The 115,343-nt window shown below is 44.3% G+C and carries 92 protein-coding genes and 2 pseudogenes (2 of these 94 cut by a window edge); 59 read left to right on the top strand and 35 right to left on the bottom strand.

What is annotated here, in order from left to right:
- From INE92_RS18710 to cysK, 11 genes are all read left to right on the top strand, one after another.
- On the top strand, positions 1 to 1,188 hold the 3' portion of the coding sequence (locus tag INE92_RS18710; protein ID WP_004317423.1) for a sodium:solute symporter. It extends 390 nt beyond the left edge of the window; 1,188 of the gene's 1,578 nt are visible here — the last part of the coding sequence; the start codon falls outside the window, past its left edge; the stop codon is at positions 1,186 to 1,188.
- Positions 1,189 to 1,202: 14 nt separating this feature from the next.
- Positions 1,203 to 2,228: a glycoside hydrolase family 130 protein gene (locus tag INE92_RS18705; RefSeq protein WP_008018960.1), complete on the top strand. Its 1,026-nt coding sequence runs from the start codon at positions 1,203 to 1,205 to the stop codon at positions 2,226 to 2,228.
- Positions 2,229 to 2,452: 224 nt separating this feature from the next.
- Positions 2,453 to 5,581, top strand: a complete 3,129-nt coding sequence (locus INE92_RS18700; RefSeq protein ID WP_004302753.1) for a SusC/RagA family TonB-linked outer membrane protein — start codon at positions 2,453 to 2,455, stop codon at positions 5,579 to 5,581.
- A 10-nt stretch (positions 5,582 to 5,591) separates the two neighbouring features.
- Positions 5,592 to 7,130, top strand: coding sequence for a RagB/SusD family nutrient uptake outer membrane protein (locus INE92_RS18695; RefSeq protein WP_004317432.1), 1,539 nt, complete (start codon positions 5,592 to 5,594; stop codon positions 7,128 to 7,130).
- A 16-nt stretch (positions 7,131 to 7,146) separates the two neighbouring features.
- A complete protein-coding gene (locus INE92_RS18690) occupies positions 7,147 to 8,124 on the top strand; it encodes a hypothetical protein (protein ID WP_004317434.1) in 978 nt (325 codons plus the stop codon).
- A 17-nt stretch (positions 8,125 to 8,141) separates the two neighbouring features.
- Positions 8,142 to 9,605: a hypothetical protein gene (locus INE92_RS18685; protein ID WP_004317436.1), complete on the top strand. Its 1,464-nt coding sequence runs from the start codon at positions 8,142 to 8,144 to the stop codon at positions 9,603 to 9,605.
- Between the two features lie 10 nt (positions 9,606 to 9,615).
- Positions 9,616 to 11,100, top strand: a complete 1,485-nt coding sequence (locus tag INE92_RS18680; RefSeq protein ID WP_008019539.1) for a hypothetical protein — start codon at positions 9,616 to 9,618, stop codon at positions 11,098 to 11,100.
- A gap of 13 nt (positions 11,101 to 11,113) precedes the next feature.
- Positions 11,114 to 12,298 carry a glycoside hydrolase family 26 protein gene (locus tag INE92_RS18675; RefSeq protein WP_004317441.1) on the top strand — a complete coding sequence of 395 codons (1,185 nt, stop codon included), beginning with the start codon at positions 11,114 to 11,116 and terminating at the stop codon, positions 12,296 to 12,298.
- Positions 12,299 to 12,599: 301 nt separating this feature from the next.
- Complete coding sequence (locus tag INE92_RS18670) at positions 12,600 to 13,400, top strand: alpha/beta hydrolase (protein WP_008770519.1); 801 nt, start codon at positions 12,600 to 12,602, stop codon at positions 13,398 to 13,400.
- 29 nt (positions 13,401 to 13,429) lie between these two features.
- Positions 13,430 to 13,771 (top strand): cupin domain-containing protein, encoded by a 342-nt coding sequence (locus INE92_RS18665; protein ID WP_004298587.1) that lies wholly within the window; start codon positions 13,430 to 13,432, stop codon positions 13,769 to 13,771.
- 121 nt (positions 13,772 to 13,892) lie between these two features.
- Positions 13,893 to 14,840 carry a cysteine synthase A gene (gene cysK, locus INE92_RS18660; RefSeq protein ID WP_004317446.1) on the top strand — a complete coding sequence of 316 codons (948 nt, stop codon included), beginning with the start codon at positions 13,893 to 13,895 and terminating at the stop codon, positions 14,838 to 14,840.
- A gap of 254 nt (positions 14,841 to 15,094) precedes the next feature.
- Here the strand turns inward: cysK and INE92_RS18655 are convergent, their stop codons facing one another.
- From INE92_RS18655 to INE92_RS18625, 7 genes are all read right to left on the bottom strand, one after another.
- Positions 15,095 to 17,389: a glycoside hydrolase family 3 N-terminal domain-containing protein gene (locus INE92_RS18655; protein ID WP_211421229.1), complete on the bottom strand. Its 2,295-nt coding sequence runs from the start codon at positions 17,387 to 17,389 to the stop codon at positions 15,095 to 15,097.
- 112 nt (positions 17,390 to 17,501) lie between these two features.
- A complete protein-coding gene (locus INE92_RS18650; RefSeq protein WP_195436312.1) occupies positions 17,502 to 18,764 on the bottom strand; it encodes a hypothetical protein in 1,263 nt (420 codons plus the stop codon).
- Positions 18,765 to 18,784: 20 nt separating this feature from the next.
- Positions 18,785 to 20,461 (bottom strand): SusD/RagB family nutrient-binding outer membrane lipoprotein, encoded by a 1,677-nt coding sequence (locus INE92_RS18645; RefSeq protein ID WP_149944157.1) that lies wholly within the window; start codon positions 20,459 to 20,461, stop codon positions 18,785 to 18,787.
- A gap of 11 nt (positions 20,462 to 20,472) precedes the next feature.
- Positions 20,473 to 23,661, bottom strand: coding sequence for a SusC/RagA family TonB-linked outer membrane protein (locus INE92_RS18640; RefSeq protein ID WP_008023459.1), 3,189 nt, complete (start codon positions 23,659 to 23,661; stop codon positions 20,473 to 20,475).
- A 20-nt stretch (positions 23,662 to 23,681) separates the two neighbouring features.
- Positions 23,682 to 24,497 carry a glycoside hydrolase family 16 protein gene (locus INE92_RS18635; protein ID WP_044135378.1) on the bottom strand — a complete coding sequence of 272 codons (816 nt, stop codon included), beginning with the start codon at positions 24,495 to 24,497 and terminating at the stop codon, positions 23,682 to 23,684.
- 737 nt (positions 24,498 to 25,234) lie between these two features.
- On the bottom strand, positions 25,235 to 29,206 hold the full coding sequence (locus tag INE92_RS18630) for a hybrid sensor histidine kinase/response regulator transcription factor (RefSeq protein WP_151926883.1): 3,972 nt from the start codon (positions 29,204 to 29,206) through the stop codon (positions 25,235 to 25,237).
- A 96-nt stretch (positions 29,207 to 29,302) separates the two neighbouring features.
- Positions 29,303 to 32,158 carry a helix-turn-helix and ligand-binding sensor domain-containing protein gene (locus INE92_RS18625; protein WP_008643904.1) on the bottom strand — a complete coding sequence of 952 codons (2,856 nt, stop codon included), beginning with the start codon at positions 32,156 to 32,158 and terminating at the stop codon, positions 29,303 to 29,305.
- A gap of 248 nt (positions 32,159 to 32,406) precedes the next feature.
- Here INE92_RS18625 and INE92_RS18620 point away from each other — a divergent pair, with 248 nt between their 5' ends.
- From INE92_RS18620 to bglX, 5 genes are read left to right on the top strand one after another with little or no spacing between them, the layout of a single operon-like run.
- Complete coding sequence (locus INE92_RS18620; RefSeq protein WP_008643905.1) at positions 32,407 to 35,436, top strand: SusC/RagA family TonB-linked outer membrane protein; 3,030 nt, start codon at positions 32,407 to 32,409, stop codon at positions 35,434 to 35,436.
- Between the two features lie 45 nt (positions 35,437 to 35,481).
- Positions 35,482 to 36,948 (top strand): RagB/SusD family nutrient uptake outer membrane protein, encoded by a 1,467-nt coding sequence (locus tag INE92_RS18615; protein WP_008643906.1) that lies wholly within the window; start codon positions 35,482 to 35,484, stop codon positions 36,946 to 36,948.
- A 23-nt stretch (positions 36,949 to 36,971) separates the two neighbouring features.
- Positions 36,972 to 39,080 carry a family 43 glycosylhydrolase gene (locus tag INE92_RS18610; protein WP_008643907.1) on the top strand — a complete coding sequence of 703 codons (2,109 nt, stop codon included), beginning with the start codon at positions 36,972 to 36,974 and terminating at the stop codon, positions 39,078 to 39,080.
- Positions 39,081 to 39,108: 28 nt separating this feature from the next.
- Positions 39,109 to 40,473 carry a glucoamylase family protein gene (locus INE92_RS18605; protein WP_008643909.1) on the top strand — a complete coding sequence of 455 codons (1,365 nt, stop codon included), beginning with the start codon at positions 39,109 to 39,111 and terminating at the stop codon, positions 40,471 to 40,473.
- A gap of 37 nt (positions 40,474 to 40,510) precedes the next feature.
- Entirely contained in the window at positions 40,511 to 42,796 is a 2,286-nt protein-coding gene (gene bglX, locus INE92_RS18600; RefSeq protein ID WP_008643910.1) for a beta-glucosidase BglX, read from the top strand.
- A 227-nt stretch (positions 42,797 to 43,023) separates the two neighbouring features.
- On the opposite strand, the gene INE92_RS18595 is transcribed toward bglX, so the two are convergent.
- The 12 genes from INE92_RS18595 to INE92_RS18540 form a co-directional block, all read right to left on the bottom strand.
- Positions 43,024 to 45,426, bottom strand: a complete 2,403-nt coding sequence (locus INE92_RS18595; protein ID WP_008643912.1) for a glycoside hydrolase family 3 N-terminal domain-containing protein — start codon at positions 45,424 to 45,426, stop codon at positions 43,024 to 43,026.
- Between the two features lie 263 nt (positions 45,427 to 45,689).
- Positions 45,690 to 46,169, bottom strand: a complete 480-nt coding sequence (locus INE92_RS18590) for a pyridoxamine 5'-phosphate oxidase family protein (RefSeq protein ID WP_004298553.1) — start codon at positions 46,167 to 46,169, stop codon at positions 45,690 to 45,692.
- A gap of 84 nt (positions 46,170 to 46,253) precedes the next feature.
- Positions 46,254 to 48,410, bottom strand: a complete 2,157-nt coding sequence (rnr, locus tag INE92_RS18585) for a ribonuclease R (protein ID WP_008643914.1) — start codon at positions 48,408 to 48,410, stop codon at positions 46,254 to 46,256.
- 240 nt (positions 48,411 to 48,650) lie between these two features.
- Positions 48,651 to 49,799, bottom strand: coding sequence for an FISUMP domain-containing protein (locus tag INE92_RS18580; RefSeq protein WP_118160984.1), 1,149 nt, complete (start codon positions 49,797 to 49,799; stop codon positions 48,651 to 48,653).
- A 35-nt stretch (positions 49,800 to 49,834) separates the two neighbouring features.
- Complete coding sequence (locus INE92_RS18575) at positions 49,835 to 50,968, bottom strand: fibrobacter succinogenes major paralogous domain-containing protein (protein ID WP_008643925.1); 1,134 nt, start codon at positions 50,966 to 50,968, stop codon at positions 49,835 to 49,837.
- A 3-nt stretch (positions 50,969 to 50,971) separates the two neighbouring features.
- Complete coding sequence (locus INE92_RS18570; protein WP_195436391.1) at positions 50,972 to 52,012, bottom strand: BACON domain-containing protein; 1,041 nt, start codon at positions 52,010 to 52,012, stop codon at positions 50,972 to 50,974.
- Positions 52,013 to 52,019: 7 nt separating this feature from the next.
- On the bottom strand, positions 52,020 to 53,336 hold the full coding sequence (locus INE92_RS18565; protein ID WP_004317015.1) for a DUF4302 domain-containing protein: 1,317 nt from the start codon (positions 53,334 to 53,336) through the stop codon (positions 52,020 to 52,022).
- A 12-nt stretch (positions 53,337 to 53,348) separates the two neighbouring features.
- The gene (locus tag INE92_RS18560) at positions 53,349 to 54,245 is read right to left on the bottom strand and encodes a zinc-binding metallopeptidase (RefSeq protein ID WP_004317016.1); all 897 of its coding nucleotides are present in this window, start codon (positions 54,243 to 54,245) and stop codon (positions 53,349 to 53,351) included.
- A 22-nt stretch (positions 54,246 to 54,267) separates the two neighbouring features.
- Entirely contained in the window at positions 54,268 to 55,836 is a 1,569-nt protein-coding gene (locus INE92_RS18555) for a RagB/SusD family nutrient uptake outer membrane protein (protein WP_004317017.1), read from the bottom strand.
- Positions 55,837 to 55,859: 23 nt separating this feature from the next.
- On the bottom strand, positions 55,860 to 59,450 hold the full coding sequence (locus tag INE92_RS18550; RefSeq protein WP_074704319.1) for a SusC/RagA family TonB-linked outer membrane protein: 3,591 nt from the start codon (positions 59,448 to 59,450) through the stop codon (positions 55,860 to 55,862).
- 151 nt (positions 59,451 to 59,601) lie between these two features.
- Positions 59,602 to 60,765, bottom strand: coding sequence for a FecR family protein (locus tag INE92_RS18545; protein WP_195436390.1), 1,164 nt, complete (start codon positions 60,763 to 60,765; stop codon positions 59,602 to 59,604).
- A gap of 62 nt (positions 60,766 to 60,827) precedes the next feature.
- Positions 60,828 to 61,430 carry an RNA polymerase sigma-70 factor gene (locus tag INE92_RS18540; RefSeq protein ID WP_081354123.1) on the bottom strand — a complete coding sequence of 201 codons (603 nt, stop codon included), beginning with the start codon at positions 61,428 to 61,430 and terminating at the stop codon, positions 60,828 to 60,830.
- Positions 61,431 to 61,474: 44 nt separating this feature from the next.
- Here INE92_RS18540 and INE92_RS18535 point away from each other — a divergent pair, with 44 nt between their 5' ends.
- Both INE92_RS18535 and INE92_RS18530 read left to right on the top strand, forming a co-directional pair.
- Positions 61,475 to 62,482: an NAD-dependent epimerase/dehydratase family protein gene (locus tag INE92_RS18535; protein ID WP_074704325.1), complete on the top strand. Its 1,008-nt coding sequence runs from the start codon at positions 61,475 to 61,477 to the stop codon at positions 62,480 to 62,482.
- The gene (locus tag INE92_RS18530) at positions 62,473 to 63,438 is read left to right on the top strand and encodes a phosphatase PAP2 family protein (RefSeq protein ID WP_049701384.1); all 966 of its coding nucleotides are present in this window, start codon (positions 62,473 to 62,475) and stop codon (positions 63,436 to 63,438) included. The genes INE92_RS18535 and INE92_RS18530 overlap by 10 nt, the downstream gene beginning before the upstream one ends.
- 89 nt (positions 63,439 to 63,527) lie before the next feature.
- Here INE92_RS18530 and dusB read toward each other — a convergent pair whose 3' ends face one another.
- Positions 63,528 to 64,523, bottom strand: a complete 996-nt coding sequence (dusB, locus tag INE92_RS18525) for a tRNA dihydrouridine synthase DusB (RefSeq protein WP_195436389.1) — start codon at positions 64,521 to 64,523, stop codon at positions 63,528 to 63,530.
- 125 nt (positions 64,524 to 64,648) lie between these two features.
- On the opposite strand from dusB, the gene INE92_RS18520 reads away from it, so the two are divergent.
- The 4 genes from INE92_RS18520 (at position 64,649) to INE92_RS18505 (ending at position 70,241) form a co-directional block, all read left to right on the top strand.
- On the top strand, positions 64,649 to 65,938 hold the full coding sequence (locus INE92_RS18520; RefSeq protein ID WP_008643938.1) for a peptidase U32 family protein: 1,290 nt from the start codon (positions 64,649 to 64,651) through the stop codon (positions 65,936 to 65,938).
- Positions 65,939 to 65,978: 40 nt separating this feature from the next.
- Complete coding sequence (locus tag INE92_RS18515; protein ID WP_007757582.1) at positions 65,979 to 66,380, top strand: acyl-CoA thioesterase; 402 nt, start codon at positions 65,979 to 65,981, stop codon at positions 66,378 to 66,380.
- Positions 66,377 to 67,501 carry a DNA-processing protein DprA gene (gene dprA / locus INE92_RS18510; protein ID WP_015531849.1) on the top strand — a complete coding sequence of 375 codons (1,125 nt, stop codon included), beginning with the start codon at positions 66,377 to 66,379 and terminating at the stop codon, positions 67,499 to 67,501. Before INE92_RS18515 ends, dprA begins: the two co-directional genes overlap by 4 nt.
- Positions 67,502 to 68,465: 964 nt before the next feature.
- Complete coding sequence (locus INE92_RS18505) at positions 68,466 to 70,241, top strand: oxaloacetate decarboxylase (RefSeq protein ID WP_195436392.1); 1,776 nt, start codon at positions 68,466 to 68,468, stop codon at positions 70,239 to 70,241.
- 295 nt (positions 70,242 to 70,536) lie between these two features.
- On the opposite strand, the gene INE92_RS18500 is transcribed toward INE92_RS18505, so the two are convergent.
- Positions 70,537 to 71,037, bottom strand: coding sequence for a hypothetical protein (locus INE92_RS18500; RefSeq protein WP_008997593.1), 501 nt, complete (start codon positions 71,035 to 71,037; stop codon positions 70,537 to 70,539).
- Between the two features lie 289 nt (positions 71,038 to 71,326).
- Here INE92_RS18500 and INE92_RS18495 point away from each other — a divergent pair, with 289 nt between their 5' ends.
- Genes INE92_RS18495 through INE92_RS18480 form a run of 4 tightly spaced genes read left to right on the top strand, consistent with a single transcriptional unit; the run spans position 71,327 to position 75,136 of the window.
- Positions 71,327 to 72,226, top strand: a complete 900-nt coding sequence (locus tag INE92_RS18495; RefSeq protein ID WP_008770528.1) for a helix-turn-helix transcriptional regulator — start codon at positions 71,327 to 71,329, stop codon at positions 72,224 to 72,226.
- Between the two features lie 59 nt (positions 72,227 to 72,285).
- Positions 72,286 to 73,311, top strand: a complete 1,026-nt coding sequence (locus tag INE92_RS18490) for a hypothetical protein (RefSeq protein ID WP_008016076.1) — start codon at positions 72,286 to 72,288, stop codon at positions 73,309 to 73,311.
- On the top strand, positions 73,308 to 74,570 hold the full coding sequence (locus tag INE92_RS18485) for an MBL fold metallo-hydrolase (RefSeq protein WP_004317047.1): 1,263 nt from the start codon (positions 73,308 to 73,310) through the stop codon (positions 74,568 to 74,570). Before INE92_RS18490 ends, INE92_RS18485 begins: the two co-directional genes overlap by 4 nt.
- On the top strand, positions 74,567 to 75,136 hold the full coding sequence (locus tag INE92_RS18480; protein ID WP_004317049.1) for a metallophosphatase domain-containing protein: 570 nt from the start codon (positions 74,567 to 74,569) through the stop codon (positions 75,134 to 75,136). Before INE92_RS18485 ends, INE92_RS18480 begins: the two co-directional genes overlap by 4 nt.
- 255 nt (positions 75,137 to 75,391) lie before the next feature.
- On the opposite strand, the gene INE92_RS18475 is transcribed toward INE92_RS18480, so the two are convergent.
- Positions 75,392 to 75,787, bottom strand: a complete 396-nt coding sequence (locus INE92_RS18475) for a helix-turn-helix domain-containing protein (protein ID WP_004298505.1) — start codon at positions 75,785 to 75,787, stop codon at positions 75,392 to 75,394.
- A 393-nt stretch (positions 75,788 to 76,180) separates the two neighbouring features.
- Between INE92_RS18475 and INE92_RS18470 the strand changes: the two genes are divergently transcribed.
- The 4 genes and pseudogenes from INE92_RS18470 (at position 76,181) to INE92_RS18455 (ending at position 80,147) form a co-directional block, all read left to right on the top strand.
- Positions 76,181 to 77,050, top strand: coding sequence for a penicillin-binding protein activator LpoB (locus INE92_RS18470; protein ID WP_195436388.1), 870 nt, complete (start codon positions 76,181 to 76,183; stop codon positions 77,048 to 77,050).
- Positions 77,047 to 78,312 carry a DUF6175 family protein gene (locus INE92_RS18465; protein ID WP_008770530.1) on the top strand — a complete coding sequence of 422 codons (1,266 nt, stop codon included), beginning with the start codon at positions 77,047 to 77,049 and terminating at the stop codon, positions 78,310 to 78,312. The genes INE92_RS18470 and INE92_RS18465 overlap by 4 nt, the downstream gene beginning before the upstream one ends.
- Before the next feature lie 11 nt (positions 78,313 to 78,323).
- A pseudogene (locus INE92_RS18460) lies at positions 78,324 to 79,574 on the top strand (LPP20 family lipoprotein); the annotation flags it as partial.
- A 330-nt stretch (positions 79,575 to 79,904) separates the two neighbouring features.
- On the top strand, positions 79,905 to 80,147 hold the full coding sequence (locus INE92_RS18455) for a hypothetical protein (RefSeq protein ID WP_211421228.1): 243 nt from the start codon (positions 79,905 to 79,907) through the stop codon (positions 80,145 to 80,147).
- 417 nt (positions 80,148 to 80,564) lie between these two features.
- Here INE92_RS18455 and INE92_RS18450 read toward each other — a convergent pair whose 3' ends face one another.
- Positions 80,565 to 80,972 (bottom strand): hypothetical protein, encoded by a 408-nt coding sequence (locus INE92_RS18450; RefSeq protein ID WP_211421227.1) that lies wholly within the window; start codon positions 80,970 to 80,972, stop codon positions 80,565 to 80,567.
- A 131-nt stretch (positions 80,973 to 81,103) separates the two neighbouring features.
- Between INE92_RS18450 and INE92_RS18445 the strand changes: the two genes are divergently transcribed.
- The 14 genes from INE92_RS18445 to INE92_RS18380 all read left to right on the top strand — a co-directional run bounded on the left by INE92_RS18445 (position 81,104) and on the right by INE92_RS18380 (position 88,800).
- Positions 81,104 to 81,334, top strand: coding sequence for a hypothetical protein (locus INE92_RS18445; protein ID WP_211421226.1), 231 nt, complete (start codon positions 81,104 to 81,106; stop codon positions 81,332 to 81,334).
- A 122-nt stretch (positions 81,335 to 81,456) separates the two neighbouring features.
- Positions 81,457 to 81,831, top strand: coding sequence for a hypothetical protein (locus INE92_RS18440; protein ID WP_008782233.1), 375 nt, complete (start codon positions 81,457 to 81,459; stop codon positions 81,829 to 81,831).
- Between the two features lie 9 nt (positions 81,832 to 81,840).
- The gene (locus INE92_RS18435; protein ID WP_211421225.1) at positions 81,841 to 83,880 is read left to right on the top strand and encodes a hypothetical protein; all 2,040 of its coding nucleotides are present in this window, start codon (positions 81,841 to 81,843) and stop codon (positions 83,878 to 83,880) included.
- 38 nt (positions 83,881 to 83,918) lie between these two features.
- Complete coding sequence (locus INE92_RS18430) at positions 83,919 to 84,797, top strand: AAA family ATPase (protein ID WP_008782235.1); 879 nt, start codon at positions 83,919 to 83,921, stop codon at positions 84,795 to 84,797.
- Positions 84,797 to 85,423, top strand: a complete 627-nt coding sequence (locus tag INE92_RS18425; RefSeq protein ID WP_008782236.1) for a P-loop NTPase family protein — start codon at positions 84,797 to 84,799, stop codon at positions 85,421 to 85,423. Before INE92_RS18430 ends, INE92_RS18425 begins: the two co-directional genes overlap by 1 nt.
- Before the next feature lie 2 nt (positions 85,424 to 85,425).
- Positions 85,426 to 85,668 (top strand): hypothetical protein, encoded by a 243-nt coding sequence (locus INE92_RS18420; protein ID WP_005798307.1) that lies wholly within the window; start codon positions 85,426 to 85,428, stop codon positions 85,666 to 85,668.
- Between the two features lies 1 nt (position 85,669).
- A complete protein-coding gene (locus INE92_RS18415) occupies positions 85,670 to 85,966 on the top strand; it encodes a DUF4406 domain-containing protein (RefSeq protein ID WP_005798306.1) in 297 nt (98 codons plus the stop codon).
- Between the two features lie 17 nt (positions 85,967 to 85,983).
- The gene (locus INE92_RS18410) at positions 85,984 to 86,478 is read left to right on the top strand and encodes a hypothetical protein (RefSeq protein WP_008782237.1); all 495 of its coding nucleotides are present in this window, start codon (positions 85,984 to 85,986) and stop codon (positions 86,476 to 86,478) included.
- A gap of 6 nt (positions 86,479 to 86,484) precedes the next feature.
- Positions 86,485 to 86,667 (top strand): hypothetical protein, encoded by a 183-nt coding sequence (locus tag INE92_RS18405; RefSeq protein WP_005798303.1) that lies wholly within the window; start codon positions 86,485 to 86,487, stop codon positions 86,665 to 86,667.
- 18 nt (positions 86,668 to 86,685) lie between these two features.
- Positions 86,686 to 87,354, top strand: a complete 669-nt coding sequence (locus INE92_RS18400) for a DUF3164 family protein (protein WP_005798301.1) — start codon at positions 86,686 to 86,688, stop codon at positions 87,352 to 87,354.
- 11 nt (positions 87,355 to 87,365) lie between these two features.
- Entirely contained in the window at positions 87,366 to 87,575 is a 210-nt protein-coding gene (locus INE92_RS18395; RefSeq protein ID WP_008782238.1) for a molecular chaperone DnaJ, read from the top strand.
- A gap of 6 nt (positions 87,576 to 87,581) precedes the next feature.
- Positions 87,582 to 87,815, top strand: a complete 234-nt coding sequence (locus tag INE92_RS18390) for a hypothetical protein (RefSeq protein ID WP_005798295.1) — start codon at positions 87,582 to 87,584, stop codon at positions 87,813 to 87,815.
- Complete coding sequence (locus INE92_RS18385) at positions 87,812 to 88,372, top strand: phage virion morphogenesis protein (RefSeq protein ID WP_008782239.1); 561 nt, start codon at positions 87,812 to 87,814, stop codon at positions 88,370 to 88,372. The genes INE92_RS18390 and INE92_RS18385 overlap by 4 nt, the downstream gene beginning before the upstream one ends.
- Positions 88,369 to 88,800 (top strand): hypothetical protein, encoded by a 432-nt coding sequence (locus INE92_RS18380; RefSeq protein ID WP_008782240.1) that lies wholly within the window; start codon positions 88,369 to 88,371, stop codon positions 88,798 to 88,800. The genes INE92_RS18385 and INE92_RS18380 overlap by 4 nt, the downstream gene beginning before the upstream one ends.
- 87 nt (positions 88,801 to 88,887) lie before the next feature.
- Here INE92_RS18380 and INE92_RS18375 read toward each other — a convergent pair whose 3' ends face one another.
- The 12 genes and pseudogenes from INE92_RS18375 to INE92_RS18320 form a co-directional block, all read right to left on the bottom strand.
- Positions 88,888 to 89,727, bottom strand: a complete 840-nt coding sequence (locus INE92_RS18375) for a DNA adenine methylase (RefSeq protein ID WP_008782241.1) — start codon at positions 89,725 to 89,727, stop codon at positions 88,888 to 88,890.
- A complete protein-coding gene (locus tag INE92_RS18370) occupies positions 89,724 to 90,362 on the bottom strand; it encodes a thymidylate synthase (RefSeq protein ID WP_008782242.1) in 639 nt (212 codons plus the stop codon). The genes INE92_RS18375 and INE92_RS18370 overlap by 4 nt, the downstream gene beginning before the upstream one ends.
- A gap of 71 nt (positions 90,363 to 90,433) precedes the next feature.
- Positions 90,434 to 90,676, bottom strand: a complete 243-nt coding sequence (locus tag INE92_RS18365; protein ID WP_032951854.1) for a hypothetical protein — start codon at positions 90,674 to 90,676, stop codon at positions 90,434 to 90,436.
- A 181-nt stretch (positions 90,677 to 90,857) separates the two neighbouring features.
- Positions 90,858 to 91,343, bottom strand: coding sequence for a hypothetical protein (locus INE92_RS18360; protein WP_008782244.1), 486 nt, complete (start codon positions 91,341 to 91,343; stop codon positions 90,858 to 90,860).
- Positions 91,340 to 92,641 carry a reverse transcriptase domain-containing protein gene (locus INE92_RS18355; protein WP_211421224.1) on the bottom strand — a complete coding sequence of 434 codons (1,302 nt, stop codon included), beginning with the start codon at positions 92,639 to 92,641 and terminating at the stop codon, positions 91,340 to 91,342. Before INE92_RS18355 ends, INE92_RS18360 begins: the two co-directional genes overlap by 4 nt.
- A gap of 381 nt (positions 92,642 to 93,022) precedes the next feature.
- The gene (locus INE92_RS18350) at positions 93,023 to 93,256 is read right to left on the bottom strand and encodes a hypothetical protein (RefSeq protein WP_008782246.1); all 234 of its coding nucleotides are present in this window, start codon (positions 93,254 to 93,256) and stop codon (positions 93,023 to 93,025) included.
- Positions 93,257 to 93,838: 582 nt separating this feature from the next.
- A pseudogene (locus INE92_RS18345) lies at positions 93,839 to 94,630 on the bottom strand (phage head morphogenesis protein); the annotation flags it as partial.
- Between the two features lie 689 nt (positions 94,631 to 95,319).
- On the bottom strand, positions 95,320 to 96,630 hold the full coding sequence (locus INE92_RS18340) for a phage portal protein family protein (RefSeq protein WP_211421223.1): 1,311 nt from the start codon (positions 96,628 to 96,630) through the stop codon (positions 95,320 to 95,322).
- Between the two features lie 4 nt (positions 96,631 to 96,634).
- Positions 96,635 to 97,054: a phage protein Gp36 family protein gene (locus tag INE92_RS18335; protein WP_005798274.1), complete on the bottom strand. Its 420-nt coding sequence runs from the start codon at positions 97,052 to 97,054 to the stop codon at positions 96,635 to 96,637.
- A gap of 7 nt (positions 97,055 to 97,061) precedes the next feature.
- The gene (locus INE92_RS18330; RefSeq protein WP_005798272.1) at positions 97,062 to 97,292 is read right to left on the bottom strand and encodes a hypothetical protein; all 231 of its coding nucleotides are present in this window, start codon (positions 97,290 to 97,292) and stop codon (positions 97,062 to 97,064) included.
- A gap of 1 nt (position 97,293) precedes the next feature.
- On the bottom strand, positions 97,294 to 98,853 hold the full coding sequence (locus INE92_RS18325) for a hypothetical protein (protein ID WP_211421222.1): 1,560 nt from the start codon (positions 98,851 to 98,853) through the stop codon (positions 97,294 to 97,296).
- Positions 98,854 to 98,860: 7 nt separating this feature from the next.
- Positions 98,861 to 99,325, bottom strand: coding sequence for a terminase gpP N-terminus-related DNA-binding protein (locus INE92_RS18320; RefSeq protein WP_005798268.1), 465 nt, complete (start codon positions 99,323 to 99,325; stop codon positions 98,861 to 98,863).
- A gap of 206 nt (positions 99,326 to 99,531) precedes the next feature.
- Between INE92_RS18320 and INE92_RS18315 the strand changes: the two genes are divergently transcribed.
- The 15 genes from INE92_RS18315 to INE92_RS18245 form a co-directional block, all read left to right on the top strand.
- Entirely contained in the window at positions 99,532 to 100,467 is a 936-nt protein-coding gene (locus INE92_RS18315) for an HK97 family phage prohead protease (protein WP_211421221.1), read from the top strand.
- A 31-nt stretch (positions 100,468 to 100,498) separates the two neighbouring features.
- Positions 100,499 to 101,539 (top strand): hypothetical protein, encoded by a 1,041-nt coding sequence (locus INE92_RS18310; protein ID WP_212702075.1) that lies wholly within the window; start codon positions 100,499 to 100,501, stop codon positions 101,537 to 101,539.
- 5 nt (positions 101,540 to 101,544) lie between these two features.
- A complete protein-coding gene (locus INE92_RS18305) occupies positions 101,545 to 102,009 on the top strand; it encodes an N-acetylmuramoyl-L-alanine amidase (RefSeq protein ID WP_211421220.1) in 465 nt (154 codons plus the stop codon).
- A 14-nt stretch (positions 102,010 to 102,023) separates the two neighbouring features.
- A complete protein-coding gene (locus INE92_RS18300) occupies positions 102,024 to 102,500 on the top strand; it encodes a hypothetical protein (protein ID WP_211421219.1) in 477 nt (158 codons plus the stop codon).
- Entirely contained in the window at positions 102,466 to 102,792 is a 327-nt protein-coding gene (locus tag INE92_RS18295) for a hypothetical protein (protein WP_233476891.1), read from the top strand. Before INE92_RS18300 ends, INE92_RS18295 begins: the two co-directional genes overlap by 35 nt.
- Complete coding sequence (locus INE92_RS18290) at positions 102,789 to 103,271, top strand: hypothetical protein (protein WP_211421218.1); 483 nt, start codon at positions 102,789 to 102,791, stop codon at positions 103,269 to 103,271. Before INE92_RS18295 ends, INE92_RS18290 begins: the two co-directional genes overlap by 4 nt.
- 12 nt (positions 103,272 to 103,283) lie before the next feature.
- Complete coding sequence (locus tag INE92_RS18285) at positions 103,284 to 103,772, top strand: hypothetical protein (RefSeq protein ID WP_151856012.1); 489 nt, start codon at positions 103,284 to 103,286, stop codon at positions 103,770 to 103,772.
- A 38-nt stretch (positions 103,773 to 103,810) separates the two neighbouring features.
- Positions 103,811 to 104,017 carry a hypothetical protein gene (locus tag INE92_RS18280; RefSeq protein WP_117921428.1) on the top strand — a complete coding sequence of 69 codons (207 nt, stop codon included), beginning with the start codon at positions 103,811 to 103,813 and terminating at the stop codon, positions 104,015 to 104,017.
- On the top strand, positions 104,014 to 107,661 hold the full coding sequence (locus INE92_RS18275; RefSeq protein ID WP_211421217.1) for a phage tail family protein: 3,648 nt from the start codon (positions 104,014 to 104,016) through the stop codon (positions 107,659 to 107,661). Before INE92_RS18280 ends, INE92_RS18275 begins: the two co-directional genes overlap by 4 nt.
- A gap of 1 nt (position 107,662) precedes the next feature.
- The gene (locus INE92_RS18270) at positions 107,663 to 108,127 is read left to right on the top strand and encodes a hypothetical protein (protein ID WP_117921424.1); all 465 of its coding nucleotides are present in this window, start codon (positions 107,663 to 107,665) and stop codon (positions 108,125 to 108,127) included.
- Between the two features lie 21 nt (positions 108,128 to 108,148).
- Positions 108,149 to 111,844, top strand: coding sequence for a hypothetical protein (locus INE92_RS18265; RefSeq protein ID WP_233476889.1), 3,696 nt, complete (start codon positions 108,149 to 108,151; stop codon positions 111,842 to 111,844).
- A gap of 87 nt (positions 111,845 to 111,931) precedes the next feature.
- Positions 111,932 to 112,162, top strand: a complete 231-nt coding sequence (locus INE92_RS18260; RefSeq protein ID WP_233476888.1) for a TerB family tellurite resistance protein — start codon at positions 111,932 to 111,934, stop codon at positions 112,160 to 112,162.
- Positions 112,163 to 112,166: 4 nt separating this feature from the next.
- The gene (locus INE92_RS18255) at positions 112,167 to 112,880 is read left to right on the top strand and encodes a phage upper tail fiber protein (RefSeq protein ID WP_211421216.1); all 714 of its coding nucleotides are present in this window, start codon (positions 112,167 to 112,169) and stop codon (positions 112,878 to 112,880) included.
- Positions 112,881 to 112,882: 2 nt separating this feature from the next.
- Positions 112,883 to 113,071 carry an MFS transporter gene (locus tag INE92_RS18250; protein WP_211421215.1) on the top strand — a complete coding sequence of 63 codons (189 nt, stop codon included), beginning with the start codon at positions 112,883 to 112,885 and terminating at the stop codon, positions 113,069 to 113,071.
- Positions 113,072 to 113,093: 22 nt separating this feature from the next.
- Positions 113,094 to 115,343: the start of a hypothetical protein gene (locus tag INE92_RS18245; RefSeq protein WP_211421214.1), read on the top strand. The gene runs 4,308 nt beyond the window's last position; the window shows 2,250 of its 6,558 coding nt (coding positions 1–2,250); its start codon is at positions 113,094 to 113,096; the stop codon falls past the right edge of the window.

Raw genomic sequence — 115,343 nt, 5'->3', positions numbered from 1 at the left:
AATATTTTTCTGGATGCTGCCGGTGCGCTTTATGCAGCCGCATTAATTATCAAACTGGTATTACCTGAAGCTGATCTTCAGATGATTATTATAGTCTTTGCTATTATTGCAGCTTCATATACAATTCCGGGAGGACTTTCTTCTGCCATTAACGCGGAACTGATACAGGCGGTAGTTTTGATTTTGGGTTCGGTTTTGCTTACCTATTTCTGTTTTCAGCAGGGAGGAAGTTATTTCTATCATTTGTTTGAAAACGATGATATATTGGTGAAGCTGATTCGCCCGTTGTCCGATAATGCCACTCCTTGGTTGGGGCTGATCGTGGGGATGCCCATATTGGGTATTTACTTCTGGGCTAATAATCAGACTTTAGTACAACGTGTTTTGAGTGCCAGAACTATTGATGAAGGTCGGAGAGGTGTTATATTCACAGGTTTTCTCACGATGAGCACATTGTTTATTATCGCTATTCCCGGATTGATTGCCCGTGATTTATTTCCAGGTTTGGATAAACCCGATATGGTATATCCTAATATGGTGATGCAATTAATGCCTATGGGTTTGCTGGGTATTATGCTGGCTGCTCTGTTGTCTGCATTGACTTCTACGATTAGTGCTATCTTGAATTCTACTTCTACTTTGTTTACGATGGACTTTTATGCGAAGTTTAATAAACATGCTGATACAAAAAAGCTGGTATTGGTTGGTAAAATCGCTTCTTGTGTGATTATTCTGTTAGCTGCATTATGGGCGCCTCAAATTGGTAAATTCGGATCTCTTCTAAAATATTATCAGGAAATGCTTTCTTATATTTCTCCTCCTATCGTAGCGGCTTTCCTTCTTGGAATTTTTAATAAGAGAGTGAATGGTGGCGGAGCTTTTATGGGATTGATTCTCGGTCTGGTAGTAGCGGTTCTTTTACTTTTCTTTAAAAATACGGTTTTTGGTGATTTGCACTTTTTGTTGATGGTTCCTTTCTTATTGATATTCAGTATAATGGTGATTTATGTAAGCAGTTTCTTTTATGCGGCTCCGGGTAAAGATAAGCTTACTGACACCACCTTTTCTTTTAGCGATCTGAAAGAAGAATATGTAACCTTGAAAACAGTAGTCTGGTATAAGAACTATCAGGTATGGGCAGGGGTGTTACTTGCGTTAAGCGTATTGATTTGGATTATTTTTCAATAAAATAAATAGAATATATGAAATTAAAGAAATTTGAAGGAAACCCGATTCTTTCTCCGTCGGAAAAGAATGATTGGGAATCTTTGGTGACTTGTAATCCTGGCGTGTTCTATGATAACGGCATGTTTTATATGTTATATCGTGCTGCAGGTAATGATAGAGAACATGTTATCCGCTTGGGATTGGCTACGAGCAGGGATGGGTTTTATTTTGAAAGACACTCGGATCGGCCGGCTTTTTCTCCGAGTGTCGATGGGCCTGATTCCGGATGTGTGGAAGATCCTCGTATTGTGAAGTTTGATGGTGAGTATTATATTACTTATGCCTATCGGCCGGTACCACCCGGGCAGTATTGGAAGTTTGGGCATGATGAAGTTTTACTTCCTGAATGTGGTAAGTATGCTCCTGCAGCTATTGCTAAGAATTTAGGTAATACTGGGCTGGCTGTTACTACAGATTTTTGCCATTTTCGCCGTTTGGGACGTCTGACTTCGCCGGTGCTTGATGATCGCGATGTGATTCTTTTTCCCGAGAAGGTAAACGGACAATTTGTTATGTTACATCGCCCCAAGCAGTATATTGGCGAAAAATTTGGTGTAGAATACCCTTCTATCTGGATAAAGTTTTCGGATGATTTATTAGATTGGGAGGGTAAGGAAAGCCATCTTCTTCTGACAGGACGTGAAAATACTTGGGAGGAAAAGATTGGTGGAAGTACTCCTCCCTTGAAAACGGACAAGGGTTGGTTGATGCTCTATCATGGTGTGGAGCATGGCGGAAAAGGGTATTATAGGGTGGGGGCTTTATTGCTCGACTTGGATAACCCTCTGAAAATACTAGCCAAAACGCATGAATCAATTCTCGAACCGGAAGAGGACTTCGAGATAAACGGGTATTATAACGGTTGTGTATTCCCTACGGGAAATGTGATTGTGGATGATACGCTCTTTGTGTATTATGGTAGTGCGGATAAGTATGTCTGCGTGGCTACCTGCTCTGTAAATGAACTGCTCTCTTACTTGTTGACCGACTGCAAGGTGTAATTAACTGAATCTCCTTTATCTTTTAGTCTTTTAATGTGATGTGTATACACTGTTTATGTGTACATTGGGGAGGTTGCTATGCGAAAAATAGATAATCATAGATTAAATCGTTCAAAAAAGTATAATAATAGAGTAAATAGTGCGAATGAAAATGAAAGGTTATAGTCTATATTTGTATTATCAAATTATCAGTAAAGAATTCAACGCTTAAATTTTATATTATGATGAATAAACAGAAAAAACGGCTTGGTAGCATGTCACTCTGCAAAGTTGTGTTGATATGCCTTTTTTTGTCCGTATTTTCTACCGCATGGGCTGCGGTAGAGCAAACATCTTCCAAGATTACTGTGACTGGAGTGGTTAAAGATGTACAAGGTGAGCCTCTGATAGGAGCTACTATTAAAATTAAAGGTTCGGCTGTAGGAACAGTCAGTGATTTTGATGGGAATTACTCTCTGGCCAATGTGCCGGTGAATGGGGTTTTAGAGTTTTCTTATGTAGGTATGAATAGTATAGAAATATCGGTTTCCGGAAAAAAGGTGGTAAATGCGGTACTTAGTGATGCTACTCAATTACTTGATCAGGTGGTGGTCATTGGGTACGGGTCGGTGAAAAAGAGTGATTTGACGGGATCGGTTGCGACGGTAAAGCCGGAGGCATTAAGTGATATACCGGCTAATTCTGTTGAAGGATTGTTGCAGGGGCGTGCGGCTGGTGTACAAGTAATCAATTCGTCACAGGATCCGGGAGCCGGATCAACGGTTCGTATTCGTGGTAATAGTTCGCTGCGCGGATCCAATTCACCTTTGATTGTGGTAGATGGTTTTCCATTGGGAGATGCCGGTGATTTGAAACAGATTAATACCGATGATATTGTTTCAATGGAAGTATTAAAAGATGCTTCTGCTTCTGCAATTTATGGTTCCAGAGGTGCTAATGGAGTTATAATTGTAACCACTCGAAGGGCGAAAGAAGGAACTACGACGGTATCTGTCAAACAGCAGCTCACTTTCTCCGAATTTTCTTCCAAACTGGATTTGTGGAGAGACCCGGTGATGATGGCAATGTTGAACAATGAGGGACGTGTGAATGGTGGATTACAGCCGCTCTATATCGGTGCAAATAATTCTGCCGGTGTTTATTACCCGTCTATTGAGGAGCTTCAGACTACTTGGACAACCAATACCCGTTGGGATGAATTAGTGTTTAGAGATGCGCCTGTGTCTAATAATACAACAGTTTCTGTCTCCAGTGCTAACGAGAAGACGAGTTTTAACTTGAGTGCTAATTATTATACGGACCAGGGAATGTATATTGATGATGATTATAGTAAAGGGGGGTATAATCTGAATGTCAGTCATAAGATATATAAGAACTTTACGATTCGTGCATCCAATATTCTATATCTTGGCAACCGTAATAACAATGGCGGAATGGCGTATTGGAGAAATCCGATTTATCCTGTGTATAATGAAGACGGAACTTATTATCAGACTACTGCTCAAGATTATAGTCATCCTATCGCTATTCGCGAGCATAAAAAGGATAAAACCAAAATGCTGGATGTTATCTCATCCGGGGCTTTTGAATGGCAAGTGATACCGCAACTTCGTCTCACAAGCCAGTTGAATTATAAATATGGAAAATCTACCAACGACCAGTATCTGCCACAGAAATACACCCAAGTCGGTACGGAGAATCGTGGTAGGGGAGTCATTGGTAACACAGAGAATCAAAATTTTGTTTCCGAAACATTTGCCAATTACTCTCAAATGTTCGGCAAACATGAAGTGGGCGCCATGGTAGGTCATTCTTACGAGTGGTATCAATATCGTGATTCGTATCTGACTGCTAATGGTTTTGTGAATGAAGCATTGGGAAATGAGAATATGGGAGCCGGAGAGAAAGCGAACAATATTATTTCCAACGGGTTCTCGAAAAGTAAACTGGTTTCCGGAATGGCCCGTCTGAATTACACTTATGATAATAAGTATTTGCTTACTGCCACTTTTCGTGCCGACGGTTCTTCTAAATTCGGTAAGAATAACAAGTGGGGGTATTTCCCTTCCGGAGCTATCAGCTGGAAAGCTCACGAAGAGAAGTTTATAAAGAAACTAAATACATTTGATGAATTGAAGTTTCGTTTAAGTTACGGTATTTCGGGAAATCAGGGAATCAGTCCTTATCAGACTCTTAGCCGTTATGGAACGACTAAATATTACCATCAGGGACAATGGCTGACTGCTATCGGTCCCGGGTATGAGTCAGGGCAGTCCGGGCAAGACGGAATCTGGAAAATTTGGAGTGGAATTCCTAATCCGGATCTGAAATGGGAGACAACTGCGCAATGGGACTTTGGTATTGATATGGCTTTCTTTAACAGAAGACTTCGCGTCACTTTGGATATTTACAATAAAGAGACGTCTGATCTGTTGAGAGAAAGAAACCTAGCCCTTTCTTCCGGTTATGACCGCATGTGGGTGAATGATGGTAAGATTCGCAACCGGGGATTTGAAGTAACGATTGACGGAGTTATGGTAGATAAAAAAGATTGGAGCTTGAATGGAACTTTTATATTCTCTATGAACCGTAACAAGGTGCTTGATTTGGGAAGTAGTGTCGAATCAGGTTTATTGAAAGATGCCCGTACGGGAATGGAATATGAAGTTGTCGGTAACTTGAGTGAACAGTATCGCTCTTATACTAATATACTTGCTATTGGCCAACCGATCAATGTCTTTTATGGATATAAATGTGATGGAATTATTCAGACTTTGCCGGAAGGACTTAACGCAGGATTGTCGGGAGAAGATGCTATGCCGGGAGAATTCAAATATGTCAATACGTATGATGGGGACGGGACACAAGGTGTTGTGAATGAAAACGATAAATGTATTATCGGTGATCCTAATCCTGATTTTACGGCAAGTCTGAATCTTTCTTTCCGTTGGAAGAAACTGGATGCGAGTATTTTCCTGAATGGTGTGTTTGGGAATGATGTGTTGAACACCAAGACTTTTGGTGATCCGCATAATGCCGCACTCCGTTGGACACCTGACAACCCGACTAACAAATATCCCAGTCTGCGTGACGGACGTCAGACTCGCTTTTCTGACTATTGGATAGAAGACGGCTCTTTTGTGAGAATTCAGAATCTGACAGTAGGGTATACCTTTGATTTGCCTAAACAGAAAGTGTTTGCCTCGAAAATACGCCTATATATGAATGCTTCCAATTTATATACATTTACCAAGTTCGACGGGTATGATCCGGAAGTCGGGCAAAACGGAATTTATTCCGGTGGGTATCCTCGCTTGAGGAAATGGACAGTAGGTCTTGATATAACATTCTAAATTAAATGATATGAAAAAGAATATATACACTTTCATTTTAATAAGCTGTATCCTGGGCTTTTCCGGTTGCAGTCTTGATGAAGAGCCTTACGGATTCTATTCCGAAGATAACTTCTATAAAACAGAGGGGGATGCAATGGCAGCTATTCATTACGCTTATGCTACTCTTACCTATATCGAGTATTCACGTGCTCTTTATTTCATCGGTGATATGCCTACTGAAATTATGACTACTAAAGGAGATGCCTCCGTTGATAATCGTGCCTTGAATCTGTGGAGAATTGATAACTTTGATACCAATGCTACTTTGGTCAATTTCTTTAAATACTCATTCATCGCTATTAATCGGGCGAATGCTGTCATTAAGAAGATGCCGGGTACGGATATTGATTCCAAGCTAAAGGATCAGTATTTGGGTGAAGCTTATTTTTTACGTGCATACAATTACTTCTGTCTTTCACGTAACTTCGGTTTGGTACCGATGCATTATGGAGTAGTGGAGACACTGTCGCAAACGGGTACTCCTTTGGCAAATAATATGGATGAGATTTATGATTTGATGATTGACGATTGTAAAAAAGCGGAAGAATTGTTGCCTGTATACGCTGCCCCCATAATGGGACGTATCGATAGAGTCGGTGCACAGGCTTTGTTAGCTAAAATCTATTTATATGCAGCTTCTGCCAAAGCAAATAATGTGCCTTTATACAAGGAAATGGCGAAAGATGTCAATTCTCTCTATCAAGATGCTATGACTTATGCCGGAAGAGCATTAGGATTGGATCCGGATTATCCGCAGAATACGTATGGTTTTGAAAGTGATTTGCTCAAGATTTATGATGTAGAGAACTTTGCCGGTAAAGAAAATATTTTCTTGATGTCTATGGATAGAACGGGAGAGGCAGAAGGACAATATTCTAAGATATCCAAAATGTTCCTTCCTTATATTGAGGGTGCTACTATCTGGATCAAGCAAGGAGACAAGGATGAATATATAAAATCTCATGACGGTTGGGGAGAATATCGTACGGAAATGAATTTCTATAATGAGTTTGATGGAAACGATTTGCGTAAGAAAGATCTCATTGTGGACAAGGTGTATAATGAAGATGGAACGGTAAAAGCGGAATGGAAACCGGATGGCGGTGATTTTGAGTACCCCTTCTGCCGAAAATACATCGATCCCAAATTTGATGGGGATAAGACTAGTACACGCCCCTTTCTCATTCGTTTTACTGACATTGCTATGGTGTATGCCGAAGCTGCCGGCCCGACTACCAAAGCTTATGAACTGATAAACTTTATCAGACATAGGGCAGGATTGGGGGATTTGACTCCAGGATTGCCGATAGATGAATTCCGGGAGAAAGTATATGAAGAACGTAAGTTTGAAATGGCTTTTGAAGGAGATCGTATGTACGATATTCGTCGTTGGGGCAGGATTGGAGAAATCAAAGAAGTGAAGGATGCCGGACTAAATGAAAGTCAATATTCTTTCTATCCGTTGCCGCAAACCGAGATTAATCTTAATCCAAGTTTAAGAGAATAATAAAAAATCGTGAGCTATGAATAAACTATTAAAATACACACTGTTTATCCTTTGTATGGGGGTAATGCAATCTTGTGTGAAAGACATGCAGGATGATTTGAATGATGGAGGATGGAATAACGAGAGGTCTGTAACGAGTCTTAAATTCAAGAACCAGGTGGGACAGGCTGAAATTGAACGCATTGATGATACAACCGGGGAAGTTACCGTAACCCTTAATGTGGGGGCTATTCCTGATTTGTCGAAAGTTGAAATAGAATCTATCGAATTGTCGTATCAAGCCACAGCTTCTGCAGGTAAAGGCAGTACATTGGATTTTAGTAATCCGGAGCGAAAATCGGTTCTTACTGTAACTTCCGCAACTGGAAAAACACGTGAATATATGATCTATGTGAATGAATTCCGTGAAAGTCTGGAAGGTACATGGTCGATTAATAATTTGATTATTTATGGTGGTACAGGTCCGGAATGGGGTGGCGGAAGAGTTTATCCGTTTATGGACAAATCATGGTGCTGGTATGATGAATATTCCCCGGAAAAAGAGTATGACAATACACTGACCTTTATTATGGAGAATATCACAGATGATGGAAACACATCCGGGAAATGTATAAATGCTGCCGGGCCTGACGGGAAATATGCAGATTTTATATTTAAAGGTTCTTCTAATCCGGCAGATAAGACGGATATTGATCTGAAGAAGTATTATCGGAAAATCCCAGTAGGAGAGAGCCGTTGGATTCGTAATTACAGTTTAGGTACCATTACTTTTATTGATTCGGACGGAAATGAATCGACTGCCGTACTCGAAAATCCGGGAACTTATACATTATTCCAGGGGGGAGGTTATACCAATACGGTAACTTTGCCGAATAATGCTTTCTCTTTCCAAATCAATGGTGTGGATGAGTGGACTTATATTTATACTGATTATGATGTGTTTGCTAAACAGGCACGTAAGTTCTTTGTACTCGTGACAAAAAATGAGGATTAACTAATGGATGATAAAATATGAAGAAATACTTCTTTATTTTTATAGTTGCCTTTTTTGCATCCTGTTCTCCGGTAGAACAGGATGTAATAATCACCATAGATACGGAAACGGTGCTAAATGATTGCTATATAGGTAATGGGGCGCAATGGGATCCTTATCAACTGGATTATGGCAAAGGTAAACTAACTATTTCGGAAGCCGATTGGGAGAAACTGTATGACAGACTTGATTTTATGCGTCCGCAGTTTATTCGTATCATGATTAATACTTCTTCGTTTGTTGACCAGGGGAGATTGGTGCCGGAACGGGGGATGGAAGTATTATCCAAAATGTTAGACTACTGCCAGAGTCGTAATGTGACTGTCATGTTCGGAGATTGGGGATGGAGTGTCATTCGTGCCCGCGAAGCAGAGATTGACAGTCAAAGTCTTCGTCACGCAGCTGCCTTGGTTGATTATCTGGTTCATAATAAAGGATATTCTTGTATCCGCTATTACAATCTGGTGAATGAGCCGAATGGTTATTGGGCTGCCACTAATAAGAGTTTTCCTCTTTGGGCATCATCTGTCCGGCAGTTTTATCAATATATGAAAGAATTTGACCTGATCGGAGAAGTTGGTATCGTCGGTCCGGATATTGCCATCTGGGATAAAGCGGAGACAGGATGGATGGATAGCTGTGCAGTGCAGTTGAACGAACAAATAGAACTTTACGATATCCATACTTATCCGTCTAAAGTCACCGTTAATTCTGGAGAATATGCAGATATTATTGCTGCCTATAAAGAGAAGATTCCTGAAGGAAAGAAAATCGTGATGGGAGAAATTGGTTTTAAATTTGTGGAAAAGGCTGATTCTTTGTATCAGAAGGAGAATATTCGTAGAGCAGGGAGTAAAGTTAACGCCTCGTTGGAAGATTCGCAGATGTTTGTTTATGATTATATGTATGGAACAGATATGGCAGATGCTCTTATTCAAACTGTCAATACTGGTTTTTCAGGTTCCATTGCCTGGATGCTGGATGATGCCATGCACTCTAATGAAGCACCTGACAAACTGAAGATTTGGGGATTCTGGAATATATTCGGTGAAGAATGTTTCGGAGCAGAAGAGGAAAACGTCCGTCCGTGGTATTATGCCTGGTCGTTACTGACCAGGTATATGCCTGCCGGAACTGCGGTTTATAGAACAGACACCACCGGAGAGCCTTTCGTAAAGGCTGCCGTATCAGGAAAAGATGGGAAATATATGATTGCTTTGGTGAATGTTTCTGATAGTCCGAAAACGGTAAAACTAAAAAGTAATGTTCTTTCTTCTCTGTCAGGTTGTAAAAAGTTCATCTATTCGGACGGTACGTTGAAACAGAAAGGAGATTGTCTCCTTTTGCCGAATGATGAGAACTTGATTCTTCACCTTGAGAAAGGAGAAACAGTGACTATGCCGGCAGAATCACTGATAGTGTATACTAATTACGATTATTAAAAACAGAATGATGAATTTAAAAACAATAATAGGAACTTTTGTGGTGGGGATGTTGCTTGTTTCATGTACGCACTCTGACAACCGGCTGACAGTGAATGTATCTCAAGAGGTTGTTACTTCCGGTTACATAGGAAATGGTGTGGAGTGGGACCCTTACGATGAAGCCGAGTCATGGGGAGCCTCCGTTTCTGACGAAGACTGGCAGAAACTGTTTAAACGCCTTGACTTTATGCGTATGGGCTATGTGCGTTGTATGATTAACAGTCCTTTTCGTTATTATGATCCGCAGACGGGAAAGTATGATAAAACACGTAATATAGCGTCACTTTCCCGCTTGTTGCAGTATTGTACGGATCATAATATTGTGGTGATGTATGGTGAATATAATCCCCCTACTTGGGCTATGAAGGATGAACAATGTTGGGTGGATATGTCTGTCGATTACCTGAATTATCTGGTCAATGATCTTGGCTTTTCCTGTATCAAATATTTTGTGATCTTTAATGAACCTGATGGGAATTGGGCTTCAACTGACGGTGACTACGACCTGTGGAAATCCATGTTACTCCGTTTTGCGGATAAGATGAAAGAATATCCCGGACTAGACGGCAAAGTGAAGTTTGCCGGCCCTGATGCAGTCGTTGATTACAAGAATCCGTCTTCTCCATTTGACGCGGCAGGCTGGGTGAAACAGGCGGCCACCGACTTGGATTCGCACATCGGTATTTACGATATTCATGCCTATCCCGGACAACATGAAGTACGTTCTGGGCAATATGCGGAGATTCTGGCTCGCTATAAGGAATTTATTCCTGCTGGTAAAAAGATTGTGTTGGGAGAGGCCGGTTACAAATATTGGCGTGAAGCAGATTCGTTGTTAATGAAAGAGTATAACCGGCGTGTCGAAGGTCATCCGTTTACTAAAGGTACAGATTCTAATATGTTGGTATACGACTATTTTTATGGTCTTGATATGCCATTGCTCTGTATGGAGGTAATGAATGGAGGATATTCGGGAATAGCTGCCTGGATGTTGGATGACGCAATGCACAGTAGCGGTGATTCTGGTAAGACGGAAGATATTAAGTTGTGGGGAATGTGGAATATCTTAGGAGAAGAAGTCTTCGATGACCCTTCGCAGGAAGAAATCCGTCCGTGGTATTACACTTGGTCATTGATGTGCCGTTATTTTCCGACTGGTTCTAATATCCTTAAAACAACGCTTGATCGCACGAAAGGTGTTTATGCGGCTGCTGGAGAATATCAAGGAAAATATGTTTTTGCTGCCGTTAATATAGGAGACGAGGATCGATCTTTGGATATTTCTTTGCCTGCTGCTCTCGAGAATGTTTCTTTATATGTATATGAAGAAGGGAATAGGCAAACTAACAATGAAGGACACCCCGTCCCTGTCCAGACAGGATTAACTGTTGATGGAACTTATCAGACTATCCTCAAGGCTCAAAGTTTTATTTTATTAACGAATATAGATTAAAAGACAGATAATTATGAAAAAGCAAATCAATATACTTTTGGTCGGATTAGCATCCGTCTTTATGAGTTGTAGCGATGTGGAAGAGGTATCGGCGCTTTATCCGGAATATGAAGAAGTGAAAGAACTCTCCATTGTAGATAAAAATGCGACTTCCGAGACTAAAGCCTTGTATTCGAATCTTTGGGCTATTCAGTCAAAAGGTTTCATGTTCGGACATCATGATGATCTTTGGTATGGTCGTAAATGGTATAATGAGGAAGGACGCTCCGACACTCATGATGTTTGTGGTGACTATCCGGCAGTTTTCAGTTTTGATGTTGCTGAAATAATGGATGATCGTTATCAGAACCCGGAAAATGAAATCCGTAAAAGAGTCGCTTTAGAGGCTTATGAGCGTGGCGAGGTACTTATTGCATGTGCACATCTGAATAATCCGTTGACCGGAGGTGATTCATGGGATAATTCCAGTAATGAGGTTGTGAAGGAGATTCTTAAAGAGGGAAGTCCTACACATCTTAAATTTAAAACTTGGCTGGATCGTTTGGCGAATTTTGCACTGAATTTGAAAGGTAAGAATGGTGAATTGGTTCCGGTCATTTTCCGCCCTTATCATGAGCATACCCAAACATGGTCGTGGTGGGGGAGTTCATGTACGACTAGTGATGAATTTACTTCCTTTTGGAAATTTACAGTCAATTATTTGCGGGACACAAAAAATGTGCATAACCTTATTTATGCGATTTCCCCGCAAATAGATTCTGTGCAGGGACGTGAGAACTTTCTATTTAGATGGCCCGGCAATGACTATGTAGATTTTTTAGGAATGGATTCTTATCATGGTTTGAGTCCGGTTGTGCTGACTACCAATATGAATACCTTGTCTCGTCTGTCAAAAGAACTGAAAAAACCGTGTGGGGTTACAGAAACCGGAGTAGAGGGTATTCAACGTGATGGTGTTCCGGAGAAAAACTATTGGACACAGCAAATCCTTACCCCTGTTACAGGACAGTTTGTCAGCATGATTGTGATGTGGAGAAACAAATATGATCCTAGTGAAAGTGAGTCGCATTTCTACTCTGTTTTTAAAGGGCATGCCTCTGAAAAGAGTTTTATAAAGATGTATGAAAGTCCGGTTTCGCTTTTCTCTGCCGATTTGCCGGATATGTATACAATGGCTGAAGGAATGAATGTGAAATGATAAACGCGGGTGTTATCGCTTTTTATATAAGAATTAGTCTTATGTATACAGAAGACTAGTTTTCTAGCTGAATAACTTTATTCGTCTGACAACTGTATACTTTTTGTCTGACAGTTGTTAGACGAAAGTTCAACAGTCGTCAGACGAATAATTTTTTGCATGAACAGAATTAGCTGTATGTAGAAGGACTATTTCTTATTAGAATTTCGTAATATTGCATTTTATAAGAAACATGGATGCCATTTGGTTGTATGCTGCTTATTGGGAAAGAATACTAAAAAATACTGAAATAAATAAGATCATGAAAAAGATTTGCCTTCTTCTCTTTTTGCTTTGTGCTTGCATTGCTCAAGCACAAAATGCTTATCGCACAGACAAAGATATATCTTATGTCTCTGGTTCCGAAACAGACACCTATCGTCGGGAACGTTGTAAACTGGATATTTATTATCCTGAAAACAAGAAGGATTTCTCAACTATCGTCTGGTTTCATGGAGGTGGTATGGAAGGTGGAAATAAATTTATTCCCAAAGAATTGAGAGAACAAGGGTTTGCAGTAGTGGCGGTGAATTACCGTTTGAGTCCGAAAGCAAAGAATCCGGCTTACATCGAAGATGCGGCTGAAGCTGTGGCATGGGTTTTCAAGAATATTGAAAAGTATGGTGGTCGTAGGGATCATATTTTTGTTTCCGGTCATTCTGCGGGAGGTTATCTTTCGTTGATTCTGGCAATGGATAAGAAATACATGGCAGCATACGGAGCAGATGCCGATAGTGTAGCTGCTTATCTTCCGGTGAGTGGTCAGACGGTGACACATTTCACTATTCGTAAGGAACGCGGTTTACCTGACGGTATTCCGGTGGTTGATGAGTATGCTCCGGTAAATAAGGCCCGCAAGGAAACTGCTCCTCTCGTGTTGATTACGGGGGACAAGCATCTGGAGATGGCGGCAAGGTATGAAGAAAATGCGTTGTTGGAAGCTGTCTTGAAAAGTATAGGTAACAAGAAGGTGACTTTGTATGAAATGCAAGGATTCGATCATGGTCAGGTGCTCGGCCCGGCATGTTATCTGATTGCAGATTATGTGAAGAGATTCAAATAATATAGTTATAAATAAGAATAGATTGGAAGATGAAAACACGCAGTGATGCTTTTCAGTTTGAGAAAGAATTGGATTGGGAGAAACCGGCTCCGGGAATCCGCCGCCAGATAATGGGGTATGACGGGCAACTGATGATGGTGAAAGTGGAATTTGAGAAAGGTGCCGTCGGTTCTATGCATCAACATTATCATAGCCAGGCTACTTATGTTGCAAGCGGCAAGTTTGAATTGACTATTGGCGATCGGAAAGAAATTCTTTCTACAGGTGACGGTTATTATGTGGAACCTGACCAGCCTCATGGATGTGTTTGTCTGGAAGCAGGTGTATTGATTGATACATTCAGCCCTATGAGAGCTGATTTCTTAATATAATATCTGGCAGGAAGTCAGATATATGTGGTATGAATTTACCACATATATGGTATTTACCCTGAACAGAATCCGCACTATCTTTGTCATATATTAAAACAAGAGGAATTTAAAACAGATATATATGGAAAAGATAGCAAGAAAATTGACGGATTTGGTAGGTAATACTCCGTTATTGGAACTTAGTAACTATAATACAAGTAACGACCTGAAAGCTCGTCTGATTGTAAAGATTGAATCTTTCAATCCGGCAGGAAGCGTGAAGGACCGCATAGCATTGGCTATGATTGAGGATGCAGAAACGAAAGGAATTTTGCATCCCGGAGCAACTATCATTGAACCGACCAGCGGGAATACCGGTGTGGGATTGGCTTTTGTTTCGGCAGCTAAAGGCTATAAACTGATTCTGACGATGCCCGATACCATGAGTATCGAACGGCGTAATCTTCTGAAAGCTTTAGGGGCGGAATTAGTATTGACTCCTGGTGCGGATGGTATGAAGGGAGCCATTGCCAAAGCTGAAGAACTGAAGGCGGTCACTCCGGGAGCTGTCATCTTGCAACAATTTGAGAATCCTGCTAACCCCGCCATGCATTTACGAACTACTGGTCTGGAAATATGGAGAGATACCGAGGGGAAAGTCGATATCTTTGTGGCCGGAGTAGGTACTGGCGGGACGGTTAGCGGTGTAGGTGAAGCGCTGAAGATGCGTGATCCGAGTATAAAGATCGTGGCAGTAGAACCTTCTGATTCTCCGGTACTATCGGGAGGAAAACCAGGTCCGCATAAGATTCAGGGAATCGGTGCAGGGTTTGTTCCTAAAACGTACAAGGCTTCTATCGTAGATGAGATTATTCAGGTGCAGAATGACGATGCCATTCGTACGAGTCGTGAATTAGCCAAACAGGAAGGTTTGTTGGTAGGCATATCTTCAGGAGCGGCTGTATATGCTGCTACGGAACTGGCGAAGCGACCGGAAAATGCCGGGAAAATGATTGTTGCATTATTACCCGATACAGGCGAACGTTATTTATCTACCATTTTGTATGCTTTTGAGGAATATCCTTTGTAATAATGCCGCTTTCCTCCAGATAAAAACAACCGCTCCTTTGGACTCAAACGATTGTCTTTTTGTTGTAGACATACGGTCGTTTGGAGCAAGAGGAGCGGTTGTTTAAGTTTGGTTGAACAGCCGTTTGAGGCTGTTCAGCCGGTTAGATGATAATTTGAGTTCACCACAAAGTAACGCAGTGTCTCATAGAGTTATTGTCGGGAGTGTATGCATTAATAATGCGCATTTATTTATAAATACCTACTTATAAATGCCTACTTATAAGTAATAGTCAATACTTGATTTCCGCATTGCATACGGAAATCTCCTTGTTCCAGTACCCATTGCCCGTCGGAATTGACAAAAGCCAAGTCGCTGCCTTTGATGGATAGAGTGACAGTTTGGGTTTCGCCCGGTTGCAGTTCCACCTTTTTGAAGGCTCGTAACCGGCGGTTTTCGGGAGTAAGCGAAGCCACAAGATCACTGCTGAATAGCATGACAACTTCTTTTCCGGTATATTTACCGGTATTGGTTACATCTATGGAAAAGTGCAAATCATCTCCTGTGGTAAACGAAGATTTGTCCGTTTGGAAGTTGCTGTATTCGAAAGTGGTGTAGCTCAATCCGTATCCGAAAGGCCATTGAACGGAGACTACTGCATTGTAGTCGTAAGCTCCTTCCATTTTGTCCATCTCTTCACTCACCCGATAATCGTAGGTAGTCAGTGCTGCTTCGTGTCGCGGATATGTGTAAGGCATCTTGGCACTGGGGTTCACGTCTCCTGCCAGAATGTTCGCTAATGCATCACCACCATAGTTTCCGGGTAATAGAATGTCAATAACAGCATCAGCTAATGGCTCCAGGTCGTTGATAATGCGGGGACGACCCTCATTAAGTATCAGGATGATCGGTTTTCCCGTAGCGGCAAGTGCCTTTACCAGTTTGCTTTGGTTGGCAGAGATGGCAAGCTCGGAAAGATTACCGGGTGTTTCGCAATATGAATTTTCACCGATGCAGGCGATAATAATATCCACGTTGCGGGCAGCGGCCACAGCTTTCTCAATTTCCGGTTCATTTTCTTCCATGTAAGCACCTTCGGGTTTGTAGGTTACGCCCTGTTCCAGACGGACATGATCGGCTCCGAATTTGTTGCAGATTGCTTCGTAAATGGTGTTATATTTGTCGGCAAATCTATCGGTCAGATGTCCTTGCCATGAATAGCTCCAACCACCGTTCAAGCAACGCATAGAGTTGGCGTTCGGACCGGTTACCAGTAGCTTTTTCCCTTGAGGAAGCGGAAGAATATTATCTTTATTTTTTAGCAATACTTCCGATTCTTCGGCTGCATGAAGTGCGATAAGCGCATGCTCCTTGCTGCCGAAGAGAGGATAATCTTTCAATAAAGTGTTCGGATGATCGAACAGACCCAAACGGAATTTAAGTCTAAGCACCCGGCGGACGGCATCGTCAATACGGCTCATGGGTATTTTCTTCTCTTGCACTAACTCTTTTAGTAGTGTACAATAATTGAGATCATACGGTTCCATAGCCATGTCTATACCTGCATTGATTGCCATTTCGATGGCTTCTTTTTTGTCCGCCGCCACATGTTCGCGGGTATAAAGATTGTTGATGTCCGCCCAGTCGGTGATTAACATTCCGTCCCATCCCAAGTCTTCTTTCAGCCATTGTGTAAGGAGTTCGCGGTCGGCGTGCACAGGCTTTCCGTTGATGGAACCACTGTTGACCATTATAGTCAGTGCACCAGCTTCCACACAAGCCTTGAACGGTGCAAAACATTTCTCACGCAGTTCGGAAACCGATATATAAGCCGGTGTGCGGTCTTTACCGGTACGTGGCATGCTGTATCCCATGTAATGTTTCACGGAGGTAGCGATTCGGTCGGTGGGAATATGGTTAGGATCATCTCCTTGGAAGCCTCGGACAGCAGTGCTGCCCATAATGGCATTGACTAAACAGTCTTCTCCATAATTTTCCCATACACGTGGCCAACGGGGATCACGTGCCATATCGACGGTGGGGGAGTATGTCCAGGGACAATTACTAGCCCTTGTTTCGTAAGCTGTTACACGTGCCGCTTCGTAGGTCAAATCCGGATTGAAGGCAGCACCCATATTGATATTTTGAGGAAAGAGCGTGCCGCCCAATGTATAGGTAGTACCATGATTCTGATCCAGACCGTAGATACATGGAATACCAATCTCCGCCATCGACAGTTCTTGTATTCGACCGATAATCTCGTTCCACTTTTCAGGGCTTTGTGCTACCGGGCCGGGAGCATTGAGAAACGAACCTACCTTGTATTCAGCAATCGCTTTGTGGAGTTTTGCCTCGTCCAATTGGAATTCTCCATTTATCGTCTCTCCTAATACATCAATAGCGAGCTCGGTCATTTGCCCTATCTTGGCGTCAAGGTCCATCTTTGATAGAAGCTCTTCCACTTGTTGTTCTATTTTTGCGTCTTCAGGAATGGCAGTGGGAACTGCCTGTTTGGAACAGGCAGTCATTGCGATAGATGCGGTCATTAATATAATATTTCTTACTTTCATTATGATTTGTTTTTAAGTAGCATCGTTTATGTAATCTGTCATTCAGAGGGATTTAACCCGAAGAATGACAGATACTTATGGTATGAATGATTTTTAAACTGACTTAGGAACATTATTTCACGGTTACCAAATCTACATAATAGCCATGTCCTACACATAAGAATCCGGCTTCAGCTTGAATCTTATTCAACATGTCTTGTGTTAGTATCAGTGTATATTCACCGTTTTCCGTAAATTCCATCTCACCCGCCAAGCCTGTCCAATAGCCTGTGGCAAGCTGCATTTTATGATATTCGGCAGTAGGTTCTATGGAGTAGACTACTTTCAGTGTTGATCCGGCTGTGATACCGGCAAACACATCTTTTGGAATCAGACCGAAACTCTTGTTGGGGTCACCGTCCGGCTTATCCCACGAAACGTAATGGTGTCCTGACCAAAGCGTTATTTCGGTAGATACGGTCACAGTCTGTTCGGTAGTCGTAGCATTGTCGTTTAAGAACTGCACAGCCTCTCCGCTACGAGTTTTGCCTGTCATCGTATAGCTTCCATCAGACAACTCCGGACAAGTCAGCGTAACTTCCGTAGAAGATTGATTGCTGAATTGAGACACCGTCTGTCCGCCGATAGTTAGAGAAGCGATGTTTTCAAGATTGATACCGGAAATGGTCCAGTCCACGTTGGCAGTAGCCCGGTTAGCCCCCGAAATGACAAGGGAAGCATTGGTCACTTTCACCATGTCGGCTCCATATTCATTGCCGGCGGCATCTTGCAGAACGATACGGTAATCGCCTTCGCTTACGCCTGTCGGAACGATGTATTCCAGATAGTTCCCGTCTTCCGATTCAACATAAGTAGGATCGGTGATTGTGTTTCCTCCCAAGAGGATGGCTGTTACGTTCTGTAAATTACTGCCATATAAACGGGCAGTCTTACCGGGAGATACGATTCTCTCAAAGGCTACTTCTTTAGATTGAGGGTCATCAGCCAATGGATTGACCACCACCAATCCTTCACGGGAAGTCTTCTTCCCTTTCACAGTTTCCACTTCTATTTTCAAATTATACGTACCGGCTTTCAGACTACGGTTGATTTCTTTGTCGGAGTCGGTACCCGATTCTACTTCCTGTCCATCAATGAACCAGGTTACTGTGGTGTAATCTTTCGGAGTTACGGTCAGCGCGATGGATAAGTTCGCATCCCGGCTGATGTTGGCGAATGTAGCCAATTGCCCGTTCGTTCTGTCAGGGAATACCGGGGCAAGGATATGCGGATCATCATTTTCCGTCACCGTAGCGAACGGTTCTTCCTCGGTGCATGCAGTAAATGTGGAGCCTACAGCGAGTAGGGCAAATAGTGCAATATATATCTTTTTCATAATGGATGATTGTTTAATAGTTAGTTTTCAGTATCCCACCACAGAAGGCTGTGCCAATTGTCTGTTCCTCCCATGCGCTCGATGGCTTCGTTGTAGCTCTTTTTATTATAGGAAGATTCCAATACAGGATAGCAGAGACGTACCGGAATTTCCGTTCCACCGGTGAGATATTGTCCGAACCCATATTCTGCCGGTGATTTCAACTTCGGATAACCGGAACGACGCACGTTTGCCCAACATTCGGCAGGATTGGTGAAGTGAAGAATCCAGGCCTGTGTATTGATAGCTTCAAGTTTCTGATTGTCCGTATGTCCGAACGTCCCTCTACCTTGAATGAATGCATCAAACTCTGCATCAGTAGTAGCCGTGCAACCGTAGTTGTCTGTCAGGAAATCCATAGCTGCACGCACTCCTTGCTTGTAAAGATCTTCTGCCGACACACTGCCGACATTCCATTTTTTCACGGTAGCTTCCGCCATCAGGAATTTCACTTCTGCAGAGGTCATCACTACGCCCGGATTGTCGCTTTTTAGGAAATTATTGGCAAGTTTGGGTTCCACTTCACGAGCCATAGTTACCGTAACGGAAGGATTGTTAACGGCTAATTCCTTACAAATATCGCTGTCGTATCCTGTAGGCCATGGTTCCCACGAGTAGGCACCCGGGTCGCGCGGACTGAAATCAATCCCTTTTTCAATCATCTCCTGGGTGATGTCGACACGATTGTCGGGACTGGTGGCACTCATCAGCCCGTCATAATAACAACGGGAAATTTTGAATGTACGAGGGTCACCGGATTGGCGTAGCTGATTAAAGAAAGTGGAGCAGAGGTAACTTGGATTATTAGCGGGGTCGTTGCCGAATAATAACTGCGACAATGAATTTCCGCGATAATCAGAGTAAGCTTCTTGTCCGAAACTAAATGCGATTGTCATGTACTTGATGAGCGCATCGCTTGAGGCGTCCGTTATCACACCCCCATTGGCAGCCAAAGCGTTTTCAAATTCCGTTTGTGCCTTTGTAGGATTGACATTGGAGATTCGCATGGCAAAACGTAGGCGAAGCGAGTTTGCCAGTTGTTGCCATTTAGTTACATCACCGGCATAGATGAGGTCACCTGTCACTTTATCTTTGGTCGGATCGATTTTATTGACGGCATCTTCCAGCTCCAGAAAGAAAGCGTTGTAAATATCTTCCTGTTTGTCATACTTCGGATTGAACTTTCCTTCGAGGAATCCCAGGCCGGCTTCACTGAAAGGAGCGTCTCCGTAAGTGTCGGTGATGATAGACATAAGATAAACCCGATAAATGCGGAGCACAGAGTTGATGTTCACTTTCTCTGCATCTTCGGCTGTGCGATATTGAGCATCAATGATATTCTTCAGGGATTGAGTGTAGAACGATGTCCAGATACGGCTCATTTCATTATTGTCTAGCGTATGGCGTCCGCCGTAGTTGGTGGTGTTCCAACATCCCATCAGTTGTTGGGTGAATGCATAATGGTAGTTACGGTAGATTTCCATCATACTAAGGTCTCCGTACGTTTGCAGTTGGGCAGTGGTGAGCTGCGCATTCGGGTCGATGGTAGCGGCCTTGGAAGGGTCGGTATTCATGTTTTCCATGTATTCATCGCTGCAAGAAGCGAAAAACAGGGCACATGCCATCGTGATGATTGTGATGTATTTAGATTGTCTCATGATATATCTTTTTAGAATTTCACATTTACATTAAAACCATAGCTTCTGCGTGAAGGCAACGAACCGTATTCAAGTCCCATACCGGTGGTATTGTTGTAGTTGGAATCCGGGTCGATATTCGGGATATTCTTCCATACGATGAACGGATTGCGGGCAACGAACGAAACGGTCAGTCCGCTTACTACATTCTTCAGCCAGGATTTGGGTACATTATAACTCAACGTCAGCTCACGGCATTTCACGTATGAGTTGTCGTAAATAAACATAGAAGGTGCATTACGGCAAACGCTCATCCAGTAGTCTTCCGGATTGATGTAGATGTCGTTGGGACGATATGTTCCATCACCGTTGTCGATGACACCCGGAGCAACGAATCCGCCTGTCGGCTTCCAGTTATCGGCTCCTTTCGCAATGCCGGCTGCCAATCTTTCTTCTTCCGAGCGATACCAGGCGTCGCGTCCTGCCAATGTTTCCGGACTTTTACCCGATTCGTAAGCAGCACGGGCAGACATAGAATAGAGGTCGGCGCCTACTTTCACATCGAATACCGCTACCAGCGAAAGATTCTTGTAGGTAAAGTTGGTGAGCAATCCACCTGTCCAGTCCCAAGAGGCATTACCCAATACGTGGTTGCTCTTGTCATATTGCGGCAGACCGGTTTGCGGGTCAATCAGAATATCTCCCTTTTCGTTCCGTTGGAAGTCCGGGCCTACAATAGAACCAAAGTTCTCGCCTACCTTAGCGGCCACCTGAACGTCGAGCCAAGATGCTTTTTCCAGTTCAAACATATCCGATTCGCCATCCAGTTCTTTTACCTTGTTGCTGTTTTTGGAGAAGTTCAGATTAATGTCCCAGGAAAAATCGCGTGTTTGAATCGGTCGTGTGCTAAGGGCAATCTCAATACCTTTGTTTTCTATCTTGCCGGCATTAATCAAGCGATAGTTATAACCGGTTGTCCAGGAGCTTGCCATTCCCATAATCTGGTTTTTACTGATTTGAGAATAGTAGGTGAAATCCAGTCCGATACGGTTCTTCAGGAATTTCAATTCCAATCCCATTTCCACGGAGTTTGTTTTGGTTGGTTTCAAGTCTTTGTTGGGGATGGTTCCGTTATCGATATATCCGATGGTATATCCGGGATAAGCATATTTGGATTTCGTATAGACGAGTCCCAATTGGTAAGGATCGGTATCGCTACCTACTTGCGCCCATGACATACGCACCTTTCCGTAAGGCAGGAGGTCGCCCAGTTTTGTCAGCTCGGAGAATACAAAGCTGCCGGAGAAAGAAGGATACATATACATGTTGTTGCCAGTGGGAAGGGTAGACGATTGGTCGCCACGCAACGTAGCATCGAGGTAAAGCATGTGTTTCCATCCCACGTTCACTGCTCCGTAAACCGAATTAATCTGCTTGCGGTAACTGCCGGGCACTACACTGATCTCGTTGAAGCTCGTCAATGAAGGGACATCGCGTATCTTCATGTCTTGAGCGGTGGTAACGGTGGTCTGGTTGTTCACCTTATATACATTGCCGCCCAGCGTAGCGTTGAAATCGAAATCACCCCAATGGTTGTTGTAGAGAGCCAACACTTCAAAGTTGTACATGCGGTTGCGGAAAGCACTGTTTTGAAGTCTTCCGGCTTCGAATCCGGGAGTGGTAGGTGCTTTGTAATCATCGAACGTGAACCAGTTGAGTTCGGCACCCAGCGTTGCCTGAAGTTTCAGATGTGGGTCGATGTTCCATACGGCCTTGCCGTTCATGCGGAACAAGTCTTTCTTGGATTTATTGAAGTTCTTATAGATATCCCAGTACGGATTCACGTTGTAGGGATCCATGCCGTTCCAGTTGGAATATTCGCCGTCGGCAGTCTGATAGGTTTGCAACCATTCCTGATCGTAGGTGGTGGCAAGGGTCATCAGGTTTTTACCGATATTGGACTTGCTGTCGCCCAGAGCCGGACGGTTCTTCACGTCTTCCCGTGTATAGTTGACGCTGAAATCCAGGTCTACCTTTCCTGCAGACGTATTGGCGCGCAGGTTGAAAATGTCACGGCTCATGTGCGTCTGGGGAACAATGTCTTTATTGCGCATATCCGTATAGGTAAAGCGAATTCCGGTTTTTCCGCTGTTCACACCTATGATGGCGGAGTTGGTGGCGGTGATACCCGTGCGGAAGAAGTTGGACGTATTGTCGGGGACAATGAGGAAAGGGCGTTCTACGCCGTCGAAATACTTCAGCATGTTTGAACCGTCCGCTTTGGGACCCCAACTTTTGTTTGTGTTGGATATGGCATCATAGCTATAAGTACCGTTGCTTCCCATACCGTATATCTGTTGCACTTCGTCCCATTTGGCAAGTTGGGTATCGAAAGTCAGTGTTCCGTTATATTCCACGCTGATTTTATCCTTGTTGGCTCGCTTGGTTGTAATCAAGATAACACCGTGGCTGGCACGGCTACCATAAAGTGCGGACGCCGCAGGGCCTTTCAATACCGACATATTTTCTACGTCATCGGCATTGATGCTCGAAATACCGTCGCCCAAGTCGAAGCCTCCGTTTGTGCCGGCACTGCCGAAATTAGTGTTGTCCAAAGGTACACCGTCCACTACATAAAGAGGCTGGTTATTGCCGGTCATTTCGGTACTGCCTCGTAGAATAACGCGCGTAGAACCGGAAGGACCACCGGCGGTCTGGCTGACTACCAAGCCCGGCACACGTCCTGCCATGGAGTTGATGAGATTCGTCTCTTTCGCTTTGGTCAAGGCTTCACCTTTCACTTCATCAATGCCGTAGCCCAACGCTTTGCGCTCTCTCTTGATGCCAAGGGCGGTGACTACCACTTCATCTAATGCTTTGGCATCCTCTTTCAAGGTGATGTTCAAAGGACCTCTTCCCGCTTTTACTTCTTCGGATTTATAACCCACGTAGCTGACAACGAGCGTAGCTCCCGCTTTTACATTCAAACTGAAATTTCCATCCAGATCGGTAATCGTTCCGTTGGCAGTTCCTTTCTCCACTACGGAAGCCCCAATGATGGGACCTGTGGCATCGCTCACTTTTCCGGTTACCTTGTTACTTTGTTGTTGAATAGCCTGGGAACTTGGTTCCGTTGCTGCATACACTTGCTGGAAACCTCCCGCCATCCAAAGGGCGAGTGTTCCGCAAAACAGTAGATACTTACATTTTTCCATATTCATAGCATGTATATTTAAGATTCCTATAATATTTTCACCCAGTCGATGTACATCTTCACTTTCTGACCGTCTTTCAGGCCCGTCAGTTTATTAATGTCGGTAATCCCTGTAAACGCACCTCCCACGGCGAGGTTGAACAGGATGTAGAAGTTGTCGTGGAAGTATGTGTTCGAGCTAATGTCGAACGTATGAAACTTGACGTTGTCGATGGATATTGTCAGGTTGTTTTCATCCCAATCCAGAGAGTAGGTGTGATAATTGCCGTCTTGCAGGCTGTTGGCAACATTGGCTTTGTAGTATTGCTGTTCGTGAGCCGCTGCGCTAGGGCCATAGTGAATGGCGGTGTTCACTTGTTTTTCCGAATCGCCCGCAGCCATTCCGCTCTGTTCTCCCATTTCCATAATGTCGATCTCCCCGCATGCCGGCCATTCTTTGTCGTTATCTCCCATCATCCAAAACGCAGGCCACAGTCCGCCGTTAGTCTTGGGAAGCTTGATACTTGCTTCTATCTTGCGATACTTGAAACTCTTTTTCCCTTTTGAATTGATCCTGCCGGAGTAAATTTTATTCCCTTTGCGTTCGGCGGTAAGAATCAGAACCGATTTATCCCCGTCCTTTCCAACCGATACATGAGCGGCATCGTATGCCTGTAGCTCTTGGTTGGTCCAACCGGGTTCATGAGTTTCTTTCGTCCATACTTTTTCGTCGAAAAAGTTGAAATCGTCTTTAAAAAGAATGTCTTGTGGATTTTCCTCCGGTTCCGTTCCAACAGAATCCGACGAACAGGATTGTTGCGCGAAGCAAACGGATAAAAATAGGAATAGTGCTACTTTTTTCATCGTTTTAGCATTTTAAAGGTTAAACGTAATATGTGCTTTATACTTGTAAAGCTTGGTGCAAAGATGCTAATATCCGGCTGAAACGATGGTCAGATTGCTGACATATTAGGTTTGATTGCTGACAAATCTGCTGATTTTTATCGAACGGACGTTATCTTACCCATTCTTTTTCAAAGATTGTTGCTATACAAGAATGAGGTAAATGATAATTTTGCGGAGTGCCCTGAAAGGGCTTAATTATATAGCGTAGGGCAACGCCCTACGTAAAAACGACAATCTGAATTTGCGCCCTGAAAGGGCATAATTGTATACAGTTCCGCCCTTTCAGGGCTTGTGGCTGGTGTGTTTTTTTTCGTAGGGCGTTGCCCTACGCTATATAATTAAGCCCTTTCAGGGCACTCCAATAAATATATAATTGTAAGGCTTTCAGCCTAACTGCTAAATTCCCATTTAACCGATAATTTCTCATTTAACTGCAAAATTCCCATTTAATTAAGAACGGTACGGAAATGAGGTAAACTCATATAATTATAATTCAAAAAAACTTCCGTAAACATTCTCAAGTATACTTATCACTATGAGAAAAAATACTCATAGGTATGAGAAGAAATACTCATTATAATGAGAACTTTTTCTCATTGCAGTGAGAATATACCCTTGTCAGAATAGGCTGAAACAGTGCATTACTGTACCGGAAACGAGCTAATTTTAATTCAAAACCGAACATGAATGCTTGTCTACTTCCCACTATATTTACTTGGCTGCATCCCGAATTGTTTCTTGAACAATGAACTGAAATACTTCGTGTTGACAAATCCGGTTTCGGCGGCGACATCGGTTACGCTTTTACCTTCTTTCAGCAGTTCGGCAGCTTTTTGTAGCCGGATGATACGAATAAACTCTTGCGGCCCTTTTCCCGTCAGTGATTTAAGGCGACTGTAGAATAGTGTTCGGCTCATTGCCATTTCATGGCATAAGAGATTGATGTTGAAATCGGGTTCATCCAAATGTTCAAGAACAAACCGGGTAGCTTGCATGATAAACCGGCGATCACCCTCGGCCATTGTTTCGCTTGCTGTCGTTACGTTTTTGTTGTCGATACTTTCATTGTTTTCATTGCTTTCATTGTCGTCACGTTTGCCGCCCGCCTCTACTTGAGCGATGGCTTGCCGCATGAAAAACTGCCGTTGCCTGTTTCGATTGTCAATCAATCCTTGTACTTTCAATTTCAGTATCTCTGTACTGAATGGTTTGGGGATATAATCATCCGCGCCTTTCTTCAATCCTTCCACTATTGCTTCGTGGTTAGCCTTTGCCGTCAGCAGAACGACCGGAATACCTGATGTGTCAGGATTTTCCTTGACCATTCTGCAAAGCTCGTCACCCCGTATGCCGGGCATCATGACGTCGGAGAGGATGATATCCGGATATTCATTGGCGAGACAGGCGATAGCTTCGTGTCCGTCGGCAACATCAATCACCCGATAGAGGTGCTCAAAGGTCTGGCGGAGGTAGTGACGGAGAGTTTCGTGGTCTTCTACAATGAGCAATGTATTCCGGTCGTCCGGATCTTTTATTTTATCCGTTTCGTGGCTGTTATTATCCGATGTGCCGGCAAGGTGTTCGAGGGATGATTCGTGCGACACGGGTTCGGCTACGGTGGTGGTTCGCGGCAATGTTACGATGAAAGTAGTTCCCTTGCCCTCCTCGGAACAGAAAGTGATTTTTCCATGCAGCATCTTTACAATGCGCTGCACCTGCAACAGTCCGAATCCGGTTCCTTCTTCCTGTGACTGCCGGGCATTTTCGGCTCTGTAAATATCGGAGAAGATGTGCTTCTTCGCTTTCTTCGGTATGCCTATTCCGTTATCTTTCAACGAAAGGATGGCTTTGCGTTTCGTGGCTTTCAAATCCAGACTGATTTCTCCCTGGGGCATGGTGTATTTGCAGGCATTGGAAAGAAGATTGTCGAGTAACATCTCTATCAGGTGTTTGTCGGCTGAAACGAAAACGGATTCGTTGGGTTGGGTCAGATTCAGTGTCAACTGCTTCTTCTCGCAAAAAGACCGGAAGACGGAGACTTCTTTCAGCAAAACTTCATTCAGACAAAGCGGAACCGATGAAGAGGATGGCTTGTGGGCGTCTACCTTTTCAAATTCGAGCAACTGTGTGATGAGCGAATGGAGTTTTCGGGTACTTTCATGAGCCAGATTCAGGTAATAACGGGCTTTGTCCGAGAGATCCTGTTCCCGGTTCAAATCCTCCAGCGGTGCCATGATAAGCGTTACCGGCGTGCGAATGTCGTGCGCCGTGTCGATGAAGAAACGTATTTTGTCTTCGTCGTATTTCTTTTGGAGTTGGTTGCTCTTATAGCGCAGGATGAAATAGAAAACGAAGCCTATTATAAATAGGTAAATAGTCCAAGCCCACCACGAGTTCCACCATGGCTGGCTCACTTTCACTTCTAAGGTGCTTTCGGAGATTGTCTTTCCGTCGCTGCGCCGCAGGCTGCGCACCTTAAAAAGATAAGTGCCCGGCGATACCTTGGTGTAGGATGCCTTGCCCTCGGCAGACGGTTTGCTCCAGTCATTGTCATACCCCTCTAAAATATGCTGATAGACAATATCGCGCTGGAAACGATAGTTGATAGATTCAAAAGAAACGGTAAACGAGTTGTATTTATAGCCGAGCCGTACCGCACGGTCGGCAAGCATATCATGGATGGCGGGTCTCAACGATTCTTCTTCCTGGACGTTTTGATAATCAACCGTCAGTCCCGTGAAACGCAGGAGCGTCCAGTAGTCTACGGTTGAAATGTCGAGTGGCATGATAAAGACAGCACCATCCGTGCTGCCATACACGAACTCGCCGTTCATCAACCGGGCAAATGAGGATTTGTTATATTCTTTGTCTATATTGCCCGCATAGTTGAGGTTCGACACGCGCAGGCTGTCTATCAAGGCAATTCCTTTTCCGGTGCTGACCCACAAGCGTTTCTTGTCGTCTCGCTGCAAACTATATATATCGTTGGACGGCAATCCCTCTTGAACAGTGAAAGTCTTTACCGTCCGGTTTTTCATGTCATATAGATTCAATCCTCCCCCTTCGGTTCCCAGCCACACGGTTCCGTCGTCATTGAACAGCATAGAGATGATATAAGCACTGACATTCTGATTGTGAAATTCCTGGGAATTGGCATAGTGCTGTATATTCCCTGTATGTTTGTCCACCAGGAAGAAACCATTGACGGTAGCCACCGCTACCCGGTTTCGGTCGATAGGTTCAATGGATTGTACCCAATTCACGTCGAAAGACCGTCTGCTGCCTTTTTCTTTTTCAAACATGATCAGGCATCCGTCCAGACCTCCTATCCATAAGTCTCCCTCCATGTCTTGTCTGACGGAGAAAATATAATTGGTGGTCAATTGCCCTTGTTGCTTGGTGAGATGGCGTAACACGCGTCCGTTGTTATCCAGTAGATACACTCCGTCTCCGTACGTTCCTACCCATACGTTCCCATTTCCGGATGTGCAAAGAGAAATGGTTACGATTTCTTTCAGCACGTGTTTCCAAGTGCCTGACAAGGTGTTTCGGATGCTGATTCCATCATCGGTAGCGAACCATTGGTTGCCATCCGGATTTTCTTCGATATCATTCACGTTGTTGCTGATGAGAGAATGGGTATTTCCCTTTTCGTGTGCTAATATCGAAATGGGATGTTTCAGCAGGATAGCCACGGATACGCCTCCCGTATAACTACCTATCCAGATGTTGCCCTGGTCGTCTCTGGTTACGGCATATATGCCGTTTCCGCGCAGGTAAGTATCTGTGTCATCTTTGGTATTCATCAGTAAACGGGCTTTCTTGGTGTCCTTGTCTATCGCATACACACCGCCACCGTCTACGCCTATGAGTATGGTATGTACATCATAGTCTGTAATTGCCCGTATCGGATGAAGGAACGTGCTCCCTTGTCCCTCCAGCGCAAGCACTTTGGAAGTGTCGAGGTTCATCACAGACAAACCGCTGCCAAATGTGCCTATCCAGAGTTCTTTTTTCGGTTTGTCGCAGAACAATGTTTGTACATTCCACCCCTCCAGCAGCTGGCGTTTCTTATCCGGCAGGGTGTGTGACAGTTGCCAGACCCCGTTAGAAGTACCCACAAAAAGCGACTCGCCGGCAAATGCGATGTCGTTGACATATTGTCCTTTCAGTACGGCAACTATACGATGGTCCGCTTCTTGCTTGTATAGTCCTTTATCCGCTCCCATCCACCAGGTTCCGTCACTATCCAAACAGAGTTTGTTCAAGATGACTTCTTCCTGAATCAATTGTCCCAGGTGGAGGACTTGCTCAAAATGATCCAGGATGGTGGAATATCGGTAGATTCGTCCGGTGTGGTCGTAGGCAAACAGTCCTTGTTGTGCGTCGTACAATAAGTAAAGCCTGCGTCCGGCAAGATCACCATAATAGAAACTGCCCGGCAAATCATAGTTCTTTACCGTATGACCGTTGTATCTGTCTATTCCGGTTTTTGTAGCAATCCACATAGCACCGTCTCCATCCTCGACAATCGAAAAAACGCGTTGGCTACTAAGGCCTTCTGCATAGCCTACATGCCTGACATCGAACATCCGGTTGGTCAGTTCGGCTTTGACAGCTATGCTTATCATTAGTAGTAAGGTGATAACAAGATTAAAACGAACCATATTCTTTTAATTGTTGACATTACAAAGATAAAGTTTCTTTAGAAAATCCCAACAGAATAGGGGTGTGAAATTAGAAGGAATATTCAGTAAATGTTCTTATGTAAAGTCAATTAGAAAATCAACAAGATTAATATTTCCGGGAATGGCAAGTTTCTTTCTTATTCGGTAACGGGCTGTTTCTACCCCACGAATAGTGAGATTGGTGAACTGCGCAATATCTTTGGTCGATAGATTTAGCCGTAACAGTGCACAAAATCTCAAGTCACTGGCTGTGAGACTGGGATATTGTTTACGCAGGTTACGGAAGAAATTCTTATGGATCATATCAAAATTCTTGTGGTAAATATCCCAGAATTCCTCCTCATTCAGGTTTCCGTTAATCTGTTTTAGTATGGTGTCTATATCATGTTGATTGATAATTCCCTTATGTTCTTGTTCAGACATAACCTCTTTCAAGCTTTCAACCGCTTTACGTTGGACTACGGCATCGAGAGCCAGGCTGGCTAATTCCTTACTTTTGACTTGTAATTCTGCTTCAAGTAATTGCTCGCGTTGTTGCGCAATGATATGTTCCTGCTCCAACATCTTGAAGTCCTGTTTCATTTTCTCTTTTTCAAACTCCCTATTACGTTTTCTTAGCATTTTGGCAGCATGCCAGCGAGAGTAGAAGTATACTATTACACTCGCAAGAAGCACATATATTATCCAAGCATATATGGACAGATAAAATGGGCGTGGTTTATTGAAATAATATTCTACGGAACTAAGTACCTGACCATCGACATTTTTCACTGAAGCCGTAAAATGATAATCTCCATACCCTAAGCTACCAAATGTGACTACCGGATCGGCTGATTCTGACATCAGATCCAAGCTACTTCCCGTGAGATGATAGCAAAAACGGAGCGGTTCGCAGTTAAAATTAGGATAAGACAAATGGAAAGTTATATCCCCCCATATTTTCTTGTTGTCTTTCTTTTCGGCAGATACAGGCATTAGATGCAATTGATAATCCTGCGACAAAGAAGTAGCTTTTCTAATGAGTAAAGAATTCCTTTGCAGCAAAGTGTCTTTTTTCAGATTCATATCCAAACGCCCTATACCATTGTTGAGACAGAAATAAGTGGTGTTATTGTTTACATATACATTATTATTGTTTTCATTGCATTCAAGTCCGAAAAAAGAGGAAGGGATGAAGCGTTCCATCCTGAAATTGTCATTATCATATCTTATCAGGGTGTATCCGCGATAGTCGGTAAGCCAATAGAGGTTATCATCTACCGGTATAGCCATATTAATCCCATTTTTGAGAATGGAGTTAAGTTGTACGAAAGGTATGATACGCTGGTTAATATCATCATAAGTATACGTTCTTTTGCTGTCCGACAATACCACTCTTCCACGTATCTTCATAACATGCATTAGGCTTGCATTATTCTCTTCGTCTGACAATGACTTGATATACGTGCACTTTTCCACCTTTTTTAAATCCCTTGAAAGCTCTATCCTGTAGATACCGAGACTCATATGTGCAGCCCATATATTTCCACTATGATCGACCTCGAACTGGCGTACCGGATTCCAGAAGCCATCAATGGAATGAGAAAAACTCCATTTACCATTATATTTACGATAGACTCGGAGGTTATAATAGGATGACTCAATGAGAACTTCCTGTCCGTTAATTATGCATTTGCGCAGACACGTGCTACTGGTTTCTGTTTCGGGGATATTGCTGGCGGTAGTTCCCGTTATAATTTTAGTTCCGAAATTGTTTCCCAGCAGAATTTGTGAATCAAATGTACTGATATGCCAGTTCTGTCCTTCGGTACCCTGGATAGGAACAATTGTTTGGTCGGCAAAAGAGTACAACCAGGCAGACTGGTTAGTAGCAATATATAGACTATTATTAAATGCATTGACCCCATATACCATTCCGAATGACTGTGAATTGCGGTCAGGTATCAGAATGGAATAGGGAGAACCGGTATGGATTAATGCAATGCCGATATCAAGTGCCGCCCATACATTATTATCCCGATCACAGAAAAGCCGTAATACAGAATTGTTATATAAACGATTTTCCATATCATAATGCCACTTCTCTTTTCCTTCTTTGTCAACGGCATAAATACCATTGCGGATCGTTCCGAGTACGATTGCCGAATCTGATGGAATCATTACGGCACGATTCATCTGCTGACTTTTTAATTCCTGATCGATAGCGGTAGGGTGGGGAGAAAGTGTCTTTCCGTCATAGTCAAAAAGTCCGTTCCACTCGGTACATAGAATCATTTTTCCTCCTGCTGTGGGAATGACCGCAACCACAGAGTCATCTTTTAATGCTTTACGTTTAATCAATAGTTTATATTCATCATTTTCCAGAAGATAAAAATCACCGTTGACCATCTGTACATAGATTTGTCCATGCGCTTTATGAAAATACAATGGCAAATGTTGAGAGTTATAGTGTGCGGTTACTTTCTTTCCGTCATATTTAAACCAAGAACTGAATGATTGGAAATAAATGCATTCACCTATTTTGAGTATATTCCATATTTCATCATTGTGTGTTTCGATATTCTTGAGTTGGCTCCATAAGGAAGTGTATTCAAGTATACCAAGAGAGTTGCGGCTGAAATAGCCGAAATCCTCGTATGTTCCCACATAAATACGGTCACCATCAATGAGTATGGATCGCACAAGCTGATTACCGGGCATTTGATATTTACTCCACGTATAGCCATCGAAACATAATAGTCCTGTATTATTGCCAATATACATCTCTCCGTTCTTTCCTTGGGCTAAAGCCCAGTTTTGTAATCCCGCCTGATAGTCTTTGGCAGTATAGTTGGTAACGATGGGCATGAATGTAGATGCATGACTTATTACCGGGGATAAACATCCTCCTATGAAAATAAATAATAAATAGATAAAATCAGTGCGTCTCATAGAATACTCTCTCTATTATAGTGATGGAAAATAATTTCAAATATAATACCAAATAATTAAAAAATCCCAAATCAGCGAAAAAACATGCCAAAATAAGTGTCTACAAGCGATAAACGTACTAAAAACGTAGTGTTGTACAGCATAAAAGTAGTAGCGTAGTATGCGTTATTTTGCAAGAATTTTAAAAACTCCATTCCTTTGTTGCATTGATTTTTTAGCAACCTTATTATCAACTAATACGTAAAAAAATGAAGAGAAAGATTACTTTTCTTGTAGTTGCAGTGTTGTGTTTACAAACACTGCTTGCTCAAAACAAAACAATCAGAGGTACTATTGTTGATTCCTTTAGTGAACCGATCATTGGTGCGTCTGCTCATGTAAAAGGTACCTACACTGGTACTATCTCGGACCTTAATGGTAACTATACTTTGGAAAACGTTCCCGAAGATGCTGTTATTACCTTCTCTTATATAGGAATGATACCTCAAGAAATTGCTGTAAAAGGGAAGAATGTAATCAATGTTCAATTAAAAGATGATGTTCAGAAGCTGGAAGAAGTGGTCGTGATCGGTTACGGTTCAGCCAAAGCCAAGGACTTGACTTCTCCTATTACGGTAGTCAAGGGGGAAGCGTTACTTTCTACTCCCGCCTCTTCACCTATGGCTGCCATGCAAGGGAAAGTGGCCGGAGTAAATGTAACCAATAGCGGTACTCCGGGAGAAGGGCCGAAGGTAGCCATTCGTGGTAAAGGGTCATTTTCCAACAGTTCGCCTCTTTATGTTGTAGACGGTATGTTCTATGATGACATCAATTTCCTCAATAGTAATGACATTCAGGATATGTCCGTGTTGAAGGATGCTTCGGCTGCTGCCATTTATGGTGTGCGTGCCGCTAATGGTGTTGTTATTATCACTACCAAAAAAGGCCAACGTAATCAGAAAGCTAAAATTACCTATAACGGATATATAGGTGTACAGAAAGCTACAAACGTTTTAGAAATGGCTAATTCTCAAGAGTATTCTACTATGCTTCTCGAGGCTAATTATGATGCGTATGTATCTACCATGAAGGCTTCTATTGATAAATTCGGCGGTGACTATTCCGATCCGGATTTTCATAACTGGAAATTCGATTCAGACACAGACTGGTATAAGGAGTTACTGCGGAGTGCGCTTATCACTAACCACAGTTTGGGAATTAGTGGTGGAACAGAGAAAAGCACTTATTCCGTAGGTATGAGTTATTTGTATCAGGATGGTGTAATGGATGTAGAGAATAACTATAAACGTCTCAATTTCCGTGCAGCACTCGATTATGAAGCAGCCAACTGGCTGAAGGTCGGTTTTAATGGTGTATTTAGTAACTCTACCCAAGTGTTGCCACAAAATAAAGCTTGGCAGCAGGCATTTAATGCTCCGGGCATTTATCCGGTTTATGATTCGGCAAATGATAATACTTTCCCCGACAAGTATGCATCACCTGATGCAGTTGGTTTCACTGCTAACTTCTACAATCCTGTGGCAACAGCCAACTATTATGATTCACAAAATGAGAACTATCAGGTATTGACTAACTTCTATGCACAGTTCCAACTCTTACCGGAGAAGTTAAATTTCAGAACAAGTTATAGTTATGATTATTCAGCCATTCGCGGTCGTGAATATATTGCTCCCTACTATGTAAGTAGCTGGCAACAACAGGCCGTTTCAGAATTGACAAAGAAAGATACGAACTATTACAATTACATTTGGGATAATATATTGACTTATAATAATCAGTGGGGAAAACATAACTTTGGAGCCATGTTGGGTTACTCTATGCGGCAACAACAGTACAGATATATGTGGGGAAAAGCTAATAATGTACCGGAAGGAAAAGACGAATGGCTTTATTTGAGTCAGGGAAATGCTGAAGGTGTAACTCTTGGAGATGATGGTTACTGCTATCGCGGTCAGTCTTATTTCACCCGTTTAAGTTATGACTATGCAGGGAAATATCTGTTGACATTCACTATGCGTGCGGACGGTTCTTCCAAATATCAGGAACATTGGGGATATTTCCCATCCGTTGGTGCTGCATGGGTTATCAGTGAAGAAGATTTTATGAAAGATCAAAAGTTCTTTGATTACCTGAAACTGCGTGCCAGCTGGGGGCGTTTGGGTAATGACCACGTAGCTGCAAGTGATGGTTTTGCTTCAATTACCACAGGTAATTCTGCATCCGGTGTATTTGGAAACTCTACTTTCCCAGGCTATCAAAATACAACTTATTTCAGTTATTTGAAGTGGGAGCTGGTAGATGAAACAAACGTCGGTTTGAACTTCTCTACTTTTAAGAATCGTTTGAATGTAGATTTGGACTATTTCTATCGCCTGACAAAAAGAGCTGTTATATCTCCGCGTTTACCGTTCAGCAATGACGTACTTGCCGGAAACTATGGTAAGATTCTGAATTCGGGTTTTGATTTATCACTTAACTGGAATGATAATATCGGAAGAGACTTCAAATATAATTTAGGAGTGAACCTTTCATATTTGAAGAATAAGGTAAAAGACCTTGGAGGATTGAGCTCTATCAAGGGAGGAAAGACCATTAATATGGTAGGTAAAGAAATGAATTCATACTATGGATATAAGGTTGTAGGAGTTTATCAGACTTTGGAAGAATGTGCGGAAGATCCGATTGCCGTAGCCAACAATCTTGTACCGGGTGACTTCAAGTATGAAGATGTAAACGGTGATAACGTAATTGATGGTGATGACCGCCAAGTACTTGGCTCTTACATACCTAATTTTACATACGGCATTAATCTTGGTTTGAACTGGAAGAATCTGGATTTTGAATTGACTACGTATGGTCAAACAGGCGGACAGATATACAACCGTAAACGTGCTTTGCGTTATGCACAGTCTAATTATAACTTTGATAAAGCACAGTATGAGAATCGTTGGACCGGACCGGGTTCTACTAACTCGCATCCGTCTGCAGCAGCATTGGTAAAGGGCTGGAATGTATCCGACCAAAGAGTGAACTCTTATTTTGTAGAAAGTGCTGATTTCTTCCGTATTCAGAACATAACTCTCGGTTATAGTTTGCGTAATATCAAGATGGGAAATTACACATTGCCGGGTATCCGTTTCTCACTAACGGCAGACCGTCCGTTCACGACATTTAAGGCGAATTCATTCACTCCGGAGTTGAGTGATGCTGAAGGATGGGATACAGAAGTTTATCCTTTGACATCTACTTATAGCTTTGGAATCCAGATTGATTTCTAAGCCGGAATGGAAAAATTAATTTTAATCTAACAAAAGAACAAGAAAATGAGAATACTAAAGAATATCTTAATATATGCGTTGCCAGCATTAATGTTATGCAATACATCATGTGATTATCTTGATAAAGAGCCCGAAAATAAGGTTCCGGAAGAGAATGTAGACTTTACTCAAATTGAGAATATGTATCAAGCGGTTTCCGGAGTATATGCTAAAGTTAGAACAGGCGGTATGCATTGGGTGATATGGCCGTTGTCTGTCGTGCGTGATGATGATGTTTGGTCCGGACGTATAGATGACCAGGCAACCCTTGTTGATATGGGTAACTACAACTATGACAGTTCTTTCTGGGGGCTCAACGAGATGTGGAATCAGTACTATGGTATCATAAAAGTGGCCAATGCTGCTCTTGAATCGCTGGATTCCTACGCAGAAAATATCACGTCGGACGATGATATGACTAATTACCGTTCTTACTGTGGTGAAGTGAGGTTCCTTCGTGCTTATGCTTATTACCGGCTTGTACAGGCTTTTGGTCCGGTAACTATTTTGCGTAATAATACTCAAACCGACATGACCCGTTCAACGATCAATGCTGTATATAAATATGTTCTTGAAGATCTACAGTATACGATGGACCATACTCCGAGATTACGTCCGAATGAAATGGCCCATTATGGTGCTGTCACTGCTTTCTCGGCAGAGATGCTTGCAGCAAAGATACATCTGAATCAGGGTAATTATGGAGAAGTTGAAACATTGACAGATGATATTATCGGTAGCAAGAAATTTAAGCTTTATGATGATTACTATAATTTATTCAAGATTCCGGGTAAGGTTTGTGATGAATCGTTATTCGAATGTCAGTGTACTGATTTTGGTCTTGGGTCAGGTGATATGGTAGATGCTGATAACTGGTTTGTATTCCAAGGACCGGCGAACGACGGAAATATTTCAGGCTGGGGATTTATCGGTATATATAAAGATTTCCGTGATTGGGCAGCGGCTCGTGGTGAGACTATCCGTGCTACGACTTCGTTCCTGTTGGCTGGTACAACTACTCCAAGCGGTGATGTGATTCGTGAATTGCAGAACTCTACTCAAACAGATTGCTGGAATGGAAAAGCCTATACTCCGACAGATCAGTTGACACCAGGTCGTACTAAATATGGTGCAAATAACAATGTACGTATATTCCGTTACGCAGATGTACTATTGATGAATGCAGAAGCTAAGGTACGTTTGGGTAAGGATGGTGATGCACCGTTGAAGCTTGTGCGTGACCGCGCCAAGATGTCCGAGATTGATAATGCGACAGTAGACCAAATCCTTGATGAACGCCGTATGGAACTTGTTTGTGAGTGGGGAGAGCGTTACAACGACTTGATTCGTACCGGTAAGGCTGCTTCTGTGCTTGGTTCCAAAGGATGGACTGAAGATAAAACCTATTATCCGCTTCCTTTCGATCAGGTATCTAATATCCCAAGTCTGACGAACGAACCGATTGACGAGTAATTATGTCTAAATAAAATTAGGAAATGACAGGAATAGTAAAAAAGATATTACTAAGTTCTGGGATAGCGTTCTCTGCCTTGGCAGGGAACGCACTACCACCGGAAGATTCTATAAAAGTAGTAAAAGGACAGGTAAGTGACTACTATATCCCGGTAGTAAATCAATACGAAATAACCGGAACGGTTGTAGATGAACAGGGTAATCCGCTTGAAGGGGCTACCGTTATGTTTTTCTCGAGTCCGGTTCATTGTAACACGAACATAGAAGGCCGTTATACGTTGAAGGCTACTGATAACGATGTGCATCTTTATGCCTATTATCCGGGAAAATCTTTTGCCAATGTAAAACGTGCTGTTGACGACCGGCAAGTGAAAATCGTTATGCAATCAGGGAAGCATAAGTCTGTGCAGCGTCAGCCTGCTCAAGCTACAAGGTGGTATGACCCTGCGCATCCTGTCACTCGTACCTATTGTAATCCTATGAATATTAGTTATAACTATGAACCTTATAACAACAATGTTCAGTCTAACGGATCGTTCAGATCTTCTGCCGATCCGATGGGATTAACTTATAAAGATGAGTATTTCCTGTTTTCCACGAACCAAGGAGGCTTCCATTATTCGAAGAATCTAAGTGACTGGGAATTTGCTCCGGCCTCTTTCCAGCGTCGTCCTACGGATGACGATATGTGCGCTCCGGCAGCATTTGTAAGCGGAGATACGTTGTTCTATACCGGTTCTACTTATGAAGGATTGCCCGTATGGTATAGCACATCTCCCAAATCCGGGCGTTTCAAGCGTGCTATCGAACGTAATACGTTACCTTCATGGGACCCTTGCTTGTTTTTGGATGATGACGGTAAACTCTATCTTTATTACGGTTCGAGTAATGAGTACCCTCTTAAAGGCGTACAGGTCAGTCGTGATGATTTTCGTCCGGTCAGTAAGATTTATGATATCATGATGCTTCGTCCGGAAGAACATGGCTGGGAACGGTTTGGCATGAACAATGATGATGAAGTGACGTTGCGTCCGTTTACCGAAGGAGCTTATATGACGAAGCATAACGGAAAATATTATTTTCAGTACGGTGCTCCGGGAACGGAGTTTAAGGTATATGCCGACGGAGTATATGTCAGTGATTCGCCATTAGGACCGTTCACTTACCAGCAGCATAATCCGATGAGCTATAAGCCCGGCGGATTTGTACAGGGAGTAGGACACAGTGGCACTTTTCAAGATTTGAAAGGGAATTACTGGCATGTGGGTACCTGTATGTTATCTCTCAAATATAAGTTTGAAAGGCGTATCGGATTATATCCTACGGCATTCGATCCGGATGGAGTGATGTACTCTACCACAGCATTCGGCGATTATCCTTGCTGGAATGCCGACTACGATATTAAAAATCCGTCTGACCGGTTTACCGGCTGGATGCTCCTTTCTTATGAGAAACCGGTAAAAGTATCCAGTACCGACAGCATCTATTCCTCTTCCAATCTTACCGATGAAAATATGCGTACGTATTGGGCTGCTAAAACCGGGGAACCGGGTGAGTGGATAGAAATTGATCTTGGCGCCATGAAACACATCAAGGCGATCCAACTCAACTACTATGACCATAAAAGTGTGCAGCATAATCGTGCAAACGATTTATACTATCAATATCGTATCTACTCCAGTGATAACGGGACAGACTGGACACTGGCGGTAGATAAAAGTGATAACGATAAAGATGTACCTCATGACTACATCGAATTGGGTGAGACGCTGGATGCCCGTTATCTGAAACTGGAAAACATTCATGTTCCATCCGGCAACTTTTGCCTTTCGGAATTCCGGGTGTTTGGTTTTGCCGATGGAGAGAAACCTCTGCCTGTACGAAACTTCAAGGTAGCACGTGACAAACAGGATAAGCGCAATGCGATGATTTCGTGGAATCCTTCATCCGATGCCTACGGCTATAATATTTATTATGGCATTGCTCCCGAAAAGCTATATAACTGCATCACCGTGAACGGTGCGGATCATTATGACTTCCGGGGACTTGACCTTGGTACGACTTACTACTTTGCCATTGAAGCTTTGAATGAATCGGGACGGTCGGCGTTGTCGAAAGTCGTGAAACAATAATTATTAATCAGAAGAAATACTTTATATGATGATGGAATGGACAAGAACCGGCATATTTATTACTCTACTCGTAGTGGTATGCGCATGTACACAAAAGAACAAGACAGTGACCGATGCGGAGCCTGATCGCCCCGAGGCATTTGCGAACGACGATGAACTACTCGACTATATTCAAAAGACGCATTTCAACTATATGTGGGAAGGTGCGGAAAAGACTTCCGGACTGGCCTGCGAACGTATACATCTTGATAACGTTTATCCACAACAGGACCAGGATGTAATTACGATTGGAGGTAGCGGATTTGGAGTTGCCGGCTTGTTGGTGGCTATCGAACGAAACTTTATCAACCGGGAAGAAGGTGTAGCCCGGTTGACAAAGATTGTAGACTATCTGGCAAAAGCCGATCGTTTTCATGGAGTGTGGCCGCATTGGCTCCATGGTCCTACGGGCAAAGTGAAACCGTTCGGAACAAAAGATGACGGTGGCGACTTGGTAGAAAGTAGCTTCCTTATGCAAAGTCTGCTGTGTGTACGGCAATACGTAAAGGATGGCAACGAGAAAGAAAAAGCACTGGCAGCTAAAATAGACGAACTGTGGCACGGGATGGAATTCGACTGGTATCGCAACGGCGACCAGAATGTATTATACTGGCATTGGTCTCCTAACTATGGCTGGGAAATGAACTTCCCGCTCGAAGGCTATAATGAATGTCTGATTACCTATATCCTTGCAGCCTCATCCCCTACACATTCCGTTCCGGCAGCCTGTTACCATGAAGGGTGGGCGCGTAGCGGTGGCATCAAAAGCGCTTCCAAACCTTACGGTTACCCGCTCGAACTGAAGCATAATGGCGCAGAAGAGAAAGGCGGTCCCTTATTCTGGGCACACTACTCTTACATCGGCCTCGACCCGCGTAACTTGACCGATCAATATGCCAACTACTGGAATGTGGTACGCAATCATGCGATGAGTGATTATCAATATTGTGTCACTAATCCGAAAGGCTACAAAGGATATGGACCTGATTGCTGGGGACTTACAGCGAGTTACTCCATAAATGGCTATTCAGCCCACATGCCCGACAATGATCTCGGTGTGATAACTCCTACTGCCGCTTTATCCTCTTTCCCTTACACACCGGAAGAGTCAATGGCCGCCTTGAAAGGTTTCTATAAACAAGGATCATGGATTTGGGGGAAATATGGATTCTACGATGCATTCTCTCCGAACGAAAAGTGGACTGTTCCGCATTATCTCGCCATCGACCAGTGTACGATTGCGCCAATGATAGAGAACCACCGTACAGGACTACTTTGGCGGTTATTCATGAGTTGTCCGGAAATTCAGGACGGACTGAAAAAGCTAGGTTTCACTTCTACAACAGCCGAATAAAAACAGAAGAAAGAATAATATAAATACAAAACAGAATATGAGAATAGGTAGATTTTTGCTAACAGCAGTGATTACAGCGTCTGCTTTCACTGCTATGGCTGCCCCGCAAGCCGATAAAGATAAAATGGATCAGTTTATTGACAACCTGATGGGGAAGATGACTTTGCAGGAAAAGATCGGTCAGCTCAACCTTCCTGTGTCGGGTGAGATTGTCACCGGGCAAGCTAAGAGCAGTGATGTGGCCGGGAAGATAAGGAAAGGTCAGGTCGGTGGTCTTTTCAATGTAAAAGGAGTGGAGAATATTCGGGAAGTCCAAAAGATTGCCGTAGAGCAGAGCCGTTTGAAAATTCCTTTGTTGTTTGGTATGGATGTCATTCACGGATATGAGACTGTTTTTCCTATTCCTTTGGCACTTTCCTGTAGTTGGGATATGGAGGCTATCAAAGAATCTGCCTGTATAGCCGCAAAAGAATCCAGTGCCGATGGTATTTGCTGGACTTTCAGTCCTATGGTCGATATCTGTCGTGATCCCCGCTGGGGACGTATGGCTGAAGGCGGAGGCGAAGATCCTTATTTAGGTTCGGAGATTTCGGCAGCCATGGTAAAAGGTTATCAGGGTGATGATCTGACAGATAAGAACACCATTATGGCTTGTGTGAAACACTTTGCCTTGTATGGTGCACCCGAAGCCGGCCGTGATTATAACACAGTAGACATGAGTCACCTAAGTATGTTCAACAATTATTTCCCTCCTTATAAAGCAGCTATTGATGCTGGTGTGGGTAGTGTGATGACTTCTTTCAATGTGGTTGACGGTATTCCTGCTACCGGCAACAAATGGCTGATGACCGATGTCTTGCGTGACCGTTGGGGATTTGATGGTTTTGTTGTGACAGACTACACAGCTATTTCCGAGATGATTGCTCACGGAATGGGAGATCTTCAACAGGTATCTGCCATGTCACTTAGTGCCGGAACCGATATGGATATGGTTGCAGACGGTTTCCTTACTACTTTGGAGAAATCTCTCAAAGAAGGGAAAGTGACAATGGCTGAAATAGATAAAGCCTGCCGTCGTATTCTTGAAGCGAAATACAAGCTCGGATTGTTTGATGATCCTTATAAATATTGTGATGCAAGCCGTGTGAAGAAAGATATCTTTACGGCAGAAAACCGTACCGTAGCCCGTAAAATAGCTACTGAAACATTTGTGCTTTTGAAGAATGAAAACAACCTGCTTCCATTACAGCGTAAAGGCAAAATAGCTCTTGTTGGCCCGCTTGCCAATACAAAGGCCAATATGCCGGGTACATGGAGTGTGGCAGCTGCTTCTGACAAATACAATTCCCTGTATGAAAGCATGAAGCAATCATTGGCAGGTAAAGCGGAAGTGCTTTATGCCAAAGGTTCAAATCTGATGTATGATGCTCAAAGAGAGGCGGAAGCTACTATGTTCGGTCGTGAAATGCGTGATCCGCGTAGTGCGCAGGAGTTGCTTGATGAGGCTTTGAATGTAGCTTCCCAAGCAGATGTGATTGTGGCGGCAGTTGGTGAATCGTCTGAAATGAGTGGTGAATCCAGCAGCCGTACTAATCTTGAAATGCCGGATGCGCAGCGTGATCTTCTGACAGCATTGAAAAAGACAGGCAAACCGGTTGTACTGGTCTATTTTGCCGGTCGCAGCACTGTGATGACTTGGGAACAGGAAAATTTCCCGGCTATACTGAATGTATGGTTCGGAGGCAGTGAAGCAGCCGACGCGATTTGTGATGTAGTATTCGGAGATGTTTCTCCGAGTGGAAAACTGACTACGACCTTCCCGAAGAACGTAGGACAAATTCCTTTGTATTACAACCATTTGAATACAGGTCGTCCTTTAGAGGCAGGAAAGTGGTTCAGTAAATTCCGTAGCAACTATCTTGATATAGACAATGATCCTCTTTATCCATTTGGATATGGATTGTCATACACCACATTCCGTTACGGTGATCTTCAACTTAGCAATAACTCAATGAATGAAAGGGGGAAGATAACCGCCTCTGTCACTGTCACCAACACGGGCAACTATGATGCTGACGAAATCGTACAAATGTATATTCGTGATATGGTAGGGAGTGTAGCACGTCCGGTGAAAGAATTGAAAGGCTTCGAACGTATCCATTTGAAGAAAGGGGAAAGCCGCACTGTCTCTTTCGATATCACAGCAAAACAATTGAAATTCTATAACAGTGCGCTGAATTGGGTATGTGAACCGGGAGAATTTGAAGTGATGGTTGGTGGAAATAGCCGCGATGTACAAACAAAGAAATTCAGTTTGCAATAATACATATATGCTAAAATGACGTTTTCACTAAGGTTAGTCTAGGTATATTCATCAAATATGGTCAAACGATAGAAAGAGAATGAAGTCTCAATTTATTGTTTGACCATATTTTAATAAGTATTTTAAATCAGAAGTTGCTTTATAAATTCAAGGCTTTTCAAATACTCTATTCTTTTTAAGTCATCCGGTACAGAATTATTAGTGGTTACTTTTTAGTCTATTCAAGTTTATTGGACCTCAAAACTCCCCTTCAACCGTATATCCTGTGAAGAAGCTCCCACCATCACCGAGAAACTTCCCGGCTCTACCGTAAACTGATTATTCTTGTCCCATAATCCCAAGTCTTGAGGAGTAAGGGTAAAGCTGACGGTTTGTTCTTCACCCGGTTGCAAATGAATACGTTCGAAACCACGCAATACTTTATCGTAGGTGGTAACGCTGCTGAAATCATCCCGGATATAAAGCTGGACTACTTCATCTCCTGCTTTCTTTCCTGTATTCTTCACAGTACATGAAAGAGTGATATTTTCCTGCGGACCGATCACCGGTTTAGATATTTTCAAGTCTGAATATCCGAAGGTCGTATAGCTTAAACCATATCCGAAAGGATAAAGTACACCGTCTACACGGACTTTCCCTTTAGAGTCAGAACCCGGCTTGAATGGGAATGCAAAAGGAATCTGTCCCACAGATTTCGGGAAAGTGACAGCCAGACGCCCTCCCGGATTATAGTCTCCGAAAAGAACTTTAGCGATGGCATCTCCCATAAATTCTCCGGGGAACCAGGCATGGATAATGGCAGGAACGTATTTGTTTGCCCAGTTGATGGTTGCTGCCCTTCCGTCCACCATCACTAGAACGACAGGTTTACCTGTTGCATAAACCGCTTCCAATAATTGTTGTTGCCGTCCGCAGAGGTCAAGATTGGTACGTGAAAACTCTTCCCGAACCGTTTTCTCATTTCCACCCAGTACAAGAATAGCGATATCCGAAGCTTTTGCTAATTCTACCGCTTCATGAATCATCGCCTGCTCTTGTGTATCTAATGGAACATTGTACAGTTCGCTCTCCGGGAAATATTTATCAATAATGTCACAGCCTTTTGCATAGCGAACTTCCGAGTTAGGCAGATATTCTTTGATTCCCTGATATACAGTCTTAATAGACGCATTGGCAGGACCATATCTGCAAGTCAGCTCCTTCACTTCTTCCGCATTCGGACCAATCACAGCTATTTTTTTGAAGTTCTTGGATAACGGAAGCATCTGATTCTTATTCTTCAAAAGAACGACAGACTCCAAAGCGGCTTTCATAGATACTGCTTTATGAGCGTCATTGTGTACGACTGTCTCCGGACGGCGGTCATCACCGGGATATGGATTATCAAAAAGCCCCATCATAAACTTGACACGCAGAATCTCACTGACGCGTTGATCGAGCGTATGCAAAGAGACTTTACCTTCGTCGATAGCACGACGCAACGGAAGAATGAAATCTTGCGGGGGAGTAAAGTTGGTACGGATATTCAATCCTGCATTGACCACTTGTGCCGCCATCTCTTCTTCAGTCGGGGTGATACGATGTTTGGTGTGCAGAAACTCTACCGCCTCACTATCCGATACTACATATCCTTTGAATCCCCATTGCTGACGCAGAATCTCCGTGAGGAAATGATAGCTTCCGGAAACTGGCTCCCCGTCATAATCATTATACGAACTCATCACTCCTAGAGCACCCGCTTCCTGAATACCTTTGCGGAAAGGTTCCAGATAAAGAGTCTTCATCTCACGCGGGGCCACGTGCGGATCCGTACGCGTACCTCCGTCGCGTCCACCGACCGGGATGCTATACACGGCGAAATGCTTGGGAGTAGCAACAATACCTTCGCTTTGCAGACCGAGGATCATCTGTTTTCCCAATTCGCCCGCCAGATACGGATCTTCTCCGTAACTTTCTACCACACGTCCCCAGCGAGGATCTTGTGCAATATCCAGAATAGGAGAATAAATATTGGTATATCCCAATGCTTTTGCCTCATTTGCAGTGACTTTCGCAATTTCCCGGATCAGTTTCTTGTTCCACGTGGCACCTTGCCCGCATTGAGCGGGAAACATGGTAGCCCGGTCGTGACATAATCCGCGTATTCCTTCATTGGTGAAGTCCACCGGAATGCCCAGTCGTGTCTGTTCCACAAACCAGCGTTGAATGGTGTGTCGGTTCTTTACGCTGTTGGCATACGGATAGGAGATTTCAGAACCGAATTTACCCAGTCCGTTCGCCTGCTCATCAATATTTCCGATACCGTCCTTCCAAATTTCCGCTGACCATCCGGCAGTAGGCCATGCATCTTTCAATACCCGTCCCGAACCGTAGAGAGTAGCCATCTGACAGGTTTTCTCTTCCAGTGTCATTTGCGAAAGCAAATCCGCGATGCGGGCTTCGATAGGAGCGGAGGGATCTTCGTATACATCCTTTATACCGTTTTTATTGAAGTCGATCCAGGTTTTTTTGTATATGTCCTTTGAGTTGTTGCCGGATTTGTTATCAGTAGGTTTGTTGTTTGCCGAGATACTTTCGGAGTAGATACTTCCGGCAGATACTAACAGTGCGAGACATAGTAATTTCTTCATAATTTATTTTTTTGCAAGAGTACTTATCTATTTTATTTATGTTGCAAGTATACAAAAAGAATTTGATATGAGAGGATAGAATAGTCTTTATAATCACCTTTACTCTCACACCTGTAATGTCGATGGATAAAGAGATACAGGCAATGGTGGGGGTGTGAGGGTAAAAGTGATCTAAACTTTTGTTTAGAGAAATTAATTTGGAAATACTCTACAATGCTTGTTGAATACTCTACTCAATTATTGTCGAAAGCCGGAAAACCGCTTCATGGCTTTTCGTTGGCTCGCAGACCGAAAACTTTTCCTGTCATCTGATTGATACGTACTTGCCATACTTTGACATTACGTACCGCAGGATCGGAATAGTTGAACTCACTATCTGTGTAATGACGCATGATAATATCCAATGCACGGCGTTTCTCGTCTATCTCTTCGATGAATTCTACTTGCCCCCGACACATCGCGCTTTCCGAACGCATACTGTAACTGCAGGCTACCTTTTCGTGTTGGTAGACAAGTTTATGTCCAACGCTGAAAGTGATGCATACATTATTATTATGTTCTAGCATCTCCAACTTGCTGCCTTCAGGACCCGAATGAAGATATATGATGCCATTCTCATAACCGAAGTTCATCGGAACTACGTAGGGATTACCTTCCAAATCAGTAATGCCTACAAAACAGGCATCGCAATGGAGAATAATGGACTCGATTCGTTGTTTATCTTCAATAATGACAGTTTTCATAATGGCTGTTTGGCTTACCACAGAGGACACGGAGTACACGAAGTCTTTTTACTTCCTGATTTCTTAGCGTACTCTGTGGTGAATTTACTTTTCTATTAATTCAAAATCCAATTGTTTCTTTTCCAGATTGGCACGAGCTACCCGAACAGTAATAGCGTCTCCCAAACTGTATATTTTGTTTTTGCGGCGTCCGCGAAGACAATAGTTCTTCTCGTCGAATTCGTAGTAGTCATCATCCAGATCACGAACAGGGACCAGACCTTCACATTTGTTTTCGTTCAATTCTACATAAAGTCCCCACTCGGTTACGCCGGAGATTACACCGTCGTAAATCTGCCCCAGACGTTCGCTCATAAATTCCACCTGTTTATATTTGATGGAAGCACGTTCGGCATTGGCTGCAATTTGTTCCATGTTCGAGCTGTGGTCGCAGAGGTCTTCGTACTTAGCTTCGGATACGCTGCGTCCTCCGTCCATATACTTCGTCACCAAACGGTGTACCATCATGTCCGGGAAACGGCGGATGGGAGAAGTAAAGTGAGTGTAATATTCGAAAGCTAGTCCGTAGTGACCGATGTTATGGGTTGAGTAACGTGCTTTTTGCATGGCGCGGATGGATACGGTTTCTATCAGGTTCTCTTCTTTCTTTCCGTGTATGTCGTCCAATAAATGGTTGATGGATTTTGAAATATCAGTCTTCGTTCCGCTTGTACGCACTTTGTAGCCGAAGCGTGCGATGAACTGTGACAAGTTCTCCAACTTCTCCGGATCGGGTAGGTCGTGGATACGGTAAGGAAGCACTTTGGCTTTCTTGTTCTTCGGCACACATCCTATCTTTTCTGCTACGGTCTTGTTAGCGAGCAACATGAATTCTTCCACTAGTTTATTGGCATCTTTTGACTCCTTGAAGTAAACGCTGATTGGTTTTCCTTTTTCGTCAATTTCGAACTTCACTTCGTAGCGGTCGAAGTTGATAGCTCCTGCAGAGAAGCGTTTTTCGCGCAGTGCTTTGGCAATCGTATCTAATGTGAGTACTTCTTCTTTGAAGTCTCCTTCTTTTGTTTCTATGATTTGTTGTGCCTCTTCGTAGGTGAAGCGACGGTCGGAGTTGATAACCGTATGTACGATGCGTGAGTCTCTGACTTCTCCTTTTTCCGTAATATCGAAGATAACGGAGAAAGCTAGTTTTTCTTCGTTCGGGCGGAGTGAACAAATGAAGTTACACAACCGTTCGGGAAGCATCGGGATGGTACGGTCTACCAGATAAACGGAAGTTGCCCGCTTTTCTGCTTCCTTGTCGATGATGCTGCCTTCTTTTACGTAATGTGTCACGTCGGCAATGTGTACACCTACTTCCCACAATCCGTCCTTTAGCTTACGGATGGAAAGTGCGTCGTCAAAGTCTTTGGCATCTTTCGGGTCGATGGTGAAAGTTGTTACCTTACGGAAATCTTCGCGTTTGGCAATCTCTTCTGCTGAAATCTCGGCAGGAATCTTATCTGCTGCTGTCTCTACTGCTTTTGGATATACATACGGCAGACCGAATTCCGCAAGAATTGCGTGCATCTCTGTGGTATTGTCACCGGCCTGACCTAATATATCTATTACTTGTCCGATAGGATTCTTTGCCTTGTCCGGCCATTCGGTTACTTTCACAATGGCTTTATCTCCGGTCTTTCCGCCTTTCAGCTTATCTTTTGGGATGAAAATATCATTGGCTAATGTACGGTTCTCTGTCACCAGGAATGCGTATGACTTAGCTACTTCCAGTGTGCCGACGAATGTATCGTTGGCGCGTTCCAATATTTCGATGACTTCTCCTTCGGCCTCTCTGTTCTTCCGTTTGGCATAGAAGGTGATCTTTACCTTATCGTTATTCATCGCATGTGCGGAATTACGTTCGGCCACGAATATCGGGTCGCCCCCTTCTTCAGGAATAAACGAGTTCTTACCGTTGCTCTTCCGTTGGAAAGTACCTGTCATCTCCGTTCCGTGACTGTTCAGGCGGAACTTTCCTTTTTCTATTTCACTGATATAATCGTCAGCTAAAAGGTCATGTAATATATCGACGCATAACATTTTTTGCGGATGGGTAGTGAGACGCAGTTCCGAAAATATATATTTCATACTTAAGGTCTCGCTGGATTTGGCATGGAAAAAGTCTATTAATAACGCTGCCAGCTCTTTCTTACTCATTCTCTTGCCGGCCTTTTTCTCTTTCTTTTCTTTCTTTTTTGCCATAATGTAGTCTTTTAAAATATCTAGTTACAAAGATATATAATAAAATGGAAGAACATTCAGAATTTGTTTTATTTCGTGATATTGGATATCGACTAATTATATGTTTGAGTGAGTTGATAACTAGGTGTAAAAAGATATATTAAAAGGGAAGCATATCTCCCGACATACTTCCCTTATCTTTAAGAGAGAATTTATTAATTCTGTAATGAACTAATTGATAAATGTTTATCTATAATATAGTTAATCTTTTACGCAACGTACTGAAAGGCCACGTTTTACTTGTATTCCTCCTTTATCAGAAGAATAACCTAACCCATAACTCATATTACTGAAATATACAGTTCCTGCTCCGTAAGTAGCTTGGTCTGTGCTCCAAAAGTCTGTTCTACTCTGTGACTTAGGCGTTTCAAAACTTCCGCTCTGATAACATTGTCCGGCAGGTATAACATTAAAGCCATAGGTGTCACGTGGACCTTTAGCGAGATCAGGATTTTCATCTATCATGCCGGATTCTCCCCAACCGTCAGCATCCAGTTTTCCTGTCAATGCTGACCAGACGTTTTTACAGTCTTTATCGGAGTATTTATTTCCTTCATCATCTGTCCATACATTACCTTCAACTGGTGCTAATTCATCTGCAACAAAACTTTCTAGTTTTTTCCACTCTGCTTTGCTGGGTAGATGCCATCCGTTAGGACAGATTCCTTGAATGCCGCTTGGTATGGCATCCGCATTTCCACCGGTTGCGTTCTTTTGGTTCATAGCGGCATACCAATTATACAAGACTCCGTATGTCTTGTATTCTTTCGTGGCTTTAGCTGCATTTACATCTTTGCCATCATAGTTGAAAACAAAATAGAGCGGATCTCCATCACTGGTAGCGGCATCTTCCGGTTTGCTAACTGATGGTAAATAAGCCAAGTTCTCTGCCATCCATATTTGTTCACCAATTGTAACAATTTTGTATTCATGATTATCCCGTGGGTCAATCATCTTTCCTTCTTCCGGTTCTGGGGTTGGTTCGGTCTTTTTTAGTGTGACATTTACTTCACTTGTCGCCATGGCACCTTGATCGCCTTTGACGGTCAGTTCAATTTTTAGTGCTCCTACGGCTTGACTGGCTTCGAATGTGTATTCATAACTAAATGGAACAGAAGTTACTTCTGAAATTTGTTTGTCTCCGATTTTAAGAGTAACATTCGATATTTGACCAATGTCAACAGTTGCTTCTCCTTTGATTGTCATCTTTTCAGCTATGTCTATCGTTGCTCCTTCGGTAGGAGAAGATATGGCACATGTTACATGTTGTTCTGGAGCGGGATCATTGTTGTCATCACCGCAAGCCGTTAGTCCTAAGACTAAAAATAAAAGGAATCCTAACTTCTTCATAATTGTATTTTTATTTAGTGAGTAATAATATATGGTTAATCTTTGATACAACGAACGGGGAGTCCTACTCCCGGATTAAATTCTGCATTGGTTACAAATGTGTGGAGGTCTGACCACATACGTACGGTAATACCAAATTCTGGTCCCATTTGTACTCCCGCTGTTGAACTCCACCAACCCGCACTGTAGGCTGAATGCATCCAATCTTCGTCGCCTGCACAAGCACGGAAACCTATAGGCAGACCATTGAATAAGGTTGCATTATTCTTTTCCATCTCAACTCCAACCCAGGTTGGCTGTGGTTCTATTTCTGTGTATTCCGGCATCATCCACATCGTTGTTGAAGCTAGAGCCTTTGCTAGGGCTGTTTCATCTACTTGACCATCATTCATAATTGCTGCCATTCCGGAATCTAATACGTATTGAGATAATTTTTGCCATTCTTTTTGAGAAGGAATATGCCATCCATCAGGGCAAACTCCTTTTATTATACGTGTTTCATCGGGACCTAAAGCCGTTTCGTTTTGTAGAGCAGCAGGTAGGTTGTAGTAAGCTCCATATGCATTCAGGAAACCTTTTCCAAGTTCTGTTTTTGCATCATTATCAAACATTACGTAATATCTTGGTTCGGTTGAGGACACATCAAACTGTTGCTCTGGTAGATAGCGTAAATTTTCTGCCATCCATAACTGGTCTGCAAGTTGTACGGTTTTGTATGTATTTCCATCACGGGTATCGGTTAGCACTTCTCCATATTGAGGGGGAGCAGGCCTGTTTCCTTGTTCTGTTGTCACTGTAATAGTTGCCAAGGCACTACCTTCGTGATCTCCTTTAACTGCTAACTCAATTTTCAGTTCTCCCGGTTCGGCATCTTTGGAGAAGGTATACTCATAATAGAATGGAACTGAAGTGATGTCAGTGATAATCTCTTCCCCGACTTTCAGTTCTGCAGAAATGATTTTACCATAGTTTGTAGTCCCTTCTCCTCTGATAATCAGTTTGTCTGACATAATAACGGTTGCGCCATCAGTTGGCATAAATATCTCACAGCTTACCTGTTGGTCCGGAAGTATTTCTCCTCCTCCGCCTGCTGTGCTATTGTCATCTTTACAGCTTGCACCAAGTAATCCTAATGCCACAATAAAGCTAGTTAATAGTATCTTTTTCATATGTTATTGGATTATGTCTTCTTTAAATAGAATACAGTTAATAAAAATGGACAGATTGTCTATAACCTTCTGCAGTTCTGCATCTTCATATACCCGGAAAACAAAACCGAAAGGATCACTTTCTTTTATTCCGGAAAAAGCGAAAACGAATGTTCCGTCTGTTAACATTACGGGGCCTAATGAGATTGTTACAGAAGGATCTTTTACATAATATAGGTCAGAGCTAAGAATTTCGAATGAGAGATATAAATTGTCCTCGAAGACTCCTAGGTTTTGACCGGCCCCAAAAGCCAGGCAATTGTCTACGGCTTTTGCTTTCAGTTTGTAAGGCAATCCGGTTAGCATGTTTGAAAGCAGGTATGTTCCGTTTTCCTGTTTTTCAATGGTGACATCTTTCAAACCGTAATTCATTTGCCCGTCTGAAAACATACCTTGCCATGTTCCGGTAAGCTCGTCAACATCATATTGTATTACCTGATAAGAAGCCGATCTGTCTTTTGCTGCCACATTGACAATAGCTCCTCTCATTTTTCCGGAGGTATTTTCTTTTACCTTGAAATTTATTCCCTTCGCATTCTGTTCAAATGACAACCATTCTTGAGCTTCTGCAGGTATGTCTATTGTATAATCGAAAGAACTTTGCAGTTTTATTGGCAGAGTAGCTGCTTTATTGTCGGTACGGAGCATCCATTCGTCTTTGCCGAAGATGAAAACAGCTCCGGATTGATTGATGTTGAATGCTTCTGTCTTTACTCCGTTACTGATTGTCAATAAAGCATTTCTACCGGAGTACCCGGTATTTTCTTTTACTTCGAATACCACTTCATTAGGATTTACTTCTTTCAGCACACACCAATCGACGTCAACATCTGCTGTTATATTTCCTGTTGACTGAAGTTGTATGTATCCTTTTCCGCCGGTAGCTTGGAAATTAGTATTTACAGCTTTGATTTCTAACTTGGATTCGCTGCTTTCCGTATCATTGCATCCCGCTATTGCTACGCTGCAAAGTACAAATAAGAATATATTAAAAAGCTTTCTCATAATCGTATTAATTACTTTCGTTTTCTTTTACCATTAAGATTGAGTTATACCAGCTCCAGTAACCCATTAGTCCGGAGGTTGAATATTCATCAGATGAATAAGCCCAGATTATCAATGATGTAATTTCCTGGCTTGCTTTATCCGCAAAGTAAAAAGTGAAAGGGTTGCTGTTTGTCGTCACATTTACCAATCCGTTGCGTAGGCGTGATGGCAGACTTAATTCTGTGTGGGCATAGCCTTCCACACCTGCCGCGCACGCAAAGTAATAAGACGATGAAGAAGTCGAACTTATACTTTGTGAATCTAAAACTAGTTTTCCGCTGGCTTTGTCATACTGGAGGGTGAAGTTGAATCCGCCAATACTTTTCAGTGTATAACTTTCTCCTCTGACTTTAGGAGAGATGGTTACAGATTGCGAAGTTGGCCCTTCGTCATAATCGTCAATCGTTGCAGTGTAGGTACCGATATAGTCTTCATATTGTAGATAGTTTTCGGGATAATATTCTTTAAGTACGATGTCAGTTGCTCCTGCGTCGGTACAAACAAATAGTCTGGACTTTCTATCCCATTTGAAGTTTTGGACTTCAAGTCCGTTGACATTGTACGGGGATTGTAACTTTAATCCTTTTTCTGTGTAGATATAGGGTAAACTTCTTGCACTACTATAATCGGCGCTGTAAGCGGAGAATGTAGCCATTGTGCCATTGTTGCGTATAAAGTAATTCAGTACTTGTCCGCCTTTCTCCATGCGGTATGTATTTAGAAAAGCATCTTTCTCAATGTTAATGATATCTTCAATCTGAATACGCCATGGTATATCTTTGGGCATAGGCGTCATCTCCATTATGTTTTTGTATTTTTTTCCTTGCAGAATTACTTTGTCGGGAGTTGCGCTCATTATAATAAACTCGTAATCCCCTCCTAGGTTCATGTTCAGGCCTAAAGGACCTGAAAACATATGGATCAGTGGGTTGTATGAATCGAAAGTGAGCATTGTGCTTTGTTCCGATTTTACTTGATACAGAGAGGTTATTATAGTTCCCGGTTTATAGCTTTCTGCGCCTGTTTCCGAAGCCATTTCTACCTGCTTCCCGTCAAATTTCATTAGTAAAGTGACTGCACCTGCAGAATAGTTGCTTCCTATGTAATATTCCAGTTTCCAGCCGTTCGGCACATCTTTAAGAATCTCCTGGCATTTGATTACATCGGCTGTGGCTCTATTGGCAGATGATTCGTCGAATATTTCTTCTTCGGAGAAAAGACAAGATTGCAAAACAATGCAGGCCAATGCCAGAAGTGTGTATATGGATAGATATTTCTTCATAATTTTCATATTTTATTCAATAATACTTAAGTCTACATAGCCGTTTGCTATGTCATCCTGGCGTCGTAGAACAATCTCGCGTAATTCGTCCAGATTGATTCCCCAGGTTTGTTCCATATAACTATAGACTATTTCGAATTTCTGCTTTATGAGTGCACGGCCGTTTTCACCGGCATTTTGCAGCATGTTATTCCAGTAGTCTTTGGTATTTGTGACATACACTGCGATGTTCTCCACAAAATCTTCACGTGATTCACTCATTGCATAAGGAGTGACAAATCCTTGTTGCCATGCATTGCGGTCGGCTCCCACCATATACCAGTCGCTACCGATGTAGGCATTTTCCGTAATACGGTCAAAGGCCGGATCGTAGTTTTTAGTTTGATGCAGAATATGTGCGAACTCATGGTGCATTGTCTGGAAATAGTAGTCGTTTAACAGGTTAATATCTATTTGGTCGGGATTGATGTCATTTACATTGTATAATGTAATTTTCATGCCGCCTTCAGCTGTTCCTAATACCATAGTTCCATTGTCTTCATAGGCGGGGGAACCGATAAAGTGGATTGTCTTAGGAATATATTGGCGTAAGAAGTTCGGATTACCTGTTGCTTCATCGTATGCTTCCAGCCACACATGTTTGATAATTTTAGCCAGTACCACAGACTTTTTGTATTCGGCAGGTGCTAATATGTGTGTCATGTCGCTCTCGTTATCTTCCATGCGATATTTTAATGCAATGTTGTATGGATGGGTATAATTGCCTAATATCCATTTGTCGAATGGGTTACGATCTACTTCTTCTGTGGAGAAAATGCTGTTTGCTTTGTCTACGTCTTCGTCATTGTTGCAAGCACCCAGTCCACAGGTCAATGTCATGATTAAACTGTATATGATATATTTCTTCATATTTTTTTCCTCCTAAAGTTATTTAGTCATTTCTTGGATTTGGTTGCATACCTGCTGTAATGACACTGGCCGGTAGCTGAATTGCACGTCTGGGGTCATTCGTGTCCATCTTGTCGGTGATATTCACCAAGGTATAACCTTCATAATAGCGGCGGTAGATTATAATGCCATAGCGTTTTATATCTTGCCATCTAAGCCCCTCTTCTAAGGTTAGCAGACGTCTTGCATGTAGAATACAATGTATTAGATTCTCCTGCATTCCTTTTTCTACTACAAAATCCGGATGCAATTCCTTTTTTACTGTCGGAGCTTCCGGTGTGTAATATTTTAGTCGGGCATAAAAATCATTGATTGTCTCCTTGGTCAAAGTTTGGGTGTTTTTTGTAAAGGCTTTCTGCCAGGCATCTATATCGGCGGCAGCTTCGTCATAACGTTTTAGTAACGTGTAGGCTTCAGCTCGGCAAAGCAATGCTTCGTCGGTGGTAAAAGCAGGATACAGCATATAGCCGATCCAACTGTTGCCCGACGTGAATTGCTGATAGATAACTAAGCGGCGGAATCCGTTCTTTATAGAGCCACCGGGTGAAAATGGGATCTGATGATAACTTGACTGATCTCCCCATGGACCTTCGGATTTACAACTTTCCGAAGCAGTAATATTGTTCATGCAATACCTTTCGCAGTTGGCATAACCCGGATCGGAAACCAATGGCCAATATGAAGCTGCTGATATTACCATTAGATTGGCACGGTTATCTGCATCTACATAAGCGTTCGGCTGTATATTCTTGTTGGGAGATAAAGCTCCTAATGCAGCCCAGTCACGTAAATATTGGGACGCATTATTACCGAGTACTATATTGGCATAATTGATAACTTTCTGACAGTTGGAAAAATCCGGTTGTGTATAATATAGATAAAAGCGGGCTGCAAATGCATAAGCGGCCTTCTTATTAAAATGATATTTTACCCGTGAGTAAATATTGTCATCAATTAAAGGCAGTCCTTCTTCTAAATCGGCTGCAATATTTTCGTATACTTCAGCAACTGTTCCGCGTGAGTATTGTGGATTTACAGATGTTTCCGGTTCTTTTATGTAAGGTATACCCAAGTCTTTGTCTCCATTTGTACCATACGCTTTGCAGAATGTGGTAGCTAATACAAAATGATTGTATGCACGGCATATCAAAGCTTCGCCTTTTTGGGCTGATAATGATTGAGGATTTCCCATCTGCTCAATAGCCGCCAAGGCTTGGTTGGCTGATGCAATCGAGTTATAACAGTCATTCCATAAAGCATGAGGAGAGTCCTGATTTTCTTCAGTCGTTTGTTGCCAACGGTACAAATGTTCGTTTAATCGGAAAAGGTAGCTGTATGCTCTGCTATTTTCATCGATATTGTCACTGTAAAATTCTCCTATGTGGCAGTTGGTAGTCATAGGATATGCAGATACCAGAACTTTAGTAATACTTTCTTCAGTAGTCAATTCGGTTCGGTTATCCGGCATTTCATCTAAAAAGTCACTACAGGAAGTTGTTCCCAAGCATAGAGCTGAAATGAGTGTTGTATATAAGACGTTTCTGTATTTCATCATTTTTATAATTATCTGAATGGTTAAAATCCTAATCTAAGAGTCAATGTAAACTGACGAGGTACAGGGGAAGCTACTCCACCGGTATTGAAGAATTCCGGGTCCTGTCCGTTGAGTTTTTTATCTGCATAAATCAGGAATAAATTGGTAGCCTGAAGTTTCAAAGATAAATTAGATATCTTTGCTGGTGCAATCCATGATTGGGGGAAGTCATAGGACAAGGATATTTCCTTCATACGGATAAAGTCTCCCTTGGCAATTCGTTCTGTAGAATAATTGTAGGCATTATATGCATACATTAAATCTTTATTATCTTCATATTGGCGTTTCGAGATAATAGCGGGGATATTCGTGCGTTTTTCATCACCTGGCACTGTCCAGCGATTCTTGAATTCGCGTGGCATAGAAGATAAGTCACTGTATTGATAGCTGAAACATGGATTCAAACGTACTACATTACCAAATGAATAGGTGATGAATACATTCAGTTTGAATGCTTTATAAGTGAAAATATTACCAAAACTTCCTGTTATGGTAGGATCAGTAGGACCTTCATATTTTAGGTAGTCTATGTTGTCACGTGTCTGAAAATCAATATCGGTACTGGTTATTTTTCCATTGATATTATACATCGGGATACCATTTGAATTTAGGCCGACAAATGGAATGGAAAACAAACCACGTACCGGGTAACCCTGACGGGCAAAACCGTAACCTGAAACTAAATCCATTACGCTGGAACGGGCATTCAGTTCTGTAACTTCATTTTTTGCTTTGGAAAAGATGAAGTCTGTATGCCATGAAAAGTCTTTCGACTGGATATTCTTACTTGAGATGGTGAACTCGATACCATGTGATTTCATGGAAGCTATATTGGCATATTTGTAGATAGAACCGCCTACTCCTTGTGTCGGGGTAATACCAATCAGGTCATAGTTGTTGCGTTTATACCAGTCGATCGAAAAATTGATCCGGTTGTCTAAGAATCCCATGTCGGCACCGAGGTTCAACTCATGCTTTTTTTCGTAGGTTAATTCACTGTTTTCAGGATCAGATACATAAAGTCCTGTTTCCTGTCCGCTGGTGAAAGGACGAAATGGTGAATAACTAGTGATTATGGCATGTGAGTTGGTCACATATTCCGGTCCTCTATCGGCTGTTAAAGAGTAGGATGCTTTGAATGTTAAGTGTGACAGTACAGAGCTGAATGTCTTGAAGAAATTTTCTTCATGTACATTCCATGCTCCTGACATATTCCATGTAGGAAGCCAGCGGGAAGAACGGCTTTTTCCCATGCGATTGGTGCCTTCATAGCGGAATGTTCCGTTTACTGTATAACGTCCATCATAAGAATAAGTTGCGTTGGCAAAGCCTGCTACACTTCTTGTTGTTGTATGGTTTAATCCATAATAGCTTTCACCGGATTCAATGCCCTTCTTGAAGAATTCATATACATACGATGGTATTTCACCCATTGTATATTGCATTCCCCATCCTTGAAAATAATTTTGCATACGTTTCAAATCATTTACTTCCATACCGGCGAAAAGATTGGTTATATGCTTTTCTGCAAATAAATGATTCCAGGATGCTGTGGCACGGAAGTCTACCCCCAACATACGATAGTCCTTACGCTGGTAAATACCTCCTTCCGGTAGTATACTGATAGGCAAAGCATACGGATTATCCGGATTGGTATACAATAAGTTGTTTTCGTCACGAATGGTAGCGTCGTCCATTCCTGTGCGATAAGCGGTTGCCTGATTCGAGTGATCTTTGATGTTGTGTTCTTGTGAAGAAGCCTGATATCTGACTGCTCCTAATGCACTTAGCTCTAATTCCGGAAGGGCTTTCCATTTTATTTCTCCTTGAAATTTAACATCAGCTACATTCAAGTCCATATAATTGTTATCCAATTCATGGAGGATATTGAACGGTGCATAGTTGGCTGTATAGTCAACTGTTGGATCTAGTGCGCGTGATGTATTTAGTGCATACGAATAGGGATTGATGTCAAACTGACGGGTAACTTCTCCACTTGCTGCATTAACCTCTGAACTTAGTGTCCCGGGGGCTTTCTGTTTACGGTAGGAAGCACTGGAGATCAGGTTTATAGATAAATTCTTATATATATTATATGTTGTATTTAAATTAGCAGTATAACGTTTTACTTCACTTTGTTTATACCATCCCGGATCTGACATCGCACTTAATGAAGCATAGAATGAAGACTTTTCAGTTCCGGAAGTGATGCTGACCGAATGGTTTTGTGTAACGTTGTTGGAAAATAAGGTATTGAACCAGTCGGTATTTCTCATTTCCGCTTCGCGCAGGTAAGCATTACGTGCTTCCGGCGTGTTGGCAAGTCCGAATTGTCCTGTAACCGGGTTATATTGATTGATTAATTGATACATACGTCCATATACACCACTATCTTTGGCACGGTAAGTATCGCTGTTATTAAGCCATCCTTTCTGCTCCATCTCTTTGTAGATTCCCATTTGTTCCTGCGAATTCATAATGTTGAATTCTTTATAACTGGGAATCATACGGGTTGTAAATTCACCGGTATAGCTCATTTTGCTAACGCCGGCTTTTCCCTTCTTGGTTGTTACTACAATAACCCCTGCCATGGCTCGTGCGCCATAGATAGAGGTTGCTGATCCGTCTTTCAATATTTGAAAGCTCTCGATATCATCTGAATTCAACCCGGCAATGGCTGAACTGATTAGCGTCTCTGCATCACCGGAAGATAAGTCATCCGGACCTACGTCAATAGCATCCTCCATGATGACTCCATCTACTACCCATAATGGCTTTGAACTACCGAAAATAGATGTGGCACCGCGTACCCGAATTTTCGGGGCAGTACCAAACGTGCCGGAAACATTTTGTACAGATACGCCTGCGGCGCGTCCTTCAAGTCCACGGCTGATATCAGGCAAACCATCTAGTTTCACTTCATCTGCGGACAATTGTTTGGTTGCTCCTGTAAACAGGCGTTTATCCATTTTTTGCATACCTGTTACTACTACTTCTGATAAAGTTTGTACATCAGGCATTAATGTAACATTCATAGTTGGGGTAGGAGTCAGATCTTGTGGCTTCATTCCTATATAAGAAAATTGTAACAGGGATTTATTGGATACATTTTCTATCGAAAACTTTCCGTCTATGTCTGTTAATACACCGGACTTGCTTCCCTTGATGACAACAGTTGCACCGATGAGAGGCTGTCCGTCATCACCGGAAATTACCACTCCTTTTACATTGAATACTTTCGCTTGTTTGGAAGGACCTTTGGAAGTAATTGTGATAAATTGATCTTCAATATGGTATTCTAGTGGCTTATTGGCTAAGATAATATCGAGAGTCTGCTCTATACTCTTATCTTTGACAGAGCCGGAAACGGTGAATTTCTTGACATCGTCATACGTAAATAGGATTTTGTAGCCGGAGAGTTTTTCCAGACGTTTAAGTACGGACGGCAATCGTTCGTTGCTAATCTCAATCGTGATTTTCTTTTGTGATTGCGTTTGAGCATTAACTTGGTAAGGCTGGAAGCACAATACGCATAGAAAACACACAATAAATAAGTTCCAATTATTTCTCATACGTTTGTTTTTAATAACACTATTTGGATATGTTTATATAACTAATGCGTACGAGAAAAGAAAATGGATACCCCTTTTGCGATTTATTTTTTAATAAAAGTGATATTTTGTTGTTTCTTGCATAGATTTGTTATACTTATGCAATAAAAACCTAGTCTATGGTAAGCGTATTGCCTTGCAAGGTGACAGTGACTTTTTTCATTCTGTTAAGCAATGAGATTGTGTGCTCTAAATCTTTAGTGCGATCGGATATGAAGTGCATTTTATATGTCATTGCTTCTTTGTTTCTGAATTCTATGTTTACATTGTACCAGCGTCCTAAGTTTTGCATAATATCTTTCAATGTAATATTGTCAAAATAGAAATAGCCGTCTTTCCAATAGACGTAAGAGTCTAAGTCTACTTCTGTTAGAACGAAATTTCCATCAGATTGCAGGTGTGCGTCTTCTCCCGGATATAGTCGGGTATATGATCCTCCTTTTGTGTTACTTACTTCTACTTTCCCGTTAATAAGTACTACATGAGTATCTTCGGGAGTATAGCTACGTATATTGAATTCCGTGCCGAGAACGCGGGTTTGGACTGTCTTGGTTTTTACAATAAAGGGATGCTTGGCGTCTTTGGCCACCTTGAAATAAGCTTCGCCTTCTAAAGTAACGATACGCTCGTTGCCAATAAAGGCTGTAGGGTAAACAAAATTACTATTAGCATTCAGCCAGACTTCTGTGCCGTCACATAATACCACTTTGAAACTTTCACCTCGTGGTACGGTAAGTACGTGTGTCTGTGTAGTTGTTGAGATGACTTGCCTATAATCCAGCTCTTTCTTTTCAGACTTTGCGATGGCGGTTTTAGGCAGGACTTGATTGTTTGACTGCGGTTCGTCTAACACAATTTTTTCTCCGTCATCTTTTTGCAAAACAATATGTTGGGGAGTAGTATCAGCAGTGAATACAGTGATTGGTTCGAGTGCAGGGGTTGTCAGGCTATTAATTAAATAGTAACTCCCGAATAGAACGGTAATCATGGCGGCTATTCCGATAGTTATCTTCCAGAGATTGGAACGCATTCGTGTTGAATGTTGTTTTTTCTTGAATCGCTCCAATTCCATTTCTACATTAGGAAGTTCTATTCCTCCTTTTTGTTGTAGGAAAAGACTACTATCCATGATGTCGCGACAAGCTTGCAGGACTTCTTTATCTTTAAGCATCTCTTGCAGCTGTTCGTCGTTTATCTCTGAAGAACTCTCCATGATGTCGAGCGCCTTCTCTACAGATTCATCTGTATTATTTATATTGTCAATATCTTTATTCATCACTGTTTGACTGTATCATACTTATTTATATTACGTTTAATCATAAAATAAAGATACCTGATTTATGATTTTTTTGCACATTCTTCACGTATCACCTGTAATGCTTTCACAATATGCTTCCTGACTGCACTGACACTGATATTTAATTCTTCTGCCACTTCCTGATATTTCTTGCGCTGAATATAACATTCTTCTAAAATATGCCTGGTATGTGGAGTCAGTTTTTCCATTGCCTTGCTGATATGCATCATTCTTTCATCCTGCTCCAGATATTCCGTTTCAACATAACTTTTGGTCAATTCGGAATAGATTTGTACATACTGTTCATGTGTATTCTGATGTCGTAGGAAGTCAATGCTTTTGTTGCGAACGTAAACGTATAGATAAGATTTAGCCGTGGCTTTATCTATTTTTGCATAATTGGCCCAAATAAATTCGAAGGCGTCGCTTACGATATCCTTGCTAGCCTCCATATTATTAATCAGGTGAAATGCATAATAATAAAGTTGAGGATAGTACTCTTTAAAAAGAAAATCAAAATCGGCCTTATCTTCCACGTGCTTTAAAAGTGTTGAATAGTAAATGAATCGCGTTGCAAATAAACAAATAATAATTGAGAAAAGCAAAATGGCTTTTATTTTATATTTATCGTATCTTTGTGGCATCATATTTTTTCAATTAATATTCATGTAGGACCTGAAAAGTAATAATGGAGAGTATTTTAATTACAGGCGCGAGTGGTTTTATCGGCAGTTTCATCGTGGAGGAAGCGTTGAAGCGAAAGTTTGGTGTGTGGGCCGGGATTCGTTCTACGAGTAGCAAGCGGTATTTGAAAAACCGGAAAATCCACTTTCTGGAACTGGATTTTGCGCACCCTAATGAACTTCGTGCCCAACTCTCCGGGCATAAAGGCACTTACAACAAATTTGATTATATCATTCATTGCGCCGGTGTTACAAAGTGCCCCGACAAGCACTCTTTTGACTATGTGAATTATCTTCAGACCAAATATTTTATCGATACGTTGAAGGAGCTGAATATGGTTCCGAAACAGTTTATCTATATCAGTACATTGAGTGTGTTCGGACCTGCACGTGAGAAGGACTATACTCCGATAAAAGCGGACGACCCTGCGGTACCCAATACTGCTTATGGATTGAGCAAACTGAAAGCGGAGTTGTATATTCAGAGTATGCCCGGTTTCCCTTATGTCATTTATCGTCCTACAGGAGTCTATGGACCTCGTGAAGCTGATTACTATCTGATGGCAAAGTCTATCCAGAAACACGTTGATTTCTCGGTCGGTTTCCGTCGTCAGGATTTGACTTTTGTGTATGTAAAAGACATTGTGCAGGCTATTTTCCTGGGAATAGAGAAAAAAGTAGTTCGTAAGGCGTATTTCTTGACAGACGGGAAAGTTTATAAAAGCCGTGCCTTTTCGGATCTGATACAAAAAGAATTGGGTAATCCGTTTGTTCTTCACTTGAAATGTCCATTAATTGTGCTAAAAGTTATATCTTTGTTCGCTGAATTCATTGCTACACGTTCCGGGAGGAGCAGTACCCTGAATTCGGATAAATATAAGATAATGAAACAACGCAACTGGCAATGCGATATAACCCCGGTAATGGATGAACTGGGGTATGTGCCCGAATATGATTTGGAAAAGGGAGTTCGGGAAACCATTGCCTGGTATAAAAATGAAGGATGGCTTTAGACTTATTTAAGCGCATAGAAACCCGGAAAGGGTTGTTTGCTGTGGAAAAGATTACATTGATTTATAATCTGTTGACTTCCATATTGATTCTGTTCCTGTTTCAGCGGATGGATCATCCATGGCACATGTTGCTGGATAGGGCTATGATCGCGGCTATGACTTTTTTATTGATGTATCTTTATCGTCTTGCTCCCTGTAAATTTTCGGCGTTTGTGCGTATTGTCATTCAGATGAGTCTGCTGTCTTACTGGTATCCGGATACTTTCGAGTTCAATCGTTTCTTTCCGAATTTGGATCATGTATTTGCAACTGCCGAACAGTTTATTTTCAATGGTCAGCCTGCTATTTGGTTCTGCCATACGTTTCCACATCTTATAGTCAGCGAGGCATTCAATATGGGATATTTCTTTTATTATCCGATGATGCTGATTGTGGCTCTATTCTATTTCATTTATAAATTTGAGTGGTTCGAAAAGATGTCTTTTGTGCTTGTCACTTCTTTCTTTATTTATTATCTGATTTATATATTCGTTCCTGTTGCAGGCCCTCAATTCTATTTTCCTGCCATTGGTATTGATAATGTATCTAAAGGTATTTTTCCTGCTATCGGTGATTATTTCAATTATAATCAGGAATTACTTCCCGGACCGGGCTATCAGCACGGATTTTTTTATAGTTTGGTGGAAGGCTCGCAGCAAGTGGGTGAACGTCCTACGGCGGCATTCCCCAGTTCGCATGTAGGCATTTCTACTATTCTGATGATTATGGCTTGGCGTGGCAGCAAGAAGTTGTTTGCCTGTCTTATACCTTTCTATATGTTGCTCTGTGGGGCTACCGTATATATTCAGGCGCATTATGTGATTGATGCCATTGTTGGTTTCTTCTCTGCATTCCTATTGTATGTAGTCGTAACCTGGATGTTTAAAAAGTGGTTTGCGCAGCCGATGTTTAAATAGAAACCAAAGACCTTGACGTTTTAATTAGATCATGTTATTCTTCAGGAACAAGTACAAGTTCCTGAAGAATAGATATAATAGGTGTTGATTTAAATTTCCGGATTTTCTTTGCGTTGGGAAGTGATTTCATCAAATATCCGGAAAAGCTCTTCTTTTGTTTCTGCCCGTAACATCGCAATACGTGTGTTGCGGAAGTTAGGGATTCCCTTGAATAGAGGGCTTGCGGCCAGATGACGGCGTACATGTAAAATACCTCTACGCTCATCGAGCAGATTAACGCTGTCTACCACTTCCTGACGAAGTACTTCCATACACCATTCAAAACTAAGTGGAGGTAATTCTTCACCTGTCTCTAAATAGTGTTTTACTTCCTTGAATATCCATGGACGACCGAAGCTGGCGCGACCGATCATTACAGCATCTACTCCATAACGGTCAAAACACTCCTTACAGCGTTGAGGGCTGGTCACGTCTCCATTGCCGATAATGGGAATATGCATTCTCGGATTATTCTTCACTTCGCCTATCAGTGTCCAATCCGCCTCTCCGGTATACATTTGTGCGCGGGTACGGCCATGTATGGTCAATGCGGCAATGCCACAATCTTGCAATTGTTCCGCTAATTCTACAATTACTTTATTGTTTGCATCCCATCCCAAACGAGTCTTCACTGTTACGGGTATTTTCACCGCATCTACGACAGCACGGGTGATCTCCAGCATCTTGGGGATATTTTGTAGCATACCTGCTCCTGCACCTTTTCCGGCGACTCTTTTCACCGGACATCCGAAGTTTATATCCAGAATGTCAGGTTGTGCCTGCTCTACAATCTTGGCAGCTTCCACCATCGTCTCTGTATCTTTCCCGTATATCTGGATGGCGACAGGACGTTCTGCGTCACTGATACTTAGTTTCTGTGCAGTCTTGCTGACAGCACGTATCAGTGCGTCACTCGATACAAACTCGGTGTACACCATATCTGCTCCGAATTTCTTGCATATCAGGCGGAAAGCCGGATCGGTTACGTCCTCCATTGGAGCAAGTAAGATGGGATATTTACCCAGATCTATTTGGCCTATCTTCATATATGAGTCTGCTATTTACTGTTTATGATTGAAGTAACTTCTTGTTTTCGCTGCAAAAATACGGAAAAAAGCCTACCTTTGTACGCATTCATTTGCTTAACTGATACAAATAAGTAATATATTCTATGAGTCTTAGTTTGAAAGATTTTGAAGTAATGGCTCCTGTGGGTTCGCGCGAATCTCTTGCTGCGGCCATTCAGGCAGGTGCCGATTCTATCTATTTCGGTATAGAAAACCTGAATATGCGTGCCCGTTCGGCTAATACATTCACGATTGATGATTTGCGGGAAATAGCCCGTACGTGTGATGAACACGGGATGAAGAGTTATCTGACGGTCAACACGATTATCTATGATAAAGATATCCCTCTGATGCATACCATTGTCGATGCGGCCAAGGAAGCAGGAATTTCTGCGGTAATTGCAGCTGATGTGGCAGTGATGAATTATGCCCGTCAGATAGGGCAGGAGGTGCATCTTTCCACCCAGTTGAATATCTCCAATGCGGAGGCTTTGAAATTCTACGCGCAATTTGCAGATGTGGTAGTATTGGCCCGTGAGTTGAATCTGGAACAGGTGGCCGAGATTTATCGTCAGATACAGGAAGAACATATTTGTGGTCCGAGCGGCGAACAACTTCGTATCGAAATGTTCTGCCACGGCGCGCTTTGTATGGCAGTATCGGGTAAATGCTATCTCTCTTTACATGAGATGAATCATTCGGCCAATCGCGGTGCTTGTATGCAGGTATGTCGTCGTTCTTACACGGTTCGTGATAAGGAAACGGATGTGGAACTGGATATTGATAACGAATATATCATGTCTCCCAAAGACTTGAAGACCATCCATTTTATGAATAAAATGTTGGATGCCGGTGTACGTGTATTCAAGATTGAAGGCCGTGCCCGTGGTCCTGAATATGTACGTACGGTGGTTGAATGTTACAAAGAAGCTATCAAGGCTTATTTGGATGGAACATTCACCGATGAAAAGATTGCGGCTTGGGATGAACGCCTGAAAACCGTATTCAACCGTGGCTTCTGGGATGGATATTACTTGGGACAGCGTTTGGGCGAATGGACCAGGAATTATGGTTCGGCAGCTACGGAACGTAAGATTTATGTAGGTAAAGGTATCAAATACTTCTCCAATATCGGAGTTTCCGAATTCTTGGTAGAAGCTGCTGAAGTAAGTGTAGGCGATAAGCTTCTCATTACAGGGCCGACTACCGGTGCCCTATTTATGACTTTGGAAGAAGCCCGTGTTGACTTGGAATCTGTGCAAACAGTGAAAAAGGGACAGCATTTCTCCATGAAATCGGATAAGATACGTCCTAGTGACAAGCTGTATAAACTGGTATCGACCGAAGAATTGAAGAAGTTCAAAGGACTCGATATTGAGCAAAAAAGAGGCTAACTGTTATTTCTCAACTTTTAATTCTCAATTCTCAATTTAAATGAACTATATCTATGAATTGGAAATGAAGGTTCGCGATTACGAATGTGACCTTCAAGGTATTGTCAATAATGCCAATTATCAGCACTATCTGGAACATACCCGTCACGAGTTTCTGACTTCGGTGGGTGTCAGTTTTGCTGCACTTCATGAGCAGGGAGTCGATCCGGTAGTGGCACGCATTAGTATGGCATTCAAGACTCCATTGAAAAGCGGAGATGAGTTTGTCTCGAAACTATATATGAAAAAGGAAGGTATCAAATATGTGTTTTATCAGGATATCTTCCGTAAGAATGATAATAAAGTAGTAGTGAAATCCACTGTTGAGACGGTATGTGTGGTAAACGGACGTTTAAGTGACAGCGAATTGTTCGATAATGTCTTTGCGCCCTACCTGAAATGAACAGCTCCGAAGAAGAACAAATTTATAGTATTGCTCTGACAATGGTGCCCGGTATCGGGCACATAGGAGCAAAACATTTGATAGATGGAATGGGTAATGCCGTTGATGTCTTCCGTCTGCGCAAAGAAATACCGGAACGTATTCCAGAAGTAAGTCAACGGGTGATAGAGGCATTGGATTGTCCGCAAGCTGTGCTCCGCGCCGAACAAGAATATGAATTTATCCGGAAGAATCGGATCTCCTGTCTGTCCTTTCATGATGAGGCTTATCCTTCCCGTTTGCGGGAATGTGAAGATGCTCCTGTCGTTCTTTTCTTTAAAGGAAATGCTGATCTAAATTCCCTTCATATCCTGAATATGGTAGGAACCCGTAATGCTACTGATTATGGGACACAAATCTGCGCCTCTTTTCTGCGGGATCTGAAGGCGCTTTGTCCTGATGTGCTTGTAGTTAGCGGCCTTGCTTATGGAATCGATATTCATGCGCATCGTGAAGCTTTGGCTAATGAATTACCTACAGTAGGTGTTTTAGCTCATGGGCTGGATCGTATTTATCCTCATGTCCATCGGAAAACAGCTGTTGACATGCTTGAAAAAGGGGGATTACTGACCGAATTTCTGTCCGGAACGAATCCCGATCGCCATAATTTTATCAGTCGAAACCGTATTGTTGCTGGTATGTGTGATGCTACCATCGTCATTGAGTCGGCAGAAAAGGGAGGTTCATTGATTACGGCCGAACTTGCTGAAGGTTATCATCGCGATTGTTTCGCTTTCCCCGGTCGCATGAGTGATGAATATTCAAAAGGATGCAATCGGTTGATTAGGGATAATAAAGCATCCCTGTTATTATCTGCCGAAGATTTTGTGCAGGCTATGGGCTGGAATATACCGATGACTCTTTCGGAAAAGGTAAGTGTGCAACGTAGTCTTTTTATCGAATTGTCTGAAGAAGAGCAGAAGATAGTTGCTATTTTGGAGAAACTGGGAAATCTGCAAATCAATTCTCTTGTGGTAGAAGCAGATATTCCCGTAAATAAGATGACTGCCCTACTGTTTGAACTGGAAATGAAAGGGGTGATTCGTGTATTGGCAGGAGGAATGTACCAATTATTGAATTAACTCACATGAACTAATCTCACATATAGACATAAAAAAAGGAGCAACGCCTTGCTCCAACCTTTGTTAACCTTAAATCTAATACTATGAAAAAAATCACATGACAAATGTAAGCGTTCAACTGATTCTTTCCAAATAATTCTGTTGTATTTGTTTCTCTTTTAAATTCTTTCACTGATTTTCACTGTTATCGGACACGACGTACTTCTAGTGGATAAAATATGGCACATTTATGGTAAATAATGGAGAGAAATGCAAGCCTTCTTGAATATGTTTTCATAGTCATTCGAAGGGCTCGTGAAATGAGACTTAAAATAAGTGCTTTGTTGGTTTAAAAGGAACACCCCGTTGGTTTAAAACCAAGGCATCGTTCCTTTAAAACCAACGAGGTGTTCCTTTTAAAGGAAAATGTGAACCTGTATATCGCTGTGTATTTGCGCTTTACAATTTACGATTTTAGGTTCTCACTAATACCATTATTTACTAGAGTAATAACAATAAAAAATGATGAAATCTTTATTTTAATGATTCAGTCAATATTGCATCTTATATTAATTATTGTAATAGTAATTTTGAGTATAATAAAGCCCTTGACAAGTGGATTATGCCTGATGGTTATCTTGGTTTGTTTATACCTACTGATGATTTTGAGAAGCGATTTGCTTTTGTACAAACTTTGGTATAAATAAACTTTCTGGTATAGCTTCAGAAGCCGTTAAACGTCAATGAATGAAGGTGATGAAGTATTTGGCAATCTTAAAGGAATGATATATGTACGAACATAAAACAATTTGATTTGTTATTTATAGTGAATGGATCTATATAGAGGTGGTTTTCTTGCATTATGATATTAAACATCTCTTTATATCTATTTTTTAAGGTGATTGTTTGACTATATGTCAGTTTAAACCTTTATATTTGTATATGTGAAGTTAACCGAAGAAAAAATCACTTATTATTGGCTATGATGAAAAAGGAAATTAAATTCAGTCTTGTTTATCGGGACATGTGGCAATCTTCCGGTAAATATCAACCTCGGGTTGATCAGCTTGTCCGTATCGCTCCTTTGATTATTGAGATGGGCTGTTTTGCCAGAGTTGAAACGAATGGCGGTGCTTTTGAGCAAGTGAATCTGTTGTACGGCGAAAATCCTAATAAGGCTGTCCGTGCTTTTACCGCACCTTTTAAAGAAGCGGGTATTCAAACGCATATGCTCGATCGCGGATTGAATGCGTTGCGCATGTATCCGGTTCCGGCAGACGTACGTAAATTGATGTATAAAGTCAAGCATGCGCAAGGAGTGGACATCACACGCATCTTTTGTGGACTGAACGAAACGAGGAATATCATTCTTTCTATTAAATATGCTTTGGAAGCAGGTATGATTCCGCAGGCAACTCTTTGTATCACCTATTCTCCCGTACACACTGTTGAGTATTATGCCCGAATTGCCGATCAACTGATTGAGGCCGGTGCACCTGAAATATGCTTGAAGGATATGGCGGGTATCGGTCGTCCAGGTATGTTAGGAGAATTGGTCAGGACTATCAAGGAGAAACATCCGGATATATTGATTCAATATCATGGTCATAGCGGACCAGGATTGTCTATGGCTTCTATTCTTGAGGTTTGCGAAAATGGTGCGGACATCATTGATGTAGCTATGGAACCGATGTCTTGGGGCAAAGTGCATCCGGACGTAATCTCTGTGCAGGCTATGTTGAAAGATTTAGGTTTCCAGGTTCCCGACATAAATATGAAAGCATATATGAAAGCTCGTGCCATGACGCAAGAATTCATTGATGATTTTCTGGGTTATTTTATGGATCCTACCAATAAATACATGTCTTCACTTCTACTGAAGTGTGGTTTGCCGGGTGGTATGATGGGTTCCATGATGGCAGACTTGAAAGGAGTACATTCCGGTATCAATATGATATTAAGGAGTAAGAATGAGCTGGAACTTAGTCTGGATGATTTGCTTGTGATGCTTTTTGATGAAGTGGAATATGTATGGCCTAAGCTGGGTTATCCTCCTTTGGTGACTCCTTTCAGCCAGTATGTGAAGAATGTTGCATTAATGAATCTTATGCAGCAGGTAAAAGGAGAAGATCGCTGGACAATGATAGATAACCACACTTGGGATATGATTTTGGGTAAAAGTGGACGTCTTCCGGGTAAGCTCGCTCCGGAGATTATAGAGTTGGCGAAATCTAAAGGATATGAATTTGTCGATACCGACCCGCAGTTGAATTATCCGGATGCTTTGGATGAATATCGAAAGGAAATGGATGAAAATGGCTGGGAATATGGAGAGGATGACGAGGAGCTTTTCGAACTGGCCATGCACGATCGTCAGTACCGTGATTATAAGTCCGGGGTTGCCAAAAAGCGTTTTGAGGAAGAGTTACAACATGCTAAAGATGCGGCAATGGCAAAGAACGGATATTCGGAAGAGGAAATTAAGAAATTGAAGCGCGCCAAGGCAGACCCGGTCATTGCTCCTGATAACGGGCAGGTACTTTGGGAAGTTTCCGTAGAGGGACCATCCATTGCTCCATTCATCGGACGTAAATATCAGCATGACGAAGTTTTTTGTTATCTTTCTACCCCGTGGGGAGAATATGAAAAGATTCTGACCGGATTTACCGGAAGGGTTGTGGAGATATGTGCACAGCAAGGTGCCAATGTACATAAAGGAGATGTAATAGGTTATATTTTACGGAGTGATATTTTTGCGTAGACTCTTATAAGAGTTAGGGTATAGGTAACTCAATAAAGAATTTTAGGGACTGTCTAACAAGTCTTTTTTTAACGATTTCACCCTTGTCAGAGTTTGAACTCTAACAGGGGTGATTTCTAATTTTAGGGATTTGTTAGACAGCCCCTTTCTTTTGCATATAAATTCTGTAAAGACGATCATGGAAATTCTTATTTGTTGTAACTGAATGGATATTTATCGGTAGTAGAATGGAATGTTTAATATGGAATGAGCGTATTTTGTAAAAAATGCGATGATCAGAGCAAAAAAAACGGACTTATTTTGTTCTTTCTATAATTAAGTACAATTGCTTGAATTTCACGATTGGACGGCCAAGGTAGCTGGAGGTGCTGTAACCGTTCGCTTTTGCCCAATCTACGACTTTGTTACGCTGCTTTTCCGGATAGTAGATTGTAAGTAGTTTTTTCTCTATTTGCTCTCGCCATGATTCTGGTAAACTTATGTTGTTAAGGTGGCTAATTGAGGCAATGCCAAGAGCGAGAGCAACGACACTATGGGTGAAGTCTCCACTTTCGGGTGTGGGCTCTATCTGTAAATTTTGTTTCACTCCATCCACGAGGCTCTTGATAGCAAGAATATCTTGGGTGAGGTTGAGTTCTGAGATGAAATCAACCTCTACTTTTGCTAATTGATGAAATAGATCTCCTTTCTCTGCGCCAAGTAGTTTTAAACCCCAATCAATTTGGAAACACAGAGATTCTACAGCTCTCTTTATACTGAGAGCATCTTTTTTCTTTGGATTTTTTTTGTATGCCATGACGAATAGAATGTTAAAATGAGTGTGCAAAAATAATGGTGAAGTATGCAGAAACATTGCACACATAAAAAAAATTGCTATAAATTAATATATTTAGGTGGTATGCAGTATTTTTGCATACAAAAAAGTTAACTTTGTACTAAATAAGATTATGAATTCTACCCTATAAAACATGCTATCAAGATATCTAAAGTAGGAAAAACAATTAGATGAGATATACAAAAAGGGTTTAAGCAATTGAATAATAGAAAATAGTAATAATATTTTGAAAATCACGGAAGTTTAGAAAATGATAAGTAAAACCTTCAACCGCTATATCTGGTTGCTCAACACGCTGCTTCAGCATCGCAGATTAACTTTTGAGGAGATAAGCTGTCGATGGAAAGATAGTTGTCTCGGTGATGGTAGACCGCTTGCATTACGTACATTCCACATGCATAGAGAAGCTATTGCAGAACTTTTTGGTGTAGAGGTCGAATGTGATACATCCAGCTATGAGTATTATATTTCTTCTTCTAGTCAACTGAAAAATGACAAGACTCGTCAGTGGTTGCTTAACTCCTTCACTGTGTCTAACATGATAGAAGCAGGGCGCAACATGAAAGATCGAATTTTGTTTGAGGAAATTCCTGAAGGAACTGAATATCTCCAAACAGTCATAGATGCAATGCAACGAAAAAAGGAATTGAAGATTGATTATAAACCTTTCAATGGTCATCAGTCAATATTTCACTTGCAGCCATACGCTATGAAGGTTTACCATCAGCGTTGGTATGTAGTCGGCTATCTCAAAGAGCAGGAGGGAATAAGGAATATTGCCCTTGATCGTATTTTGGAAATGGAATTGACAGATGACTCATTTATACTTCCCAATGATTTTGATGCAGAAGAATATTATGCTCATACAGTTGGCATATTTGTCAATGGCAAATTGAAGCCACAGAAAGTAGTTGTTCGGGTATTCGGTGTTCATGTAGAGTATATGCGTTCTCTGCCACTGCATTTCTCTCAACAAGAGATAAAAACAGAACACAAAGAGTACAGCGACTTTGAATACCAACTTTGCTTAACTCCAGAGCTAACAAGTCAGCTACTTGCTATGGGTGAAAAGATCGAAGTTATGGAACCAATAGGGCTGCGTGAAGAAATTAGAAAACGACTTTTTGCTGCCATAAATAGATATAAATAGGAAAATAATGGCGTGCAGAGTCTTAGCAGAGATCAATAATACATAGTTATAAACTCTAAATGAAGAAATTGAAAATGGTTAATAATTACACAATAAAAACAACCTATTACGATAGGAAAATGGATGAAAAGTTGCTAACCCAAATAAACGAGCGGTTTCCTTGGATCATCAGTTATGTTAAATCACATAATTGTTTAGATTTCCAGACTGGAAATGATCCTAAAACTAATCGTTCTTGGTTTTCTATATATAGAGGTACTGGACGTATACTAACCTTTCGTAGTCATTCGGGTAAAGTTAATGAAATATGTGATGTAGCCGAGGCTTACAAAGAATTAATGCAACCAGATTTTTTTAGAAATCCAACACCGGATCAGTTTGACACATATTTAGCGAAAATCGCTTCCACGGAAAAGTTCAAAAGATACTATGAAGATACAAAAGAAGTTCGCAATGAAGGATATTATCAGACATTAATAGGACGTCGTTATACGTTCGAAGTTAAAGATTCTGATGATTTTATTCTTTTTGACAAGGAACTAGTTATCGGTTTTAAAACAAAAGACATAAAAGATGAATGGAATAAGGAAATCGTAGACCAACAAACATTGAAAATTGAACAATTAAGAAAGACGTACAATGGAACACTCCCTGAAGAAATAAAACCTGAGTATGGTGAATTTGACTTCCTTGGTCTAAATACTAATGGAGATATATTGATAATGGAACTTAAACAAAATGATCCTACTAAGACTGCATTGTCGCCCATTCAAACTTCATATTACTATCTACAGTTTCAAAAATTAGCTAGAGAAGATGATAAGTTGTACCAACGAATAAAAGCAATGATCGAGCAAAAAATAGATTATGGACTTATCGGTTCCAGTTACAAAAATAAAATACCATTAAAGCTTTCCGGAAGAATAATACCGTGTGTAATTGTGGGAGAAGACAGTAATTTGTCTAAAACAATCTGCGAAAGATATAGATTTATTCGTGATTTATTTTTGCCGGAAATGAAAGCATACACATACATACGCGAGGAGGGTACTCTCGTTACATCAGAAAAATTAGAAACAGAATGAATCTTATTATTCATCGTGGGGCTGACCAGATAGGTGGTTGTATTACAGAAATATCGACTGAGAATTGTAAAATTCTTATAGACTTCGGTAGCAATCTTCCTGGTTGCAAAAAAGAAGAACTGACAGAAGAACAAGTAAAATCAATCATAGGAAATGCTGATGCCGTATTCTATACACATTATCATAGTGATCATGTTGGTTTGCACCATCTGATACCAACAAATGTCCTTCAATATATAGGAGTAGGAGCAAAAGAAGTTATGCTCTGCAAATATGACGCTTTGAGGGTTCACGGAGATTACTCCAAACAGATTGAAGCAATAGAGCGTATGGAAACCTATTGTGCGGCAAAACGTATTGATGTCAGTAAGAAAGGGAAGATTTTCGTTACTCCGTATTTTGTTAGTCATTCTGCTTTTGATGCATATATGTTCTTAATAGAATGTGAGGGAAAGAAGATATTGCACACAGGAGATTTTCGCAGACATGGCTATATTGGCAAAGGTCTTTTTCCTACTTTGAAGAAGAATGTGGGAGAAGTTGACATACTTATAACAGAAGGAACAATGTTAGGAAGAAGTCAAGAATGTGTGATTTCAGAGAGCGAAATACAGAAGAATATTATAAAGGCATTGCGTGAACACAAGTATGTCTTTGCCTTGTGTTCGTCAACTGACCTTGACCGGCTTGCAACATTCCATGCGGCGTGTAAAAAGACTGGACGTATATTCTTAGTTGATGAGTATCAAAATAGGGTTCTTAATGTATTCACGAAATATGCAGGATGCAAATCTGATTTATTCCAGTTTAATGCTTTCAAGCTAATCAATTATAGAACTGTCAATGTTAGAAACAAGCTACAGAAGGAAGGGTTTTTAATGCCAATTCGAATGAGCAGTGGCTATTTGCTTAAGGGAATGCTCGATATATATAATGATGAAAAACCGTGGTTGATATATTCTATGTGGGGTGGCTATACAAAAGAGGGTAAAGACTACACAAATAGCGATGTTATAAATATCCGTAATCTGTTTGGCGATAGAATATTAGATGGAACAATGGATGGTGTTCACACAAGTGGACACGCTGATGTTGAAACATTAAAAGAAGTCTGTCAAACTGTTCATCCTCGTATTGGAGTCATACCTATACATAAAGATGAGAACTCACGATATGATAGCATTAGTGGAATTTCTTCATACTTTATATTCGACGAAGGTGATGTTGACATACATGACATTCATATTTCTATAAAATGAAAATACTTCAAATTTCTGATACACATAATCAGCATCGGCAGTTGACCGATCTTCCAGCTGCTGATGTCATTGTACACTGTGGCGATTTTACGGACAATGGTACAGAGGAAGAAGTGCTTAACTTTCTCAACTGGTTCATCGAATTACCCTATTCTCACAAAATCTTCATAACTGGTAATCATGACCTTTGCCTTTGGGAGGCTGAAGGCATTGAAGATTTGCCTAACAATGTATACTTCCTTCAAGATTGTGAATGTGAGATTGATGGTATTAAGTTCTTTGGTTTGGCATATAACCATCCTGAGACTTTGATACCAAATGATGTTGATGTGCTCATTACTCATGAACCTCCTATCATGATACTTGATGAATCAGCAGGAATTCACTGGGGAAATGCATTACTTCGAAACAAGGTTTATGAGGTAAAGCCACATTATCATTTGTTCGGTCACGCTCACGAAGGATATGGTACATTCAAGGATGAGCACATCATTTTCTCAAATGGGGCAATACTTGATGACCACTACAACTCTTGCCATAAACCTAAACTGATTATCTATAAATAGGCCAAATTATAGTTCTCCTGATGGTTATAAACAACAAAAAGTGTATATGCTAAGGTTAACTGGAAAGATGAAGTCGGATTATATTTTGATCGTATTGGCATTGACATATATTCTATTTGTATTTTATTGATAGTTAACTATATCTATTCCTGTTCTGGTATCATTCCTAAAATGATATGCCTTTCCTCTCCTGATTCTGGAAGACGGAAGGATAGGCGATACATCGTCTTAGGGATTTCTCTAGGCGTATAATCACTATAAGAGCACTTTATTTTCTAAAAGCTCTATACGTTTATATAACATGTCAAGGAGCCGACTGTTTGCTTTTATTAGCTCACGAAGATCATCTGCCGCTTCGATATGCACGCTACTACAGTCTTTAGCGACTCCAATATTAGTTCCGATAGTACCGGAATTATTGACATACACATTCCCGTCTATTTTATTAAATAGTTCTAATGCAGACATATTCAGTACTTCTGCTATTTTATTTAGCCTGGTTAACGTGAGGTCAGTTTCACCATATTCAATCTTACAATAGGCACTTGTTGATAAGTTCAACTTTTCTCCCATTTGTTCTTGTGTAAGATTCTTTTCCATACGAAGCATTTGCAGCCGATGTCCTACTATCTTCTTTAAATCTGTTTCCATGTATCTTGTTATTGGGAAGCAATTTATTATTGGACAAATGTAACAATTTTAGTGGATATAACAAATGCTATTTTATACTTATTCGAGAGAACTGTGGAAAATGCGATGGCGCAAATAGCTTGGAGATGGGAAAACGACCTCGTTTTATTGAACATACCACTCTTTTCCCTTTTCTCATTGATATTTGGAGATAACTATTCGTTTAACGGATGGTTGTAGTAAATATTGTGTATACAATGCACCTTAATGTGTGCTTAACTTTGCAGTCAGAGAAAACACAATCATTCATAACAGTAAATCATTATTGAAAAAAGAACATTCTATATTGTATTAAAAGAGCGAAATATTGCACTAAAAAACAAACATAGCATTAATAATAAATAATAAACAGACATGAAGAAGATTTTACTATTGTTCTCTATTTGCCTAATTCCAATGTTAGGCTATGCACAAACCGATGAAAACGGTAAAGAAAGAGTCTATATTGATTATTTCTCGCGTCCCGGTACTATCAGTAATATTTTGGCGGAAGCATTGCGTAATAAAGTAATAGAAGGTATCCAGAAGATGGATCGTGTAGAACTTATTGATGTTGATTCTAATGAAGCATTGAAGACTGAAGTGAAAAGACGCCAAGAGGCTTCTGCTATGGGAGATGCCGTTTGCAGAAGCGAGGTCATGACAACGTTAGGCGCCCAATATCTTATTCAGGGAAATATTACCAGTATGCAGGGAGTTAAAAAAACAGATAGTAAAGGGAAGACCTATTATCAGGGGAGTGTTTCTTACACGTTGAAAATAGTAGACCCTTCTAACGGTACACTCAAAGGAACCCAGACATTCACTCACGAGGGGCTGACCGGGAATATTGGCGATACTCCTGATGAAGCTATCATTAAGACTTTGGATTATGTAGTAATAAGCATGGACGATTTTGTTGACGAGTATTTCAAAATGAAAGGAACGATTGTACAGATTGAGAGTACCAAAAAAGATAAAGCACAAACTGTATATATCGATCTTGGAACCAAGAGAGGGGTACAAAAAGGCCAGAAATTTATCGTTTACATAGAGATGGATATTGCCGGAGAACTGTCATTGAAAGAAGTCGGACGCTTGAATGTGAAAGAAGTATTGAGCGGAACGCGTTCTTTATGTACCGTGAGCAAAGGCGGTGAGGAGATAATGAAAGCATCGAAAGAAGAAAAGAAATTGATTATTCTTTCTCGAAAAAATACCTTTTTAGGCGGACTTGGACTATGATGAAGTTACGAATACTGCTTTTGAACCTGCTAGTTGTATACACTATTCATTTCATGGCACAGGAGTCATATTCCAATGACGTAACTTGTGTGAAGGCAGATGATAACATAGCCGTTATCACCGCTTCCGGAACAGCCGAAAAAAAGAAGGATGTATATAATATGGCATTGAAGTCGATCTTTAATGCTATATTCCTCAACGGCATTGACGGAGTGGAAAACGGACAGCCGCTCGTCGGGAAAGAAGATTCTTACTATATGAATCAGTTTTTCAGTTCACGTTATATGCTCTTTGTGAAGAACTATGAAACGGTAGGAGACCCGGTACGGCAATCTTCCAATCTATACAAAGGTACAGTAACGGCTCAAATCTTATTAGGTGCGCTTAAAAAAGACTTGATACGGAATAAATTGATGACGAGACCCCAGGAAGAAATGTCGATGGAGGAAACTCGGCAACAAATGGCTTTGCCGACAATCATGGTAGTCCCCTATAAAAGCAATGACCGAAGCTCATACGCCGATATTCTGAAAAATGATTTTGATCTTCGTATAGCCGTAAGTACGGTAAAGGAGGGATTTGTTAAGCTTGGCGTGAAGACGGTGGCTGCCGAGGGAAAACAGTCAGGAACTTTGCGCGCTTCCGAATGGGAAAGTAAGAATGCTGATTCCAATGATAAGCAGTTGTTGATGAATTCGGGAGCGGACGTCTATGTGATTGTTGATTTACAAAAAGACATATCTGCAGCTTCGGGAAGTAGAGTCTCATTGATTATGACTGCTCGTGAAACGGCTACCGGAGTAGATTTGGCTAGCCGGAAAAGCTGGACGAACCGCTTTAGGACGACGGACGTGGATAAGTTATGCGCATACGCGGCACAAGATGTTCTGGATGGTTTTCTGAAAGATATCTCGAAAGAGTTTGCCCGGAAAGTTCAACAGGGGAATACGGTTGTTCTTCGGGTTAGTCTCGCAGATAATGCTATCAATACGATGAATAGCCGGATAAACGGTAGTACTACTCTTTCGGCGCATATACGCAATTGGGTACGAAAAAATGCCCAGGGAGGACGCTACCATATTCAAGGTGTTGTGGACGATAGTCTGATATTTGATTCGATACAGATTCCTGCAAAGGACAGCGACGGCTTGCCGATGGATTGCATCACGTTTGCGGATAATCTGGTTAATTATCTGAATGATTCCGGAATAGATAGTGAACATAGAGTGGATGGAAGTACCATCTATTTGACTATTCAATAAATCAAGGACGTATGAAACATTGGCTTTTATTTATTCTTGTGATTTCATGGTTTTGCTTTCCGCTTTCCGGTCAACAAACGAACCGTCCTGACTGGGTGAAACAGCATCCTGTTAGTGGTTTAAGTTACATCGGAATAGGAATGGCTGAAATATCGGAAGGAGATTATCAGCAAAAGGCAAAGCAAAACGCTTTGTCTGATCTTGTATCTGAAATTCAAGTGGTGATTGCCGCCAATTCTTTGTTGAATACGTTGGAGGACGATGGTAATGTGAAACAAACCTTCGCAGAAAGTATTCGTACAGAAGCCCGGGCGGAAATAGAGAACTTTCGTCTGGTGGATTCCTGGCGAAGTGACAATGAGTATTGGGTTTATTATGAACTGAATAAGGATGATTATGCGGCTTTGGTGGCAGCACGTCGTCAGAAGGCAATCCGTAACGGCTTCGATTTCTGGTATAAGGGACACATTACCTTACAACAGGGAGATTTAATGACTGCCATTGAATTATTCTCGAATGGAATGGAGGCTATACGCCCGGTACTTAATCAGGAATTGTTCTGCTCTTACGAAGGAAAGACAATTAATCTGGCGACTGAACTATATGCGGCTTTGGCTGGAGTATTTGATGGAATAACGATTGTTCTGAATCCGGTAACCGTTTCAGTCACGCCGTTTCAAGGTATAAGGGAGCCTATTGCTATAGGTGTTTACCGTAATGGAAATCCGTTAAGGAATATCCGGTTGAAAGCCGAGTTTGTTTCCGGGGCGGGAGATTTGTCTTCCATGTCTCCCACCAACGAATCGGGAGTTGCCGCTCTTTATGTGCGCAATATTACTTCTAAACAGGCACAGCAGGAAATTGGAATTTCATTAATTGATGATGTGTTCAGCTTGTTCCGGAAGGGAAGTTATGCAGCTTTATTCAAGCAAATGCTTTCTTCTCTTCCCGGAGCAACGTTGACTATCAACACGGTGCAGACACAGACTTCAGCTTATGTTAGAAGTGCGCAGAGCGATATAGAGGCGGTGGAACGAACTGTGAAGAGTTTGCTGAACAATCATTTCTTTAACGTAGTTGCATCTCCTTCTGAAGCCGACATTATCGTTACATTGGATAATAAGTGTCGTAAAGGCAATACCGTTCCGGGTGAACTGTACAACTTCATCGAATTCTTTTCTACGTTGGGGATTAAAATAGAAAATAACCGGACGGGGCAAATCCTATTGAATTATTCTATTAATGATGAACGGACATTTATGGGGCACAGAACGAAACGTATATTGAGGGTTGGGAGAAAAAGACGTCAAACCTATTGATATACAAAAGGTTGTGCAAGATATGAGTGGATGGCTCTGCAAAACGAAACGTTTACGTGCGTTTAATTTGCAGCTACATTTAGATGCTTTTTAGGCATACAGATTTGCAGATAAGTTTAATTGGGTTTACATAGGGCTTACATGGTTGATTCGGGTGGGGGAGTGTATGGCAGCTGCGGCTGCTTTTTTTGTGCCTGATTATTTGATATAACGCTGCTTAAATTATTCCATATAATAGTTATTTGGTATATTTGTGCCAAAATATTATTAGCTATGGCAAAGGTAATACATGTGCATTTGACGCACGGAATAGACGGAACAAAGCGGAAAGATTGGTATTTCAGCAGCATTTCGGCGGTTTATACGGTTTTTACGGCAGAACAGGTGGGCGCAACGAAGAATTATCTGCTTCATGCAGGATTATCTGGGAACGGTACTATATGCACCAAAAAGGCTATAATAAAGCAATCTACGCTCATTTCTTGCGGACGTAGTGGAAATGTATCAGACGAATAATAAGCGGCTAAAAACGCGATAAAAGCGGCTTTAGAATGATCCGGTATGGGGAGGTGGTTATACCTCCCCTTTTTTGTGCTTTAAATCGGTCTTTTTTGATGCTGGACATTCAGGTGGGCATTAAAAGTGGACATTCACTTTTATAGAACTGGACATTCAAAATAGGGTTTTTGCGGTGTGCGATACAGACGTACTAAAATACTATAATTTTAAAAATACCCCTTGTTTTTTATTTAATAGCCCCCCCTAAAAACCTATCATTTTTCACGTTTTAGTTTTTAAATGCCCTAATATCAGTGCTTTTATGTCCGTGTATGAAGGTAGGGGAGGGGGATTACTTGGGAGGGGGACATCATGGGGGATGATAGGGGGTACGCTTCGTTTCCCATCACCGGCGTGTGGTAACAGTAAATCCGCCTACCCGACATTTGCAGTACCGGAAATGGACGCATCCGATACATGTTTTTCCTTTTCGATTGTCATTTGCCGGATTCGTTCCTCTAAGCGTCCGATTTCTCTATCTTGTTCCCTGATGATTTCTTCTTTTTCGCGAATTAAGGCAAGGAGAGAGGAGAGTTCGGTTGTTTGTGTTGTTGTAGATGATGTATTATAGTAAATATCACCTTTCCCTGTAAGTAACCAGGTCGAGTTTATATCATTATATATTTCGATAATTTTCGACACCCATAAACTTGATATATCTGTTCCTTTGCTAATGCATCTTGAAATTACTCCATTTGAGCACCCAATAGCTTGTTCAAGTGCCCTTGTACTGATACCTTTTTCTTTAATTAGGATTGCAATCCTGTCGGAAATATTCGTCATAAATCGTAAATTATCTACATAAAACTTTTTAGTGTCGAAAATATTCTATATATTTGCAGCGTGTTCAAAAAAGAACACCGCGCCAAATATACAAAAAAGGTGTGTGATTAGCGAATTTTAAGTATAAGATTATGAAAGAGACATTATTGAAAAAGGTAAAACCGGAAACATTGGAAAAACTCTTCAGTGCGGTTGGTGATGTTCTTGATGAAATCAAGGATGCAGTACCTAACAAGAATGAAAGGTTCCGAGATGAATCATATACATCTTTACTCGTGATGAACTATGATGCGTTTCAGACACTAAGGTGGCACGAACAGAAGAAACAAGAAGATAAAGATACTCAGGATAACCCAGCGTGACGACCCGGAAGGCGTTAAGAGACGGGTGACGGTGTGGAAAGACACACGGGAGTGCATGGTTCTTGCGCCGGGGTTCGATTCCCCGGACTCCCTCCAATATTAATCATTAAAATAAGTGAGATATGAACAAGAGGTACATTCACATTACGAAAGCTGACCGCGACTTTATCGCAAAGGCGCTCAACGTGACAGAGAAGACTGTTTATAACGCTATCCGGTTTGATGACCGTCGTGGCAACTCCGAACTCTCTGCAAAGATCCGTAAGTTGGCCATGGACCGTGGCGGTATTGTGATGGTTGTTATTCCGGAGGTGGAAGTTTTTCACGACTATGACAAAGTATCCCGCCTATATTGTCCCAATGGTGCTCTGATAGAGCTTGACCGTAAGGATGGTAGCGGTCAGGTAATATTCAAAGGAGAAACTGTGAAGACTTATGAGCATGTAATGGTTTCGGAAATTGACCACATAAAAGCGTTTGCATCTGCATTGAGATAGGAGGTGGCTATGTTGGTGTATTACGGTAACATACAGTGTATTTCTGCACGCGAGCTCATAGATAAAGGCTATATCACCAAGTCCTGTTATGACAATTGGGTGAACCGTGGCCGTATCAAGGTGGTGCGCCGTGGTGGAGGTGCTGCTGGAAATTGCGCGTTGGTCGCCCTCAATAGTCTGCCTACCGAGTGCCTGGAGCGGGTAAAGGAAGACAACCCCGGAGGAACGGAGCAGGCACTTCGCCACTGGATCCTGTCAAACTATGTGTTGGACCAGGCTGCAGTAGCTTATTTCTTGGATTGGGCTGCCCATTCTTCCAGTAACAGAGCTACAGACGAGCTTGCCCGGAAATATGCGGTGAATGCTTCAGTTCTGAATACTTGTATCAAGCTTTATAACAGAAGCAACGATTACCGCAAACTGATGGGTGAAAAATATAACTGGGACATGATGGCCACTACCATCGAGACCTTACGCGAAGACTTTGGTCATGACCTTCCTGCCAGTACCCTGCGTTTCCGCAAGAAAGTGAACGAATACAAGCAGTACGGTTACGAATGTCTGATAACCGGAAAATTCGGCAACCAAAACAAACGGAAGGTAACTCACATGGACGAACGCCTGGTGATGAGCTTGAAAGTACTTCCCAACCAACCATACGGCAGCGATGTGCATGAAATGTATCTGTCGTTTGTATGCGGTGAGCTGGAAGTATGGGATCTGGAAACAGGAGAGATATTCAATCCGGAAAACTTTACGGATAAGAACGGGGAACCGAAAGAACTGAGCGAAAGCACTATCCGGAACATTCTGAACAACCCGGCAAACCAGCTACTGATAGAGAAAGCCTTGCGTGGACGTATGGAATTCTATCATGAGCAAATGCCGCACATGCACCGCCATGGTGGTGAGTTCTCCCTGTCACAAATAACGATGGATGACGTGGATTTACCGCGTCGGATGAAAGGCGGCGAGTATGTGCATGCCTATTATGCTTATGATGTGGTGAGCCAGTGCCGTATCGGGCTGGCCTACGGGCGGGATAAGGATGATGCTTTGGTAGTGGACTGTTTCCGTGATATGTTCCGGCTCATCGAACGCAACGGATGGGGTATTCCAGCCGGTATTGAGGTGGAGCAGCACTTGATGAGCAAGTATAAAGGAGGATTTCTGAAGGCAGGTGAGGTATTTAAGTTTGTGCATTTCTGTGCTCCACAGAACTCACAGGAGAAATATTCTGAAGTTCTGAACGGTGTGTTCAAGACAACCATAGCACATAAGAACCATGAAGGCATTGGCCGCTGGTATGGTAAGGGTGCACGGCGGGTGGATCAGAAGAAAGTGAGCGACAGCAGCAACCACACCTGGGAAGACCGAAAGTATTATACGTTTGAAGAGCTTGTGGCGGATGACCGTCGCGATTGTGAAGAATGGAACAATATGCTTCACCCCAATCAAAAGAAATATCCCGGAATGACCCGTTGGGATGTGCTCGTAGCCAAAATCAATCCGACCCTTCGACCGCTTGATAAACTGACCTTGAGCAGATATATCGGAGAAAAGGTAGATACCAGTATTCGTAGAAATTCCACAGTACGTGTGGCAAATGCAGACTGGTGGCTGAGCGGTCCGGAAGTGCTGGAGCAGCTGGAACCAAACAACCGCAGGGTGACGGCCTACTACCTGCCGGATGAAGAGGGTAAGCCTACGGATGTCTTCCTGTTCCAGAACGACCGCTACCTTGACAAGGTTCGTCCGGTAGTGACTTACAACCGGGTGATGGCAGAACAGACCGAAGAAGACCGGGCAGCCTATACAGAGCAAAACAAAGTTCTGAGTCATTTCAGCAAATACCTCAATGACCACGCCATCGGAAAGGTGGGAACCGGTACACCGGATCAGCCAACGGATGACCCGGAAGAGGAACTGGAACTTCCCCCGGTGGAACTATCCGATGATTTGCCAGCCGATTTGTCGGCAGATCCGGAATCAGATTATGAATGGCACTCCGGAATAAGCGAGGCAATGAGGGCCATCAGTGACATGTAAGAACAGAATTAGAACAACATTAAAACAGCGTTAGAATTATGATTACAGAAGCGCAAAAACAGAAGATTTTAGCAGCGATAGCCGCCAACCGTGTGAACTATCCCAGTGATGCCAAGCATGCTGCCTCTTTGGGCATCAGTACGTCTGTGTACAGTGCAATCAAGAACGGACAGACAGACAAAGCCCTGAGCGATGCCAACTGGATAAGCATTGCCCGGAAATTAGGGGTGAACCTCCGTGGTGAAATGGAATGGAAAGCAGCCAAGACCCCGACCTTTGAATATATCACAGCCCAGCTGGAGTTTTCACAGCAGTCCAGCCTGTCGGGTATCTTGTGCGACATGCCCAATATCGGCAAGACTTTCACGGCACGTTATTATGTGCAGAGCCACAAGAATGCCGTTTATATCGACTGCTCGCAGGTAAAGACCAAATTGAAGCTGGTACGCAAGATTGCTGCAGAGTTTGGGGTGGACAGTAAGGGAAAGTATTCTGATGTGTATGAAGACCTGGTATATTACCTCCGTTCTATGGAAACCCCGCTTATCATCCTCGATGAAGCAGGCGACCTGCAGTATGAAGCTTTCCTTGAACTGAAGGCCTTGTGGAATGCCACTGAACGCTGCTGCGCCTGGTACATGATGGGGGCAGACGGATTGAAAGAGAAAATCAACCGCTCCATAGAATGTAAGAAGGTGGGCTATACCGAAATGTTGAGCCGTTATGGTGACCGGTACAGCAAGGTGACACCAGATGATGGCAAGGAGCGCGAACAGTTCTTGAACAACCAGGCACGTATTGTGGCCAAGGTAAATGCCCCGGCAGGTGCTGATATAGCCCAGATTGTACGGAAGACACGCGGTGGTTTGAGAAGAGTCTATACTGAGATTGAAAAACTTAAAATGACTGCAGAATAATGAAGCGTGCGTACAGTCCGAAGGAAATAGCCGCCAAGAAATGGGTTACTCTGCCATGGGATGAGAAATGGAGCAAGCCTTTCGGATTCCCGGCAGAGAATGCTTCGTGGTTCATCAGTGGTGCCAGTGCCAGCGGGAAGAGCAGCTTTGTAATGCAGCTTGGAAAGGAACTGTGTAACTATGGGACGGTGCTGTACATGAGTTACGAAGAGAAAATCAACCAAAGTTTCCAACGGCGTATGGGTTATTTGAAGATGAATGAGGTGCAGGGCAAGTTTCGCGTGGTGACAGAAGGTAGTCTGGAGGAAGTGATTGCCCGACTGAAAAAGCCGAAAAGCCCGAAGTTCATCATCATCGATTCCTTCCAGGTGGCCGGATGGGACTATCCGCAGGCTGTGGAATTGATGGAAACCTTTCCGAAGAAATGTTTCATCTGGATCAGCCAGGAAAAGAAGAGCCAGCCGATGGGTGGCGGTGCGTTGCGGCTAAGGTACATCAGTGATATGAAGATTCGGGTGGTCGGTTATAAAGCTTATTGTCAAGGCCGCTCCATTGGAGACCCGGGAAGCTATTATGTGGTATGGGAGGACGGAATCATTCAAACAAGTAATAATTTACCAAAGTGATTATGGATAATAACGAAAAGGCTTTTGAAAGCTACACCGGAACAGAAGTGTTCCAGATTCTGCTGGACGGAAGTTCCAGCAGGGCAGTGTTGGATGACTGGCTGGAGAGAAATATCCAAAGTGACCTGAAAGTGAGAAGAGCGAAAACGCCCGGTCATGTCGTAATAGAAACGGGTGATGTCTTGTTTGCACGTAATGTGCTGATATGGAATCCAAGTTGTAAAGTCAACATCAAAAAGAAGTGATATGGAAAAAGACAAAGTTTACATCAGTGGGGCAATAGCCCACTACAATATCGATGAGCGCAAAGGTGCATTCCTCGATGCTGAAAACAGATTGCGTGCTATGGGGTTCAATCCGGTGAATCCATTTAAAAACGGACTTCCGGATGAAGCGCACTGGAGAGAGCACATGCGGGCGGATATACGCTTGTTGCTGGATTGTGAGTATATCTATATGCTGAAGGACTGGGAACTGAGCAAAGGTGCTAAACTGGAGCTTGATGTGGCCAGTTCGTGTGGCATTAAAGTATTGTTTGAATAACATAAAATCATCATGATATGGCACAGGAAGTAACCAATTTCGCCCGGTTCTATGCATTGTTCAACAAGCTGCCCTGTACAGGAGACCGGGAAGAATTCAAGAAAAGCATTGTGCTGCAGTACACGTGGAACCGGACGGACAGTCTGAAGGAAATGACGGCCAAGGAGTATGAAGCCTGTTGTACTGCTCTGGAGAAACTGAGCGGACAAGACGAATGGCGGCAGAAGCTGCGTGAGGAGCTGCGGCGGAAACGGAGTCTCTGTCTGAACCTGATGCAGAAGCTGGGTATAGATACATCTGACTGGGCACGAATCAATGACTTCTGCAGTAATCCCCGAATAGTCGGCAAGGCGTTCAGACAGATTACGGTGGACGAACTGGATGAACTGGCGGTAAAGCTTCGGTCCATACAACGGAAAGGCGGCTTGAAGCCAAAGAAAGAAAAGCAAACGATTAACCCCATGAGCATGGTGTCACTCATTCAGATTGACCCTGATGCTCCGGCAAACTGATAGGATATGGAAAATAGAAACACAAAGATTTTAGAGAATCTGAAAAAGGAAATCAACCTGCTTGCCTCTGATATGGAGAAGCAGGATGCAGCCGAGTTTTATAGCGAACTGGCTGATTGGGCATACGCCAACGGAGAGGCTATGCTGATGGAAGACGAACCTGAAATGCAGGATTATGAAAACCAATAACCCCAAAAAACAAGAATCATGGAAGAAATGAAACAAACGACCGTGGTAATGACGGCAGAGGAAAAGGCGGAATTTGAAGCCTTCCAGAGAGAAAAAGCAAAGAAAGCGGCAGAGGAAAAAGCCAAGAATGACCGCGAAATGTACAAACAGATGGTGGATGAGGAGATAGCCAACTCCATTCCGGTACTGCTGGGCATCAGTGAGCAGATCAAGGCAAGCAAGCAGACTGTGATGGACAACTTCAAAACCATTCTGGAAATGAAGGCAGACCTTTTCAAGACCAAGGTGAAGGATGACCAGCGCAGCCATACCTTTACTAACAGTGAAGGCGACAAACGAATCACGCTGGGTGTGTATGTGACCGACGGTTACCGTGACACGGTGGAAGACGGTATAGCCATTGTGAAGGAATATATCGAAGGCTTGGCCAAAGATGAAAAGACCAAGGCACTGGTGAGCATGGTGCTTCGTCTGTTGGCCCGTGATGCCAAGGGTACGCTGAAGGCTTCGCGCATCGTGCAGCTTCGCAAAGTGGCCATGGAAACCGGAGATGACCGTTTCATTGAAGGTGTACGCATCATTGAGGAAGCCTACCAGCCGGAAGTGAGCAAACAGTTCATCCGTGCTGAGATTAAGAACGAAAACGGAATGTGGAAACCTATTCCACTGGGAATGACAGAATCTTAATATGAATTGATATGATACAGAATATAGAAAAGCCCTCTAAAGTAGCCTTGTGCCGTGTATGTCACGGCACAGGCCGCATAAAAACAGGTGATTATTCCACTTTTCCGACCTATGGTGTTTGCCCCCAGTGTGAAGGAAGTGGTCGGGTAACGGTAAGTGCAAAAATGACGCTTGACATCCGTCCCTATAAACCTAAAGTAAAACCGTCTATGAACGATTAAACCTATATGGGAAAGCGGCACGGAGTTAGTTATCAGAAGCGTGTAGTAGAAGTAAACAGGATATATGACCATTATGCCAGTCACGGCGTACCGAACCGTGAAATATGGCGGCGGTACATATATCCTGTGTATGCTATTAGTGAGCGTACATTCTACAATATGCTTAAGGCGTCCGCAGACCCTAAAAATGATTTGCCGGACGATACGGTACAATTGAAATTTAACTTTGACTGGGAATGAACGAAGACGTTAAAAAAGTAGTGGCCCGGATACTGAAAGACATTCAGGTGGAAATGAGCGATGAGTTTGACAAGAACTTTGAGCGGCAAGCTTTTTTCAGTGAGAAATGGCAGCGGCGGAAAAGTCCCATCCGGGATGAAGGCAGAGCCATACTGACAGATACCGGGGCGCTTCGGAAAAGTATTGGGAGCCGGACGACGGAAAACAGCATTACCTTCTTTACTTCTCTGCCCTATGCGGCCATTCATAATGATGGTGGTGAAATAGTGGTGACAGGGCGAATGAAGCGTTTCTTCTGGCATAAGTATTATGAGGCTACCGGGTCGTTCGGGAGAAGGAAGGACGGAAAACTGCGGAAAGACAAACGAAATGCCCGGCTTGATACAGAAGCCGATTTTTGGATGTTCATGGCTTTAAAGAAAGAAGGAAGCACCATCAAGATACCCCGCCGCCGTTTCCTCGGCACATCGCCTGAAGTGGAAAAAGCCGTCCGTGAGATTGTAGAAGAGAACCTAACAGAGTATTTCACCATTGAATATAATATCATAAGAAAATGAGAAAAGAACTTTATCGGCTGCTTTGCAGCGAACTGAAGGCCATTGACCTTATCAAGCACATAGACTTGTGGAACCACAATGTGGAGTTCATCGAGCAGGAAGAGAACTGGGAGCGTCCGGCTGTCTTTGTGGAATTCTGCCCTATACAGTGGAACGCGATTGTTCCCGGTGTGGAGTACCGGGCAGAACCTTTGATCAAGCTGCACATCGTGACGGACTGGGAAGGTTCGAGTGCTGAGGGCAGCGAGCTGCAGGAAGATGCGCTGAAGGTGTTTGACCTGCCAGGACTGATTCATGCAAGGCTTGCCGGACTGAGCGGGGAAACCTTTCTGGAGCTGGATCTGGTGGAGAGTGACACCAATCACAACCATGAGGATATTGTGGAAAGTATCGAGGTGTATCAGTGTGTGGCCATCAAGCGGCTGTAATGACCGCCTGTATTAAACAGAAAAAGCCGTGGACGTATAAATTACCGTCTGCGGCTTTTCTGTTCAATACAGGCAAAGTAAACGTCGTCAGGCAGCCTCATTCTTATAAAGCATCATATCTGTGTAAGAAGAGTTGTAATTCATGTGAGCATTGAATTCTACCTTTGTACAGTTTTCAAAAGGATTACCTAAATCCTTATTTTTACCTATCCATTCGCACAACTCCAGAATTGAAGATTTGTTGGAAGTGAAATATACGTATGAATGCCCCTTCAGTACATTCAGTACATCCAGGTAGTCGGCCATATTCCAGTACATGTTATAGGTTCCTACGTCAGTGGACAGATAGGGCGGATCAACAAGAAATACTACCCCAGGAATATCTTTATACCGGTTGAACACTTCCTTGTAATCGCAGGATACGATTTCCAGCCCTTCAAGATAGTCCGTACATTCCGGGTATCCGGTCTTACGTATGTTGTTGTATAAAGCTTCCTTCCGCATATCCTGAACAGACAGTTTGTATTTCATGGAAAACAGAAGAGAGGAGGAGAGGGTAATGAAATCCACATATCCGGTGGTATTCTCTTCCTGCTCGATGCGGCTGAATATTCGTTCACGCAGTTCTCCTTTAATGATTTTATGACGTGGTACGGAATTTCCTACCATTTCGCGAATGTCAGCAAGCAGCTGATTTGTCTGCGGAATATGCTTCATGCGGAAGCGGTAGTTATCGAAGTCATTATAGATAACAGTAGAGTGGGGCTTGAGGGATTTGGTAATGTGCGATAACAGTCCGGAGCCACCGAACAAGTCAACAAACAATGTCCCATCCGGATATTGCTCCAACACTTTCATGAATTCCTTGGCGAACATGCGCTTTTGCCCGACAAATGGGAGAGGGGCTGACAGATACATCTTTCTCATACGTTCAATTCAAATTTTACATTTTCATTGCCGGAAAGCAGTTGTTCTGTTTTGTCGATGTTGTTTTCGTAAATATGCACGTTCCCCAGATTCAGGGTGATGGATTTTAGCGGCAACTCAATCTGCCTTGATATTAGGTACAAATGATAAATATCTGCCGGCAGTCCTAAATTCGCATCACTGCTTCGCTGATAGGCGGTCATGACCAGTTCTCCTTGCTCTATCTGGAACTGAACAAGACTAAGGCATGGAGCCTGGTTACTTTCCGTTCCAGTAGATCCGAGAAACAATATATAGTTCTTGCTGTTCCTTTTTTCCCTGTTTATGCGTTCGATGAGTGGCGGCAGTTTTTCAAAATAAGTTGGGTAGCTGTTCACAAGGATTGAGCCGCAGTAGTCCCACCAGTTGATGCCGACTTCCCTGTATTTTTCCACGTTGCGCTCCCCTCTCATAAACAGTTGTAACTCGTTTTTTAACTTCTTCCGCGCTATGGTATGCCCCTCGAATATATCAAGAAGGTCGGCAGGGAGCAGCGTCAGCTGTTCATTCAGTAGGTAGCGGATATTCCCTTTTTTATTGCTTTGCATCTTTCCGGACGAAAGCACCTTGCCTAAGATTTGATAATACTTGTTCATGATATGAATGTTATTTATTGCGATACAAAGGTAGGGTAGGGAAGTTTGCCTTTAGTGGGAGGAAGTCCTGATTACACTGCACACAAATTGCAGTCGGTTTTAAAACGCCTGATCAGGTCATATACCTTTCGTTCACTGATGCCATATCGTAGGGAAAGCGTTGCTACGATATAAGACACTTTTTCACCATTGGTATGCAACTTGTTATATTCATTATATAGTTCTATATATTGCACATCATCGGGTCGTATGCCCATGTAATGGCATGTTTTTAAAAGCTCCCTGTTCAATTTTAGTATCTCAATTACTTTCATATCCAGTTAAAATTCGTACATTTGCAACATCTCACTTACTTTTGATTTAAAAACGCATCCAGTGCGCGGCGAGGGCATTGCCCCCGGTCGTGCGCACTGGATGCGTTTAAGTTAAAAGTAGGTGAGATGATTTTTAACAGGCCGGTGGCTTTTTTTATCCCTCCCCCGAAGGGATTGTCAATCATTCAACCTGGTATAATTCCAAATTGAACTTATCCTTCTTCTTCCAGCCTTCAGCCAGAGCCTTCTGGATATACCTTACCGCTTTCGTATAGAAGTCCTTCAATTCATCCAAATTATCAAAGGTTTGGTATTCGGGCTGTTCATCCGAACCGAATTTGAATGTAACTGGAAGGGTCTCTCCGCCCGTCTGAACAGCCAAGTCGTATGCTGCCTTATAGTTATACTGATTCTCCGTAGAAAGCCATACAGGGGCATCCTTATACACGAATCCGGACAGGATAGCTGCATCAGTCTGGCTGTTATACCAGGACATAACCAATGTGCGGATTTCTTCATCAGTGGGCTTATGGCTGAACTCTTCTTCCATGTAGGAGGCAGAGCCGTCCTCTTTCTCCTGCACATCCCAGCGGATGCGCCATTTGTCTTTAACCGGGTTCGTGCATTCCATCAGCGACACACCGGCACTTCCTTCAACTCTTCTCATGTAAACACGTATTTGGTTCTACCTTTGCCGAAGGTCTCTGTCTTGATGGTCGTTTCAAACGGAAAACCATCCGGCATTTCTTTCACTTGTGCGAGAATATTCTTCATTTCCTCGCTGTTGGTGAAGAATTTCTTTGCCTCGCCGTTCACTTCGATGGTCACAATACAGCGGTCTTCTCCCTGCTCGGTCTTGATACCGGTCTCGAAGTCCTTCACTACAATCGGTAAGTTTACCAGTTCCCGGATACTTACCACCACTCCGGGAAATCGCTTCTTGCCGTCCTCCGGCTTGTAAGCGACATTCAAGTCTTTAAAACTTCTCATTTCTTTGCCTGTTAATTTTTTAAACAACTTATTACAGTCGGCGTGTTTCGTCATGCCGTAGAAACTGGCAATCAGTTCCCGCCGTCTTTTTCTCGATTTTACCTCGTGCATCTTCCGGGCAAACTTCTGCTTGATACGTTTCCGCAATCTCACATAGTCAGGACGGATAACATAGCCAAGGAAATCAATGCCTTCTTCTACAGGAAACACCCGTTCATTCGGCTTGATTTCCAAGTCTATTTTCTCCATTTGCCCGTGAATAGCATCACGAATCTTCCACAATTCCGCTTTCGTTTTACCGAGTACCAGTCCGTCATCGCAATAGCGATAGTAATAACGGACCCCGTACTTATCCTTCAGATAGTGATCTAAAAATACAGACAGAAGCAGGTTGCCTGCTCCCTGTGAACTGCGCAGTCCGAAGCTGATACCTTCCGGCAGCAGTGTCACGAACCGCTCCAGCAGCACCAACAGCCTTTTGTCCTTGAATATCCTGCGGAAGCACCACATCACAAAATCCTGCCGCACATTGTCGTAGAACCTGCGGATGTCAAATTTGTAGGCATACATCGTGCTTTCCGGGTCTTTTTGCAAATCGGTACGTATGCAGTTCATCAGATCATGAGTGCCACGTCGTTTAATGCTGGCCCCGGTAGTCCGGATATAGCGTTTCTGCAGGTGACGATCCACCACGTTCATTACGGCATATACTGCGATGCGGTCATACATGGATAAAATCTGCAGGATGCGACTTTTGCCATACTCTTTGATTTCCGTCTCATGGTATCCACCAAGTTGAAACGAACCGTTTTCAATGGCAGCAGTAAGTTTGGATATAACTTCCTCCCTATGTGCAAGTAGCTTTTTCCCTTGGATTGATTCCTTACGATCCGTTCCGCGCAGTACGGCATCGAATGCCTCCGACATATTGGAGTATTCGATGATTTCCTCTATGATGTATCCTTCCCTGCGCATACGGTTCTGCTGTTGGTTAGTAAAAACAGAAGATAAGGGCCTTCCTTTCCCCGGGTCTGACTTCTTCGAACTGATAACAGCCTACCAAACTCCACCCGACGCGTGATTTTTCAGCTTTCCACCCTAATGGGTGCTGTTGCTGTGGCTTGCTTCCCTCGGCACCGCTTCGGGGACACGTCCCCGGTGCTGTACGCCGATTAATTAGATTTCCAGACGCGAGCCGATATTCGCATTCGTATTCGAAGCATCGTTATTCGCATTCGCATTCGACACACCGCCATTCGCGTTCGCATTGTTGTACCCGCGATAGACCACACGGACTATCGGGAAGCTCCACCGGGTACAAAGTTACTGATTTAACAGGCAAAATGAGCTAAAGCATTACACTATCCACCAAAATAGGGCAGACAATATGCCGCCGATGACGGTAAGAGACCAGTCTATCCAGTCCCAAAGTCCGCCTTTCAGTTTGTCTTTGAGCTCCAGACAGGAGGCAGCGATAATGGATGCATACAGAGCCGTCCACGGATTGAGGGCGGCAAATCCTACAAGAAGACCGCCAATAAGGTGCTTATAGCGGTTGCTTTGTTTGAGAAATTCGATAATTTTGTTCATAACGAGTTGTTTTTGAAAATTGTTTTGTATATTTGCAGTGCGTAGAAATACGAAGGGACAGGGTCGCAAGACCGTGTACCGCCCCGAGGTCAGTTTTTACTGGCCTCTTTTTTGTACCTCTTTAAGCACTTTTTCGTCCGCTATGTAGAAGAATATATGTCCTTCACATTTTCTTCTTGCTTCTGTAATAGCTTTATAAAACTGAATGTCATGCGATGGTATTTCAAAAATCACGGCTTCACCTCCTTGTTTTGTAAGTGCTTTTTTGGCATATTTTACAATGTTGCCAGCACCGCCTTCAATACATTTCAAATCAGCTTTTATTCCGTCTATGGTAATGTCGTATGTCTGCCCTTCCGGTCTGTTGACTCCTTGAAGATATTCCACGTCATGACCATTGTCTGCAATAATTTTGCACATACGCATTTCTTTGTTGAATTTCAGGCGTTCCGCTTTGCTGGGTTCTGATTCATGGATTCGTTCCCATTGGGTTACTACAAATCCGTTATCATCCGGAGAAATATAGGTTCTTTCCCATTCGTTTTCGGAGTACGATTGAATTCTGTCCGCAGCCCCATTCCTGTTTTGAATAGAACGGATGAACTGGCATGCCTCGCAGAGTTCATTGTCAGGAATAGGATTCTTTGCCAGCTTCAGTTTTCCTTTCGCTATATCGCAATCCTTACACCGCTTGATGGTGTATGGGTTATAGTCGGGCATCGTCTTTTGCTCCATGCCTGCATTGAACCGGAACATACCTTTCTTGTCAAGTTCCAAAGCTGACTCCCCTCTTGCCATAGCCTCTTCATGATCCGTAACCGGATACTTGGATTTGCGTACCTGGACTACGGAACAGCGGCAGCCCCATCCGTTAGGCGGATAGAATTCTGCCCAGAACGGATCTGAAGCCGGGAGTGTAATGCCGGCCATCTCCGCATGGGTGGGACGTACCTTTGCATCCCCGGCCGTGCGGTACTGCAGATAATAGCGGTCACCGTCCTGCATGAACCGTTCCCATTTGGCCGCCATTTCAGCCGAAGCCTGTACAAAGTTGAATTCAGCCCGTAGATAGTTTGAATTGTATGTTTCGTCGATCTTCCGGACATCATTCAAAAAGCGTTCGAACGTCTTTCTATTGCCATTCTCATCCAATAAGGAGGGAAAGGCTTCATTCAGTTCATGAAAGGTCTTCAGCCCGGAGAATACATAGTTGGAGCGCTCCAGCCGTTTGCGCATAGCCTCGGACATTTCCACCTGCCGGAATGATCCGTTCAGGACGGAAGAGTGAGTCTCTATAAAATCCTGCGCTTCTTCGGATGCCAGAATACCTATTTCAAGGCTTGCCCCTTCCTGCCGGAACAGTACCTTCATCATGCGGTCGAACTTTTCACGTACCAGGTCAACCGGTGTGCATATATCTTTCCCGGATGCATACTGCAGCAAGGCTTTTGCTATTCCTTCATTCTGTTCCGGATTATGCAGATTGGAATATGACAGCAGTTCTTTGGAGAATGTTTTCCCCCTGAGTGTTGCGCTGATCAGCTCGGCTTCAAACTCGGCCCGGTTCTCCAGGGCATATCTGGACAGTTCCTTTTCGATAAGTTCCCTGTTCACCTTTTCCATGTTCCACTGGTGCTCTACCATGTTGTAAGCTTTGGGCTCCAGCAGCGCATCGATGTGGTGACCCAGTTCATGAAGGAATGTGTTATCCTGTGCACCTGAGCGGTACTGCATTTTCTTTTCCTTGTACGATTTGTAGTCTCGTTCACGGAGTTCGTTGAAATACAGAATACCATCATCACCCTCGAACATGGGTGCCCGGTATTCTGCCCCGGAAGTTTTTCCTCCTTTCTTTTTAAGCAGTCTGGGAAGCTTGATGCCATGTTCCAAGATAATACGGGCTGCATCTTCCGCATCTTTTCTGGCTTCTTTGTTCTTGATTATTGAAGCCCATTCCTTGGCCATTTTTTCGATGTCCTCCGTTTTTCCCGCCTGCAGGATGGTTTTTCTGTTTTCCAACAACCGGGAATATCGCTGGTGCAGCCCCGAATAATCATCGGGGCTCAGTCGAAAAAACGGGACAGCGTTTCAGCCGGTTTGCCGTCTTTTTTCTTTTTCGGATCTGTCGGGTCCGGCTCTTCCTTTGGCTCCTTTTCCTCACACGGAATGCCGTATTTTTCCTCAAAGTACTGTGGCTTTACCTTGTAGTGCTGGAGTACCATTTCTTCGTAGGCTTTCTGCTGTTCGGGTGTGTAGTCAATGGAGTAGTCCCAATCAAAGCGCAGCCCTTTGACAGGGAACCCGTGGCGCACCATGCGCGGAATGAGTTGGTTGTTCACTATATCCCGAAGCATATCACAGTCGCTTTCCACAAGGTTCTGGAACACTTCAAGGTGCGTTTCAGACTGTGACAGGCTGGAGCCGTCTTCAATGGTCATCGTCTGCCCGATGATAAGCTTTGACAGTTCGGAGTTGGCCCGATCGATGCGCTTGTCATAGACATTGAATGCATCTCCCTTGCCGCTTTCCACAAATTCGATTTCGGTTTCCATTCCTGCCACCATGGAGAGGGCGGTTCCGGCTTCACGCAGCATCTTGTCGAGACGGTCAATCTCTTTCTGATCGCGCGAAGTGGTACGTGCTATACGCATGGGCATCCCGAATATTTCCCCGAAGGTGTCCCAAAAGGCCAGCATGTTCTTTTTTGGAATAGTCTGTGAAGCAGCCTTGAGATACAGCCCGAGGTCGTCAGGTCTGCCGGCCTCAATGAGCCAGTCGGAAAAAGGAGGCTGGCGGTAATCTATACCGGTAGTCCAGTCCTGTCCGAGGTCGGTTATGACACGTCCGTACTCAGGAATGACATGCTTGCGCGGAATAAGCTTCACATCCGAATAACAGATGCAGCCGTCGCCGTCAGTGCAAAGGTCGCCCAATTCGATGAGCGAGTGCCCCCAGTAGATTGAATCAAGGGCATAGCGCATGAGCTGCTTGAACCAGGACTGGTCAAAGAAATGAACCGCTTCCTCGTTCTCATCCCCTTTCATATCCACGATTTTGAACGAACGTGCCATGACAAAACCTCTGCGCTGCTCCACACACCCGGAGAGGTGAAGGTCTATTTCCGCGTCCCGGTAGATGTCGTACAGGCGCTGGCGGCTGGGGCTGTCCACATTGATGGCATACTGCCAGGCATCGCGCCAGTTCTTGATGTCCTTCCGGGTGAGTGCATCGGTGGTGCGTTGCAGGTCGATGACCATTTTCTGCACCCGCTTGATGTCTTTCCCCTTGGTCAGATTAAAATTGCCGTATGGCGTTTGTAGTACGTTTTTCGGTTTATTGGAAAACATACCGCTGAAAAAGTCTTTAATATCCATAGTCCTACCAGTTATGATGAAGCTGCTTCTGACAGCTGTAAACAAATGAATTTCCGGACGGAAGCCCATCCTCTCCGACAGCCAGGGGCAAATCAGGGACAATTTTTCCAGCTTGTACGCCTTCAAGCCACTTGATGGCCCGTTCATATCGTTCCTTGCGTATCTCGCTTCCCATCTTTTGCGGCATGGCTGCACTCATGTGGTAAAGTGAAATGTCGCAGGTGTACATGACAATGAGCCGGTTCCGATGTTCATCCTGTGCAGAGAAAATGGCCGTACAGTCGTATTTCGGCCGTAGATAACCGGCAATTTCTTCCCGGGCTTCCGCTTCTGCATTGGTACGGTTTTCCGGGCTTACCTGAGAAATAACCTTCAATGCGTTGTCGCCGATGACAACTTTGTAATCTTCTTCTGTAATGAACATGACCTTATTATTTAGTGATGAACAATGCCATTTTTTCTATATCCCGGATAGTGGTTCCCTTGCGGAAACGGTGGCGGTGAATCAGTTCGCAGATATTCCTTTTGGGGACAACTTTCAGTTTGCCGCCCATATACAGGACGTAGTATTTTCTTCCGTAGAGCTTGGCATACTTGCAAGCACGGGCAACGGCACGTTTATAGCGCCATGCAAAAATCATTCTTTTAATCAGCTGTATCATGTTACCATATATTTTTGGCGGTCGGCCTTTTGCCGAACACCGGTTGAAAACTCTCCTGTCTTGAATTGCGCTGCAGCATCCAGATGGCTCCCTCGTCGGCATCCGGTGCATCATCGTGAATACGGCTGCCACGCTCCAGAGCCAAGGTCTGTTCGATGCCGGTCTGCATATCCGGCGATTCTTTCAACTTCTCATTGTAGAATACGAAACCGCGTTCCCATAATGGTGAGACCGCTTCGATGCGCTGGAGCTTGTCCGGCTTCTTTCGTTTGTCCGGCATGATGGGCAGTTGGTATCCACGCAGATTTCCTTCTGCCTCAAACTCATCCAGAATGACATCCTGCATGAAGTTCGCTTCCATAAAGAACTGGACGGCTGCCGTATCGCGTGTACGCTCGTAGAGGTCGTAAAGCCACCGTACCATTCCGGAAACGGTATCCTGCCGGACGTAACAGTCTATAAGGTGCAGTTCCTTCCCAATCTTGCCCCAAAGGCGGCAAGCCTTGTAGTCGTTTGAAGTGGTCGATTTGAAAGAGGGGTCGGTATAGCAGACCAGCATTTCATACTTGGACAGCCTGGGCAGTTTCTTGTAACGAATCCAGTCTGCCCGAAAAATAGTGCCGTCCACGATGGGGTTGTGCATCATCTCCTTTTCCCATGCCCGGTAGCCTACGAAATCCTTGTATTCCTGCGCTTCTTCTTTGGTCCATTTTTCGCGCCATACCGGTTCACCGTTCCTGTCTATGGCCTTGATGACGGATACATGTACCCCTTTTGTCTTGGTGAGATTGGCCAGCACCGAGTTTTTAGAAATGAGGTTCCCGACCATGATAAAACGTCCCCGACCCACATCCAGTGCACCAAAAAGGGCTTCTTTCACCCAGTCTGTAATGTCATGCACCCGTTTCTCATTGCGGCACAGTTCGTCGTCATCCAAGTCATCGATGACGATGTAGTCCGGACGTGCTTCCCGGTCGCGCAGACCACGCGGAGACTGTCCGCGTCCGCAAGCCAGGAATTTCACCCCGTTGGCTGCCTTGAACTCCCCATCCTGCCAGGAGGCATTTCCCTGCTGCTTGCCGAAATCGGCAATGATGCGCTGGTTATGCTCCAGTTCTGCCTGAATATCTCCCAGCAGACGCGTGGCTGAATCTTCGCTTTTGCCGACCACCACCATGAAGTTGATGAGGCGCTTGGGCTGGAACATCAGCCACAGCGGAACAAAAATGTCCATGTGTGTGGACTTGGCATGGCCACGCGGCCACATGAATACTGCCTTCAGGTTGGGTGTACCTTTTACTTTAGCCGCTGCCGCATTGTGGAACGGTGCATTGTGGATGGTGCGTATGACTTCCCCGGTGGTTTTGTCACGCAAGGTGAGGAAGTGGGGAAAGTAATATTCACAGAACGCGGCATAGTTACCCTGCAGCCGCAGAATACGCCTGTCCTTTTGTGCCGGTGTCTCGTTGGCAAGCAAAGCCGTATCCGTGATGGACTGTACTCTTTTACAGTGTTCCTTCCACTGTTCGTATGCCTGTTTCTTTTCCGCTGCTGTTGCCATAGCTGTTTTATTTTATGCCCATCTGTTCGGTGATATACAGATCCTGGTACTTGTTGATTGCCCTGACCAGTTCCGGAGTCACTTCCGGGTCGATGGTTGAACGGTATTCAATCCATTTGGAGAATGCCATGAATACTTCAATGACATCCACTACATTGGCCTTCTTGTCTAACTTTTCGATCACCGCTGAAAGTTTGGCCAGTTTGTCCCCGAGACCGGCTACAAGTGCAGGGTCGTTTGATTCGTTGACTTGAGTAATGAGTGTATCAATGGTGAGCAGGAGTTTGTTTACCAGTTCCGGCCGGGTGACGTTCTTTGCCGCCCTTGCTTCTTTCCATCCGTCAGCCGTGCACCATTTTGATATGGTGACGCGTGATACGTCCACTTTCTCCGCAATTTCGGTCTGCTCCATGCCGGAAAGGAACAGTGAGCGTGCAAGAGATTTTTTCTTTTCGATTTCTGCCTTTGTCATATAATAAAGAATATAGGGTTAAAGGCAGGCTTCGGAGTCCCTTGCACCTGCCCGATTTATTCGCAAAGTTGTCCGCTTATCAGCTTGCAGCCAAAATAATGTGCAACGGTTTCATAGAAGTGTGCAACCATTGCACACTTTTTTGGCTTCCCGGTAAGTGCTCTGTAATATTGCAGCGCCAATGCATAAAGGCGTGGCATGAGAAAATGAGTAAACGTGTAAGAATTTCAAACGACAGCCTGAACAGCTACGGAAGCCGTGTGCTGACATCGGGCATGAGTGTGGAGCAGTATTGCCGAAACCCGGTACTGCTGTACATGCACCAACGCGGGAACGTGATTGGCTATGTGAAGGACCTTCGGGTGGAAGATGGTGAGGTAACCGGGGAACTGGTGTTTGACGAAGCAACCGACCTCAGTAAAAGATGCAAGAAACAGTTTGAATTCGGCAGCCTGAGAATGGTGAGTGCCGGAATAGATATTCTGGAACTGAGTGACCAGCCCGAACATTTGCTGCAAGGGCAGACCAGCCCGACAATAACCAAAAGCAAACTGTATGAGGTATCACTGGTGGACGTAGGTTCCAATGATGATGCCATCGTACTGATGAAGGATGGGAAGCAAATCACATTGGGAAAGGATGGTGATTGTCCTTTGCCACTAATTAATAACCAAAAAACAACAGAAGAAATGGAACTGAAACTTTTGGCCCTTCAATTGGGGCTGCCGGAAACGGCAACGGAGGCTGATGTTAATCGAGCCTTAAATGAACTGAAAGCAGCCAAGGCAGAGAATGATTCCCTGAAACAAGAAAACGAGAAGCTGACTTTGGCCCGTATTACCGGTCTTGTGGAAAAGGCAGTGGTGGAAAAACGTTTGGGAGAAGACAAGAAGACACAGTTTATCGAACTTGGCAAGAAGGTCGGTGCCGATGAACTGAAGAATGTGCTTGATGCCATGCAGCCCCAGGTGAAGCTGTCGGCAGTTTTGACAAACGTAAATGGTCGTGTTTCAGCACTACCCACTACATACGCAAAGTTAAGTGAAGTACCTGGCGATGCGCTATTGGAACTGCGAGAACAAAATCCGGATGAGTACAAGCGATTGTATAAGGCAGAATACGGATTTGAGTGTGAACTTTAAAAAAAAGAAAAGTATGATGAAGCATGTAACAATGATTATTATGGCACTGTTGTTCAATTCGCTGACCGGTGCCGTTTTTGCCTCTATTCTGGGAGTTGCCCCTATAGCAGGCGCTATTGGAATGAATGCAGTGGGTATGTTGGTAGGATATACGCCGGATACTGCTTCTATTCTTCGTGCTGGAGTGTTAAAAGAAGTCTGGACTGGTGAATTGGTTAAAGCTCTTCGTGCTGGACTGGAAGGGAGCTGGTTGGATGGGATACCTGATCAAAGTTCTATCGTTGAAAATGATGTGATACACTTGGTAGATGTTGGCGTTGACCCTGAAGTATTGGTGAATAATACGACTTATCCGATTGAAATCCAAGAATTGGATGACAAAGATATTGCCATTAAACTGGATAAATTCCAGACCAAAGTAACTCCTATAACAGATGATGAACTGTATGCCATCAGCTATGATAAAATGCAGCGTGTCAAAGAGAGCCACTCAAATTCTATAAATGATGCGAAATTTGCGAAAGCAGCCCATAGCTTCTGTGCAAAGAACAATACGGCTACTACTCCTGTGTTAAAGACAACAGGACCCAAAGTAGAAGGGACTAATCGTCTTCGTCTGATCCCGAATGATCTTGTGGCATTAAAAGCAACTTTGGATAACTTGATGGTACCTGCAGACAACCGCCGTCTGGTATTGTGTACAGACCATGTTAATGACCTGTTGCTTGTAGATCAGAGTTTCAAAGAACAGTACAACATCGACCGCAATACAGGTAAAATCGGAAAACTGTATGGATTTGACATCTATGAGTATGCCAATAACCCAATCTACACGACTGCCGGTACAAAAAAAGCATTGGCAGCAAAGCCGGAAACTGGGGAATTCCAATGTTCTTTTGCTTTCTATACAAAGCGTGTATTCAAGGCTACCGGGAGCACCCGCATGTATTTTAGTGAAGCTTCTACTGATCCGCAACACCAGCGTAATTTAATTAACTACCGTCATTATTTCATTGCTATGCCAAAGAAAGAGGATGCCGGTGCTGTAATGATGAGTAGCTATCAAGCATAAAAGATATGGGAAAGTTGAAGTATTTGGTAATTCACTGTACGGCAACTCCGGAGGGGCGTGAGGTATCATCGGCGGACATCCGCAAATGGCATACTTCTCCGGTTGCCCAGGGAGGAAGAGGATGGAAGCAGGTTGGCTATACCGACCTGTTCCACCTGAACGGAGGCGTGGAACGTCTGGTAGAAAACAATGAGGATGCACAGGTGGACCCTTGGGAAGTGACCAACGGAGCCAAGGGATATAACAGTGTAAGCCGTCACATCGTGTATGCCGGAGGCGTGGAAAAAGACGGTAAGACCCCGAAAGACACCCGCACCGGCTGTCAGAAAAAGGCACTGGAGAAGTATGTGAAGGATTTTCACCGGAAATTTCCTGATGTACGCATTGTAGGACACAACGAACTGGCAGCGAAAGCCTGTCCGAGTTTTGATGTGCAGGAATGGTTGAAAGAAATAGGTATTAATCAATAATAAAACCGGGTGGTATGGACTTGAGCGAATTTATGAACATTATCCTTGGCGGCGGCCTGGTTGGTACGGTGGCGACCATTGGCTCCTTGCGGGCTACTGTGAGAAAAGCGAAAGCGGAAGCGATGAAGGCCGAGGCCGGTGCTGAAGCTATGCGCATAGATAACGCTGAACATGCCACCCGTATTTTGATGGAAAATATTGTAAAACCTCTAAAAGATGAATTTTGTGAAACAAAGAAGGAACTGGCCCGCAATACGCGCGAGATGGCCCGTCTTAGAAAAGCTATTGATACTGCCGGGAACTGTCCTCATCGCGACGATTGCCCTGTGCTTGATAGGTTGCGCGAGCCACCGAAAGAGCATGAACCGGGAAGTCCGGACGGAAACGGCAAGCGCCGACAGCGCGAGCGGAAGCCGACGGGCGGGACTGATGATGGCGGGGATACCGGCGAGTGCGGTGAAGCTGACCATACCGGCGGACAGCCTCCGTAAGCTTCCTGAAGGTGCCGTGTACCGTGGCAAGAGTGGACAGGCCAATCTGATTGTAGGAACTGACGGTAGCGGTAACCTTGTGGCCGAAGCCTCGTGTGACAGCCTGCAACAGTTGGTGCTGTGGTATGAAGAAGAGCTGACACGCATCCGAAGTGAGACCAATAGTGAAACTTCGAATGACGTTCAAATGGAAGAAAAACGCCCTCCGAACCGGATGCGGACGTTTATCACAGGTGTATTGGCCGGCTTATTGGCCGGTGTGTTATTAACCCTCAAAGTAAAGAGACAATGAACAAGAATTTTATTTATGGCATAGCCAGCGTGAAGTTTGGCGACAAACTTGTGGGCTACATTGAGAAAGGCAGCTGGGACTGGGGCGGCCAGAAGCCGGAGAGCGTGGACATTGAGGCTGAACAAGTGCCGGATGCCCCGGTGCTTACCCTGCTGCAGAAGAACGGCACGATCAGCCCCACGTTTAACCTGATTCAGTTGGACTACAAGAACCTGAAGGCGGTGCTTGGCGGCAAGCTGGCTCCGAATGATGAAACACCCACTTCGTGGGAGGCACCGGAGGAATTGATCCAGTTATCGGGCAAGTGGGAAATCAAGTTTGTGAGCGGTCAGACGATGACGATACCCAACGGCGTGATTTTGGCCAACCTGGGCGGCAAGCTGACGCTGACGGAAGTGTCGAAGGTGGAATGCGAGCTGAAGATCAACAAACCAACGGAAGGCGGTTCCCCGTATAAGATTGCGGATTCTGCAGGCTAAATTTAAGCGGAAATGGACAAACGATTGGAACAACTGATAGAAATGGAGTGTGCGGATGCGCTGCTGGACAGCGGCGTGTCCGTTCCTCTTAAAAGGTGGAAGCTCACCTGGCTGAAACGCCCATTGGAGGTGCGTGTGACGATGAAGCGTCCGAGACTGCGCGGGCAGATTCTGCTGGCGAGGGAATACCTGAAGATGGGGGTAGAACCCGGGTGGCAGCCGAAGGACAAGACCGAGGAACTGGCCTTTGTTGCGGAACATGGCAAGGCTGTGAGCCGTCTGCTGGCCTATACGGTGTGCCGTGGCTATGTGTCGCGACATGTAGGCATCGGTGTGACGGCGTGGGTGCTTCGGAACTTTGTCGATTGGCGCTATCTGACGGCCCTGTTCAGGACATTTGAGCGCCTGATGGGCACGAAGGATTTTATGCGTATTATCAGCTCGGCGGCACGGGCGAACCCGATGAGTCCGAGACTGAGCCAGGCAAGGAAGGGGAGTTAAGGACCCGTTATGAAGGTTCCCATAGCCCTTTCGGCTTCGTGTATCAGATAGCGAGCGCGACCGGCTGGAGTGTGGATTACATTCTGGACGGTGTGAACTACCAGACATTGATACTGATGCTGAGCGACGCTCCGCGATATGTTCGGCAGAAGGGAGGCAGCGGTAAGTGTGACAGCCACCCGGAGCGCAGCGCTGAGGATGAAGCGAACGATATAGTAGGATTTTATCAAAGCAAACTGGAATGAGTAAACCTGTAGAAGTTGAATTTTTGATGAAGGATAACCTTACGCCCGGCATGAATAAAGCCGAGCGTGAGGCACTGGAACTGCGTAATACCGTCAGACTGTTGGAGGCTGAACTGGAAAGGCTGCGCCTTGCCGGTGAGACGGCTTCCCCAAATCTGGACCAGAGTGCCAATATCGCGCAGATCCATGCACTGGAGAAGCAGCTTGAGGAATTGCGCGCCCAGTTGAAAATGTTGCAAAACGAATCGGAATCTGTACAGGTCACTCCTGCAGATATACCTAATGCACAGCGCCAGTTCAACGGACTTCATAACAGCATCCAGCAGATGGCTCGTGAAATGCCTTCCTTGGCCATGGGACCGCAGATGTTCTTCATGGCCATATCCAACAACCTGCCGATTTTTACGGACGAACTGGCCCGTGCCCGCAAGGAATACGATGAGCTGCAGAAGTCCGGCAAGAAAGGCACACCGGTATGGAAGCAGGTTCTTTCCTCACTTTTTTCCTGGCAGACGGCCATGACCACCGGCATCATGCTGCTGGTAATGTATGGTGACGAAATCTGGGATTGGACGAAAGACCTGTTCAGCGCCAAAAAAGGCGTGGATGAATTCAACATATCGCTGAAGGAAATGACCGAAATAGAGAAGGACGGCCGTGCCCAGATGGTGCGTACCCGCTTTGAGCTGAAATCGGTTATCAATGAAATAAAGAACTTCACCGGAAGCAAGGAACAGGAAAAGGCCAAGGTGGAGGAACTGAACCGCAAGTACGGGGAATCTTTCGGGTATTATAAAACACTTTCTGAATGGTATGATACCCTTATCCAAAAGAGCGAGGACTATGTACAGGTTCTGCTGCACCAGGCCAATGTCCAAAATCTTGTAAAAAAAGCTGCAGAAGCCGATGAAGAGGTGAATAAAATCAAGGCACAGAAACCGGAAGAGGCAGAAAGCGCCATGGGCTTTTTCGGGAAATGGGGACAATATATCATACAGTCCAACATGGCAGAATCCGGGCAGTTCTATGACGCACAGGCTGCCATTAAGAAACATGATCAGGAAGCTTATGACATACTGTTGAAAAATGCCGAAAACAAACGAGACGGTTATCTGAAAAAAGCGGAGGAAGAGGTAAAAAAAGCCGCAGAAGCATCCAAGAAAGGAAATATCGGCGGGCATATCGACCCCAAACAGCCCGGAAAGAATCCGGAAGCGGAAGCCAAGCAAAGGCTTGCCACAGAGCGCAGGCTGGCGAAGGATCTTGCTGCCCTGCAGGCTGAAAACCGGAAGGAAGAGATAGACCGTATGAAAGACGGCACCGAGAAGAAACTGGCGCAAATCGAATATGACTATAACGCGAGAAAAGAAGAAATTAACCGGCAGGAAGCCGACTGGAAGCGTGAGAACAAGGAAGCCGGCATATCCCCCGGAGATAACGGACTTACCCGTGAGCAACAGGATGCACTTGAAAAAGCCCGTGCCTCAAACACCGAGTCCCGGAAAAAAGCGGAGACGGACGTGTACAGGGAAGAGGCGGAAGCCATGCGTGACTATCTGAAGGAATACGGTACCTTCCAGCAGCAGAAACTGGCCATCACTGAAGAATATGCCGAGAAAATCCGCAAGGCACAGTCCCAGGGAGAAAGGCTGACTTTGGAGAAGCAGCGTGATGCGGCTGTGCACAAAGTGGACATGGAAGCCCTTACCCAGAAGATAGACTGGGGAGCAGCGTTCGGGGATTTGACCGGTCTGCTTGCAGACCAGATGAAGAACCTGCTTGGCGAGCTTAAACAGTATGTCAAGACAGATGAGTTCAAGAAAACGGGAGCCGCAGACCAGCAGGTCGTTTACGATGCCATTGAACGTATTCAAAGCATGCTCCCCGGTGGCAACGGGACATTGGATTTTGCCCGGCTGCAAACGCAGATGCACGCTTTGGGGGATGCCGTAACACGCGTGCAAAATGCGGAACTGCAGCAGGAAGCGGCATTCGCCCGGTTAAAAGCGGCGCAGACCGATTACAACAAGGCTCTTGAAAGCGGTAACCAGGCAGAAATAGAACGTACCAAAATCGCTCTTCAAACGGCCCAATCGTCCAGCGTTTCAGCTGACGAAGAATACCTGAACGCCACCTCTGAAATGAAGGCGCTTGCCGGGGAGGTGAAAAGTGCCTCTCGGGACACGGTTGACGGGTTGAACATGGTATCCGACGGGTTGCACGGCTTTGCGAGCGGAACCTTGCAGGGATCATTTGAAGGAATCCAGAACATGCTTACCGGTCTTTCAAAACTGAATATCGGAGGCAAGGTCGGTGATGCCATCAGTCAGATGTCCGAGACCCTGTCAAGTGCCGGAGTCATCGGGCAGATCATATCGGCCATTCTCTCCATACTGGATTTGCTGAAAGACGGTATCGGCCCGATTATCTCATCATTGATAGACACCATTTTCAATGCGATAACCGGAATACTCGACAATATCCTCAGCGGAGACCTGTTCAAACAGATAGGCAGTTCCCTTGTGAAAGGTATCGGGGGATTGCTGAATACGGTGTCTTTCGGAGGTTTCAACAAACTGTTCGGCATCGGCGGAAACGCCAGGGAAGTGCAGGCGGCTATTGACCGTCTTACGGACCGGAACGAGAAACTGCAGACTTCCATCGAAGACCTGACCGATACCATCAAGGCAAGTAAGGGGACAAAATCGGTGGAAGCTTACCGGGATGCTTACAAATACCAGAAAGAGACGAATGCAAACTATCTGCAGATAGCGCAGGAACAGGCACGCTACAGCGGTAGCCACCACAGCTGGAACTACTACTGGGGCGGTTTCAACCAGGCACAGATAGACAAACTGAGTGGACAGATTGGCCGACAGTGGGACGGGAACCTGTGGAGCCTGAGCCCGGAGGAGATGAAGGCGCTGCGCAGCAACGTGGACATGTGGACGCAGATACAGAATACCGGTAAGGGCGGCTATGGCGGGCGACTGACCGAGAAACTGGATGACTACATAGACCAGGCCGGCAAGCTGGAGGAGCTGACCGACCAGCTGTATGAAGGTCTGACCGGTATTTCATTCGACGGGATGTACAGCAGCTTCATCGACAACCTGATGAAAATGGAGTACGGTGCCAAGGATGCGGCGGAGGATATATCCGAGTACTTCATGCGGGCGATGCTAAGCAACAAGATCGGTGAGATGTACAGCGAAAAACTGAAAGGCTGGTGGGAGAAGTTCGGCAAGGCCATGGAGGACAACGAACTGACCGAGGCGGAACGGAACGCGCTGACCGAAGAGTACATGCAGTATGTGGACGAAGCCCTTGCCCTGCGTGACAACCTGGCGGCAGCCACGGGCTACGACAAGACCGAAGCCGGCGGCACCAGCCAGAGTGCGAAAGCGGGCGGCTTTACGGCCATGACGCAGGACCAGGGTACGAAGCTGGAGGGCATGTTTGCCAGCGGGCTGCAGCACTGGAGCAGCATGGACGACCGGCTGGAAAGCGTGGTGGAGAAGATGGACACGGCGGAAGGGCATCTGGCCCGGATAGCCGAGAACACCGGTGTGAGCGCCGGACACCTGGGCGAACTGAAGGAAGTGATAAAGAAAATGATACGTGACGGACTAAAAGTGAAGTGATATGGGCAATATACTGAGCGGACTGGTGCTGGTGAACGGCACGGACATCTGGACGGAATACGGCGTGTTCCTGGTGGAAGACCGGCGCGGCGGCATGGAGAACCTGACGGCCATCCTGACCCCGAGCAAGGCCAAGAAGGATACCGCCGTGGACATACGGGAAGAGGACGGTGAGAAATACTCTGCAGTTCTTAACCCCAAGAACGAGGCGCGGGACGTGACGCTGCACTTTGCCCTGTACAACAAGACCCAGGCAGGCTGGATGAAGCAGTACTTTGCCTTTGTAAATTTCCTGAAGCAGGGAAAGGACGGCTGGCTGGAGATCCGTTTTCCCCAGCTGGACCTGCAACTGCGGGTGAAGTATGCCGACTGCACGAAGTTCACCCCGCTGACCTATCTGTGGAGGGAAGGTGTGCACGCCGGAAAATTCCGGGTAAAGTTCCGGGAACCGAAACCGATTATATAACCATTCAAACGCTATTAGAATATGCTTCTAACGATATATGACAAAGCCGGGACCAAGCGTGCGGATGTGGCCGTAAACGACAGCTCGACGCAAAGCAAGGAGGTACAGGGAGACAATGTACTTTCCCTGTCGTTCAGCTACTATGATTTTCTGCCCCTGGACGTGAACGACTACACGGACTATCTGGGCGAACGGTACTGGCTGACGGAACGCTACACCCCGAAGCAGGTGAACGAGGGCGAATGGGACTATGACCTGAAGCTGTACGGCGTGGAGAGCCTGATCAAGCGGTTCCTGGTGCTGGAGACGACGGACGGGGACACCAACCCTCTGTTTACCCTGACAGCCACGCCCCGCGAGCATGTGGCGATGGTGGTGAAAGCCATCAATGACGGCATGGGCCACACGACCGACTGGAAGGTGGGTACGGTGGAAGGTACGGAGCTGATCACGATAGACTACGAGGGGATGTACTGCGACGAAGCGCTGAAAGCCATCGCGGAAAAGGCAGGCGGCAAGGTGGAATGGTGGATTGAGGGGCAGACGGTGAACGTGTGCCGCTGTGAACACGGGGAAGAAATCGCCCTGGGGTACGGCAAGGGGCTGACCTCGCTGGAAAGAGACACCGGCAACACGGCCAAGTTCTACACCCGCCTGTTCCCGGTAGGTTCGACCCGCAACATCGATGCGGAGAAATACGGCAGCCCGAGGCTGATGCTCCCCGGCGGCAAGAAGTACATCGAGCAGGGCGTGGAGGAATACGGCATCTATGACCATTACGAGCAGGAAGCCTTCAGCGGTATCTACCCCCACCGGGTGGGTACGGTGAGTTCGGTGCGCAGCGAGGAGGTAACGGACGATGGGGGGAAAAAATTCTCTGTATATTATTTCCGGGACGGTGAACTGAACTTTGACCCCAACCTGTACGAGCTGGCCGGCGAGACCAAGCGCGTGTCGTTCCAGACGGGCGACCTGGCCGGACTGGGAGAAAGCGATGACCACTACTTTGAGGTGAACTACGACAGTGCGGCAAGGGAATTTGAACTGATTACCATCTGGCCCTACGATGACGGCACCCAGCTGCCGGGCGGCAAGCTGGTGCCCCGAGCAGGCGACACCTATATTCTGTGGAACATCCGGATGCCGGATGAGTATTACCGGCTGGCAGAAGAGGAGTTTGCGGCAGCGGTAGAGGAATATAACCAAGACCACTGGCTGGACATTGCCGCCTACAAAGCTCCGACAGACCCGGTGTACATGGAGGAGCACGGCATCGACCTGTTTGTGGGCAGACGGGTGAAGCTGGAGAGCCGGAAGTATTTCCCGGAAAAAGGCTACCGGCAGAGCCGTATCACCAAAATCAGCCGCAAGGTGAACGAACCCGGGCAGATGGACATCGAGATAAGCGATGCGCTGCAGGTGGGCAAGTTCGACAAGGTGACGGACAGCATCGGTGCGCTGAAAAGCTATACGAAATCAAAGACGGAAGGCGCTGCCCTTCCGGACATCATACGAAGCTGGGACAAGACGCTGCCCACGGACAACAACCTGTTTTCCGCGCGGCGCAGCCAGAAAGAGTTTCTGAACAAGAACCAGCCGGACACGGCCAAAGAGCCCATCCGCTTCCTGAAGGGTGTGACCTTTGGCGAGGATGCCGGCGGCAAGCCCTGCGGCAGCGTGGACGGTGAGGGCAATGCCGAGTACCTGACTGCTGTGATCCGCGAACTGCTGCGCAGCACGGAGTTTGTGGACGGGCTGACCGGTGAGGGCTGGCAGCTGTGGATTGACCAGCTGACGGGACTGACGAACCTGACAGTGGACAAAGTGACTGCCCGGCAAAGCCTGGTGGCGCTGGAACTGCTGATTGAGCAGGTGCGCAGCGTGTGCGGCCAGCTGGTGGTGTCGGCAGCCAACGGCAAGATCAAGGACGTGGTGAAGCAGGGTGACAACTACCGCATCGTGTTTGAACAGGAATCGGGCTTTGTGGCCCATGACCTGATGCGCTGTGCCGTTACAGGCGGGGCAAAGCTGAAATCCTACTGGGTGGAGGTGGCCTCGGTGATAGCCGGCGGGGTGATGGTTCCGGTGAGCGAGTTTGGCGGGGTGAAGCCGGAGGCAGGCGATGAATGCGTGCTGATGGGCAACACGGAAAACCTGCTCCGGCAGAACCTTATATCCATTGCGGCCACGGAGGACGGACAGCCCCGTGTCGACATTCTGGACGGTGTGAAGGCCAAGAACTTCAACGGCTGCCTGCGCTGCCGGCTGGGCAAGCTGGACGGCATCAGGAGCAGCGCTTTTCCGGCAGACAACCAACCGAAGGGAAACGGCCTGTATGCTGACAACGTGTGGCTGAAGGGTACGTTTGTGCTGATGACCGGTGAGGACATCCTGACGCGGTTTGAGATAACCGAGGGGAAAATCCATTCAGCTGTGGAAGGCTTGCGCAAAGAAATACGCGAAGAACAGAGCTATCTGGACAACAGCAGTTTTGCTGACGGCATGGATAAATGGAAGACGGGCAGCAAGGCTACGCTGTTCACCCTGGGCGGACGCTGGATCTGGGCGAACGGCGGTCCTTACGGAACGAAGCCGGACGGGCATGCCGAGATACGGACCGACGGCAAGGTGCCTTATGCCTATATCCGGAACAGCTATATCATGCAGAAACTGGAGGACTTCCGGCTGGTACCGGAGTACCGGCAGACGAACAGCCAGGGCGAACGGGTGCCCGGCGTGGTGTATCTGTCCTTCAGCTACCGGGTCATCAAAGCCGGAAGGCTGAAAATAGAATTTGTGAACGCCGACAAGACCGGATTTGAGAACTTCAACCTGTTCGGCCATGAAGAAGACCTGCCCGTGGGCGGTGAGAAGATGTTCACTCTGGATGGTCTATGGAACGGAACAGGCGACTTCAAGCTGTCGTTTACGGGCGTGATTTACATATCACTGCTGGTATTCTCTACCAACAAGGCAGACGCACTGGCCTATAAGTACAGGACACTGTTCGAGCAGAGCGACCGGCTGGTGAAGATTTCGGCAGCGGTCTTTGATAAAGATGGTAATGCGCTAAAAGAAACAGGCCTTGTTATAAAGCCTGAAGGTTCCGGTCTGTATGCGCAGGACAATACAGGAAAGATTGCCCTTATCGGGGTAAGCGTGGAGGAAGAGGATGAGTATGGAAATACCGTGAGCAAAATCAAACTGACTGCCGACCATATACAGTTGGAGGGATTGGTAACGGCTAATGGAAACTTCAAAATACTGGAAGACGGCAGCATGGAATGCCGGAATGCATCTGTATATGGAAAAATATTTGTTGAAGACGGAGGAAAGGTAGGAACATTTACAGTTGAAAGGAATTGCATGCTTTGGAGCAACGGGGATGCTGAAATTCGATTGGGGTATGACGGCTATTGGACCGGAGATACCTGCATATATGCCAAGGCAAACAATTTTAGCAATGCAATCATGGGTATTGCTCCATTTGGTGGAGCCGGTATTTATGGAAGTTGCCGTGATAAGCCTACTTACCCTGACAAATTTACATTTTCAGCAGGATATTTCGATGGCGATGTGTTGGTGCATTCCGGAAACATTCTGGTGAGTGGAGGTGTGGTACAAGCTGATAAAATGCTTCCTCAAAATGGCTGGTCTGGGCGATTCAAAGGAAAAACAGTAGAAGTACAGAATGGAATTATCATTAACGTGTCATAAAAATGAATAGTTATGAAGGTGAATTTTAACAAGACGTTTAAGGATTATAGAGGGAATGACCTCATAGTCGGTGGAAAAGTCCAGCTAATGACAGATATTATAGCCCAATGCCTTTTTAATGGGGAAGGTGCTCGATCATCCGGTGATTCTAATAAGGATAGCAGCCGTAAAATCCATTCGTATGAATTGTGCATGCGTCTCATACAGGCAAACGGGGATTTATCCATCAGTGCTGAGGATGCTATACTTATAAAAGAGTCTGTAATCGGGCTAACCCCAGGATGTTATTCACAGATCGTAAAATTGATAGATGAATAGATTTATGGCAGAAATGACGCAAGAAGAAATGGTTCAGGAAGTGCTGGACCGTGTGCTCCAGTCTTCTACCGGTGTGGAGGATCTGGAAACCGTCACCTCGCTGAGCGGTGTGAAATCACTGCCCGGCGAGAAGGACGGAAAGATGGTGAACGTACCCCTGGAGCTGATAGGGAAGCCTGCGAGCGATGCCGCCGCCCGTGCCGAGGCTTCCGCCAAGAAAGCGGAAGGAGCCGTAGCCGGGCTGGAGGAAAAGACCCAGGCCGCCACGGAAGCCGCAACCAAGGCCAACGAAGCGGCAGCCAAGGCAGAAAATGCCGCTGCCAAGGTGGAACAGACTACGGCAGCAGCCGTCGGCGGAGCTACCGCACGCTTTTCCTCATGGATGGAAACAGGCAATGTCTTGCCTGACAAGAGTACCAAGCCGGGCGGCAACGTGGTGTATGTGGCCAGTGCCGGGAAATTTGCCTACCACATGGACTCCACCCTGTACGGGGACTGGGACGTGGCGGGAGTACCCCCTGCCGGCATGTTCATGAATGCGGGCCGGACAGCCATCCTGCCGGACAAGCTTTACCTGCTGGGCGATGCCATATATACCGGAACAGAAGGCCGCCTGAGACTGCTGGCCTACCGGCATGAGGTGATGAGCGAGGAAGCCTATGAGGCACTGCAGGACAAGGATGCGAATACGCTGTATCTGATTTATGAGGAGGAGTAACGATGATAACCAAAGGCGGTAAGGAAATAACGGCTGCGTATGTGGGAAAACGTGCCCTGTCGGCTCTCTATGCCGGTGCAAGGCTGGTATGGTCCGCAATAAGCAGCTGCTTCGGACTTGGCTATTGGAAAGGCGACGAGCCGTGGAACGGATTGGACGCATGGAACGGTAGCAGTAAAACTGATAAATGAATAATAATAAAAGGACAGTATTATGGCAAAAAGGAAAATAAGCGGAATCATCAATGCGACTGAACATCCGATGAATCTTGAAACACCATGGAACCAGAAACAGCCGGACGGCACCTATCATGCCTATGCAGGCGATGACATCGAAGCGTTTCTGAAGAAGGAACTGTCTAACCGTACCCCTACCGAGGAACTGGTGGGCGGCGAGACGAAACCTCCTACATCCGGAACGGTGTTTGATGCAATGGTGGGTACGGTGACGGACGTGGATGTGCAGGACAGCGAGGACGGTACCCAGTACGTGATGACCGTCAAGCAGAAGGACAACCAGGGTGGCGAGAGCTCGAAGGAAGTACGCTTTTCCAAGTACACCGACGATGACAAGGTGGTGGTGAACATTGACCTGACGGACAGCGGTGGAGCGGGACTTCCCTCCCAGCAGTACCTGGCACTGGGAAGCGGCTTTGTGGTGAAATACTCCGTGGGCGTGGGTACTGCCGGTGGTGGTACGGTGGACGGCTACAGCGACCTGAAAGCCCGCGTGATTGTGAAGCGCGGTTCGACCGTGATCAGTGAGTTCCAGGATGCGGAATTTGTGGGTGTGACAGCCGGACAGAGCTACACCTTTGACGCATCGCCCTACCTGAAGGATGCTACCGCCTATACCGTGCAGGTGGAGGCGCAGGCTACCTACCAGGGCGGCACGCTGATGAAGACGGCCACGGCCAAGGTGACCATGGTGGCCATGACGCTGGAGACCACCTACTCGGTGGGCAACGGGCTGGCTGATGGCGGGTACCGGAACGATGTGAACATCCCCTTTACGGCCAAGGGTACGAGCGGCGAGAAGAACATCTACTACCGTGTGAATGGCGGCCAGGCTTTTACCCTCGGTCTTTCGGCCGGCAGCGGGGTGCAGCAGAAGAACGTGACTATCCCGCTGACGCAGATGCAGGAAGGTACGAACGTGGTGGAAGCCTACGCACAGCATGAGAACTCTGGTGTGGTGAGCCAGGTGCATTACATTACGCTGCTGAAGGCAGGCAGCGGTGTGACGGCTTATGCCGGAATGATGTTCAGCCACCGTGCGGCAGGGTTCCAGCGAGAATGGAAACGCCCGGTGCTGGTGGCAGAGCAGTTCACGGCATGGAGCTTTTCGTATGCCGGCTATGACCGCGATGCGTACACGGCCCGCGTGAAAGTGACCCACCAGGGCAGTGCGGTGAAGGAAGACCTGCTGCAGCGCGGCGAGACTGGCAGCTACGGGCGGACGAATGTGAACGTGGAACCGCTGGCCTACCGTGTGTCGTGCGGTGATGCGGTGCTTGAGGTGCAGGTGAACACGACATCGCACCCCGACATTGAAGCTACGCTGGCACCGGATGCGGTGTGTACGTTTGACGCCTTCGGGCGCAGCAACACGGAAAACAACCCGGCAAGCTGGGTGAGCGGTGACAAGCGGATGGAATTCCGGGACGTGCTGTGGAGTGTTAACGAATATGGTGCAGGAAGCGGCTGGCACAAGGACCGCCTGTTGCTGGCCGGGGGTGCTGGCATGACCCTGACGGCCGACGGCGGTTACCGCCCCTTCAACGAGGCGGACAAGCCGGAGGGGTTTGCCATCCGTGACGTGGGAATGACTCTGGAGATAGAATACAGCACGGCGAACGTGACGGACACGAATGCGGAGCTGATTACCTGCCTTGGTCGTCTGTCGAACGGCAACCGGTACGGGTTGATTGTGACTCCGGAAGAGGCCAAGTTCCTGACCGGGGTGGTGACCGAGGCAATGGATGCCGGACAGATTCTGCGCTATGAGGACTCGGTGGGTACGAAATTCCAGCCGGGCACGAATATCCGCATTACCTACGTGTTCTACCCGAACGTGCAGACGAACGAACAGCGCACGCTGATCGGCTTCTATGTCAACGGTGAGGAAAGTGCCGCCTCTAAGTGGCTGGACAAGGTGAACTTCGACATCCTGAGCCAATTGGAGTTCAAGTCGGTGGGTGCGGACCTGAGTGTGAAGAGCGTGCGTATATATGACAAGGCGCTGACATCTGATGAGGTGCTGAACAACTACATCGTGGACCGCAACCATCTTGAAGATGCCGACGGGGAACCTGGCGTGCGTTCGCTGGATGAGGACAACCGTGTGCTGAACGAGGGTGACAAGGTTTCCATAGACAAGCTGATGGGATTGATGAAGAAACGGCATAACTCCATTCTTGTGGTAATCGGTACAGGGTCTGTCGGCAGCGAGGTACCGAGTGAG

It is taken from the genome of Bacteroides xylanisolvens, from assembly GCF_018289135.1.
GTDB lineage: Bacteria > Bacteroidota > Bacteroidia > Bacteroidales > Bacteroidaceae > Bacteroides > Bacteroides xylanisolvens.
This window is presented reverse-complemented; position numbering and strand designations above follow the sequence as displayed.

Coding starts and splice junctions, on each gene's coding strand:
- INE92_RS18560 (WP_004317016.1), bottom strand. CDS start 54,245: ATGAAGAAATATATCATATACAGTTTAATCATGACATTGACCTGTGGA.
- INE92_RS18570 (WP_195436391.1), bottom strand. CDS start 52,012: ATGAGAAAGCTTTTTAATATATTCTTATTTGTACTTTGCAGCGTAGCA.
- rnr (WP_008643914.1), bottom strand. CDS start 48,410: ATGGCAAAAAAGAAAGAAAAGAAAGAGAAAAAGGCCGGCAAGAGAATG.
- INE92_RS18480 (WP_004317049.1), top strand. CDS start 74,567: ATGAAAATACTTCAAATTTCTGATACACATAATCAGCATCGGCAGTTG.
- INE92_RS18500 (WP_008997593.1), bottom strand. CDS start 71,037: ATGGCATACAAAAAAAATCCAAAGAAAAAAGATGCTCTCAGTATAAAG.
- INE92_RS18680 (WP_008019539.1), top strand. CDS start 9,616: ATGAATTTAAAAACAATAATAGGAACTTTTGTGGTGGGGATGTTGCTT.
- INE92_RS18490 (WP_008016076.1), top strand. CDS start 72,286: ATGAAGAAATTGAAAATGGTTAATAATTACACAATAAAAACAACCTAT.
- INE92_RS18425 (WP_008782236.1), top strand. CDS start 84,797: ATGAAGCGTGCGTACAGTCCGAAGGAAATAGCCGCCAAGAAATGGGTT.
- INE92_RS18555 (WP_004317017.1), bottom strand. CDS start 55,836: ATGAAATACAGAAACGTCTTATATACAACACTCATTTCAGCTCTATGC.
- INE92_RS18465 (WP_008770530.1), top strand. CDS start 77,047: ATGATGAAGTTACGAATACTGCTTTTGAACCTGCTAGTTGTATACACT.
- INE92_RS18690 (WP_004317434.1), top strand. CDS start 7,147: ATGAATAAACTATTAAAATACACACTGTTTATCCTTTGTATGGGGGTA.
- INE92_RS18475 (WP_004298505.1), bottom strand. CDS start 75,787: ATGGAAACAGATTTAAAGAAGATAGTAGGACATCGGCTGCAAATGCTT.
- INE92_RS18640 (WP_008023459.1), bottom strand. CDS start 23,661: ATGAATATGGAAAAATGTAAGTATCTACTGTTTTGCGGAACACTCGCC.
- INE92_RS18435 (WP_211421225.1), top strand. CDS start 81,841: ATGTTGGTGTATTACGGTAACATACAGTGTATTTCTGCACGCGAGCTC.
- INE92_RS18595 (WP_008643912.1), bottom strand. CDS start 45,426: ATGAAGAAATTACTATGTCTCGCACTGTTAGTATCTGCCGGAAGTATC.
- INE92_RS18705 (WP_008018960.1), top strand. CDS start 1,203: ATGAAATTAAAGAAATTTGAAGGAAACCCGATTCTTTCTCCGTCGGAA.
- INE92_RS18495 (WP_008770528.1), top strand. CDS start 71,327: ATGATAAGTAAAACCTTCAACCGCTATATCTGGTTGCTCAACACGCTG.
- INE92_RS18610 (WP_008643907.1), top strand. CDS start 36,972: ATGACAGGAATAGTAAAAAAGATATTACTAAGTTCTGGGATAGCGTTC.
- INE92_RS18360 (WP_008782244.1), bottom strand. CDS start 91,343: ATGAGAAGAGTTGAAGGAAGTGCCGGTGTGTCGCTGATGGAATGCACG.
- dusB (WP_195436389.1), bottom strand. CDS start 64,523: ATGAAGATAGGCCAAATAGATCTGGGTAAATATCCCATCTTACTTGCT.
- INE92_RS18645 (WP_149944157.1), bottom strand. CDS start 20,461: ATGAGACAATCTAAATACATCACAATCATCACGATGGCATGTGCCCTG.
- INE92_RS18505 (WP_195436392.1), top strand. CDS start 68,466: ATGAAAAAGGAAATTAAATTCAGTCTTGTTTATCGGGACATGTGGCAA.
- INE92_RS18565 (WP_004317015.1), bottom strand. CDS start 53,336: ATGAAGAAATATCTATCCATATACACACTTCTGGCATTGGCCTGCATT.
- INE92_RS18515 (WP_007757582.1), top strand. CDS start 65,979: ATGAACTATATCTATGAATTGGAAATGAAGGTTCGCGATTACGAATGT.
- bglX (WP_008643910.1), top strand. CDS start 40,511: ATGAGAATAGGTAGATTTTTGCTAACAGCAGTGATTACAGCGTCTGCT.
- INE92_RS18665 (WP_004298587.1), top strand. CDS start 13,430: ATGAAAACACGCAGTGATGCTTTTCAGTTTGAGAAAGAATTGGATTGG.
- INE92_RS18550 (WP_074704319.1), bottom strand. CDS start 59,450: ATGAGAAATAATTGGAACTTATTTATTGTGTGTTTTCTATGCGTATTG.
- INE92_RS18455 (WP_211421228.1), top strand. CDS start 79,905: ATGGCAAAGGTAATACATGTGCATTTGACGCACGGAATAGACGGAACA.
- INE92_RS18260 (WP_233476888.1), top strand. CDS start 111,932: ATGACAGATATTATAGCCCAATGCCTTTTTAATGGGGAAGGTGCTCGA.
- INE92_RS18400 (WP_005798301.1), top strand. CDS start 86,686: ATGGAAGAAATGAAACAAACGACCGTGGTAATGACGGCAGAGGAAAAG.
- INE92_RS18670 (WP_008770519.1), top strand. CDS start 12,600: ATGAAAAAGATTTGCCTTCTTCTCTTTTTGCTTTGTGCTTGCATTGCT.
- INE92_RS18540 (WP_081354123.1), bottom strand. CDS start 61,430: ATGCCACAAAGATACGATAAATATAAAATAAAAGCCATTTTGCTTTTC.
- INE92_RS18335 (WP_005798274.1), bottom strand. CDS start 97,054: ATGTTCATTACAGAAGAAGATTACAAAGTTGTCATCGGCGACAACGCA.
- INE92_RS18605 (WP_008643909.1), top strand. CDS start 39,109: ATGATGGAATGGACAAGAACCGGCATATTTATTACTCTACTCGTAGTG.
- INE92_RS18655 (WP_211421229.1), bottom strand. CDS start 17,389: ATGAAAGTAAGAAATATTATATTAATGACCGCATCTATCGCAATGACT.
- INE92_RS18685 (WP_004317436.1), top strand. CDS start 8,142: ATGAAGAAATACTTCTTTATTTTTATAGTTGCCTTTTTTGCATCCTGT.
- INE92_RS18300 (WP_211421219.1), top strand. CDS start 102,024: ATGGACTTGAGCGAATTTATGAACATTATCCTTGGCGGCGGCCTGGTT.
- INE92_RS18320 (WP_005798268.1), bottom strand. CDS start 99,325: ATGACAAAGGCAGAAATCGAAAAGAAAAAATCTCTTGCACGCTCACTG.
- INE92_RS18350 (WP_008782246.1), bottom strand. CDS start 93,256: ATGAACAAAATTATCGAATTTCTCAAACAAAGCAACCGCTATAAGCAC.
- INE92_RS18290 (WP_211421218.1), top strand. CDS start 102,789: ATGAACAAGAATTTTATTTATGGCATAGCCAGCGTGAAGTTTGGCGAC.
- INE92_RS18575 (WP_008643925.1), bottom strand. CDS start 50,968: ATGAAAAAGATACTATTAACTAGCTTTATTGTGGCATTAGGATTACTT.
- INE92_RS18265 (WP_233476889.1), top strand. CDS start 108,149: ATGCTTCTAACGATATATGACAAAGCCGGGACCAAGCGTGCGGATGTG.
- INE92_RS18375 (WP_008782241.1), bottom strand. CDS start 89,727: ATGAGAAAGATGTATCTGTCAGCCCCTCTCCCATTTGTCGGGCAAAAG.
- INE92_RS18635 (WP_044135378.1), bottom strand. CDS start 24,497: ATGAAAAAAGTAGCACTATTCCTATTTTTATCCGTTTGCTTCGCGCAA.
- INE92_RS18440 (WP_008782233.1), top strand. CDS start 81,457: ATGAACAAGAGGTACATTCACATTACGAAAGCTGACCGCGACTTTATC.
- INE92_RS18255 (WP_211421216.1), top strand. CDS start 112,167: ATGGCAGAAATGACGCAAGAAGAAATGGTTCAGGAAGTGCTGGACCGT.
- INE92_RS18340 (WP_211421223.1), bottom strand. CDS start 96,630: ATGGATATTAAAGACTTTTTCAGCGGTATGTTTTCCAATAAACCGAAA.
- INE92_RS18315 (WP_211421221.1), top strand. CDS start 99,532: ATGAGTAAACGTGTAAGAATTTCAAACGACAGCCTGAACAGCTACGGA.
- dprA (WP_015531849.1), top strand. CDS start 66,377: ATGAACAGCTCCGAAGAAGAACAAATTTATAGTATTGCTCTGACAATG.
- INE92_RS18545 (WP_195436390.1), bottom strand. CDS start 60,765: ATGAATAAAGATATTGACAATATAAATAATACAGATGAATCTGTAGAG.
- INE92_RS18410 (WP_008782237.1), top strand. CDS start 85,984: ATGGCACAGGAAGTAACCAATTTCGCCCGGTTCTATGCATTGTTCAAC.
- INE92_RS18700 (WP_004302753.1), top strand. CDS start 2,453: ATGAATAAACAGAAAAAACGGCTTGGTAGCATGTCACTCTGCAAAGTT.
- INE92_RS18485 (WP_004317047.1), top strand. CDS start 73,308: ATGAATCTTATTATTCATCGTGGGGCTGACCAGATAGGTGGTTGTATT.
- INE92_RS18390 (WP_005798295.1), top strand. CDS start 87,582: ATGGGAAAGCGGCACGGAGTTAGTTATCAGAAGCGTGTAGTAGAAGTA.
- INE92_RS18420 (WP_005798307.1), top strand. CDS start 85,426: ATGGATAATAACGAAAAGGCTTTTGAAAGCTACACCGGAACAGAAGTG.
- INE92_RS18650 (WP_195436312.1), bottom strand. CDS start 18,764: ATGAAAAAGATATATATTGCACTATTTGCCCTACTCGCTGTAGGCTCC.
- INE92_RS18370 (WP_008782242.1), bottom strand. CDS start 90,362: ATGAACAAGTATTATCAAATCTTAGGCAAGGTGCTTTCGTCCGGAAAG.
- INE92_RS18675 (WP_004317441.1), top strand. CDS start 11,114: ATGAAAAAGCAAATCAATATACTTTTGGTCGGATTAGCATCCGTCTTT.
- INE92_RS18305 (WP_211421220.1), top strand. CDS start 101,545: ATGGGAAAGTTGAAGTATTTGGTAATTCACTGTACGGCAACTCCGGAG.
- INE92_RS18275 (WP_211421217.1), top strand. CDS start 104,014: ATGAGTAAACCTGTAGAAGTTGAATTTTTGATGAAGGATAACCTTACG.
- INE92_RS18365 (WP_032951854.1), bottom strand. CDS start 90,676: ATGAAAGTAATTGAGATACTAAAATTGAACAGGGAGCTTTTAAAAACA.
- INE92_RS18395 (WP_008782238.1), top strand. CDS start 87,366: ATGATACAGAATATAGAAAAGCCCTCTAAAGTAGCCTTGTGCCGTGTA.
- INE92_RS18630 (WP_151926883.1), bottom strand. CDS start 29,206: ATGGTTCGTTTTAATCTTGTTATCACCTTACTACTAATGATAAGCATA.
- INE92_RS18580 (WP_118160984.1), bottom strand. CDS start 49,799: ATGAAGAAGTTAGGATTCCTTTTATTTTTAGTCTTAGGACTAACGGCT.
- INE92_RS18325 (WP_211421222.1), bottom strand. CDS start 98,853: ATGGCAACAGCAGCGGAAAAGAAACAGGCATACGAACAGTGGAAGGAA.
- INE92_RS18625 (WP_008643904.1), bottom strand. CDS start 32,158: ATGAGACGCACTGATTTTATCTATTTATTATTTATTTTCATAGGAGGA.
- INE92_RS18450 (WP_211421227.1), bottom strand. CDS start 80,972: ATGACGAATATTTCCGACAGGATTGCAATCCTAATTAAAGAAAAAGGT.
- INE92_RS18270 (WP_117921424.1), top strand. CDS start 107,663: ATGGGCAATATACTGAGCGGACTGGTGCTGGTGAACGGCACGGACATC.
- INE92_RS18405 (WP_005798303.1), top strand. CDS start 86,485: ATGGAAAATAGAAACACAAAGATTTTAGAGAATCTGAAAAAGGAAATC.
- INE92_RS18330 (WP_005798272.1), bottom strand. CDS start 97,292: ATGATACAGCTGATTAAAAGAATGATTTTTGCATGGCGCTATAAACGT.
- INE92_RS18695 (WP_004317432.1), top strand. CDS start 5,592: ATGAAAAAGAATATATACACTTTCATTTTAATAAGCTGTATCCTGGGC.
- INE92_RS18385 (WP_008782239.1), top strand. CDS start 87,812: ATGAACGAAGACGTTAAAAAAGTAGTGGCCCGGATACTGAAAGACATT.
- INE92_RS18415 (WP_005798306.1), top strand. CDS start 85,670: ATGGAAAAAGACAAAGTTTACATCAGTGGGGCAATAGCCCACTACAAT.
- INE92_RS18250 (WP_211421215.1), top strand. CDS start 112,883: ATGATAACCAAAGGCGGTAAGGAAATAACGGCTGCGTATGTGGGAAAA.
- INE92_RS18430 (WP_008782235.1), top strand. CDS start 83,919: ATGATTACAGAAGCGCAAAAACAGAAGATTTTAGCAGCGATAGCCGCC.
- INE92_RS18355 (WP_211421224.1), bottom strand. CDS start 92,641: ATGCGCAGGGAAGGATACATCATAGAGGAAATCATCGAATACTCCAAT.
- INE92_RS18470 (WP_195436388.1), top strand. CDS start 76,181: ATGAAGAAGATTTTACTATTGTTCTCTATTTGCCTAATTCCAATGTTA.
- INE92_RS18590 (WP_004298553.1), bottom strand. CDS start 46,169: ATGAAAACTGTCATTATTGAAGATAAACAACGAATCGAGTCCATTATT.
- INE92_RS18310 (WP_212702075.1), top strand. CDS start 100,499: ATGATTATTATGGCACTGTTGTTCAATTCGCTGACCGGTGCCGTTTTT.
- INE92_RS18285 (WP_151856012.1), top strand. CDS start 103,284: ATGGACAAACGATTGGAACAACTGATAGAAATGGAGTGTGCGGATGCG.
- INE92_RS18520 (WP_008643938.1), top strand. CDS start 64,649: ATGAGTCTTAGTTTGAAAGATTTTGAAGTAATGGCTCCTGTGGGTTCG.
- INE92_RS18380 (WP_008782240.1), top strand. CDS start 88,369: ATGAGAAAAGAACTTTATCGGCTGCTTTGCAGCGAACTGAAGGCCATT.
- INE92_RS18620 (WP_008643905.1), top strand. CDS start 32,407: ATGAAGAGAAAGATTACTTTTCTTGTAGTTGCAGTGTTGTGTTTACAA.
- cysK (WP_004317446.1), top strand. CDS start 13,893: ATGGAAAAGATAGCAAGAAAATTGACGGATTTGGTAGGTAATACTCCG.
- INE92_RS18530 (WP_049701384.1), top strand. CDS start 62,473: ATGGCTTTAGACTTATTTAAGCGCATAGAAACCCGGAAAGGGTTGTTT.
- INE92_RS18445 (WP_211421226.1), top strand. CDS start 81,104: ATGAAAGAGACATTATTGAAAAAGGTAAAACCGGAAACATTGGAAAAA.
- INE92_RS18535 (WP_074704325.1), top strand. CDS start 61,475: ATGGAGAGTATTTTAATTACAGGCGCGAGTGGTTTTATCGGCAGTTTC.
- INE92_RS18615 (WP_008643906.1), top strand. CDS start 35,482: ATGAGAATACTAAAGAATATCTTAATATATGCGTTGCCAGCATTAATG.